Genomic DNA, 112133 nt, shown 5'->3' on the forward strand with positions numbered 1-112133 from the left:
GCCCCCGGCACTGCCCGAGATCGAGGTGACGGCAAGCTCCGCCTGGGCCTGCTGCACCTGGGCCTGCATGGCCTGCGCCTGCTGCATCAGTGCGTTCATGTCGAATCCCTGGGGCATTTCGGGCAATCCCTCGGTCATCGGGGTCCTTTCGCCGTGCGGTCGCGGTGTGCGCTCCAAGACTAGGTGCATCCACCGACGGTCGGCGTCGGCACCGGGTCGGTGGCCGGGCCCGCTGATGCCCTCGCGGATCTTCCACCACCTCGCGGATCTTCAAGGACCCCGCGGATCTCATGACGTCCGCGAGAAGTCAGGAGTGTCCGCGAAGAACCTGAACGTCCGCGAAGCCGCCACGCCGGCCCTCGCCACGTCATTCCATGACCGGAACCCCCGCCTGAGCACCCGCCGGCGTGATGGACTGGGGGAAGCTCGACGTGGAGGTGATCATGCGCGCGTGGCAGGTGCGTTCCCCCGGACCGCTGGAGAGCGGACCGCTGGAACTCGTCGAGAAGGAGACCCCGACCCCCGGCGAGGGCGAGGTGCTGGTCCGGGTCCTGACCTGCGGGGTCTGCCGTACGGACCTCCACGTCACCGAGGGTGATCTGCCGGCCCACCGGCAACGGGTGACGCCCGGGCATGAGATCGTCGGCCAGGTCGTCGGTGCCGGACCGGGCACGACCCGCTTCACCACCGGTGAACGGGTCGGGATCCCCTGGCTGCGGCGGACCTGCGGCGTCTGCCGCCACTGCCGCACCGGCCGGGAGAACCTGTGCCGCCGCTCCCTCTACACCGGCTGGGACGCCGACGGCGGCTACGCCGAGTACACCACGGTGCCGGAGGGCTTCGCCTACCGACTGCCCGCCCGCTTCGACGACGCCACCGCCGCGCCGCTGCTGTGCGCCGGGATCATCGGTTACCGTGCGCTGCGCCGGGCGAACGTGCCCCCGGGTGGCCGGCTCGGTCTCTACGGCTTCGGTGGCAGTGCGCACCTGACCGCCCAGGTCGCGCTGGCCCAGGGCCTCGAGGTGCACGTACTGACCCGGGGCGAGCAGGCCCGACGGTTCGCCCTCGGCCTCGGCTGCGCCTCGGCCGGCGATGCCCGGGACATGCCGCCGGTCGCGCTCGACTCCGCGATCATCTTCGCGCCGGCCGGTGACATCGTGCCGTACGCCCTCGCGGCGATCGGCCCCGGTGGGACGGTGGCCTGCGCCGGCATCCACTTGTCCGAGATCCCCGCCCTCGACTACCAGGCGGCCCTGTTCCACGAGAAGACACTGACCAGCGTCGAGTCCAACACGCGGCGCGACGGCGAGGAGTTCCTCCTCCTGGCCGATCGGCTGGGCCTGCACCCCACCACCCACGAATATCCCTTCGAGGAGGCCGACCGGGCGCTGCAGTATCTGGCGCGCGGTGACATCGAGGGTGCCGGGGTGCTGCGGATCGCCGAAGCGGTCTGAGCGACGCGTGCCTGGCGGCGGCGCCGGCACGTGAGCCCTTCCCAACCGTCCGCCCGGCGCCTAGCGTGACGAAGCATGCGACCGTTCCCCACGCTGCGCGTCCCGATCATCGCCGCCCCCATGGCCGGCGGCCCCTCCACCCCCGCCCTGGTGAACGCCGTCGGCGCGGCCGGTGGGCTCGGCTTCCTCGCGGGTGGCTACCGCTCGGCGGAGGATCTGGCGGCCCAGATCGCGGCGGTCCGGGCGGCCGGCACCGCCGACTTCGGGGTCAATCTCTTCGTCCCCGACACCACACCGATCGACACCGAGGCCGTCTCCGCCTACCGTCAGGCGCTGCTCCCGCTGGCGGCCCAACTGGGCGTCGACGACCTCCCCGAGGCGCACCCCGACGACGATGGTTGGCGGGCCAAGATCGAGCTGTTGGTGGCCTCCCCCGTGCCGGTCGTCTCGTTCACCTTCGGCCTGCCTGATCGGACGACCGTCGAGCGGCTGCACGGGGCCGGCAGCGTCCTGATCGGCGGCGTGACCTCGGTGCCGGACGCCCTGGCGGCCAGGGAGCGCGGGCTGGATGCCCTCGTCGTCCAGGGGCCGGAGGCGGGCGGGCACCAGTTCACCTTTCATACGGCCGACCCGGCCCCGACCACGCCGCTGGAGGAATTGTTCGCCGCGGTCCGTGACGCGGTGCCGGGGCCGCTGATCGCCTCGGGCGGTCTGGCGGATGCCCCCGCCGTCCGCCGGATGATCGATGCCGGCGCGGTGGCGGTGCAGCTGGGCACCGCTTTCCTGCTGACCCCGGAGGCCGGCACCAACGCCACCCACCGCGCGGCCCTGACCGATCCCGGCTTCACCCGGACGATCCTGACGCGGGCCTTCTCCGGGCGGTGGGCCCGCGGCCTGGCCAATGCCTACGTCGAGGCGTACGACGCCCTCGCCCCAGCGGCCTACCCGGCCGTCAACCAGATCGCCGGGCCGATCCGGCGGATGGCTGCGGCCTCGGGCGACCCGCAGCACACGCATCTCTGGGCGGGGACGGCCTGGCGCAAGGTGATCGAGGCACCGGCCGCCGAGGTGCTGGCGGAGCTGTGGCCGGGCGGCACGAGTGACTGATCCCGGGACCGGGCGACCTCGCTCAGTGTGACCGGTCGGCGGCCGCCTCGGCCCGGAGCCGCGCCAGCTCGGCGCTGAGCTCAGGATCCTCCCGGACCAGCCACACCAAGCCACAGTCCTCCGGACCACTCGCCCCCGGATAACACAGGCTGCAGGTGTCGCCGGGGCGCACCGGGCACTTCGGGTCCGGCCGGTGAGCCATCGTCACCTCCTGTTGAGGAATCAACTACGACGGTCATCGTACGCCGCCCGGGAACCGCTCAGCCGGCGAGGCCGGAGTCCTGCTGTTCCTCGAGCAGCAACTCCGCGCCCAACACGTTGGTGAGCAGATCCGCGGCGCTCTCGTACCCTTCACCGACCGTCACGTCCTCATCGGTGTACGCGGCGGCCTCCTCCTCGGGCGTGAGTTCCTTGGGCGGCGGCGGGACCGCGGCCACCTGCGAGTACCGACTCGGCCGCTGCGCCGGCTCGTCCTTGGCGGGGGGCGGCGCCGTGGGCGTCGGCTCTACGGGCGCGGAAGGCCGCTCCACGGCGGCCGGAGCGGCGAACTGCGAGGCGTACAGGTCGTCCTCCGGCGGCGGCTCGTCCCAGGGGTCGTCCGGCGGTTCCGTGGGCGGGGGAGCCGAGGTCGGGCCGGCGGACGGGCGGCCACGACGGGTCCCCCGCGGTCGCTGAGGATCGGCGGACGCAGGCACAGGAGCGGTCGCCGGGGCAGGAGCGGCGGAGGGGGCCGGCACGGGCGCAGGCCGCTGGCGGCCCTCGGGCCGTTCGGGTCGGCCGCTACTGCGGCCACCGCGCGCCTGACGACCGGCATCCGGGTCGATGATCGTCTCCACCCGCAGTGCTGTCCCGAACACCTGGGTGACCGCTTCCGTGAACACTTCGCGCTCACGGGGCCGCTCGAAGGTCGTCCGCGCGCCAGGGGAGTTGAGGGCCACCGTGAGGACGCCGCCGACGAGTGAGACGACCGCGGCATTGCCCTCGAGCACGACCTTGGTGAAGTGACGGCGACGGCCCACCTCCTCCAGCAGGTCCGACCACCGCGCCTGGGCGTCCTGGGTGGTCAGGCCGTGCACGCCTGCCGCGTCGGCTGCCGGGGCCGGCACCGATGTGACCGCCGACTCCCTCGGCACACTGACGGGCCGATCGGGGCGAGCCGGTCGCTCAGGCCGCACGGGGCGACCGGTGGAGGCGGGTGCCGGGGTCGCCGGGGCCGCCGGGGTCGCGGGGGTCGCGGCGGCGGCAGGCTCCGGCTCGCGATGACGGGGGCGCGGCCGTTGGCCGACGGACGGCGACGGTGCTGATGCCGGCGCCGCGGGGGCGGGAGCGGGGGCCGAGGCGGCGGGAGGCCCCGCAACCTCGGTCACCGGGGCCACCGGCCCACCGGTATCGAGACCTCCCAGATTGAGCCGGCGCTCGATCCGGTCGAGCCGGGCGTTGATCCCGCGTTCGGCCACGTCGGCACCGGGCAGCAGCACGCGGGCACACATCAGTTCCAGGTGCAGGCGAGGTGCGGTCGTACCCCGCATCTGGGTCAATCCCTCGGCGATCACGTCGGCCGCCCGGGTCAGCTCCCCCAGGCCCATGGCCTTCGCCTGAGTGACGTACGTGGCCGCCTGTTCGGGAGAGACATCGACGAGTCCGGTGGACAAGGCATCCGGCACGGCCCCGACGATGACCAGGTCACGGAGGTGACCCAGCAGGTCCTCGGCGAACCGACGCGGGTCCTGCCCGGCCTCGATCACCTTGTCGATCACGGAGAAGACTCCGGAGCCCTCTCCGGTGGCGAAGGCGCCGACCATCTCGTCGAGGAGCTTGTCGGGGGTGTATCCCAGCAGACCGGTCGCGTGGTCGTACGTCACGCCCCGATCCGAGGCGCCCCCGAGCAGCTGGTCGAGGACCGACAGCGAGTCTCGCACCGAGCCGCCACCGGCCCGGACGACCAGCGGCAGCACACCCGGCTCGACGGTGATGCCCTCCTGCTCGCAGATCTCCGCCAGGTAGTGGGTGAGGACCTTGGGCGGCACCAGGCGGAACGGGTAGTGGTGCGTACGCGACCGGATGGTGCCGATCACCTTGTCCGGCTCGGTCGTCGCGAAGATGAACTTGACGTGGGGCGGCGGCTCCTCGACGAGCTTCAGCAGGGCGTTGAAGCCCTGCGTCGTCACCATGTGCGCCTCGTCGATGATGTAGACCTTGTAGCGGCTCTGCACCGGGGCGAAGAACGCGCGCTCGCGCAGATCGCGGGCATCGTCCACGCCGCCGTGCGAGGCGGCGTCGATCTCGATGACATCGATCGACCCCGGACCGCCGGTGGCGAGGTCCAGGCAGGAGCGGCAGTGACCGCACGGCTCGGCCGCCGGCCCGTTCTCGCAGTTCAGGGCGCGGGCGAGGATGCGGGCCGACGTCGTCTTGCCACAACCGCGGGGCCCCGAGAACAGATAGGCGTGGTTGACCCTGTTGTTGGCGAGGGCGCGCTGGAGCGGCTGGGTGACGTGCTCCTGGCCGACGACCTGCGCGAACGTGTCGGGGCGGTAGCGGCGATAGAGCGCGAGGGCCTCGGTCGGCTCCGAGGTCACCGATGCATCGTCAGCGGGCGCATCGTCAGCCGGCGGATCGAACAGTCCCTCCCCCGCCTGGGGGCGACATCCAGCTCGACGTCCTCGTCACCGTACGATCCGGCGTCGTCGAGGTCGTCGTCAGCCTCCCAGGGCTCGATCTCGTCGTCTTCGTCCACGCCCACACCCTATGCGGTGCCACTGACACTGTTCGCCGGACCATCGCAGCTGACCGGGCCGGGTGGTGCGGGAAACAAAAAAGGGGCCCCCCGCGTACCCGACAGAGCTCACTTACCCTTGCTGCCTTCCGACCCTGGGGGAGTTGGGCGAGGTAACGCCACACGGGGGACCTTCCGCCAAGTGTAGGGGAAGGTCGCCTACGACCCAACTCGACCGGTCCGGGGGCTTCCACCGTAACGCGCGGGCAATCTCCCCTCGCCAGACTGGTTCCGGCGCGCCTGTCCCGCGGTACGGGGGCGGGACAGGCGCCTCCGTGAGGCCGAATTGGTGAACGAGCCAGGTTCCTGTAGAGTCCTCCGACGGAGGATTCGCCTAGAGGCCTATGGCGCTCGCTTGGAAAGCGGGTTGGGTTCACGCCCTCACGAGTTCGAATCTCGTATCCTCCGCCACAGCGGGCCCGCATCGACGAGATGCGGGCCCGCTCTTTTCGTTACGCGAACGACCAGCCGAGGCGCCGGTGATGGACTCTAATTGCTGCCATGGACGCGGTCGTGCCACCGCGCAATCGGTGGGCTTTCGCTGTGGGGACCGTGGGAAGAGACATGGTCTACTCGATGATGGCCGTGTTCCTCATCGTCTTCCTGACCGAGGTCCTCAACCTCGATGACACGATCATGTGGTGGATCAACGGCATCCTGCTGGGGATGCGGCTGATGGACGCTTTCGACGACCCGATCACCGGCTACTTCATCGACAACACCCACACCCGGTGGGGCCAGTACAAGCCGTGGATCGCCGTGGGAGGTGTCCTGACAGGAGTGCTGACCATCCTCCTGTTCACCGACTTCGGCGTACGCGGGGGTGGATATGTCGCCCTCTTCGCGGTCGTGTACCTGCTGTGGGGCCTCGCATTCAGTGTGAACGACCTCGGCTACTGGTCACTGCTGCCGGCCCTCAGTCTCGACCCCCACGAACGCGAACGCATCGGCGCCCTCACCAAGGTCTTCGCCACCGTCGGGCTCTTCGTCACCGTGGTCGGCATCGTTCCCCTCACCGAGGCCCTCGGCGGGGACGCCCGGGCGTGGACGCTGTTCGCCTGCGGCGCGGTGGCGATCATGCTGCTGGGCCTGGTCGTCACCCTCACCGGGGTCCGCGAACCGAAGATCGTCACCGAGCCCGAGCACACTCCCTTGCGTGAGATCGCCGCGATCATGGGGCGCAACGACCAACTGTTGTGGACCGCGGCGTCGATGGTGTTGTTCCTCATCGGCTACAACACGACGACGGGCTTCGGCGTCTACTTCTTCAAGTACGCCTACCGCAACGAAGGGATGTACGCGCCCTTCGCCGCCATCCTCGGCGTCGGTCAACTCCTCGGATTCGTGGCGTTCCCCCTGCTCAGCAAGTGGCTCACCCAACGCCAACTCTTCGCCATCGCCATGGGCCTGGTCACCGCCGGCTATCTCACCTTCTTCTTCTCCCCGATGAACATCATCCCGATCGGCGTCGCCGGCATGCTGGTGTTCATCGGGAACTCCTTCATCGCCGTCCTGATGATCGTCTTCCTCAGCCAGTGCATCGAATACGGCCAATGGAAGATGGGCCGGCGCAATGCGGCCATCACCTTCGCGGTCCAGCCCCTGATCAACAAGGTCGGCGGTGCGGTCGCCACGGCCGTCGTCGGCGTCACCGTCATCCTCACCGGGATCAACGACGCACCCACCCCCCAGGACGTCACCGCCGAAGGCCTCCTCGGCATGCGCGCGATGATGATGGGCTTCCCCTTGGCCCTGATGATCCTCAGCTTCCTGTTCAACCGACTCTTCTTCCGCCTCGACGAGAAGTTCCACGCCCAGATCGTCGCCGAACTGCGTCAACGCGGAGAGCTCCTCGACGAGGCCACCGCCCGCCGACCCGCAGCAACCGAATCTCAATGAGCACCGGGAAGGGACCCACCGATGTCGAACGAAGCACGCGCGGCCGCCGTGGGACGCCGCGCCTCCAGCGGCGACGGCACGTACCCGCGCCCGATGCTCGTACGGTCACAGTTCGTGGCCCTGGACCGGCGCGTCCCCTTCGCGTACGACGACGCTGACGAAGGACTCGACGGCCGGTGGCAGGAGGACGCCGCCCGCTTCGACCGCGAGATCCAACTGCCGTTCCCCCCTGAGTCCGAGGCGTCTGGCATCGGACTGACCGACTACCACCCCTGTGTCTGGTACCGCATCCCCCTCACCGCGGCCGACCTGGCGGCGGCCGGCCATGCCGAGGGCCGCAGGCTGCTGCTGCACTTCGGCGCCGTGGACTACGCGGCGATGGTCTGGGTGGACGCGACGATGGTCGGCACCCACGAAGGAGGCCAGACTCCCTTCACGTTCGACGTCACCGCCGCCCTCGACCCTGCCGAAGAGGAGCATGCCGTGGTCGTCCGCGCGTTCGAGGACCCGCTCGACGGCCGCATGCCCCGCGGCAAACAGGACTGGCTGCCGCAGCCCCACCTCATCTGGTACCACCGCACCACCGGCATCTGGCGCACCGCGTGGCTCGAGTCGGTCCCACCGCTGCATGTGGAACGACTCGCCTGGCGATGCGACGTCACCACCAGCCGGGTCGCTCTCACGGTCGAACTGAACCGTCGTCCCGATCCTGCGGTCGAGCTCGACGTCGTGATCGCCCTGGCGGGTCGGGTCCTGGCGAGCGCCGTGGTCCCCGTGGAAGACCGGGTCGCCACCGTCACCCTCGACCTCCTCGCCGCCAACTCCGGGGTCCACCACGAGGAGCTGCTGTGGAGCCCGGAGCGCCCCGTGCTGCTGGACGCCGGCGTGGCCGTCGGCGAGGACGTGGTCTCCAGCTACCTGGGGATCCGCGAGGTCACCGTCGGTCCCGACACCCTGCGTCTCAACGGCCGGCGCTTCATCCTTCGGTCGGTGCTGGAACAGGGCTACTGGCCGGCCTCCCACCTGACCCCGCCCAGCGTCGAAGCCCTCCGGGACGAGGTGCAGCTGATCCTGAGCCTCGGGTTCAACTCGGCCCGGATCCACCAGAAGGTCGAGGACCCGCGCTTCCACTTCTGGGCGGATCGGCTCGGTCTCACCCTCTGGGGCGAGACAGGTACGGCGTACGTCTTCGACTCCCTCGCCGTCGGGCGCCTCACCCGCGAGTGGATCGACGTGGTGCGCGGCTACGAGTCGCACCCCTCGATCATCGCCTGGGTCCCGTTCAACGAGTCCTGGGGAGTGTTCCAGATCGAGCGGGCCCACGACCAGCAGGCCTATGTCCAGGCTCTCGGCGACCTGACGCGTGCCCTTGATCCCACCCGCCCCGTGGTCACCAACGACGGCTGGGAGCACACCGGCTCCGACCTGTTCACCATCCACGACTACGAGCAACGCGCCGACGTCCTGACCTCCCGCTACACCGCCGAGGGCGTGGAGCGCATGCTCGCCACCACCGGCCCCTCCGATCGTCCCCTCGCCGTGGGCGAGTGGGCCGCGCACCTGCGTTCCCGCCCCGTCCTGCTCACCGAGTTCGGCGGCATCATGTACGTCTCCACCCCGCCGGACGAGGCGACCTGGGGGTACGCGGGCGCCACGAGTCCCGAGGACCTCGAAGGCCGCATCCGGGCGATCATGGAGGCGGTGAGGTCCGCGCCCGTCCTCGCCGGCTACTGCTGGACCCAGCTCACCGACACGCTGCAGGAGGCCAACGGGCTGGTGGATGCCGGCCGCGTCCCCAAGCTACCTGTCGAGACCCTCCGCGCGCTGATGGGGGCCTGACCCTCCGGACTCACCGGGGCGGCGGCGGGATGGTGCCGAGGTCAGGGATCGAGTCGGGCCAGATCAACTGCACGGTGCACGGCGCGTGGTCGATGATGAAGCGGGCGTGCCGGCCGAGGCTGTGCGGCCCCAGATGGGCCCGGTCGCCGTCACGGGCGACGATCAGCCAGTCCGCGTCGGCCGCCGCCGCGGTGATGACCCGCTCGGTGGGGCCGGAGACGAGCCTCGTCGCACACGTACGACCGAGCGCTGACGCCGCCTGCTCCAGCAGTGCCCGCCCCTCGTCGGCGGTCAGGTCGGCGACCTCGGGCTCGGGTTCGCGCCGATGGCGACCGATCAGTCCGCCCAGGGCTCCGGTGGGTACGGAATCGGACGGATCGTCCGCCACGATCAGCGTGATGACGTCCGACTCGGGACGTTCACGGGCGGCGTCGACGACGGCGGGCCAGGTGCCCGGAGCGATCCAGAGAAGCACACGCATGTCAGACCCCCATCAGGCGGGCGCTCAGCCAGAGCGCGACGGTGGACAGCACCAGGATCGGAGGAACAGCCAACAGCCCGAGCCTGGTGAACTCGTTGATCTCGGCATCGTGGTCATGATCGTGCAAAATTCGCCGCCACAACAGGGTGGCCAGCGAGCCGACGTAGGTCAGGTTCGGGCCCACGTTCACCCCGATCAGGACGGCGAGCACCGCCGTCGGCCCCACCGGCGCCACCAGGGGCAGCAGGACGAGCACGGCGGGCAGGTTGTTGACGAGGTTGGCGAGGACTGCGGCGATCGCGGTCACCAGCAGCAGGCTGGGCAGGTCGTGACCGGCAGGCAGGACGCTGCGCATGGCGTCGGCCAGTCCGTGGTCGACCACCGCCTTCACCACGACGCCGAGCCCGAGAACGAAGAGCAGGAACCACGCATTGGCCGCTCGGACGAGGTCCAGCAGCTCGGCCCGGCGCCCCTCGGGGCGGGTCAGCAGCCGTTTGAGGCCGAGGACGGCCGCCCCGGCCAGCGCGGCCCAGAACGGCTCGACGTGCAGCGACGAGGACAGCACGAAACCGAGCAGCGTCAACGCCAGCACCGCCGCGGCGAAGACGGGCCACGCCTTCCGTTCCTCCCACGTACGCGCCGTCGCGACCACGGACAGCTCAGCGGCGAAGTAGCGGCGGAACACCAGGTACTCCACCAGGATCGCCACCAGCCACGGGCCCGCCATCAGGCCGGCGAAGCCCACGAAGCCGAGTCCGGCGGCCCCCATCGCCAGCAGGTTGGTCAGGTTCGACACGGGCAGCAGGAGTGAGGCCGAGTTGGCCAGGTGGGTGGTGGCGTAGACGTGAGGTTTCGGCTTGGCTCCGAGCCGGGAAGCCGTCGCGAAGACAACGGGCGTGAGCAGGACGACGGTGGCGTCAAGGCTGAGTACGGCCGTGGTGAGGGAGGCCACCCCGAAGACCAGGACGAGCAGTCGATGCGGCCTCCCCCGGGAGCGCCGGGCGATGAAGTCGCCGGCCGCCGCGAACATGCCCTCGGCCTGGCACAGGTGGGACAGCATCAGGACGCCGGCGAGGAACAGGATCGTGGGCCACATACCGTCCAGCTGCTGCCACGCCTCGCCCCACGGGATCACTCCGGTCAGGCACAGCACCACGGCGGCAGGCACGGCGGCGACAGCCTCCGGGAGCCCCGCGGGCCGCGTCAGCGCGAAGACCAGCACACCGGCCAGCAGCACAGCGGCAAGCGCCTCGGCGGCTCCACTCGGCATGCAGGCACCTTAACCCGGGACCCGCGACGTCACAGCCGTACGCTGAGTCGGTGACCGCAGCGACGCACCCCGGCCTGGCCGGCCGCCCGATCTACCTCGACTACAACGCCACCACGCCGGTCGACCCGGAGGTCGTCGCGGCGATGGTGCCCTCCCTGGAGCGGGAGTTCGGCAATCCGTCCAGCACCCACGCGTACGGCCGTCCCGCCAGGGCGGCCCTCGAGGCCGCCCGCGACCGGGTGGCCGGCCTGCTGCACGCCGGCGCCGGGCGGATCGTCTTCACCGGCAGCGGCTCGGAGGCCGACGCCCTCGCCATCCGCGGGGCGGTCCTGGCGAACCGCCGGCCCGGCCGACGACCCCACGTGATCACCCAGGCGACCGAGCATCCCGCCGTGCTGGCCGCCTGCCGCGATCTCGAGGAGCTCCACGGCGCCGAGATCGCGGTGCTCCCGGTCGGCCCCGACGGCCTGGTCGACCCGCTGGCCGTCGCCGACGCGATCACCGACGACACTCTGCTCGTGACGGTGATGCACGCCAACAACGAGACCGGCACGATCCAGCCGATCGCCGAGATCGCTGCCGCGGCCCACGAGCGGGGCGTGCTGGTGCACTGCGACGCCGCCCAGTCGACCGGCAAGATCATCGTCGACGTGGCGGAGCTCGGGGTCGACCTGCTCACCGTGGTCGGTCACAAGATGTACGCCCCCAAGGGGATCTCGGCGCTCTACGTCCGCGACGGCGTGGCGCTGCGCCCGCTGGTCGGTGGCGGCGGCCAGGAAGGTGGCCTGCGGGCCGGCACCGAGAACGTGCCGTACGCCGTCGGCCTGGGCAGGGCCGCCGAAGTGGCCGCGGCCGCCCTGGAGGCCGGCGAGACCCGGCGCCTGACCGCGCTGCGGGACCGGCTGGAAGCGGGGCTCAAGGCCCGGCTCCCGGGCTGGGTCCACCTCAACGGTCACCGCACCCGGCGGCTGCCCAACACGCTGAACGTACGCATCGACGGGATGCGGGCGCTGACCCTGCTCGACGACGTGGCAGTGCTGGCTGCCTCCGCAGGCTCGGCCTGCCACGCCGGCGAGGACGCTCCGTCGCCGGTGCTCACCGCGATGGGCATCCCTGCCGATGAGGCGATGACCGCCGTACGCCTCTCCCTCGGCCGGTGGTCGACGGAGGCGGAGGTGGACGCCGCGGCGGCCGCTATCGCCGCAGCAGTTCCAGGACGGTCGGTTCGTCGGTGACCAGCACCTTGACGTAGCCGGCACGGATCGCCGCGAGCAGCGCCTCCGCCTTGTCCAGTCCGGCGGCGACGACGATGACATTGGGCAGCGATCGGAGCCGCTCCAGCGCAATACCGATCCGGCGGTCCGAGGTCGCTCCCCGCAGTGGGCGGCCACGGGAGTCGAACCACTCCCCCATCATGTCGCCGACCGCCCCCATGGCGGCGAACCGCGCGACATCGTCGTCGGACACCAGCCCTGAGCGGACCGCCGAAGCGGCCGGCGTGGCACTTCCCACACTGCTCAGGGTGACACCGGCCTGCTCGGCGCAGGACAACGCGTCCCGAACGGCGTCCTCCTTCATGAACATCTGCGCCGCCTCGGGGCTCGAGGCGACCATCGGCGCGGGCACGAGCTTCAGATGCTTCGCCAGCACGCTGCTCGCCGCCAAGGACTCGGTGAACTGCTGGATCCACCCCGATGCCGAGGCGATCGTCACCCCGTCCAGGGATTCCTCGGTCAGCATGCCGAGGACGCGGGCGACGGTGTCACCCCAGCCGACCCCGACCACGACCCCCGGGTGCAGGAAGCGGCGCAGATAGGCGGCCGCGGCGGCGGCGACCCGCTCGTTGCGGCGCGCGAAGGGGACATCGGCGGCGTCGGCCGGCACGACCACGGCATCCTCGAGCCGGAGGGCCGAGCGTGCCTCGGACGCCAGGTGCATGGCGGCCATGTGCCCGGGTTCGATCTCGATCCGTACGATGCCCTGTTCGAGCGCCGCCTCCAGCAGGCGGCCAACCGTCTGCCGGGAGACGAACAGGCGCTTGGCGACCTGGGCCTGGGTGAGTCCGTCCCGGTAGTACAGCCAGGCCGCTCTCACCATCAGGTCCACGTCCCCTGACCCGGACGTCATGGGGCCTCCTATCGACGGGGGGACGGGTGTCAACATCGTGGCCGGGCGGGGCGCACCACCCCACCCCGCCCCCACCACTCAGAAGCTGTACTTGTCGATGTTGTCGGCGGTGAAGATCAACGGCTTGTTGTAGTCGATCTCACCGTCCTTGAGGATCGTGTACTTGCCGGCCTTGCCGGCATCGACGGACTCGCCCTCCTTACCGGCGATCTTCCCCTTGACCAGTTGGTCGGCGACGACGGTGGCGACGTAGCCCAGTTCTGCCGGATCCCACATCATGAAGGCCTTGGAGTGGCCCTTCTTGATGAAGTCACGCACCGAGCTCGGCAGCGCGACGCCGGTGGCGAACACCTGGCCGCCCTTGCCCGCGTCGATGATGGCCTGCTCCGCCGCCGGGGCCGACACGGCGGAGGAACTGATGATCACCTTCAGGTCGGGGTGGGCCTGCATCAGGTTACGGGCGAGTTCCTGGCTCTTCGTCGCGTCGTCACCGGCGAACTGCACGGTGTCCACGTACTTGAAGACCTTGTACTTGGCGTCGTTGTCGATCAACTGCTTCATGAACTTCACGTGCGCCGTGTGGTTCGGCGCGGTGGGTGAGGCGGAGATGAACGCCACCAGACCGCCCTGGGGGGAGTTCAGCAGCGCCGCATCGAGCATGGTCTTCGCCGCGAGTTCGTACGAGAGCTGGTTGACGAAGAGGTCACGGGCATCCACGGCGGCGTCGGCGTCGTACGTGACCACCTTGATGCCCTGCTGACGGGCGTTGCGCAGCGCCGGGGCGACGGCGTCACCGTCGATGGCGCTGACCACCAGGGCATTGGGCTTCTGCGGCACCGCATTGGTCAGCGTCGCGATCTGCGCCGTCGCCTCGGCCTTGTCGGAACCGATGTACTGGAAGTCGATCCCGTAGTCCGCGGCCGCCTGCTCGCCGCCCTTGCGCGCCACCTCGAAGTAGGCGAGGCCGGTGAACTTCGGCGCCATGAAGATCTTGGATTTGGTGACGGCCGCCGAGCTCGACCCACCGCCAGGCGCGTTGCTCGTCGGTGCCGTGGTGGAGCAGGCGGCCAGGCCCATGGTGACTCCGGCCAAGGCCATCCCGAACGTTCGTCGACTGATCGTACCGGACATCGAACTACCTACCTTTCAGTGGGGACTCGCCTGCACTGCGCAGGCTGGGTGGTCCGTCATGATGAAGCTGATCCGCGTGCGTCGAGCCGACGAGCTTGCGCCGCCACGACGTGATGAGTTGCAGCAGGGTGGGCACCGCCACGGCGATGACGAGCAGCGCTCCGATCACCAACGTCTGGCTGGTCCCGGGCACGTTGGCCAACTGCATGCCGGTCTGCAGGGTGCCGAGCAGGGTGAGGGAGAGCCCCACCCCGAGGGCGCGGCCACTGCCGCCCTTGATGGAGACGCCGCCGAGGACGACGGCCGTGAGGACGAACAGGATCGCGCCGTCGGCGTTGTCGCCGCGGGCCGACTGGTACTGGGACACCCAGACGATGCCGGCCACGCCTGCCATGGCGCCGGCCAGGCCGTAGGCGCCGATCTGGGCGCGGACGACGCGGACGGCCGCCATCCTGGTCGCGGCCCGGTTGTTGCCGATGGCGTAGCACTCCCGGCCGAAGCGGGTGGCGCCCATCAGGACGGCGAAGGCCACGGCCGCGACCACCGTGAGCACCACCCAGACCGGCAGGATCCACACCCACATCCGGCCGAGGATGGTGTACTGCTTCGGCAGCCCCGTCACGCCGGCGGCCCCGGCGATGATGTAGGCGATGCCGCGGAACGCCCCGGCGGTGCCGAGGGTCACCGCGAGGGACGGCAACCCGAACCGGGCGACCAGCACCCCGTTCAGCACCCCCATCGCGACCGTGACGGCGAGGATCGCCCCGACGGCGGCCGGCAGCGGCACGCCCCGGACGGCGAGGGTGGCGTACGTGACGGAACTGACCGCCAGGATGGACGGGAGCGACAGGTCGATCTCGCCCTGGACGACGATCGGGAACTGCCCCAGGGCCATGAAGGCGAAGATGACGAAGAAGGCCGCGGAGTTGGCCAGGTTGATCGGGTCGAGGAAGTACGGGGACAACATGCTCGACCAGACGAAGGCAGCACCGATCAGGACGACGAGCAGCAGCTCCCACGAGTAGGACTTCAGGATCGACCTCATGCCGCAGCCCTTTCGACGCTGCGCCGCGACAGGCGTGCCGCGACCTGCTGCTGGACCAACGCGTCGATGGCGACAGCCGTCACGATGGCAGCACCCTGGATCAGCTGCCGGTAGAACTCCTGGACCCCCAGCAGGACCAGACCGTTGTTGATCGTGGCCAGCACGATGCAGCCCATGGCGGCGCCGTAGACCGAGCCCGACCCGCCCCAGATGCTCACCCCGCCGATGACCGCGGCCGCCAGGACCTGGAGCTCGAAGCCGTCACCGACCAGCGAGTTGATGTTGCCGACCTGGGCACCGAGCATCAGCCCCGCCAGCGAGGCGATGGTGCCGGAGGCGATGTAGGCGCCGATGACGATCCGGGTGGACCGCAGGCCGTACGACCTGGCGGCCTTGGGGTTCGAGCCGTACGCGTACACCGTCCGTCCGCCGGGCAGCCAGCGCAACGCCAGCCCGATGAGGATCACCACCACCAGGGCGATCCAGACGTAGGACGACACCCCGAGCAGGCGGCTGCTCGCGACCGCGCGGGTCCAGGGTGGCAACTGGCCGACGGTCACCTCGGTGGCATGGGCGTAGAACGAGACGAAACCCCGGTAGATCGACAGGGTGCCGAGGGTGGCGACGATCGACGGGATCTCCAGGACGGCCACCAGGGTCCCGTTGAGCAGGCCCAGCAGCGCGCCGATCACCAAGGCCATCAGCACCACGTACGGTCCGAGTCCGCGATGGTGCCCGGCGATGTCGAAGACGACGTAGGCGGTCAGCCCCATCACCGACCCCACCGAGAGGTCGAGGTTGCCGGTGAGCACCACGATCGTCTGCCCGCAGACGGCGATCGCCATGATCGCCGCGGTGAAGAGCACGCTCTGCAGGTTCGGCCAGCCGATGAACCGGGGGACCAGGGACGTGAAGGCCACCATCAGGATGAGCTGGAAGCCGATCACGCCGAGGTAGCGGATCCGTAGTGCGGCGGCACCGCCGGTGAACCCCAGTCGCTCGAACAGCCCCGGCGCGGGGGCGTACGTCTCGCTCATGCCGCGTCCCCCTGCTCCGGGATCCGTCCGGTGGCCGCCGCGAGGATGCTCTCCTGGGTCGCCTCCGCGACCGGGACATCGGCGGCGATCCGGCCCTGTCGGATGACCAGGACCCGATCACTCACCGCCAGCACCTCGGGCAGGTCCGAGGACACCATCACGATCGCCATCCTTTCCTTGCGGGCCAGGTTGCGCATGATGTCGTGGACCTGGGCCTTCGTCCCGACGTCGATGCCATGGGTGGGTTCGTCGAGCAGCAGGACGCGGGGCCTGGTCGCCAGCCACCTGGCCAGCGCGACCTTCTGGCGGTTGCCTCCGGACAAGGAGGAGACCAGGTCCTCGAGGCGGCCCTTGATGCTGAGCGCCGACTTCTCCTGCTCGGCGAGTTCGCGCTCCTTGTGCCGGCTCATGAATCCCCACCGGCCGAGCCGGACCAGGCTGGGCAGGGCGATGTTGGCCTCGATCGGCATTGCGGCGATGACGCCCTCCGCGTCCCGGTCCTCCGGCAAGTAGCTGACGCCCTTGGCGGCCATCCGGCGCGGACTGGTGGGGCGTACGGTCACCCCGTCCACCTTCACCTCCCCCTCGAGCCCCGGCGCCAGGCCGAAGATCGCCTGGGCGATCTCCGTACGTCCGGCGCCGACCAGGCCGGCGACTCCGACGATCTCTCCCTCAGCCACGTCGAACGACACGTCCTGGAAGACCCCGGGCCGGGTGAGCCCGCGGACGGACAGCCGCGTCGGCCCCAGCGGCACGTCGTTGGGGACCGCCTGCAGCACGACCGAGCGTCCCACCATCAGGCGGATCATCTCGTCGTCGTCGAGGTCGGCCGCCGGGGCGGTGCGGACGTGCTGCCCGTCCCGCATCACGGTGATCCGGTCGGCGAGCAGGTGGATCTCCTCCATCCGGTGGGAGATCCAGATGATGCTGGTCCCGGCCGCCTTGAGCCGGCGGACCAAGGTGTAGAGCTTGGCGGCCTCGTCGGGCGTGAGGGCGCTGGTCGGCTCGTCGAGGATGAGCAGCTTCAGACCGGTGTCGACGGCGCGGGCGATCTCGACGAACTGGGCCTCCGCGACCGTGAGGCCGGCGACCATCTGGTCGGGATCCAGGTCGAAGCCGAGCGCCGACAGCTTCTCCTTGGCCCGGCGCGACATCAACGGACGGTTCACCACCGGGCCGGCCATCGGGTACTGACCGGTGAAGATGTTCTCGGCCACCGACAGGTGCGGGAACATGTTGGGATCCTGGAACACGGCCGCGATGCCGGCCCGCCTCGCGTCCTGCGTGGAGCGGACCCGCAGTTCCTCGCCGTCGAGCAGGACGGTGCCCGAGTCGGGCTGGTGCAGCCCGGTGATGACCCCCACCAGGGTGGACTTCCCCGCGCCGTTCTCGCCCACCAGCGCGTGGATCTCTCCCGGTTCCACCGTCATGGTCACCGACGACAACGCCTGCACGGCGTCGAATCGCTTCGAGACGGATCGGATCTCCAGGCGAGGAATGCCTGTGCTCGAGTCGCTCCGTTGCGGTGTGTCCATCCGGCTTCTCCATCGATCGGCGAGTGGGCCTGACTGATTTCTAACGCGCCGCGAGGACGCCTGCAGCATTTTGCTCACCGGCTGAGCATTTGCCCACTGCCTCCTATTCGGAGGACCAAGCGAGTTCCTCGAGGAGCCGTGCGCAGGTGAGGTAACGGCCGAACCGCTGCTCGACCGCGTCGCGGCGGCGGGGGTCGGGACGGGAGACGCTCCATTCCCCGCCCAGACGGTGGACGACCGAGGCCAGTTCGTCCGCCACTGAGACGGTCACGGCGGCCAGCCCTGCCGCGCCCACCGACCCCAGCTCGGCGACAGGCGAGGAGAGCACCTCCCGGCCGAGGGCATCGGCGAACCGCTGGACCCACACCGGCGACCGGGTGGCGCCCCCGGACAGGCGTACGGGCAGCGCCTCCGCACCGCCGGCCCGGCCGAGCCGCTCGACGTGGCGTCGGTGCTCGAAGCAGATGCCCTCGATCACCGCGCCGACCAACTCGACGTCGGTCGTCGCCGACGACAGACCCAGCCACGCTCCCCTGGCTCCCGAGTCGAGCCGGCTGCCGTCGATGTAGGGGAGGAACACCGGGTCGTCGAGTCGGGGCACCCGTTCCCCTTCCCGCTCCAGGGCGAGTGCATGGACGTTGCGCCCGGCGGCCTCGGCCTCGCGACGCAGCCCACCCAACGCCTCGTGGAGGGCCCAGTCGAGATTGGACGCCGAGGTGGGTGAGGCCTCCGACAGCAGCGCGTGATGGTCCAGCGCCACACACGCGGCCAGCGGCCGGGTGGCCCCCAGGGCGCCGTCGGGGGTCATCGCCTGCTCGTCGACGAGCAACTGGTTGACACTCCAGGTGCCGGCGCCGACACAGATGGCCTCCGGCCCGGTCACTCCGGAGCCGTACTGCAGGGCCAGGTTGTCCACCACTCCGGCGACCACGGGGGTGCCCGCCAGCAGGCCGGTCGCCGCCGCGGCCGACGGCGACAGCGTCCGCGACTCGAGCGGGGAGACGGTGGGCGGCAGGAAGAGCCGTCGAGACCCCTCGATCCCGAGGGCGCCCAGCAGGTCCTCCGAGACGCGCAGGGGCTCCCCGGTCGCCACGTACGCCGCGTTGTCGTAGAGCCCATTGCAGGAGGCGTCGGTCAGCTCGCTCTCCACCCGCCCGGTGAGCCGCCCGCGCAGGTAGTCCTTGCAGGACACGACGGCCTGGGCGCGGGCCAGCGAGCCGGGGTCGTGGCGGGAGAGCCAGGCCACGATCGGTCCGGGCTGACCGGCCCAGAAGGCGCTCCACGAGCGCTCCCGCACCAGGTCCCCGACCCCCTGGGCCTGCCAGCGGCGCAGCTCGAACCGGGCCCGGGTGTCCGCGGCCATCACCGCGGGACGGGTGGGACGGCCCACCTCGTCGACGATGTAGGCGCCGTTGCCGTGGCCGGTGAGTCCGATCGCCGCCACCCGCACCGGGTCGGCGTCCCCCAGCGCACTGCGTAGCGCCGAGGACGCCGCGGCCCAGAGCTCCTCGGCGTCGCGCTCCGACCAACCGGGCTCGGGATGCCGGGGGCGTACGTCCCTGGCGACGGTGGTCGACGAGCCCTGCCCGAGGTCGAAGAGGGTGGCCTTGACGTACGATCCGCCGGCGTCGACGGCCAGGACCAGGTCAGCCTTCACCGGAGCCGTCCCCGTGGACGAGCGCGCGGATCCGGCTCGCGACCTCTCCCGAGTCCTCCCGCTGCCAGATGTTGCGGCCGTAGATTACTCCACGCACTCCCGCGTCGAGGGCGTCGCGGGTGAAGTCGAGCAGTTGGGGGACACCCACGCGCGGGCCGCCGAGCACCATCACCGGCACCGCGCACGAGTCGACGACATGGGCCATCGCCTCGACCGATCCGGGGTACTCGGTCTTGATGATGTCGGCACCCAGCTCCACGGCGATCCGGGACAGCCGGGTGACAGCCTCCGGATCGGTGTTCGCGACGTGCGGACCCCACGCGACGGCCTCGACGATGACCGGGACGCCGAGGGGGCGAGCGGCGGCCACCACGTCGGCCACGCCACGGATGTTGTCGGCGAAGACGGCCCGGCCGTCGTTGCCGCCGACCAGAAGGAGCACCACCGCGTCGGCACCGTAGCCGACGGCGTCTTCGACGCTGCAGATGAGCCGGAACTCCTCCCCCGGCCCCTGCAGGTCACCGCCCATGAAGGGGAAGTCGATGCGCGCGACGAGGGCCGGCCCACCCCGATAGCCGGCGAGGTGGCCGTGGCGGCGGATCAGCCCCGGGCTCAGCAGCAGGGCGTCGGCCCCGCAGGCCACCCCGGACCGCACCAGGGCCTCGGAGTCCACGGCGAAGGGCTCCGCTCCCCCGGAGAGGGTGCGGTCCATCGCCACCATGAAGGATCGCCCCGAGGAGCGGTCGAAGAGTCGTCCGAGGCGAGCTGAGGTCATCGGGGTGCCACCTGACTGTGGAGGAACAGGAACACCTCCGACTCAACCCGAGTCACCCGCAGCGTGTCAGGCACCTGCCCAGGATCTGAGCAGATGCCCGCACGCCTACTCAGCTCTCAGCCGTGGGTGGCCAGGTAGTCCTCGATCGTCGCCACGATGGCCGGGCGCAACTCGGCGGTGCTGATCACCCGGTCGACGGAGCCGACCCGCACGGCACGGTAGATGTCGTGGACGCCGTCGAACTCCGCCGCGACCTCGCTGATCTTCTCCGCGCGGACGGCCGGGCGCAGATCGTCCAGTTCGAGCTGGAGCTCGGCCCGCTCGGCCGGGGCGGCCGAGCGCAGCCGGGTCTCCAGGTCGGCGATCCGCGGGTCGGCCGCGGTGCGCTTGTCCACGTCCCGGCCGAAGACCACCGCCGCGGCGGGGGCGCCGCCGATCACGGAGGCGTACGAGCCCTCGAGCGCCAGCACGGTCATGTTCTCGTTCAGCCGCTTGCTGAACACGACGAACGCGCCGCCGTGGTAGCGGGAGATGACGACGAAGACGATCGGCCCGTCGAAGTTGACGATCGCCCGCCCGATCTCGGCGCCATACTCCAACTGCAGGTTGCGCATCGACTCCGGCGACCCGTCGAAGCCTGACAGGTTCGCCAGCACGACCACCGGCCGGTTACCGGAGGCGGCGTTGAGCGCACGGGCCACCTTCTTGCTCGACTGCGGGAACAGGGTGCCCGCGGTGTAGGTGTCCGGGCCGTCCGTGGGCGGGAAGCCGGCCCGCTTGACCGGCGTGGACTCGATCCCGAGCACCGAGACGGAGTGGCCACCTACCCGGGCGTCGATGACGACGGCGGTCTCCGCGTCCGCCATCCCGGCCCAGCGCTCGACCCGCGGATGGTCCTGGTCGCAGACCGCCGCGATGACCGTACGGATGTCGAACGGCTTCTTGCGGTCACGGTTGTGCTCAGCGCTGAAGATCTCGCCGACCGTGGAGAAGTCGGTGCCGAACGGGTGCGGGAAGCCGGACACGTCCCGATCGCTCGGGTCGGACGTCGGCGCCTTCCGCGGCCCGGCCTCGCCCGGCGCCACGTACGTACGGTCGTAGTGCCCCAGCAGGATGCCGAAGGCCGAGCCGAGGTCCGGCGCCCAGTACTGCGCCTGCCCGTTGGGCCCCATCACCCGGTCGTAGCCACCGATGCCGAAGTTGTCCTCGGCGGACACGCCCCCGGAGAAGTCCAGCGACTGCTTGCCGGTCAGCACCATCGCCGAGTCCGGCGTCATGACCAGGATGCCCTTGGTGTGCATGAGCATCGTGGCCTCGGCGTTCCAGTACGGCTGGGCGCCCACGTTGATGCCGGCCACGACGACGTTCACCACGCCACCGGCCTGGGTGTACTCGACGACGCGGCGCAGTGCCGCGGCGACCCAGTCCAGGTTCTCGCTGCCGGAATCCATCGAGATCCGCGCGCCCGAGCTGAGCGTGTACCACTCGATCGGGACACCCTCCGCCTCGGCCAGGTCGAGCGCCGCGATGACGCGGCGGCACTCGGGCTCGGCGAGCGCACCCAGTCCCTTGGTCGGGTCGCCGCAGAGCAGGATCCGGGTGACGCCCTCGGGGTGGACGGCGGTCGGTGTGGTGACGCGGGCCGCGATGATGCCGGCCGTGTTCTGACCGTACGGGCGCTCGACCGGCACCAGCCGGTCGGGCTCACCGGCTCCGACGCCGGGGTCGAGGTCGAGTTCGACCACGGAGCCGCCGTCGGCCATCGCACCGGCCAGCTCGTACGGGTAGACCAGGCCGCGCCGCTTGGCCCGCAGCACCTTGGCGGTGTAGTCGTCGAGCGGCTTGAGCGGCTCCGAGGGCGGCGCCTCGACCGACGCGGTCACCCCGCCACCGGGCCGGGTGTGGAAGCGGATCGCCAGCGGCACGACGCCGTCGCCCGGCTGGACGAACGAGCCGTGGGTGACGACCTCCTCGATGCCGGTTCCGTCGCTGAGCGGGGTGATCTTGTGCCGCAGCGCCATCACGTCACGCAGGTCGAGTTCGACCTCGGGCCAGACCCGCACCCAGACGTGGTTCATGTCCAGCCGGCCACCGGCAGACCCCATCGAGCTGCGCGTGCGGCGGATCGCCTCCAGGCAGTTCTCCACCGCGCGCTCGGCGTGCGGGATGCCGATCAGGCGCCCCTCCTCGTCGCGGACCGCCGCGAGTTGGCGGACCTGTGCCAGCGCCACGAGGCGCCGGTCGGCCGGGTTGGACCGGGCGACGCAGTCGAACAGCAGCACCCCCCGCGGCGCGGGCAGCCGGGTGTAGTCGAAGTTCTGCAGCCGCCACAGGTCCAGGCGGCGGAACACCATCGGGTGCAGGCCGCGCAGCCTGGCATCCTCGACGAGGCCGGCGCCACCCTCGGGTGCCGGGCGGAAGGTGAGGTAGTCGACGTCACCCTCGGCGGTGCACAGACCGACGACGACGCGGCGCAGCCGGTCGGGCCATCCCCAGCCGGACAGCACCGGACACAGTTCGGCGGCCGCCTCGTCCAGGTCGATGGCCCGGGGCCACAACACGTAGAGACCGACGGCGGCATCCTCATCGGGCCCACGGCGCGTCAGCAGGTCGGCGACCATCGTCGCGACCGGGCCACCGGCGCTCAATTCGTCGGCGCGCCCCAGCGAGGACAGCAGCATGGTCGGCTGGCCGTCCAGAACACACCGGGCGGTGACGACCGCGCGGCCGTCGACAGTGGCGGGGACCAGGTCAGAGAGTTCGTGGTCACTGTAGCGACGCCGCAGCAGCACTTCGAGCATCGGCTCGTGCGCGGGCACCCCGCGGGCGAGCCGCTCGGCCAGGAACGGGACGACCCGCTCGGGCACTGCCGCCAGCTCCTCGATGCGCTCGGCGTAGTCCTCGGCCTGGGGATCGGCGGCCAGCGCGGCGACCTCGGCCCGGGCGCGGGCCAGGACGTCGTCGCGCTCCGCGTCCACCTGCGGCTGATCGAACCACCGGAACCGCACCGAGCGCGCCAGGTCACCCACGGCGGGGAAACGACGCTGGGTGGCGCGGACGAGCCGCTCCAGTTCGGCGCGGGCGGTGGCGCCGACCGAGGCCTCGGGGGCCGGCTCCCCGATCCAGCGATCGAGCACCGCCAGCACCTTCTGGACATCGCGCGGCAGCCGCTGCAGCTCGGCGAAGATCCGGGCGACGGCCGCCTCAAGAGCGGGCGTCCGGTCGAGGGAGTCGACGCCGTAGTGGGCGAGGACGCGGGTCAGCCGCGCGGTGAACTGGGCGGGCAGGCCGGCGCGGGAGGAGTCCAGACTCCTCAGGTACTGGTGGAAGTACTCGCGGTCGGAGTGGATGCGCAGCTCGGTACCCGCCTGCTCACCGAACGGGCGGTTACGGCTCAGCGCGGCGAGGTCGGCGAACAGCCCGACGAGCTCGATCTCCCCCGCCAGCACATCCGCACCGGCGTCGCGGGCCGCATCACGGGCCTGCAGGTAACGCCGCAGCGTCTGCGCGGCGGGGTCGACGTCGTAACCCAGCAACGAGGCGGACAGATCCGCCCGCAGGGCGTCCGCGAGCGCGGCCGGATCGGCTTCGCTGAGGGGCGCCGGCAGTTCGACGACGCCGGTCTCGGCCGCCGCGGCGACCTCGTCGGTGTCCCCGATCGGCTCCAGCCGGATCAGCGGGGCCAGGGTCTCGACCTGGCTGCCGGTCATCACCTGCAGTTCCTTGACCCGGGCGGTGAACGGTGCCGGCAGGACCGTCTCCATCTTCATCGACTCGAGCACGATCACCGGGGCCCCGGCCTCCACGACGTCACCGACGGCGACGGGGGTGGCGACGACGAGTGCCGGCGCGGGGGAACGGACGACGCCGCCCTCGTCGCGGCTGACCCGGTGGGTGACGCCGTTGACCTCGACGAGCTGCACCGGACCGTGGGTGGCGGTCGCCAGCCGGTACGTGTGCCCGTTGACGGTGATCCGCCCGTGGACGTCGTCGAGCCGGCCCACCCGGGCGTCGACGACCTGATCGCCGACGCTGACACGGTAGCGGTCCGGGCCGGTCTTCCAGGCGGTCACGATGTGGACGACGCCGCGCAGCTTGAGGTCGACCGACCGGCCCGGCGAAGACTGCCACTGGGGACGGCCGCCGTACGCGGTCTCGAGCAGGCGGGCGATGTCGACCGCCTCGTCCTCGTCGTAGGCCTGGATGGCCGCGGCGACCAGGGCGATGCCGGAATGCTGGTCGGCGACCAGGCCGCCCGCGGCCCGGGTCCGGTCGATCCAGCCGGTGTCCGCCCAGTCGGGCGTGCTGCCGTCGGCCAGCGGGTGGCCGGTGACCTCGGGGCGGTCGAGCAGTTCGAGGATGAAGCTCTTGTTGGTGGCACCGCCGTCGATCACGACGGTCGTCTCGGCGAGGGCGCGGCGCAACCGGCCCAACGCCTCGGCGCGGGTGCGGCCGAAGGCGATGATCTTGGCGATCATCGAGTCGAAGTCGGCGGGGATGGTGTCGCCCTCGGCGACGCCGGTGTCGACGCGGATGCCGGGGCCGGCCGGCAGGTCGAGCCGGGTGATGCGTCCGGGAGCGGGGGCGAAGTCCCGATCCGGGTCCTCCGCGTTCAGCCGGGCCTCCACGGCGTGACCGGACTCGGTCGGCCGTTCGACGAGACGGCCACCGCCGGCGACGTGGATCTGCGCCTTGACGAGGTCGAACTCGTTGGTGATCTCGGTGATCGGGTGCTCGACCTGCAGGCGGGTGTTGACCTCGAGGAACGCGAACTGCCGCTCCACCGGCTGGTAGAGGAACTCGACGGTGCCGGCACCCCGGTAGCCGACGGCCAGGGCGAGCCGCTCGGCGGAGGCCTTCAGGTCGTCGGTCTGTTCGGGGGTGAGCAGCGGGGAGGCCGACTCCTCGACCACCTTCTGGTTGCGCCGCTGGACGGTGCAGTCGCGCACACCGATCGCCCAGGCGGTGCCCTGGCCGTCGGCGATGATCTGCACCTCGACGTGGCGGGCGCCGGTGACCAGCTTCTCCAGGAACACCACACCGGAGCCGAAGGCACGCTCCGCCTCGTCACGGGTCCGCTGGTAGGCGTCGGCGAGATCCGCCGCCGACTCGACCTTGCGGATACCGCGACCGCCACCACCGGCGGTCGCCTTGAGCATCAGCGGGTAGCCGACCCGGTCGGCTGTTGCGAGGGCCTCGTCCAGGGTGTCGACACCACCGCGGGACCACGGCGCGACGGGGACGCCGACCTCCTCGGCGATGAGCTTGCTGCCGATCTTGTCGCCCAGCTTGCGCATCGCGTCACCGCTGGGGCCGATGAAGGTGATGCCGAGGCTCTCGACGAGGTCGGCGAAGCCGGCGTCCTCGGCGACGAATCCCCAGCCGACCCAGACCGCGTCGGCACGTACGTCCTGCAGGGTCTTCGCCAGCAGTGCGTGGTTGAGGTACGGGCGCCCGCTGGCGGGGCCGATCGAGTACGCCTCATCCGCCTCACGGGCGAACATCGCCGTACGTTCCGCGTCGGTGTACAACGCGATGGTGGTGATCGGTGGCTCGTCGGGCCGCTCGGCATTCAGGTCGCGGACGGCGTGGATGAGCCGCATGGCGGCCTCACCACGGTTGACGATCGCGATGCGCTGGAACACGGGGTTCTCCTCTGCTCGGGCGGCGGACGCTGACGTTGAGGAGACTGACACTCCGGCGCGGTGATCCGCCAGCCCGGACGGGGCCTTCCGGCCGCAGAACCCCCTTCCGCCGCGGCCGATCCAAAATCGACCCGAGAACCTTTGTCGGATTCCCACACCGTCGCCGGGCCATGCTGCGGAACGCCTCCGGCCCGGTATCGGCCGTCTTGACCGGCTGGCAGACTGGGGCCATGTGCAACGGTGTCGTGCTCGGAGTGGACATCGGGACGTCCAGCACGAAAGCGGTCGCCCTGGGCCTCGACGGACGGATCCTGGGCACCGCCACCCGCCTGCACGGGGTCGAGCGTGACCAGCCCGGACAGGTGTCGATGGACGGCGAGATGTGGTGGGCCGAGTTCGTCGACCTCTGCACGGAGCTGAGCCTGCACGCCCCCGAGGGCTTCGCCGCCGTCGGCGTCTCCGGCATGGGACCGACACTGATGCTGTGTGACGACGAGGGACACGGCGTCGCCTCCGCCGCCCTGTACGGCGTGGACTCCCGATCGGTGGAGCAGATCCGGCAACTGGAGGACCTCTTCGGTGCCGACGAGATCTACCGCACCGGGGATTCCTACCTCTCCACACAGTCCGTCGGCCCGAAGTTCGCCTGGTTCCGCCAGCACCGACCCGAGGCGTACGCGTCGGCGCGGACCTTCCACATGCCGGCAAGCCTGCTGGTGCAGCGACTGACGGGCGAGTACGTCCTCGACCACCAGTCGGCAGGCCAGTGCACCCCGCTCTACGACTCCGGTCGGCTGGACTGGTATCCCGACCGGTGCGAGCTGGTCGCCCCGGGCATCACCTTCCCGCGGCTCGCCTGGGCCGGTGACCGCGCCGGCGAGGTCACCTCCGCCGTCGCCGCAGGCGTGCCGGGCCTGCGGGCCGGGGCCCCGGTCACCGTCGGCAGCATCGACGCCTGGGCCGAGGCGTACTCCGTCGGCGCGACCGATGTCGGGGACCTGATGGTGATGTACGGGACGACGATGTGTCTCGTCGCCACGCAGGATCATCGGGTCCGCCACCCGATGATCTGGGGCAGTCCCGGCCTGGAGCCGGGGCGCTGGAGCCTGTCCGGCGGGATGGGGACGTCCGGCGCCATCACCGCCTGGATGCGGGACCTGCTCGGCTCCTCGACGTACGACAGCCTCACCTGCGACGCGTCGGCCTCCGGGCCGGGGGCACGGGGGCTACTGATGCTGCCGTACTTCGACGGGGAACGGACGCCGATCCTCGACCCTGGGGCGCGGGGGACGATCTGCGGGCTCACCGTGCGCCACACCCGCGGGGACCTGTTCCGGGCCACCCTCGAGTCGGTCGGCTACGCCGTCCGCCACCATCTGGAGGCGTTCCGGGAGGCGGGAGTCGGACCGGACCGGGCCGTGGCGGTGGGCGGCGGGGTGCGCTCCTCCCTGTCGGCCCAGCTCGTCAGCGACATCACCGGCCTGCCGCAGCAGATCACCCGCGTCACCATCGGCGCCTCGTACGGCGACGCCCACCTGGCCGCCCGGCTGGTCACCGATGTCCCCGCGGTGGCGGAGTGGAACCCCGTCGTCCGCATCATCGAGCCCTGCCCCGAGCCCGCGTACGAGGAGTTGTACGGGCTCTACCGCCAGCTGTACGAGGCCACCAGCGGGATCCAGCACGCCCTGGCGGCCTACGGGCCAGGGACACGAAAAGGGCCGAAGACCTGTCGGTCTCCAGCCCTGTGGATGTCGGTTGACGGACCGCGCTGTCCGCCACCAGGAAATCTCAGAAACGCACGCCGTAGTCGGTGGACTTGGCCTGCTCCGCGCCCAGCTGACGGAAGCCGTTCAGCCAGATGTCGACGAGGGACTTCTTGGGGGTCTCGTTGCGGTCCTGCATGGGGTTCTCCTTCTCGTACGCTCCCGGATCCGACATCACCGGGACATGCAAAAGGGGCCTCCCCGGTGAACCGGTTCGTGCCCCTTTGACGTGGTAAATACTACGCCCTCCGCAGATCGGTCCCGCCGGGGGGTAGCCCTTCGTCTCGGGGGCGGCGGCTCAGAACCGCACGCCGTGTTCCAGGGCCTTGGACTGGGCCTCAGCGATCTCGCGGAACCCGTCCATCCAGAGTTCGGTGAAGGACTTCTTCGAGGTCTCCTGACGATCCTGCATGACTGTCTCCTTCTTACGGGTTTGTCGTCGGTCGGCAGATCGGCGACATGACAGAAGGGGTCGGCCCGGTGTCCCGGAACCTTCCCCTTCGACAGCCTCAGTTTATGACTCCTACAAAACTAAATCAATGACCCGTGCCACCTCGAGGCGTCACAGTCCCACGCCGTCGACCGTCAGCTCGAGCCGCTCGGTGTAGAACGCCAGGAGGCCCTTGACCGGGAGCCCGTCGTGCAGCGGCTCCTCGTACGACCAGACGACGTCGGGCAGGGTCTCGTCACCCACGCTCGCCGACCAGTACGAGGCCCGGCCCTTGTAGGCGCACACGGTGTGGGAATCGGTGGGCACCAGCAGGTCGGTGGCGACGTCCTCGCGGGGTATGTAGTACCGAGGGCTGAGTCCGGTCTCGAAGAGCACGATCGCCCGCCTGGTGTCCGCCAGGACCAGCCCGCGATGGCTGACCACCACGTGCCGGTCGGTGGGCAGACAGTCGATCCTCGAGAACGGGTCGCGCGGACTTCCTATCGCCTGCTGGTCCTCCTCGAGCCACTGGTCGAAGGCGGTCCAGTCGAGGACGACCATCCCGGCCAGGTCGGGGTCCGCCGGTCGGAAGGCGGCGCCGACCAGGTCGCGCTCCGGTAGTCGTACGGTCAGCGACCCACCCGGAGTGCTGTGCAGGGTGAAGGGGTCCCGCGGGGTGAGGATACCCGGCCTGCCCTCCGGGGCCGGCCGCTCGTCGGGGACGAGATCCCCGACGAGGTCGGCCTCAGGCACGGCGTAGGACGGCACCACCCGCCGGGGCTCCCAGACGAGGACGGCGGCCCGGCTGTCCACCACGGTTCGGTCCCCGGACAGAGCCCTGATCCGTTTCGGCGTCGGTTCGAAGCGCAGCTGCTCCCGGGCTCCGGCGAGCAGGTCCTGTACGCGAGTGGCCATGCCCCCAGTGTGACCTCACTGGCCGAAGAAGGTCAGCCACAGCATCGCCGCGATGCACACCACGACCAGGGCGATGACGATGTAGTAGACCGACGTCACCGCCCGCCCGGCGACGTAGGTCCCCATCAGCCGTGAGTCGCGCGCGATGCCGGCCATGTAGGCAAGCAGCGGCAGTAGCAGGACCGCATTGAGCACCTGGGTGAGCACGAGGATGGGAACCAGGGAGACCCCCGGCAGCAGGACCAGCACGACCCCGACCACGGTCACTGCGGCGAAGGTCCCGTAGAACAGCGGCGCCTCGCGCGGACTGTCGTCCAACGCGGCCGGCCGACCGGCGACGTCGCAGACGGAGTAGGCCGTCGACAAGGGCAGGATCGAGGCGGCCAGTAGTGCGGCACCGAGCAGCCCCACGGCGAAGAGCATCTCGGCGAGTGGACCGGCGAGCGGCTGGAGGGCCACGGCGGCGCTGGCGGCGTCGGTGATCTCGATCCCGTGCGCGTGCATCGTGGCGGCGGTGGCGACGACGACGAAGAAGCCGATGACGCCGGTGAGGATGGCCCCGGTGACAACGTCGATCCGCAGCAGGCCGAGTTCCTTGGTGCCGAGCTTCTTGTCGACCGCGTACGACTGGATGAACGCCAGGCCCCACGGTGCCAGGGTGGTGCCGAAGGTCGCGGTGATGATCAGGACGGCGTCGCGGGTGAGCGGCATCCGCGGGACAACCATGCCCTGCACGGCGGCCCCCCAGTCGGGACCGGAGAGGAAACCCGCGCCGACGTACGCCAGGAAGACCGCTGAGAGGACGATCAGCACCCGCTCCACGCCCCGGAAGCCACCGCGCAGCACCAGCATCGACACCGCGATAGCCGCGATCGGCACGGAGATGTAGCGGGAGACCCCGAAGATCTCGGTGCCGGCGGCGATGCCCGCGAACTCGGCGGTGGTGGTGCCGATGTTCGCGACGACGAGGGCGGCAATGCTCAGCACCCCCGCCCTGGCACCGTAGCGCTGCCGGATCAGGCCCGCCAGGCCCTGCCCGGTCACCACACCGATCCGCGCGCCGAGGTCCTGGAAGAGGATGAGGGCGATGGTCGAGACGACCAGGACCCAGAGCAACTCGTAGCCGTACGAGGCGCCCAGCGAGGAGTACGTGGTGATGCCGGCGGGATCGTCGTCCGAGAGGCCGGCGATGAGGCCTGGGCCGACCACGGCCCCCAGGGCGGTAGCACTCATGGCCATCCGGCGCAGGCGTCCGACCCTGGTGGTCCCGGCCTCCTCGGTCGTCTCGACCTGTTGCGTCAGGGTGTTCATGCGTTCCCTCCCTTGAAGCGCTGCCACGGCCAGCGGCGTTCGATCTGGCCTAGGGCGTCGATGAGGTCGTCGGCCAGGATCCGGCCGAGCGGCCGGTTGTCCTCGTCCACCACGACGACTGAGGCCCCGGTGTTGCTCTGGACGGCCTCCACGACGTCGTCCAGCGGCGCGTCGGCGGGCACGGTGGTGGGCCAGGGGCCCCGATGAGCTCGGCCAGCGGACGAGCGGGGTCCTCGCCCAGGAGGTCGAGGGCGCTGACGTCATCGACCAGGGAACCCGCGTCGTCGACGAGGAGCACCACGTCCGACTGGCCCGAGTCGCCGCGCGCCTCGCGCAGGGCCCGCACCGCGTCCGCCACTGTCGAGTCGGCTGGGACGACCAGCATCGCCGACGTCATCATGCCGCCGGCGGTGTCCTCGTCGAACCCCAGCAGGGAACGCAGCTCCCCCTCGTCCTCCTCGGCCAGCGCCTCGAGCAGGGTCTCCCGCTCGTCACTGGAGAGTTCACGCAGGGCCTCGACGGCCTCGTCCGGCTCCATCGTGGCGAGCAGTTCGGCGGCCCGTTCGACGTCGACGTCGCCGAGCACGCTCGCGGAGTCCTCGGCGGACATCAGCTCCAGGGCGTCGGCGGCGTCCTCGGTGTCGAGGTCGTCCATCAGCTCCTGCCGCTCGCTGCGGCCCAGATCGCCCAGCAGGTCGGCGAGGTCGGCCGGCGTGAGGAGCCGGAGCTGGGTGTTCGGGACGTCGATCTGGACGCCCTTCTCCTCCGAGACGGCCATCGAGTGGATGCCGGCCCAGTCCAGCACGACCGACGGCGACGGGTGCCGGCCCCGGCTCCCCGGCAGGGCCCGGCGCAGGAAGGTGGTCCAGGAGGTGTCCACGGCCACCAGCCGCCAGCCGTCGCCGACGTCGCTGAGATAGAGGTCGGAGGCCCGGACCACCTGGACCCCGTGCAGGTCGACCAGTTGGTGGTCGACGACGTCGTGGTAGAGCTGGATCTCCAGCGGGCGACGGCGCACGTCCTGCAGGTCGAACTTCGCCGCCTGCAGCCGCAGCTGGCCCTGCTCGACGCCGGCCACGTCCCGGCCGTGCAGCCAGACCCGGCGCGGTCCGATCTGTACGGTGAAACCGACGACCGGCGGGTGGGGATCACCGGCGAGCACGACGACGTCGTCCAGACGCCCGACCGGGGCCCCGTCCACCCCGCGGACCGGGCGGCCGACCAACCCGGCCACAGAGACCAGCAGCCCGGAGACTTCGCGACGTGCGACGGATTGTCGGCGTGGAGATTCCATGTCTGCTGCCTCCCTCGCTGGGCTTGCGGCACCCGTTCCGGCGCCACGGACGATCATCCTCTCCCCCTCCCCGACTGGCCAATCCCCCGGGGCTCCGGGAGTGGCGACCCGGCGGCCCAGTGTCACATCTTCCTAACAGGGTGGCCTTCGCCGCGGTGGCCTTCCCGATCGACCCGGCGCGGCACGTAACGTAGGGCATGTGATTTTCAAGCGCGTGGGTGATGGCCGTCCCTACCCGGACCACGGGTACGTCCAGAAGCAGTGGGCCGCCATCCCTCCGCACCAGGTGCGGCTCGACCAACTGGTGACGACCAAGCGGACGCTGGACCTGGAGGCGCTGCTGGAGGAGGACTCCACCTTCTACGGCGATCTGTTCGCCCATGTCGTCTCGTGGCACGGCGAGCTCTACCTGGAGGACGGTCTGCACCGGGCCCTGCGGGCGGCGCTCCAGCAACGTCAGACAATGCATGCGCGGGTGCTCGAACTCACCTAAGATCCCGTTCACCCCGATCACCACCCCGCGAGGAGCCCGCGATGGACGCCCAGAAGTTGTGGCGGGCCGCCCGCACGCCCTTGGTGTTGCTCGCCCTCATCGCGGTCGTCGCCCTCGGCACCCTCTGGGCCTGGCAAGAGATCCTCAAGCCACCGCCCGCCGCGCAACCGGCGCCCTGTGTTCCCCAGCAGGTGCGTGACGGCAAGCTGCTCTCCCAGCAGGTGACCGTCGCGGTGGACAACTCCGGCACGAAGCGGGGACTGGCCAGCCAGGTCGCACGCTCGCTGACGAGCCAGAAGTTCGTCGTCTCGAGCATCGGCAACTCGACCACCGTCTCCACCCAGGACATCGTGGTGCTCGGGTATGCCGTCGACGCGCCCGAGGTGAAGCTCGTGGCCGCCCAGTTCCCCAAGGCCGAGGTGCGGGCCGACACGAAGATGACCGACCACCTGGTCCGGGTCGTCGTGGGCGATCAGTTCGGCGGTATGAAGGACAAGGCCGCCGCGGCCATCGCGGTGGACGTCGGATCGGTGTGCCTCCCGGCGTTGCCGTCACCGTCGGCGTCACCCTCCCGCTGAAAGGATCTTTCATGACCGCTCCTGTCGCCATCGTCACCGGCGGCTCGTCCGGAATCGGTGAGCTCACCGCCCACCAGCTGAACGAGCGCGGCTTCACCGTCTACGCCGCGGCGCGGCGGACGGACCGGATGAAGGGACTGGAGCGCAGCGGCATCCGTACCCGGGCACTGGACCTCACCGTCGACCGGTCGATGCAGGACCTCGTCGAGGGCGTCGTCGCCGAGCAGGGCCGGGTCGATCTACTGATCAACAACGCCGGGTTCGGTGCCTTCGGTGCGGTGGAGACCGTGGCGATGGCCGACGCGAAGGCCCAGTTCGAGGTGAACGTCTTCGGGCTGGCGAGGATGACCCAACTCGTCCTCCCCCACATGCGCGCCGCCCGCCGCGGCCGCGTCATCAACGTGTCGTCGATCGCCGGTTACGTCGCCGAACCGTACGGCGGCTGGTACCACGCCTCCAAGCATGCGGTGGAGGGGCTGTCGGACTGCCTGCGGATGGAGATGAAGCCCTTCGGCGTCGACATCATCCTGGTCGAGCCGGGCCCGGTCCGCACCGAGTGGAACGCCATCGCCGCCAACTCGCTGGTCGCGTCGTCGAAGGGCACCCCGTACGCCAAGCAGGCGAAGGCGACCCGCCGGGCGCTGAAGGCGATGAACTCCAGCATCCTCGCGGTGCCGGCTTCTCGCGTCGCGGAGGTCATCGTCACGGCGGCCCTGAATGAGAAGCCGTCGGCCCGCTACCCCGTCGGTCGGCGTGCGGCGGCCATCATGATCGCCGGGAAGTACCTGCCGACCAAGGCGGTCGACGCCGTCACGGGGCTGCTCTACCACGCCCGTTGACCGGGGCGAAACCTACCGCTCACCCCTGAGGAGTACCTAGACTCCGACCATGGGACGAGTGACGCAGCGCCGCCGCATCACCACCATCGAGCCTGGCGGGACGACCAGGACCCGGATCGACTCCCTGGTGGTCGAGGAGCCCTTGGAGATCCGCCTCAACGGTGAACCATGGGCCGTCACGATGCGTACTCCCGGGCACGACATCGAACTGGTGCACGGCTTCCTGCTGTCCGAGGGGATCATCACCTCGGCGGAGGACATCCGAACCGCCCGCTACTGCGAGGGCTCGGTGATGTCCGACGAGACCGGCACCGACGTCAACACCTACAACGTGCTCAGCCTCGCCCTGGCCCCGGGGGTCGCCATGCCCGAGCCCCGGCGCTCGACGGTGGCGACCTCCTCGTGCGGGGTCTGCGGCCAGGCGTCCATCGACACGATCCGCACCCGGTCGCCCTGGCCCTTGCCGGCGGATCGTACGCCCGTCGATCCGGCCCTACTGGCGGTGCTGCCGGAGCGGCTCCGCCAGGCCCAGCGGCAATTCGCGGCCACCGGCGGCCTGCACGCCTCGGGAATCTTCAGCACCGACGGCGAGCTGCTCGTGGCCCGGGAGGACGTCGGCCGTCACAACGCCGCGGACAAGGCCATCGGCTGGGCGATGCTGCGTGATCGGCTGCCGCTGCACGACGCGGTGCTCGTGCTGTCGGGGCGTACGTCGTTCGAGCTGATCCAGAAGGCGATGGTGGCCGGTATCCCGACCGTGGTAGCCATCTCCGCACCGTCGTCGCTGGCGGTCGAGCTCGCCGAGGACGCCGGGATGACGCTGACCGGGTTCGTCCGGGAGGGCCGGATGAACGTCTACTCAGGCGCAGAGCACCTGCACTGAGCCCGAGCGCCAGAAAGCCCGGACCCTCACGAGGAGGACCCGGGCTGTTCCGATGGCGGTGACGGTGGGATTTGAACCCACGGTAGGTCTCCCTACACTCGCTTTCGAGGCGAGCTCCTTCGGCCGCTCAGACACGTCACCGTCGAGAACATTACAACGAGGTGGCCTCCGGGTGCCAATCGGGCGAAGGGCGAGACATCAGCCCCGCTGCCCCTCGAAGAACGCCAGCAACGGCGCGGCGCACTCCTCCGCCATGAAGCCCCCGGTCACCTCGGGTCGGTGGTTGAGCCGGGGGTCGCGGACCACGTCCCAGAGCGACGCGACGGCGCCGGCCTTGGGGTCGTACGCCCCGAAGACGAGACGGGCGATCCGGGCGCCGACGATCGCTCCCGCGCACATCGTGCAAGGCTCCAGGGTGACGACGAGAGTGCACCCTTCGAGCCGCCACTCCCCACCGTCTGCGCGGCGCGCCGGATGGCGACGATCTCGGCATGGGCGGTCGGGTCGCCGTGCAGTTCCCGCTCGTTGTGTCCGACAGCGAGCAGCTCACCATCGGGGCCCAGCAGGACCGCGCCGATCGGGACGTCGCCGTGACCGGGCGCGCGCGACGCCTCCTCGAGGGCCCGCAGCATCGGGCCGCGCCAGCCGCCGTCGGGGATCGTGGCGGTCAGTCCTCGAACTCCTCCTGGACGGTGGACCGCACCTGCGGGCCCATCCCGATCCGGTCGGCGAGCTGGAGGAGCGCCTCATCGCTGGAGGTGTCGATGTCCTCGGCGAGCTGTTCGAGGTCGAAGTCGCCCACACCGAGGTCCCGCAGGATCTCGGAGTCGCCGACCGGCACGATCTCGTCGTCGTCGGCACCGGGGGCCTCGTCCAGGCCGAGGTAGTCGAGGATGTCGCGGGCGATCGGCCACTCGTCGGCCGCCGCACCATCGGACAGGAAGACCTGCACGACCGCCCCGCGGACACGGACGATGACGAAGACCTCCTCGACGAGGGACAACATGCCCATTGCCCCGGCCTCGCCCGGCAACCTGCGCAGGTGGTTGATCATCTCGTCGAGGTCGTTGGCCTTCACCAGGTCGAGGGCGACGACGACCGGATGCCCGTCCTCGCGGTAGGCGGCGACCACGAAATCGACGTCCTCATCGGTGGCGTCGTCGAGTTCCTCGTAGTCGTCGTCATCGTCCTCGTCGATGTCGTCGTCCTCGAACTGATCGTCATCGTCGTCAAGCTCGTCCTCGGAATCGAGGTCGAGGTCGTCGAGTTCCTCGTCGTCGTAGTCAGACACGCCAACCTCCTGATCGCCCATAGCCACCCTATGCTCTCAGAGATCCACGAGCGGCGACAGCCGAACCCCAGCGGGGGGAACCCTGGGGCCGCGACCTCACCGGCGGCGCGGATGTGACACCCTGAGGGGCGTGGAACTTCATGTGGTCGATCATCCCCTGGTGGCACACAAGCTGACCCTGCTGCGCGACTCCTCGACGGCGTCGCCGGTCTTCCGCCAGCTCACCGACGAACTCGTCACCCTGCTCGCGTACGAAGCCACCCGTAACGTACGGGTCGAGCACTGCACCGTCCGGACCCCCATCCAGGAGGCCCCGGCGTCCGGCTGTCCACCCCCGAACCCCTGGTGGTGCCCATCCTGCGCGCGGGCCTGGGGATGCTCGGCGGCATGACCCGGTTGCTCCCCACGTCCGAGGTCGGCTTCGTCGGGATGGCGCGCAACGAGCAGACGCTCCAGCCGGTGACGTACGCCGAACGGCTCCCCGCGGACCTCTCCGGGCGCCAGTGCTACGTCCTGGACCCGATGCTGGCCACCGGCGGATCACTGGCCGGGACCATCAAGTTCCTGGTCAATCGGGGCGCGGACCACGTCACCGCGATCTGCCTGCTCGCCGCTCCCGAGGGCATCCAGCATGTCCGGGAGGTGTGTGACAGCCTCGGCGTGCCGTGTCACCTGGTGGTGGCCGCGGTCGACGAGCGGCTCAACGAGCACGGCTACATCGTGCCGGGCCTGGGCGATGCCGGCGATCGGCTGTACGGGCTGACGGACTGAATCGAGACCGAATCGTCACCTTCCCCAGGGGGCTGAGGGGAGAAAATGTGAACTGGGTCACAGAGACCTGTGCCCTCGTCACATGTCTAGGGGATGACATGAAGAACACCCTCAAGTACCTGTCCCACCTCATCGCCCTCCTCGTCGTGTTCCAAGCCGCCGTCGCGGTCTGGAGCGTCGCCGAGGAGATCACGGCCCAGAGTGCCAATCCGGGAGCGACGGCGACGCCACCGCTCGGGGCGATCATGCACGGCATGGTCGGGATGTTCGTCATCCCGGCGGCCGCCCTGATCCTGCTCGTGCTGGCCCTGATCGCCCGGACCGGACGGCTGTGGGCCGGTCTCACCCTGGCCTCCGCCGTACTGCAGGTGCTGTTGGGGATCGGCGGTCTGTCCGTGACGCCTTACCTCGGCCTCCTGCACGGCATCAACGCCTTCGTCCTGGTGGCGATGGCTGAACTCACCGCTCGCGCGGCGGCGAGGGCCGAGGCGGCCGAACCGCACGTGGCCCGTCATCAGCGCCACGCCCAGCCCGTCGGCTGAAGCCGCCCTACCCAGGGCATTGGGGTCGAGGGCTCGCACCCTCGACCCCCTTCGCGTTCCTGTGGAAACAGGCCGACGCAACGACAACGGATTGGACGCGTCCGCAGCCGGGTGCCTATGGTCGAACGACTCGTGCCGGCCCCCACCGCAAGGAGCGCCCGTTGTCCTTCCTCAGTTCGCTGCTGCGACCGCCGGACGTCGTACGTGACCTCGGCCTCCTGGTCACCCGGCTGGCCCTGGCGGCGATCTTCATCGCCCACGGTCTGCAGAAGCTCCTGACCTGGACCCTTCCCGGCACCGCCCACGTCCTGCACGAGCAGGGCGTGCCGCTCACCAGCGTTGCCGCGCCGGTGAGCACGGTGGTCGAACTGGTCGCGGGCGTGGCGCTCCTGCTCGGGCTCTTCACCACGGTCGCCGGCGCGCTGCTGGTGGCCGACATGCTGGCCCTGCTCGTCCTCGTCCACCTGCCGTACGGGCTGTTCGCCAGCAACGGCGGCTACGAGACGGTCCTCGGGCTGGCCGCCGGCGCGCTGGCCGTCGCGGTGGGCGCCGGACGCTGGAGCCTCGACGCCCTCATCCTGCGCCGGCTCAGGCGGCGACCTTCGTGACCTGCTTGTTGACCATCGGCACCAGGGCGGCGACGCCGGCGACGATCAGGACGCCGAGGATGATGTGCACGACGACCGCGCGCATCTCGGCCAGGCCGATCTGAACGATCATCAACACCGGCAGCGACACGGCGTGGAAGAAGATGCCCTTCGAGCCGACCAGCTTCGCCGCCTGCCAGGCGAAGACGGCGGTGACCGCGCTCGCGAGCAGGCTGAGATAGCCGACACCGCCATGGATCTCACTGATCGCGTGGCCGCCGATACGGGTCGCCAGGGTCACGCCCAGTGCCAACTGGACGAGGACGAGGACGGCGGTCACGCTCGCGCTGATGCGGAGGCGGTGCAGGGACGTGGGGACGGTGTTCTCAGCCATGGCTCGACCCTAGTCAGCCATCTCCCCGCGGCAACTCGACGGGGTGTTCCGTGCCGCAGGATGGCGTCAGCGTGTCGGCATCTTGTGTCAGTAGTAGTACGGGAAGGCAGACCAGTCCGGATCCCGCTTCTGCAGGAACGAGTCCCGGCCCTCCACCGCTTCGTCGGTCATGTACGCCAACCGGGTCGTCTCGCCGGCGAAGATCTGCTGGCCGACCATCCCGTCGTCGATCGCATTGAAGGCGAACTTCAGCATCCGCTGAGCCGTCGGCGACTTGGCACAGATCTTCCTTGCCCAGTCCAGGGCCTCGACCTCGAGCTGGTCATGGTCGACGACCTTGTTGACGGTGCCCATCTCGTACGCGCGTTGGGCGTCGTACGTGTCGCCGAGGAAGAAGATCTCCCGAGCCACCTTCTGCCCGACCTGGCGGGCGAGGTAGGCCGACCCGAAGCCACCGTCGAAGGAGCCGACGTCGGCATCGGTCTGCTTGAACCGCGCGTGCTCCCGGCTGGCCAGCGTCAGGTCGCAGACGACGTGCAGGGAGTGGCCTCCCCCGGCGGCCCAGCCGTTGACCAGCGCGATGACGACCTTGGGCATGAAGCGGATCAGTCGCTGGACCTCAAGGATGTGCAGGCGGCCGAGTTTTGCCGGATCGACGGTTTCGGCGGTCTCCCCCTCGGCGTACTGGTAGCCGGCCTTGCCGCGGATCCGCTGGTCACCACCGGAGCAGAAGGCCCAGCCGCCGTCCTTGGGTGAGGGGCCGTTGCCGGTGAGCAGGACACAGCCGATGTCGGAGCTCATCCGGGCATGGTCAAGGGCCCGGTAGAGCTCATCCACGGTCTGGGGCCGGAAGGCGTTGCGCACCTCCGGCCGGTCGAAGGCGATCCGCACCGCGGGCACGTCCTTGGCCCGGTGATAGGTGATGTCGGTGAAGTCATCGAAGCCGGCCACCGGCTCCCACAGTGCGGGATCCCACGATTGCGTCATGGGCCCAACCTAGCCCCTCACAGCGCGGCGAAAGCCTCCGCGATCGGCACCTCACCGTCGGCGAACGGGATGAACCTACCGAAGGTGGCCGGCTCGTCGAGCGCCTCCCGGATGGCGAGTGCGACGTTCGCCCGCGACGTCGGTCGCCCGGAGCCGACCCCGGTCTCGATCCGTCCGGTGGGCTCGTCGAGGGTGAGAGTGCCGGGCCCGAGGATCGTCCAGTCCAGGTCGCTGTCGCGCAGCGCGTCGTCCGCAGCCAGCTTGGCATCGGCGTACGGGAAGAACGAGCTGTCGGCGGGGATCCCGAGGTCCGGCACCGATCCCGCCCAGGAGACCATCAGGTAGCGCCGTACGCCGGCCTGCTCGGCGGCCCGGATCGATCGGATGGCCGCATCGCGGTCCACCGCGTACGTCCGGGTCGGGTCTCCGCCACCGGCACCGGCGGACCAGACGACGGCGTCCACGCCCGCCATCCGCTGAGCCATCGCCTCGGTGTCCAGGAGCTCGGCGTCAGCGAGGACGGGCTCCGCGCCGGTGGCGCGGACCTCGGCGACATGCTCTTCGTTCCGCACCCATGAGAGCACCCGGTGCCCATGCGCGGTGAGCAACGGAGCGAGCCGCAGCGCCACCTTGCCGTGCCCACCGATGATCAGGATCGTTGCCATGCACTCACGCTACCCGGATGGCACGCCCTTTCCCCGCCCCCGGAGCAGGGAATATGATTGAGCGGTCAACTGTTATGGAGTCACCGCCCGTCCCGGGCGGGATCCATCCGAGGAGTAGCCATGCCTGCCGTGACCGCCGAGACCCTGTCGCTGCCACGCATCACCCCCGCACGTCCGGACGAGACGGAACGTCACGCCCTGGCCGTGACGACCGCGCCCAGCTCGTTCGAGGGCGAGGGATTCCCCGTCCGCCGGGCGTTCGCCGGCGTCCCCCACGAGCTGCTCGACCCCTTCGTCCACATGGACCAGATGGGCGAGGTCGAGTACGCGCCGGGCGAGGCCCGGGGCACCGACTGGCACCCGCACCGCGGCTTCGAGACCGTCACCTACATCCTCGACGGGCGCTTCCAGCACCAGGACTCCCACGGCGGTGGCGGGATGATCACCGACGGCGCCACCCAGTGGATGACCGCGGGCCAGGGCGTGCTGCACATCGAGACCCCGCCCGCCGAACTGGTCGACTCCGGCGGCCTGTTCCACGGCATCCAGCTGTGGGTCAACCTGCCCGCCAAGGACAAGATGATCGCGCCGCGCTACCAGAACCTCGAGGGTGGCCAGGTCGGCCTGCTCGCCTCCTCCGACGCCGGCTCCCTCGTCCGGCTGATCGCCGGTGACCTCGACGGCCATGTCGGCCCCGGCTCGACGCACACGCCGATCACGATGGCTCACGCGACGATCAATCCGGGTGAGCGTCTGTCGCTGCCGTGGCGCAAGGACTTCAACAGCCTCGTCTACGTCCTCGCCGGGCGAGGCACCGTCGGCGGCGACGCCAGGCCGGTCCACGTCGGCCAGCTGGCCGTGATGGGCGAGGGGGATCGGCTGACCATCGCTGCGGACGCCGTCCAGTCCGGTAAGGAGCCGACCCTGGAGGTACTGCTGCTCGGCGGCCAGCCGATCGGTGACCCGGTGGTGCAGTACGGCCCGTTCGTGATGAACACCCGCGCCGAGATCATGCAGGCCTTCGAGGACTTCCAGCACGGCCGCCTCGGCCAGGTGCCGGTGGACGGCCTGCGGCCCTACCACGGCAAGGGCCAGTACTGACCGGTACTGACCACCCACCAGGACCCGCCGGGGACGTATCCACTCTGCCCCTCCCCGGCGACCGACGACCCCCGGCGGCCCACCAGGCCGCCGGGGGTCGTTGTCTCTCCTCTGGTCAGACGAGGTTCTTCTGCTTCAGCCAATCCTTGGCCACCTGGGCCGGGGAGGCCTTGTCCGAGCCCTGGTTGCGGCCGTTCATCGCCAGCAGGTCATCGGTGGTGAGGGCCGCCGACACCTTGTTCAGGGTGTCGGAGACGGTCGCCGAGTTCGCCTTGGCGCTGATCAGCGGGACGACGTTCTGCGGCATGATCATGTTCTTCGGGTCGGCCAAGGTGACGAACCCGTTGTCCTTGATCGCCGGGGTGGTCGAGTAGATGTCGGCCAGGTCCACCTGACCGTCCTTGAGCGCCTTCACGGTCAGCGGGCCACCGCCGTCGGAGATCGCGGTGAAGCTGATCCGGTCGGACGCCACCCCGTAGGTCGCGGTGAGCCCCTTCGGCCCGTACGGACGCTCGGCCATCTCCGGGTTGCCACCGACCTTGAGCTTGCCGGAGTAGGCCGCCAGGTCGGCCAGCGAGGTGATGTTGTTCTTCTGCGAGAAGTCCTTGGTGACGTTGTAGGAGTCCTTGTCCTCGGCGGGTGCCGGGGTGAGGACGGAGAAGCCGGAGGGGGTAGCGGTGGACAGCGCCTTGTTGACCTCGTCGGGGGTCTTCGCGGTCGTCTTGGCGTCGAAGTACTGCAGCAGGTTGCCGGTGTACTCGGGCACCAGGTCGATCGAGCCGTCCTTCAGGGCGCCGATGTAGATGTCACGGGCACCGATCTGCATGTGCCGCTCGACCTTGACCCCCTTGGCCTCGAGCGCCTGGGCGTAGACCTCGGCAACGATCTCGGATTCGGGGAAGTTCGCCGAGCCGACCCGGACGGTGCCGGCGGCGGCGGAGGACGAGGGAGAACCACTGGAGGTCGGGTTGGAGGTGGCGCAGCCGGCCAGGGCGAGCGTGAGCGCGGCGACCAACGCCAGGGCGCGTACGGGGCGGTTCATGGGTTTCCTTCCTGTTGTCGTGCGGGGTGGGGAGGTGCTGCTCCGGATCAACCGGAGCCGATCGCGGCGCGGACGCCGGCGGTGGTCAGCAGTCGTTGCAGGAGGGTGAGCACTGCGTCGATCACCAGGGCGAGCAGGGTGACGAGCAGGGCACCCGCCAGCATCCTGGGGTAGTCCCGCACCGGCAGGCCGTCCAGGATCAACCGACCCAGCCCGCCGAGGCCGAGGTAGGCGGCGATCGTCGCCGTGGCGATCACCTGCAGGGTGGCCGACCGGATGCCTCCGAGGATCATCGGCGCGGCTAGGGGCATCTCCACCCCGGTGACGATCTGTCGTTCACTCATCCCGACGGCGCGGGCCCCGTCGATCACGTCGTGGTCGATCGCCTCGACCCCCGCGTACGCCCCGGCCAGCATCGGCGGCGCGGCGAGCACGGCCAGCACGATCGTGGACGGCAGCAGGACCTGGTTGATGCCGACGCCCATCGCCACGGTGAGGAAGGTCAGCAGCCCCAGGGAGGGCAGTGCCCGCAGCGCACCCGACAGCCCGATCGCCACCGTCCGGCCGCGACCGGTGTGACCGATCCACAACCCCAGCGGCAGCGCGATCACGGCGGCGACCACCAGAGCCAGCACCGAGTAGAGCAGGTGCTGGATGAGCCGGTCGGCGATACCGCCGGGACCGCCCCAGTGAGCCGGGTCAACCATCCAGGCGAAGGCGGCGAGGACGAAGCTCATGCGGCCCCCGTCCGGGTGTCGGTGGCTCTGACCCACGGCAGCAGGATCCGACCACCGAGCACCAGGAGCGCATCGAAGGCCAGCGCCAGCACGACCGTGCCGAGGATGCCGACGGCGATCTCGGTGACGAAGCTGCGGGTGTACCCGTCGGTGAAGAAGTAGCCCAGTGAGCGCACGCCGATCAGGGCGCCGACGGAGACCAGGGACAGGGTGGAGGCGCTGACCACCCGCAGCCCGGCGAGCAGTGGTGGTCCCGCGAGCGGCAGGTCGACCCGCCAGAAGCGCTGGGCGGGGCTGTGGCCGACCGCGACGGCATTCTCCCGGACGGTCCCGTCGACCGCGTCGAAGGCCTCCGTCGCCGTCCGCACCATCAACGCCAGGCCGTACAGGGTCAGCGCCACCACCACGTTGAGCGGGTCGAGGATCCGCGTGCCGATCAGCACCGGCAGGATGACGAACAGCGGCAGCGACGGCAGCGCGTACAGGAAGCCGCTGCCGGTGAGCAGCACCTGGCGCACCGTCCCGTGCCGATGCGCCCACCAGCCCAACGGGATGGCCAGCACGAGGGACAACACGATCGGCGGCGCGGCGATCACGAGGTGGTTCAGCGTCAGCGACCAGATCTGGCCGGCGTTCTCGAGTGCCCACCGCACGATCAGCCCGCCCAGTCCTCGGCGTAGCCGGTGAGGCGCCCGTCGGCATCGACAACCGCCAGCACCCCGTCGCGGTCCTCGGTGTGGAGCCGGCGCCGGGCCCCGCCGATGAACTCGGCGACGAAGTCGTCGGCCGGATGCGCCATGATCTGCTCGGCCGTGCCGGACTGCGCGATCTCGGCGCCGGTGCGGAGCACGAGGATCTCATCGCCGAGCAGGAAGGCCTCGTCGACGTCGTGGGTGACGAAGACGATGGTCTTGCCGAGCTCCGACTGGATCCGCAACAACTCGTGCTGCAGGTCGCGGCGCACGACGGGGTCGACGGCGCCGAAGGGCTCGTCCATCAGCAGGATGTTGGGGTCGGAGGCCAGCGCGCGGGCCACACCGACCCGCTGGCGCTGCCCACCCGAGAGCTGCGAGGGATAACGACGGGCCAGCGACCCGGCGTCGAGTCCGACGAGTTCGAGGAGTTCATGGGCACGCCGGTGCGCCGTCCTGCGATCGGCGCCCTCGAGCAGCGGAACCGTCGCCACGTTGTCGGCCACGGTCCGATGCGGCAGCAGTCCGGCGCTCTGCATGACGTACCCGATCCTGCGGCGCAGCGCGACCGGGTCGAGGTCGGTCGCCTTGACGTCGTCGATCCAGACGGCCCCGCTGGTGGGATCGACCATCCGATTGACCATCCGCAGCAGTGTCGTCTTGCCGCACCCCGACGACCCGAGGAGCACCCCGACCTGGTGTGAGGGCACCTCGAGCGAGAAGTCCGCCACAGCGACCGTGCCGTCGGGAAAACGCTTGTGGACGTGGTCGAACCGGATCATGGTCCTCCTGTCATGGAGTGGCGCCTAGTCAAGCACAGCCCGCCGACATCAGCCCCGCTGTCGGGGGAAGAGGTCCTTCACGGCGGTCGCCGGCCGTCCCAGCACAGTGGCCACGTCGTTCGTAGCGGGCCCCATTTCTCCCTTCGCAATCGCTTCGTACGTCGACACCCAGGCCTCGATCTGCCAGTCGGGCGCCCCGTAGTGCGACCGGGACGCGTACGCCTCCTCGCGGCTCTCCTCCTCATACCGGATCGGCCGGCCCTGGGCTTCGGAGAGGACCCGGGCGATGTCGGCCAGGCCGAGCTCCTCCGGCCCGGTGAGATCGTACGTACGCCCGGCGTGAACCGAGGGGCGCAGCAGGATCGCTGCGGCCACGTCGGCGATGTCGTCCTGGGCGACCGCGGCGACCCGGCCGCTGCCGGCCGGACCCCGGATCACGCCCCCGTCGGCGTCGTCCTCGACCATGCCCGGCAGGAAATCGGCGTAGAGACAGTCACGCAGGAAGGTCCAGGCCGGCCCTGCGGCCTTCAGCGCCTGCTCGGTGTGCCAATGCGTACGGGCCAGCCGGAAGGTCGCCTCGGGAGCGGCACCGAAGAACGAGGTGTAGACGATGTGACCCACCCCTGCGGCACGCGCGGCGCGGACGAAGGCGAGATGGTGCTGCAGCCGGTCCTCGGACTCCGAGGCGGAGATCATCAACACGGTGTCGATGCCCCGCAGTGCGTGGCGGACCGCCTCGGCGTCGGAGTAGGACGCGGTGACCGCGGTTGCGCCCGGCAGGACCGGTGCGCGGCGGACGTCACGGACGAGGAGACGCTGCCTGACTCCGGCATCTGCGAGACGGCGGGCGATCCTGCCGCCGAGCTGCCCCGTGGCTCCGGTCACAGCGATCATGGGGCCACGGTAGGCGCACGAGGGTCATCACACCACCCTTCGAAAGGCATATCCCTCGATTGTGCGGACTGGCACGATGGAGCCCATGACGAAACTCGCCTGGCAACGCCATGGCACAACTGCCGCCGAGGGGTCGATCGACGCTCTCCCGCTGGTACTCCTGCACGCCTTCCCCTTCGACTCCTCGATGTGGCACGACGTGGTGGCGGAACTCGACGACCTGCCGGTCCTCACCGTCGACGCGCCCGGTTTCGGCGCCTCCCCGCTCCTGCCCGGGGAACCGTCACTGGACGCGTACGCCGAGGCGGTCGTCTCCGACCTCGCCGAGCTCGGCGTGGACCGCGCCGTCATCGCCGGATTGTCGATGGGCGGCTATGCGGCGTTGGCGATCGCCGCCGCGCGCCCCGCGGTGATCGCCGGACTGGGCCTGTTGGACACCAAGGCCGAGGCGGACAGCGAGCAGGCGATGGCGAACCGGTTGGCGATGGCGAGCCAGGCCGAAGGTGAGGAGGGCAGCGCCGTCGTGCTGGGACTCGTCCAGGCGGGGCTGAGCCCGGTCACGCTCGCCCACCGGCCCCAGGTCGTCGAAGCGGTCCGCCAGGCGCTGGAGAACGCTCCCCGGGAGGGGATCGCCTGGGCCCAGCGGGCGATGGCCGCCCGCCCGGATCGGCTCCGCACGCTGGAGATGATCAGCGCCCCGGCCCTGGTGCTCCGCGGCCAACACGATGGCATGACCGGGGCCGTCGAAGCGCGCCACCTGGCCGGCCACCTCGCCCATGTCGATCTGGTGGAGGTCCCCGAAGCCGGTCACTTCGCCCATGTCGAGGCCCCGGCCGCCGTCGCGGGGGCCCTGCACGCCCTCTACCTGCGCTCGATCAGGGCGCGCTGACCCCCAGCAGGGTGCCGATGCCGTAGGTGATCGCCATCCCCAGGCCACCACCCACGAGCAGCCGCACGACCGCCGGACCCTTGCGAGCACCGCCGAGCCGGGCGCTGAGGACCCCCGTGAGGGCCAGCGCCAGCAGCACGACGCCGAAGGTCACCGGGATCCGCTCCATGGGCAGCGGGGTCACCAACATCGCCAGGATGGGCAGGACCGCACCGGCGGTGAACGCGATGGCGGAGGCCATCGCCGCCTGCCAGGGGTTCGTCAACTGGTCCTCGTCGATGCCCAGTTCGATGTGCAGGTGGCTGCCCAGGGCGTCGTGGGCGGTCAGTTCGTGGGCCACCCGGGTCGCGGTCTCCTTCGACAGGCCCTGGTGGCGGTACAGCCCGACAAGTTCGGCGAACTCCTGGTCGGGGTAGTTCTCGAGCTCGTACGTCTCCTTCTCGATCAGCGCTTTCTCCGTGTCGCGCTGGGTGGACACGGACACGTACTCACCCAGGGCCATCGACACCGCGCCGGAAATCAGTCCCGCGACGCCGGCGACGAGGATCGCACTCGTCGCGCCCGGGTTCACCGCGGCCACACCGATGATCAGGCCGGCGATCGAGACGATGCCGTCGTTCGCGCCGAGCACCCCCGCCCGGAGCCAGTTCAGCTTGCCGGCTACCTCGGACGTATGCGGCTCCGGAGCACCGCTGGGGTGCGCGGCGGTGGCCGACTGGACGACCGCGTCCGATTCCTCGACGGCCCGCGCCTCGGCCTCGGGGCCGATCCGGGCGGCCTCGTCGGCGCGGGTGGCTTCGTCCACGCCGGAGTCCCCCTCGTCCCGAGGCGGGGGCTGGGGAGTGCTGTCGATCATGAGGCGCCTTTCGCTGCGGCTGGTGGGCCGGTCAGGGCAACTGCCGGACGGCGTCCTCGACAGCCCGGTGGAAGCTCGGATAGGCGTAGATCATCTCGCGCAACCGGCTCACCGGGGTGCGTTCGTGCACCGCCAGGGTGAGCATCGACAGTACCTCGCCGCCGGACGGCCCCGCGGCGGTGGCGCCGACGAGGATCCCACGATCGGTGTCGGCGACCAGCTTGATCAGCCCCTGGTTGCCGACCTTGTGGATCCAGCCGCGGGTGGAATCGGGGATCCTCGACAGCGCAGTGGCCACCGGCAGCCCTTGGTCCCGGGCCTGCTTCTCGGTGAGCCCGACCGACCCCACCTCGGGGTCGGTGAACGTCACCCGCGGGACGGCGTGGTACTCCGCCGACGCGGCACCGTCACCGGAACCGAGGATGTGGCGGGCCACGATGCCGGCCTGGTACATGGACATGTGGGTGAAGGCGCCGTGCCCGGTGATGTCGCCGATGGCGTAGACCCCATCGACCACCCTCAGGTGGGCGTCGGTCTCCACCGAGCGCGCGTTGGTGTCGACGCCGATCGCCGCGAGGCCGAGACCGGCGAGGTCCACCCGTCGTCCGGTGGCGACCAGCAGGTGCCGAGCGATGAACTCGGCGCCACCGGCCGTCACGGTGAACGAGTGTCCGTCGTGTCGCACCGACTCGGCAGCGGTGCCGGTGTGCACGCCGATGCCCTCGCCGACCAGGACGTCCTCGACCAGCCGGCTGGATTCGGGCTCCTCGGGCGGGAGCAGGCGCTCGGCGGACTCCACGACGTCGACCCGGGTGCCGAAGCGGGCGAAGGCCTGCGCCAGCTCGAGTCCGATCGCCCCGCCACCGAGGACGATCAGCGACTCGGGTGCCGTCTCGACCGCGACGGCCTCCCGGTTGGTCCAGTACGGTGTGCCGGCCAGTCCGGGGATCGGCGGAATGGACGGCTCAGTGCCGGTGTTGAGGACGATCGCCCGAGCGGCGACGTACTCCCGGTCCCCGACGACGACCGTCGACGGACCGGTGAGCCGCCCCGTGCCGCGGACGAAGGTCCCGCCGGCCTTCTCGAAGCGTTCCACCGCCACCCGGTCGTCCCAGTCGTCGGTGGCCTCGGCGCGGATCCGGGCGGCGACAGGACCGAAGTCCGCCCGGACCGAGGACGTGCCGGCCAGGTCGGGGATCCGGCGGCCCTCGGCGAGGACATCAGCGGCCCTCACCATCATCTTGGTCGGGATACACCCGTAGTAGGGACACTCCCCACCCACGAGCCGCCTCTCGATGCCGACCACGGAGAGCCCGGCGCCGGCCAGTTGCGACGCGACGGACTCCCCTCCGGGTCCCATCCCGATGACGATGACGTCAGCATGCTCGGACATCGGCCGGTTCCTTTCCCGACTGGCTTCGGCGACAAGCTCAGACGTACTGCTCGTACGCCGCCAGGTCCAGCACCCCGTTGCCGGACAGGCCGATCACGACGACCTCACCGTCTTCAGCGGAGGTGCGCAGGTAATCCATCGCGCCGGCGACGGCGTGGCAGGACTCCGGCGCCGGGATGATGCCCTCGGCCCGGGCGAACTCGATGCCCGCCGTGAACGCCGTGTCCTGGTCGACGGCGATCGCCGAGATGTGGCCGAGGTTGACCGCGTGGGAGACCATCGGCGACATGCCGTGGTAGCGCAGACCGCCCGCATGGATGGCCGGTGGGACGAAGTCACGCCCCAGCGTGTACATCTTCAGCAGCGGTGTCATGCCGGCCACGTCACCGAAGTCGTAGCGGTACTCCCCCTGGGTGAGGCTGGGGCACGCCGCCGGCTCGCAGGCGACGACCTGGGTGGTGGACCCCTCGCGGAGGTTGCGCCCGATGAAGGGGAAGGAGAGCCCGGCGAGGTTGGAGCCGCCACCGGCGCAGCCGAAGACGATGTCGGCCTGGCGCTCGTTCGCCTCCTCCAACTGAACCAGCGCCTCCTGGCCGATCACCGTCTGGTGCAGCATCACGTGGTTGAGCACCGAGCCGAGGGCGTAGTGGGCGTTCGGGTCCTCGACGGCCGACTCCACCGCCTCGGAGATCGCCATGCCGAGCGAGCCGGTCGTCTCCGGGTACTTCTCCAGCAGCTCCCGGCCGGCCTTGGTCAGGTCCGAGGGCGAGGAGTGGCAGGTCCCGCCGTACGTCTCCATCTGCATCCGGCGGTACGGCTTGCTGTCGTACGACGCCCGTACCTGCCAGACCTCGCACTCCAGCCCGAGCAGGGCGCAGGCCATCGACAGCGAGGCGCCCCACTGCCCGGCTCCGGTCTCGGTGGTGAGGCGGGTGATGCCCTCGGCGGCGTTGAAGTAGGCCTGGGCGACCGCGGAGTTGGGCTTGTGGGAGCCGGCCGGCGAGACGCCTTCGTACTTGTAGTAGACGTGGGCCTTGGTGCCGAGGGCGCGCTCCAGGCGATGGGCTCGCACCAGGGGCGAGGGACGCCAGCCGGCGTAGATCTCCCGGATCGTCTGCGGGATCTCGATCCAGCGCTCGGTGGAGACCTCCTGGGCGATCAGGCTCATCGGGAACAGCGGGGCGAGGTCGTCCGGCGTGAGCGGCTCGCGCGTGCCCGGGTGGAGGTGCGGCGGCACCGGCTCGGGGAGGTCAGCCGCCAGGTTGTACCAGTGGGTCGGGACGGTCGACGGTACGGCGAAGCCCAGCGGCTCCAGTTGGCGCGGGGTGACGAGCTCGCTCACGAGGAATCCTTCCGTGGATCGGTAGCCTGACTCTAGCCAGCAGCCCAGACATCGGCGAGTGCACCCCTCGACTTCAGGCCGGATCGACGAGCGGCGGGAAGTTGCGGCGTGCCGCTGCGGCGATCCGACGCACCTGACGCACGTCGTAGGCTGCCCCGACGATGCCGCCGAAGGCCGGGATCACTCGCCCGAAGTGCACCAGTCCACCCTCCACGAACCGCCGCAGCAGTCGGAAGCCCACCGCCTTGTTGACCAGCATCAGGGCCCCGGGGGCATCCGGCCGGTCAATTGGTCGGTGAGCCGCCCGGAGATACCGCCCAGACCCAGACCCGCCTGTCGGAGGATGGCGTGGGAGTCGTCGCCGGCCACGCTGAGCAGCACGGCTGTGCGCACCCGCTCATCGGTCAGGTCGTAGCCGCGCAGCCGCGCGATCGCCCCCACCATTCGGATCGCCTGCAGGTGGAACTCCACGACGTTCACCGGCAGCGCGACGAGCAGCGTGAGGAATCCCCCCAGACCGGTCAGGAAGCCGCCGACCGCCACCCCGTTGGCGTGTCGGCGCACCACGGTGGCGATCGCCGCCTCGGGGTGGCGGGCACGGCCTCCGGCGCGGGCGGCCATCCGCCCCGCGGACGTGAAGGCCAGGGTGCCGTCCAGCGCGATGTCGCGCAGTCCCTCCACGGCGTGAGCGATGTTCCAGCTGCGCATGGGTCTCTCCTCACTTCGAACGTTGAGACCCTTCCATCGTGACACGCGCCACAGCCGGACCCCAGCTCACCGAGCACTTCACGGGACGAGGGCCAACTTCCCACCCGCATGGCCCGAGGCGAGACGCGCGATCGCCTCCTCGGCCTCGGCCAGTGGATAGGTCGCGGCCACGTGAACCACGACGGTGCCGGCCGCCGCGAGGTCGACGAGTTCCTGGCGGATGCGCCGTCGATAGGCAGCACTCTGGGGCAGGAAACCCCTCAGCGCCCGAAAGCCGTCCTGCTCCGCCCGCGCGAAGGCCTTGACGGTGACGAGCCGATCCGGGTCGCCCAAGAGCTCGAGGGAGACGTCGACCGCCTCGTCGGTGCCCACGCAGTCGACAGCTGCCGCGATGCCCTCGGGCGCCATCGCCCGGACCCGATCCGCCAGTCCTGGCCCGTACGTCACCGGCTCACCACCGCTGGAACTGACGAGGTGCGCGTGCTGGGCCGACGTCGTGCCGAGGACATGGACCCCACCGGCGACCGCCAACTGGACCAGCATGGTGCCGACCGCACCCGAGGCTCCGTGCACCAGGAGCGTGCCCCCGGGACCGACGGTCACGGCGTGGAGCGCCTCGTACGCCGTCGTCCCGGCCAGCAGGAGATTCGCCGCAGCCGGGAAGGAGAGATCGCCCGGCTTGGCCAGGACGTCGTCGCCGGGCACGGTGATCGCCTCACTCCACGCACCGCGGGCAGGGTGCACCAGCACCGCATCACCGACGGCGACCGGACCGGAAGCGATGCGGGTATCGGGCCCCACGGCGGTCACCACGCCCGCCGCCTCGGCCCCCACCGGCAACGGGAGCCTGGCGGGGTCGGCGCGGAGGGTGAGCAGGTCGGCGGGGTTCATGCCCGCCGCCCTGATCTCGACGGTCAGTTCGCCGGGTCCGGGAACTGGCACCTCGACCTCGACGAACTCGAAGGCCGGCGCCCCGTCCCGGAGCGCAACGACCCAGTGCTTCACCACACCCCCATGGTGATCCTGGTCACATGCGAAGTAAAGGCAGCGGACGCCCGTTGCCCGGAAGCCTCCACTCCGCCGGAGGAACCGTCCGGACGGCACCAAGGCCGAGCCACGCGGCCATCAGCTCCAGCTCTCCGAGCAGCGCGGGACTGACCACCGCCGGGTCAGTGCCCTCCTCCAGCCAGGCGGACCGGACGACCAGCTCGCCGGTTTGCCGGTCGGCCTTGATGTCGACCCGGGCGACCAGCCGCTCACCGAGCAGGAACGGGTAGACGTAGTAGCCGTACCGGCGGCGCGGCCCGGGGACATAGATCTCCAGGCCGTAGTCGAAATCGAACAGCCCCCGCAGCCGGCGACGCTCGAAGACCAGGGAGTCGAACGGGCTCACCACGGCCGAGGCCTCGATCCGCCGCGGGCGCCGGGCCTCGTGCCACAGCCACGCCTGCCGGGTCCACCCGGGCACCTCAACCGGGATCAGCTCCCCGGACTGCTCGAGCGCGGCGACCGCCGCCGCGGTCTCCGCGCGGTCGAGCCGGAAGTAGTCGGTCAGGCAGCCCAGCGAGCCGATGCCCAGGGCTGCCGCCGCCCGACGGACCAGTGTGACGACCGCTTCGGGATCCGTCGGCGTGAGGGCGCTCGCCACGTCGCCCGGCAACACCCTTGCTGGCAGGTCGAAGACCCGCTCGAACTGTGGCGTACGACGGGCGACCGAGATCTGCCCCGACCACAACAGCCACTCGGTGGCGGCCTTGACCTCCGACCAGTTCCAGCCCCAGCGCGGCGGGCGCCCTCCCGGCACGGGGACCTCGTCGGCCAGTCGGACCTCGAGCTGCCGGGCGGTGCCGGGCCCCCTGCCGACCTCGGCGAGCACGGCGGCCACGAGCTCGGGATGCTCGTGGCGGACCCGCTGCATGCCGCCCCAGGCCTCGTCCTCGGCCCGGGCCATCCGGAAGCGCAACGACGGCTCGAGCCGTACGTCGACCAGGCTCGCCGCGTGGCCCCAGTACTCGAAGAGGCGGCGCGGCGCGGCCCCTCCCGCCCGATCGAGCAGGCCGGTGTCGTACGGTCCGAGGCGGCTGAAGAGAGGCAGGTAGTGGGCCCGCTGCACGACGTTGACGGAGTCGATCTGGAATTGCGCGACCCGGTCGAGGATGCGCTGGAGGTGGCGCATCGTCACCGGCCCGGCCAACGGACGGGCCGCGCCGAAGCCCTGCGCAGCCAGGGCGATCCGCCGCGCCGCCGGGAGCGACACGATCCCCGCGGGAGGACGCCGAAGGCCCCCGGTCATTGACCGGGGGCCTTCAGGGATACGTGACGCGGAGGTCAGCGAATCACGGAGATGTTGGCCGCCTGCATGCCCTTGGGGCCCTCGACGGTCTCGAACTCGACCCGATCGCCCTCGTTGAGCGAGCGGTAGCCGTTGGAGTTGATGGCGGAGAAGTGAGCGAAAACGTCGGGGGAGCCGTCCTCGGGTGCGATGAAGCCGAAGCCCTTCTCGGCGTTGAACCACTTGACGGTACCGGTGTTCATGTAAATCTATGTCCTTCAGATGGGAGGTTTTACTGGGCAGATCGTACCACCCAGTGGGGTGATGCTGGTCAGACGCCTTCCCAGAAAGACTGTCCACCCTGGCTGGGTGTCCTGCTTGTCCAGATACTGCGAACCGCACAACTGTGATTCATCCTACAACCGTAGGGGTCATGGACCTAATCCTGGTGCAACAGTGGTCCCATGACACCGTTCCGCGGCTTCGCCCCGGTCGCCCTCGAGTTCTATCGCGGGCTGGAGGCCGACAACTCCCGGGCGTACTGGCAGGCCCATCGGGAGACGTACGAGCAGGCGGTCCGCGCGCCGATGGAGGCCCTCCTCGCCGAGCTGACCGATGCCTTCGGCGACGCGAAGGTCTTCCGCCCCAACCGGGATGTCCGGTTCAGCAACGACAAGTCCCCGTACAAGACCCACCTGGGCGCGTACGTGGGGACGGCGCCCGCGACCGGCTGGTACCTGGAGCTCTCCGCCCTCGGGATGCACACCGGCGCCGGCTTCTACCACGCCTCGTCCGAGGGTCTCGCCGCATTGCGGGAGCGGATCGACGAGGACGGCGAGGAACTCGAGGCGATCGTGGCGGCGTTGCGCGAGGACGGTTGGCAGATCGGCGGGGACACACTGAAGACCGCACCGAAGGGCTGGAGCGTCGACCACCCCCGGATCGACCTGCTGCGTCACAAGACCCTCTCGGCGGCCCGTCAGGTCGAGGACGAGGTGGTCTTCTCGGCCGACCTGGTCGACCGGGTGCGCGACGACTGGGAGGAACTACGCCCCCTGGTCACCTGGGTGTCACCCGCCCTGGAGGGGACGCTCAGATCCGAGTGACGGTCGCGCCGGTGGGTCGTCCCCCGTCGTACGGGATGACCGCGTGGAACGGCCGCGGATCGTCGTCGAAGAGCAGCGGCAGGAAGTGGCGGTCACCCTCCCACATGTCCAGCCCCATCAGGTCCTCCAGCGGGACCCAGGCCAACTCGCCCTCGGCGTTGCGCTCCGGCGGCTCGCCGTCGAAGTCGGTGACCAGGAAGACGAGACCGAACACGTGCCCCTCGGGGCCGGAGAATCCGGGCCAGTTCAGCGTGCCCCGCAGGGTCATCGCGGTCGGGACGATCCCCGCCTCCTCCCGCAACTCCCTGATGATGCAGGCACCCGCGTCCTCGCCCTGCTCGACCTTGCCGCCCAGGCCGTTCCACTTGCCGTACTGCTCGTCGGACTCCCGCGCGATCCGGTGGCACATGAGCACCCGGCCGTCACGGACGACGTAGGCAAGGGTGGTGAGGACGGGAGCGTATGGCACCAGCTGAGGGTACGACGACCAGACTCCGTAACCTGTAGTACTCCTCACGTAGGATGGGCCCGACATCGAGGGCGACGTGAGGAGACGATGTGGAGGCACTGCACGAGCCGCGGCTGGTCGGCGTGGGAGTGGGCCCGGGCGATCCCGAACTCATCACGGTGAAAGCGGTCCGGGCCCTCGAGGAGGCCGACATCATCCTCGTGCCCCGGACCGAGCGGTCGGCGAACACCGCCGGACGCGCCGACACGATCGTCACGACCGCCGTCCCGTCCGCCGCCGGACGGATCGTCGCCACACCCTTCAGCATGCGGGAGCGCAGCGGTGTCGGGCCGGAGCGCCGGGCCGCCTGGGCGGAGTCCCGCGACGCTGCGGTGCGGGCCTTCCGCGAGGGTGCCCGGACGGTGTGCTTCGCCACGGTCGGCGACCCCAGCGTGTATTCCACCTTCAGCTATCTCGCCGCGGAGGTCGCCGGCGAGATCGAGGACCTGCGGATCGAGGTCGTTCCCGGCATCACCGCCATGCAGGCGCTGGCGGCGGCGGGGCGTACGCCGCTGGTGGAAGGCCGCGAAGTGCTGGCCCTGGTCCCGGTCACCGGCGGGGTCGACGTGCTGACCGCCGCACTGGAGACGGCCGACACCGTGGTCGCCTACAAGGCCGGCCGGCACCTGCCCGAGGTCCTGGACGCCATCGCGGCGACCCGCCCCGAGCACGACGTGACGATCGGCACCGATGTCGGGCTGGCCGGGGAAGTGCTGAGGGACGGCAAGGACCCGGCGGCCCGCGAGGCCGCGCCCTACTTCAGTACGGTCCTCGTCACCCCCGCCCGCCCCACGACGGGGGGCCGGTTGTGACCGGGCTCGTGGTGTTCGTCGGCGCCGGTCCCGGCGCGGCGGACCTGATCACCGTCCGCGGCGCACGGGTCGTGGCCGAGGCCGACATCGTCATCTGGGCCTCCAGCCTCGTCCACCCCGACATCGTCGCCGCCGCACGGCCCGACGCCGAGATCATCGACTCGGCGGCCCTCCCCTGGAGGCGCTGCGTCCCACCCTCGAGCGCGCCCGCGACGAAGGCCTGCTCGTGGCCCGGGTGCACACCGGCGACCCGTCGATCTACGGCGCGATGGGCGAGCAACGCGAGCTCTGCGACGAGATCGGGATCGGCTACGAGACCGTCCCCGGCGTGTCGGCGTTCTCGGCCGCCGCGGCGCGCGCCGACGTGGAGATCACCGTCCCCCAGGTCTCGCAGTCCCTGGTCCTCACCCGCCTCGAGGGTGGCCGGACGCCGATGCCGGACCGAGAGACCGTACGGTCCTTCGCCGAGCACGGCACCACGATGGCGCTCTACCTCTCGGCGGCCCGCAACAAGGTGCTCCAGGAGGAACTGCTGGCCGGCGGCTACCCGGCGGACACCCCGTGCATCATCGGCTACCGGGTCACCTGGCCGGACGAGCTCATGCTGCGCTGCGCGCTGAGCGAACTGTCCGCGACGATGCGCGAGCACAAGCTGTGGAAGCACACGGTCGTCCTCGTCGGCCCCGCCCTCCGCGAGGGGCCGAGCGGCACCCGCAGCCACCTCTACCACCCAGGGTTCCGCCACGCCTACCGGGCCGCGGACCCATCGGCCGCCGCCACCCTGACCCCGAAGGAGACCCGCGTATGAGCCGGGAAGTCGCAGCCGCCCGCATCGGCCAGGTGACCAACAGCCCCGCCACGCGGCGCCACGCCGACCGGATCGACCAGATCCTCGAGCGGGAGACGCTGCGGTTCGACGGACCGGCCTCGACCGGGCTGCCCGCGGCCTGGCATTCCTGCGATCTGATCGTCAGCCATCTGGCGCTGGGGGCGACGACAAGGATCATCGCTCCGCTGCTGGTCGACAAGACCCACGATCCGGGCGTGGTGGTGCTCGACGAGGCAGGCAGGTTCGCGATCCCCGTGGTCGGCGGTCACTCCGGCGCGGCGAACGCCCTGGCCCGGGTCCTCGCCGACGGGATGGGTGCCGTCCCCGTCCTGACCACCGCCACCGACGCCCTCGGGCTGCCGGCGCTCGACATGCTGGGCTGGCCCTGGTCCGGTGATCTGGCCCGGGTGACCCGGGCGATCCTCGACGGCAGGCCCGTACGGCTCGACCGGACCAGCCCCTGGCCACTGCCACCGCTGCCGGACAACGTCTCCGAGGACTGCGAGTCCCCACGTGCCCATGTGGTCGTCACCGACCTCGCCAAGGGGCCCTCTGCCGGCGCGGGGCTGCCCGAGGTGGTGGTGCACCCCCGGTCGCTGGTGGCCGGAATGGGCTGCAACCGCGGCACCACCGAGGAGCAGTTGGCCGGCCTGCTCGCCACCACCCTCGAGGAGGCGGGCCTGGCCCAGGACAGCATCGGCGCCCTGGCCAGCGTCGACGTCAAGGCCTCCGAGCCCGGACTGGTGGCACTGGCCGCGCGCCTGGGCGTCCCCCTGGTGACGTACACCGCCGACATGCTGGCCGCCCAGTCCGTCCCGCACCCCAGCCCCGTGGTCGACGGACACGTCGGCACCCCGAGCGTCGCCGAGGCGTCGGTCCTGGCCCATGGCGCGGACCTGGTCATCAGCAAGCGCCGCACCGCCGACGCCACCTGCGCGATCGGCCGGGTCGCGCCGCGCGGGCAGCTGAGTGTCGTCGGCCTCGGGCCCGGCGCCCGTGACCTGATCACGCCCCGGGCCCGGCACGCCGTCACCTCGGCAAGCGTCGTCGTCGGCTACGCACCCTATGTCGACCAGGTCCGCGACCTGCTGAGCCCCGGCACCACGGTGTACGCATCGGGGATGGGCACCGAGGAGGCCCGGAGCGCCTACGCCATCGCCGCGGCCCGGGAGGGGCGCCGGGTCGCGCTCGTCTGCTCCGGTGACCCGGCCCTCTACGCGATGGCCAGCCCCGTCCTGGAGCAGGGCACCGAGGGTGTCGACGTGGAGATCGTCCCGGGGGTGACCGCGAGCCTCGCCGTGTCGGCGATCCTCGGCGCGCCGCTCGGCCACGACCACGTCACGCTGTCGCTGTCCGATCTGCACACCGACTGGCCGACCATCGAACGGCGGCTGCAGGCCGCCGCGGAGGGCGACTTCGTCGTGGTGCTGTACAACCCACGCAGCCGCACCCGGACCACCCAACTGCCCCGTGCCCTGGAGATCCTCGGTGCGCACCGACCCGCCGACACCCCCGTCGCCGCGGTGCACGAGGCCTGCCGGCCGGACCAGCGGACGTACCTGGCGACGATGGAGACGTTCGACCCGACCTGGGTGGACATGAACTCACTCGTCGTCGTCGGCTCCTCGACGACCCGCTACACCACCAGCGGCGCCGGTGAGAAAGTCATGGTCACTCCCCGCGACTACACCTGGATGAGGCCATGACCATCGTCGAGAGGGCCCGCGAGGCGGCCCGCACCGCCCGTCCACCACTGGTCATCGCCGCCCACGGCACCCGCGATCCGGAGGGAGCCGCCGCGGCTCGCGCGCTGGCCGACCGGGTCCGCGAGGCGCTGCCCGGCATCGACGTCGGCCTCGGGTTCGTGGAACTCACCGCACCCGGTATCGCGGACGCGGTGGCCGCCGCGGCGAGCAGCGGTGCGGGCAGGGTGGTGGTGGTCCCGCTGATGCTGGGCAGCGGCGGCCATGTCCGCCGCGACATCCCCGAGGCGATCGAGGTCGGCCGCACCCGCGTGCCCGGCAGCACGGTGGCGTACGCCCCCCACCTCGGCCCGGACCCCCTCCTGCGGACCCTCACGCTGGACCGAATCCGCGCCGTGCTCGGCGACTGGTCCGCGGCGTCGACCACCATCGTGCTGGTCGGGCGCGGGTGCAGCATTGCCGAGACCAACGCCCAGCACGTCGCCCTGGCGCGCCTGGTGGAGGAGGAGGGTGGCTTCGACCGGGTGCTGCCCGCGTTCATCCAGGTGACCGGCCCGGATCTACCCGCCGCACTGGACCAGGCCGCGCTGCTCGGCGCGAAGCAGATCGTCGTCGTTCCGAACTTCCTCTTTCCCGGAGCGATGCGCACCTGGACCCGCGAACAGACCGCCGGATGGAGAAGTCACCACCCTAACGGGCCCGAGGTCCGCGTCGCCGAGGTGATCGGCCCCTGCGCCGAACTGGCCGCCGTCGTGGCCGAGCGCTACCGGGCGGAGGCCAGACGGCTGGACGACGCCGGTTCGACACCTGTCTATCTCAGTGGGCTGGTGCTGCGCGGTCGGGACGTCCTCATCGTCGGCGGCGGCCGGGTCGCGGAACGCCGGGTCATGGCGCTGCTCGATGCCGGTGCCCGGGTCCGGGTGGTGTCCCCGACGCTGACCGCGGTGCTCTCCGCGCTGGAACTGGCCGGGCGGATCACCTGGTCGGCCCGGGCATACCGGGCCGGTGACGTCGGCGAAGCCTGGTACGTGCTCGCGCTCAGCGACGACCCGGGGGTGAACACCCGGGTGGCGACGGAGGCCGAGACGGCGCACGCCTTCTGTGTCCGCGGGGACCACGCGGGCGGTGGCAGTGCCTGGACACCGGCGACGGGGCGCAGTGCCGGACTGCTCGTCGGTGTGGTGGGCCGGCGCGAACCCCGACGGACGGCGGCGGTCCGCGACGCGCTGGTCGAGACGGTCCGTACGCTGCCGGTCCCGGATCCGTTGGACTAGGCGGGGGCGCAGCGGCCGACCACCGCTCCCGCCCGGTCGACGCACACCACGTCCACCCGCACCGGCGCCTCGTCCAGGATCCGCTTGGCCTGGTCCCGCGCGGCGAGCGCGACGGCGTCACCGAGCGGTACGCCGGCGGCCGTGGCGACATGCAGGGCCTGCAGCCCGGTCCCGCTGGCGGCGACGGCCTCAGCGACGCCGGGATCCGCTCCGGCGACGGCGGCGAGCCGCCCCAGGAAGGAGAGGTCCAGCCGGGACCGGCCGGAGTGCAGGTCGAGATGGCCGTCGGCCAGCTTGGCGAACTTGGCGAAGCCCCCGCACAACGTCAGGCGCTCCACCGGGTGGCGGCGCAGGTGCTTGAGCACGGCCCCGGCGAAGTCGCCCATGTCGAGCAGGCCCACCTCGGGCAGGCGATAGAGGTCACGGACGGTCCGCTCCGACGTCGACCCGGTGGTCGCGGCGACGTGGGTGAGCCCACGGGCCCGGGCGACGTCGATGCCCAGCCGGATGCTGTCGATCCAGGCCGAACAGGAGTACGGGATCACCACGCCGGTCGTCCCCAGCACCGACAGGCCGCCGACGATGCCGAGGCGCCCGTTGAGGGTGTGCGAGGCCAGTTCCTCACCGTCGACGATGCCGACGCTCACCTCGAGGTCGGGCGTACGCCCCCCGGCCACCACCGCCAGGTTGTCCCGGATCATCGCCCGGGGTGCCGGATTGATGGCGGGCTCCCCCACCGTCAGCTGCAGCCCCGCCCGGGTGATCGTGCCGACCCCCGGGCCGGCGCGGAAGACGACCCCCTCCCCCGTCGGCAGGGATCGTACGGTCACCTCGACGACCGCGCCGTGGGTGACGTCCGGGTCGTCCCCGGCGTCCTTCGTGACGGCCGCGGTCGCGGCGACGACCCGGCCGTTGTCGTCACGGTCCAGGTGGTGGCGGGTGAGCGCGAAGGCAGGCGTACGGCCCTGCGGGAGCCGGACCACCACCGGGTCGGGGAACTCCGCGCCGACCAGCGCGACGTAGGCCGCCGTGGCGGCCGCGGTGGCGCAGGCGCCGGTGGTCCAGCCGGGCCGCAGCCCGGACGTCTCCAGCTGCCCGCGCCGGCCCCCTGTCATCGGAGCGACAGGGTTCACCGGATCGACATGGCGTTGACCGCTGCTGCCGCGACCGCGCTCCCGCCCCGTCGGCCGAGCAGCGTGAGGTATTCCAGGCCCCAGGGGTTGGCGGCCAAGGCCTCCTTGGAGCGGTCCGCCCCGACGAAACCGACCGGGATCCCCACGATCGCCGCCGGGCGGGGGCCACCGGCGCCGATGGTCTCGAGCAGGTGGAAGAGAGCGGTCGGGGCGTTACCGATCGCCACGATCGCCCCCTCCAGGCGCTCGGCCCACAGGTCGATGGCCGCGGCGGCCTTCGTGGTGCCGAGGCGGCGGGCCAGCTCCGGCAGCTGGGGGTCGGCGAGGCGGCAGATCACCTCGTTGTCGGCCGGCAGCGTGGAGCGGATGATCCCGTGGGCCACCATGGTCGAGTCGCACAGGATCGGCGCCCCTGCGGCCAGGGCCTCACGGCACGCGGCGACCACCCCGGGCGAGTACCGCAGGTCGTCGACGATGTCCGGCTGGGCCGAGGCATGCACCATCCGGACGGCCACATGGGCGACGTCCGCGGGCAGGTGCTCCAGGCGCGTCTCGCTGCGGATGATCGCGAACGATTCCCGGTAGATGTCCGCGCCGTCACGCAGATAGTCGTACGGGGGGTGGAGGGCAGGTGTCGGGGCCACCCCCCGACTATAACGACACGGTGTAGTACTCAGACGGCCGGTGCCAACTCCGGGTTGATGTTGTGGTTGGAGCGGAACAGGTTGGTCGGGTCCCAGCGACCCTTGAGCTCGACGAGCCGGGAGTACTTGTCCTGCCCGAAGCCGGCCAGCAGGTCGTGGTGGCTGGTTCCGGGCTCGAAGTTGAGGTACGTGCCGCCGGTGGTCGCCGGTGCGAACGCCGCCGAGAACTTCGCCACCCAGTCCAATTCGTAGGCGTCCTCGGCCGTCGTCAGCCAGCACGCGATCGGGTGCGCCATGAATGGCGCCGCACGGTTCCCCGCCGCGGTGTCGTCCTCGGCGACGCGGCTGATGGCGCCACCGTTCTGGAAGACGAGGCCCTGGGTCAGCGGCGAGTGGATGTCGCGGCCGGCGGCGAGGTAGGGCCCCATCACCTCATCGCTGAAGCCGGTCAGGTGCAGGCCGCGGTGGTAGTTGCGGCCACCCTTCTGGTTGAAGGCGTCGACGATGGCCTGGAACGTGGTGTAGGGCATCGGCTGGACCAGGTCCATCCCGCCGGCCTGGGCGACGACCGACCGCAGCGGCGCCAGCGCCTCCGCGGCCTCCGTCTGGTCACCGAAGTGCCCGACCAGGAAGGCCAGCACGGGCGCCCCGATCAGTGGCGGCGGCACGAACTCGGCCGGCGGGGCGAGGATCGTGGCCGTCGCGGTGGAGACGTCCTCCGGGGCGGCGGCAGCGAATTCACGGTAGGCCTGCAGGAGTTGGACGGCGGACCCGTCGTCCATGTTGGGGACCACGAGCATGCCGGCGAGGACCAGCGGAGCGATCGGGTGCACCCGCAGTTCGTACGACATGACGACTCCGAAGTTGGCGCCGGCACCCCGGAGCCCCAGAGCAGGTCGGCGTTCTCCGTCTCCGAGGCGTGGACCAGCCGGCCGTCAGCCGTCACGACGTCCGCGCCGACCAGGTTGTCACAGGCGAGACCGTGCCGGCGCGACAGCCAGCCATAGCCACCCCCGAGCGTGAAACCACCGAGACCCGTCGTCGTCACCCGCCCACCGGGCGTCGCCAGGCCACGCAGTGTGGTCTCGCGATCGTATTCGCCCCACAACACCCCGGCCTGGGCCACGGCGACGCCTCGCTGCGGGTCGACGTGGACGCCCTTGAGGCTGGACAGGTCGATCAGCACACCGCCATCGCTGGCCGAGGTCCCGGCCACGGCGTGTCCGCCACATTTGACGACCAGTGGCAGACCGGAACTGCGGGCGTACGCGACGGCGTCGGCGACGTCGGCCGCACCCGTGGGCCGTACGATCAGCGCGGGGCGTCGGTCGATCGATGCGTTGTAGACCGCGCGGGCCCGGTCGTAGTCCGGATCTCCCGGACCGATGAGTTGTCCCTTGAATTCGGGGCTGATCGTCAGCCCCACCGCTGCCGATTCGGACATGTGTCGACTCCCTCGAACCTGTGACCTGGGTCACACCCCCGTGTTGTCAGGATCGGCCTTGTCGGCGAAGCAGAGGCTGAGAAGGAGCAGGCGCTCCGGGAGACGAGAAAGCCCCCGCCGGCAGGCACGAGGCTTTCCGACAGGGGCTTCAATCTGGCGCGCCCGGAGGGATTCGAACCCCCAACCTTCTGATCCGTAGTCAGATGCTCTATCCGTTAAGCTACGGGCGCTTACTCGTTCCAGGTGCTCCCTGCAACGAGTTAGAACAATAGACCTTCGCCGCAGCGAAGCCAAATCGGCACCTCAGGCACGCCACGTCAACAGGACCAGTGGTCCACTGGCAAGGCCCGGACCCGCCCCCTGCACCGAGGAATGGCACGCCTGCGTCCGATGGACCCCGCATGGTGACGGGGATCGACGCCACTTGTGATCTGTTTCACGTATACCTTTTGGCATAAGCTCTTGTAATACCAGTCGGTGCAGTGGCCTAGACTCTCTCCAACATCCACAGGCATCTGTCCTAGTCCCAGCCGGTTCATCCATCTCAATGAGGAGCGCACCGTGTCCGTTGACACCACTCAGGCACCCACCACCCATAAGGCCCTACTGGAGTGGGTCTCCGAGGTTGCGGCACTGACCGAACCCGACTCGATCTACTGGTGTGACGGCTCCCAGGAGGAGTACGACCGCCTCGGTGCCGAGCTCGTCGCCGCCGGCACTGCCATCCGCCTGAACGAGGACAAGAAGAAGAACTCGTACTACTTCGCCTCCGACCCCGACGACGTCGCCCGGGTCGAGGACCGTACGTTCATCTGCTCGCAGAATGAGGCCGACGCCGGCCCCACCAACAACTGGCGCGACCCGGCCGAGATGAAGGCCACGCTCACCGAGCTCTACCGCGGTTGCATGCACGGTCGGACGATGTACGTCATCCCGTTCTGCATGGGCCCCATCGACGCCGAGGACCCGACGTTCGGCGTGGAGATCTCCGACTCGGCCTACGTCGCGATGTCGATGCGGATCATGACCCGGATGGGCAAGGCTCCGCTCGAGGCGATGACCAAGGGCGGCGACCGCGCGTTCGTCCCCTGCCTGCACTCGGTCGGCTACCCGCTCGAGCCCGGCCAGGCCGACGTCGCCTGGCCGTGCAACACCGAGAAGTACATCGTCCACTTCCCCGAGGACCGCGCGATCTGGTCGTACGGCTCCGGCTACGGCGGCAACGCCCTGCTGGGCAAGAAGTGCTACTCGCTGCGCATCGCCTCGGTGATGGCCCGCGACGAGGGCTGGCTCGCCGAGCACATGCTGATCCTCAAGCTGACCTCGCCGGCGGGCAAGGTCTACCACATCGCCGGCGCCTTCCCGTCCGCCTGCGGCAAGACCAACCTGGCCATGATCGAGCCGACCCTGCCCGGCTGGAAGGCCGAGACCCTCGGTGACGACATCGCCTGGATGCGCTTCGACGAGGAGGGCTACCTGCGCGCCGTCAACCCGGAGAACGGCTTCTTCGGCGTGGCCCCCGGCACCGGCGAGTCGTCCAACCCGAACGCCATGAAGACGATCAACATCGGCAACTCGATCTTCACCAATGTCGCCCGTACGCTCGACGGCGACGTGTGGTGGGAGGGCATGACCGACGAGAAGCCGGCCGAGCTGATCGACTGGAAGGGCAACCCCTGGACCCCGGCCTCCGGGACCAAGGCCGCCCACCCGAACAGCCGCTTCACCACCCCGATGGAGCAGGCTCCGACGCTGGGTGCCGAGTGGAACGACGGCAAGGGCGTCCGCATCGACGCGATCCTCTTCGGTGGCCGCCGCGCTACCACCGTCCCGCTGGTGACCGAGACCTCCGACTGGGCGCACGGCGTCTTCATGGGGGCGACCTGCTCCTCGGAGACCACCGCCGCCGCCACCGGTGCGGTCGGCGTCGTCCGCCGCGACCCGATGGCGATGCTGCCCTTCATCGGCTACAACGCCGGTGACTACATCCAGCACTGGCTGGACATGCCGTCGCTGCACGAGAACGCGCACATGCCGAAGGTGTTCTACGTGAACTGGTTCCGCAAGTCCGCGGACGGCAAGTTCCTCTGGCCGGGCTTCGGCGACAACAGCCGCGTACTGGCCTGGATCGTCGGCCGCCTCGAGGGCACCGCCGACGCCGCCCGGACGCCGATCGGCTACGTCCCGACCCTCGACGCGATCGACCGCACCGGGATCGAGGACGAGGTCGACGACGCCACCATGGCCGAGGTGCTCAAGGTGGACACCGAGGAGTGGCAGCGTGAGCTCCCGCTGATCAAGGAGTGGTTCACCAAGCTCGGCGAGCGCCTGCCGCAGCAGCTGTGGAGTGACCTCGACCAGCTGAAGGCCGCTCTGGAGGCCTGACCCCTCCCTGGACGTGACCCCTCGAGCCGACGGCCCCGGCTCGGGGGGTCACCGCGTCAACAGGGCCACCAGTAGCGCGCTGCGCTGCACCAGGCTGGAGAAGAGGATGTGCTCGTCGAGAGCATGGGCTCCGCCTCCGCGGGGGCCGAAGCCGTCGACGGTCGGCACGCCGAGCGCACCGGTGAGATTCGTGTCGCCCGCCCCTGCCGCCTTCCGGTACCCCGGCGTCGGCAGGCCGAGGGCCGCCGCGATCGCACCGATCGATGCCGCCAGGGCGCGATCCGCCGATCCCGGCGCCCACGGGGGTCGATGACTGAGCACGTCCACCTCGAGTCGGGCACCCGCACGGATCGGACGCAATGCCCCTAAGGCCGCGAGCACGTCGTGCTCGGTGGCCGTATCGAGGAACCGCAGCCCCAGTTCACACTCCGCCGCCTCGGGCACGACGTTGGCCCGCCCGCCACCGGAGATGGTGCCGACGTTGCAGAGAACCTCGCTGCGTGCACTCGCCGTCGCCACCAGGCGCCGGATCCCGACGAGCTGGTCGACCAGTTCGTCGATCGCGGAGACCCCCGCCGTCGGATCGACCGCGGCGTGCGCGGCCCTGCCCCGTACGACGAGCCGGACCCGGGTGCTCCCCCGCCGGCCGACCTTGAGCGCACCGTCCTCGTGCGGCGACTCGAACCCGATCACGCCGGCGACCCCGTCGAGGCAGTCCCGGACGAGGTCCTGCGAGGTCGGTGACCCGGCCTCCTCGTCGCACACGATGACGATGCGCACCGGGCGGTGCGCCCGTGCGCGCAGCGCTTCCAGGGCGGTCAGCATGACGATGAGCCCGCCCTTCATGTCGTAGACACCGGGCCCCCGTACGACGTCACCCTCGACCGACCATGGCATCCGGTCGGCCAGGGTGCCGACCGGCCAGACCGTGTCGCAGTGGCCGACCAGCAGCAGCGGCGCGCGGCCGTCGCCGGCCACCTCGAGGCGCAGGTGCGTGCCGGCGATGCTCCGGACGAACTCGACCGTCGCCCCGACGTCTGCGAACCATCCGGCGAGGAGATCGGTGACCGCCGCGCTGGCGGCGGGGTCGAACGAAGGGGTCTCCACCTCCACGAGTTGACGCAGTCGCTCGAGTGCCGTCCGGGCCGCCATCGCGACTCCCTCCACTCGGCCTGCCGGGTGGTGACGGTCGACCTCGCCGCCACCACCCGGCTCCAGCCTGACGGTCAGGCGCCGGTGTCCATCGTCGACAGGTCGCCGACGTCCTCACCGAGCGCCTGGGCCTTGAGCACCCGGCGCATGATCTTGCCCGAGCGGGTCTTCGGCAGCGAGTCGACGAAGTCGATCACGTCCGGCTTGGCGATCGGGCTGAGGTGCTGGGCGACGTGCCTGCGGATGTCCTCGGCGAGCTCCGGGGAGCCCTTGAGACCGGCCCGCAGGATCGCGAAGGCGTGGATCCCCTGGCCCTTCACCTCGTGGGGCAGGCCGATGGCCGCCGACTCGATCACGTCGGGGTGCGAGTTCATCGCCGCCTCGACCTCAGCGGTACCGATCCGGTGGCCGGACACCTTGATCACGTCGTCGGTGCGCCCGACGATCCAGATGTAGCCGTCCTCGTCGATCCGGGCCGAGTCACCGGTGAGGTACGCGCCGGGGTATTTCGACCAGTACGTGTCGATGTAGCGCTTCTCGTCCTTGTAGAGCGTCCGCAGCATGGCCGGCCACGGCCGCTTGAGCACCAGCATGCCCTCGGTGCCGGTGGGCACCTCGTTGCCGTCGTCGTCGAGGACGGCGACCTCCTGGCCGAAGAACGGCTTGCCGGCCGATCCCGGCTTGAGCGGCAGCGACGGCGTGGGGGTGATCTGGAACATGCCGGTCTCGGTCTGCCACCAGGTGTCCATGATCGGGCTCTGGCCCTTGCCCACCACCGAGTGGAACCAGTGCCAGGCCTCGGGGTTGATCGGCTCGCCGACCGACCCGAGCAGGCGCAGCGAGGACAGGTCGTGACGGTTGGGCCAGGCGTCACCGAAGCGCATCAGGGAACGGATGGCGGTCGGGGCCGTGTAGAAGATCGAGATGCCGAAGTACTCGATCAACTGCCACCAGCGGTTCGGGTACGGGAAGGTCGGGCCCCCTCGAACATGAACGAGGTGGCCCCGTTGAGCAGCGGCCCGTAGAGACCGTACGAGTGCCCGGTGACCCAGCCCGGGTCGGCGGTGCACCAGTAGCGGTCCTCGTCTCGCAGGTCGAAGACGTACTTCGTGGTGGCGTACGTCCCCACCTGGTAGCCGCCGTGGGTGTGCACGATGGCCTTGGGATTGCCGGTCGAGCCCGAGGTGTAGAGCAGGAAGAGCGGGTCCTCGGCGTCCATCGGGACGGTCTCGCACTTGCCGTTGGCGATCGGCAACGACGTCAGGTCGTGGTACCAGTGGTCGCGCAGCGGGTCCATGGTGACTTCGGTGCCGGTGCGCCGGACGACGATGACGTTCTCGACAGTCGGGGAGAAGCGGATCGCTTCGTCGACGATCGACTTCATCGGGAAGACCGACCCGTTCACCCACGACCCGTCCGCGGTGATCAGCAGCTTGGACTCGGAGTTGTCGATCCGGTCGCGCAGGGCGTCGGACGAGTAGCCACCGAACACCACCGAGTGGACGGCGCCGATCTTGGCGCAGGCCAGCATGGCGAACCAGATCTCGGGGATCCGGGGCAGATAGATCGTGACGATGTCACCCTTGACCACGCCCATCGCCTTGAGGACGTTGGCCATCCGGTTGACCTCGCGGTTGAGCGCGTGGAAGGAGAACGTCCGAGGCTCGTTGCCGGTCTCGGGCACCCAGATCAGGGCCAGCTTGTTCTTCCGCGGCCCGTGCAGGTGGCGGTCGATGGCGTTCAGGACGATGTTGGTCCGGCCGCCCGTGAACCACTTGAAGAACGGAGCGTTCGAGTCGTCCAGCACGTCCTGATAGGGCTCGAACCACTCGAGTTCGGCGGCCTGCTCGGCCCAGAAGCCGAGCGGGTCACGACCCGCCTCCTCGGCCAGTCGTGCGTGAGGCGGTACGGTCTCGTCCTCGAGGATGCTGCTGGGGGTTGGATGGCGTCGCTCTCGCGGAGGCCCATGGGTTCTCCCTTCCTTCTCTCCAGGGGGGCGCCCGCGTGCCGAACGGCGGATCGCACAGCGTTGTGCGCCCAAGTGTGAGGGACTCTAGCGGCGCGGGGGGCAGTTGGACAGACCAATAGCCCTCAGGACGGCACGCGGAGACGAACAACCCCCCGGACCGATGATCCGGGGGGCTGCAGGTGGCGGAGGCGGCGGGATTTGAACCCGCGATGGGATTTAAGTCCCAAACCCGCTTAGCAGGCGGGCGCCATAGACCGGACTAGGCGACGCCTCCAAGTACCGAGGGATCATGCTACCGATTCCGCCCCGACCGGTCCAACCGGGACCCCGTCCGGTGTCTGCGGCTCCGCATGTCGCGTTACATTGGGGGGAACTGATCCTTGACTCCCGGAGAACCGATGGACCCTCAGCACGACCGGCTGCGCGCCGACTCCTTCTCGGTCGCCTCCGGGTGGACGGTCCTCACGGCCGTGTTCCCCGGGATCGGACTGATCCGCGCCGGTCACCGCGCCCTCGGGAACCTGGTCATCGGGCTCGCCATCGGCGCTCTCGCGGCCCTGGGCGTGCTGATCGCCGTCCGCCGCGAGTGGGCCCTGGCGATGCTGGTCAACCCCACGTTCCTCCGGGTGACCGGTGTCGTGCTCGGCGCCATGGCGCTGCTGTGGATCCTCGCCATCGTCGCCGTCCACCTACGGATCCGGCCGCTGCCGATCCAGACCTGGCAGCGCTGGGCCGGATTCGCGATGGTGACCGTGCTCACCTTCGCCGTGGGTGCGCCATCCGCCGTGGGAGCCCGCTACGCCTGGTCCCAGGCGGACCTGGTGACCAGCGTTTTCGGCGGCAACACGGCGCCGACGACCGGCGGCGTCCCGCAGGCCTGGAAGAGCAAGGGCCGCCTCAACGTCCTGCTGCTCGGTGGCGACTCCGGTCCGGACCGCACCGGCATGCGGACCGACACCGTGATGGTCGCCTCGATCGACACCACCACCGGCGACACCGTCTTCTTCGGCCTGCCGCGCAACACCGCCCGGATGCCGTTCCCCGACGGCCCGCTGCGCAAGGCCTACCCGAACGGCTGGTACGACGGCCACAACGCCGACGACCCGATGTTCATGCTCAACGCGATGTACGAGTTCGTGCCGGAGCAGCACCCGGAACTCTTCCCCGACAAGACCCACGCCGGTGGCAACGTGATGAAGGCGTCGGTGGGCGAGGCCCTCGGTCTGCCGATCGACTACTACGCCGTCGTCGACCTCGCCGGGTTCGAGCGGCTGATCGACGCGATGGGCGGGGTGACCGTCAACATCAACTCCTACATCCCGATGGGCGGCAGCACCGACACGCACACGCCGCCCAAGCAGTGGCTCTCCCCCGGCGCGAACCAGCACCTCGACGGCAACCAGGCCCTCTGGTACGCCCGCGGCCGGTTCGGCTCGGACGACTTCCAGCGGATGGCCCGGCAGCGCTGCGTCCTGAGCGCGCTCGCCGACCAGGCCAACGTGCCGAACCTGCTCAGCCGCTACGAGGCCATCGCCCGGGAGTTCCAGGGCGTGGTGACCACGGACGTCCCCCAGGGAGACCTGGCGTCGGTGCTCAACCTCGCCCTGCTGATGCGGTCCGGCAACACCCGCTCGATCGTGTTCACCAACGGCACCGCCGGCTTCCACTCGGCGCACCCGGACTTCGCCCTGATGAAGACGCAGGTGCAGGAGGCGATCAAGGAGTCGGCACGCAAGGCCACCCCCTCCCCGGCCGCGTCCTCGGCTCCCGCTGCCAGCACCGAGGCGACTCCCGCCCCACCCCGACCCCGACGAGCACCCGCAAGGCCACCAGCAAGGCGACGACCCCGACGCCCACGCCGACGTCCGAGGCGACCGAGGCCAGCGTCAATGTCCGCGCCGTCTGTGCGTACGATCCGGTGGCCGCACAGGAAGCGGTCGCGAACCCGCCGTACTGGGTGAAGTGAACGTCAGTCGAGTCGGCCGTACGCCGCGCGCATCCGCTCGGTGACCTCCTCGGCGAGGCGCTCGAAGTCCCCACGCCGGCCGGGGTCGAGCACCGGCACCCGGTCCGGGCGCTCCTCGTCGTCGCGCGGGTAGAGGCGCAGTTCGTCGTCGGTCACCGTGGCCCGGGTGATGTCGGTCCAGTCACGGGCCGACGTACGCCCGAGTGCGGCGAGCTGGTAGCCGGAGTCGGTGAGGGAGATGCGTACGCGTCCCCGCGAGGCGACGAGGAACGCGAGGGCCCCCTGGAGGGCACCGAGCACCACCAGCACCACCGCGATCACGACCACGACGACGTGCCAGTGTGCTGCCGTCGCCACCACCAGCAGCAGCCCGCCCACGATCAACAGGCCTGCGGCGATGCCGAAGGCGCGGGCGGGCAGCGCTGCATCGAGGCGGTAGGTGTTCACGCGGCGAGAGTGGGATTCGAACCCACGGAACGGTCACCCGCTCGGCCGCTTTCAAGGCGGCTGCACTAGTCCACTATGCGATCTCGCCAATGAGGATCAGGGTCGATCCTAGCGAAGCCCGTGTGCAAGGCTGGGACCATGCTCATGCGCGCGATTCTCGCCCCCGAACCAGGCGGCCCCGAAGCACTCCAGTTGGCGCAGATCGAGCGCCCTGCGCCGGGCCCGGGCGAGGTCCTGGTGCGCGTCGTCGCCGCCGGGGTGAACCGCGCGGACATCCTCCAGCGCCAGGGCCACTACCCCCGCCGCCGGGCCACCCGGACATCATCGGCCTGGAGGTCGCCGGCATCGTCGCCGAACTCGGTCCCGACGTCCGCGGCTGGCAGCCAGGTCAGGAGTGCCTCGTACTGCTCGCGGCCGGCGGCTACGCCGAGTACGTCGTGGCCCCCGCCGGGCAGCTGGTCCCGCCGCCCCCGGGCCTCGATCCCATCGAGGCGGCCGGCATCCTCGAGGTCGCCGCGACCGTCGTCTCCAACATGGACCTGGTCCATCTCACTGCCGGCGAGACGCTGCTGGTGCACGGTGGCGCGGGTGGCATCGGGTCGTTCGCCATCCAGTACGCCAAGGGCCTCGGCTGCACCGTGCTGACCACCGCGGGGTCGGCGGAGAACCTGGACTACTGCCGATCCCTCGGGGCGGACCACGCCATCGACTACCACGACGACTGGGTGGCGGCGGTGAAGGAGGTCACCGGGCGACACGGTGCGGACGTCATCCTCGACATCATGGGCGCCAAGTACCTGCCCCTGAACGTCCGTGCCCTGGCGATCGGCGGGCGCCAGGTGACAATCGGTCTGCAGGGTGGCCGCAGGGGCGAGCTCGACATGGGAGTCCTGCTCAACAAGCGCGCCTCGATCCATGCCACGTCACTGCGCTTCCGTCCGGTCGCGGAGAAGGCGGAGATCTGCGGCCGGGTGGCCAAGGTGGTCTGGCCGATGCTCGCCGAGGGGATCATCCGCCCCCTGAAGACCGAGCGGGTGCCGTTCACCGAGGCACGCCGGGCCCACGAGATGATGGAGGCGCCCGGTCATCGCGGCAAGATCGTCCTCGTCGTCGACGCGGACGCCGTTGCTCCTAGACTCGACGCATGAGCGAGGAGCCGCAGGGCAGCGCCGCCGAGGACGCCAACGGGGAAGCGCAGGTACTGGCCGGTCGTACGGACGACGGGCGGGTGTACGTGGTCGGCCCGGAGCAGATGGCGGTGACGGGCCCGGACGGGGCCGAGGAGTCGCAGAACGGGTCGGTCACCGACCAGGTCGAACAGCCGGCGAAGGTGATGCGGATCGCGACAATGATCCAGCGCCTCCTCGACGAGGAGCGCACCGCACCCCTCGACGACGCCAGTCGGCAACGGCTGGCCGAGCTCCACGCCAGCTCCGTCGCCGAGCTCAAGGACGGGCTGAGTCCCGACCTCGCGGCGGAACTGGAGCGCCTGTCGCGACCGTTCACCCCCGCTCACACACCCTCGGACGACGAACTGCGGATCGCCCAGGCCCAGCTGGTCGGCTGGCTCGAGGGGCTCTTCCAGGGCATCCAGACCGCCCTGGTCGCCCAGCAGATGGCCGCCCGGGCGCAACTCGAGCGTGGCCGCCGGGAGCTGCCCAACCAGCAGGGTCCCGCCCCGCAACACCCGATGCCCGGTCAGAACCCGGGTCAGGGAGGCATGTACCTCTAGCGTTCACCTTCCGTCCCCCGACCTTTCATCTGGTCAGGGAACCATCCCCCGGTGTACGGAGTCCAACGCACGGACAACCACACACTGATACGTCACACGAGTAGGGGATGACCGTGAGCGTTTCTGTCACCGAGGCCGGGTGCGCCGAGCACCCGGAGCTGTACCAGCACCCGCTGCTGGAGGACGATCCGGGCCGATCGGCCACCGCCGAGCAGCGCCGGCAGCGGACGGCGATGACCCGTCGCGCCAGCGCGATCTGCGGGGGGTGCGGGGAGATGCCGGAGTGCCTCTACCGCGCGGTGGTCGAGTACGACGTCTCCGGCTTCGTCGCCGGCACCACCGAGCACCAGCGGCGACGGATGCGTACGCTCCTCGAGCTGACCGTCGGACCGGACGACCTTGATTCACTCACCGGCGTGTCCGCCTCGCCGCACCAGGTCAACCATGCCGAGATCGTCCGGCTGCGCGCGCAGAATCCGCACATGTCGCTGGACACCATCGCCCAGCGCCTCGGTTGCTCGCTCTCGACGGTGAAGCGGCACCTGCGCCGGGCCCGCGCCGAGGCGGCCGGTGTCCCCGAACGACCCCGCGACGACACCTCCCCGGAGCCGCCGAGCCCCGACGAGGTGCTGTCGGCCCGCGCGCAGGTGGTCGAGTCGGTGCTGGCCGCCTAGTCGATCAGTCTCAGTCCAGGTCGAACCACCGGGAGAGTTCGGCGAGGGTGCCGCCCTCGTCGAACAACCCGGTGACCGCGTCGGCGGCCAGCCGGACCTCCAGCGGGGCGTCGCCCAGGGCGACCCCGCGGCCGGCCCAGCGCAGCATCTCGATGTCGTTGCGCCCGTCACCCATCGCCAGGACGTCGGCCGGGTCGATCCCGCGACGGGCGCAGACATCGGCCAGCGCCATCGCCTTGTGCACGCCCTCCGGGGCGATGTCGAGCCAAGCGCTCCAGCCGATGAAGTACGAGACCCCGTGCAGACCGAGCCGCTCGGCCAGTTCGATGAAGTCCTCGGGGGAACTGCCGGGATCGCGGACGATGACGCGGGTGACCGGCCGCGAGGCGAGGTCGTCGACGCCGACCACCTCCATCGTGCCGCTGAGGTCACCCGGCGGGAACGGGGCGTTGAGCCGGTAGCCGCGGCCGACCTCCTCGACGGCGATCAGGGCGTGCGGGGCCATCCGCTGCACCCGCTCGATCACGTCGGCGGGGTCGAAGGTGACCATCCGGACCACCTCCAGCGGCGGATAACGGACGACCACGGCACCGTTCGAGCACACGTACGGCCCCTCGGGAAGCCCCAGCCGGTCGACCACGTCGCGGGTGTCGTGCCAGGAGCGTCCGGTCGACAGGACGACCTGGGTTCCCTCCTCGGCGATCCGCCGGATCGCATCGCGCAGCGCGTCGGGCAGCACCGAGTCGTGATCGACGATCGTCCCGTCGATGTCGAGGGCCACCAGGCGTGGCCGCCAGGTCCGGCGCACCCCTGCGGCTCAGCCCTGCTGCGGCAGCAGGGCGTCGCGGCCGAGGTAGGGCCGCAGGGCCGCCGGCACCCGGACCGATCCGTCGGCCTGCTGGTGGTTCTCGAGCAGCATGACGATGATCCGGGTCACCGCACACAACGTGCCGTTGAGCGTCGCCAGCGGGGCCGTGCCCTGCTCGAAGCGCCCGCGGATGTTGAGCCGGCGGGCCTGGAAGTCGGTGCAGTTCGACGTCGAGGTGACCTCGCGGTACGTCTGCTGGGTAGGCAGCCACGCCTCGCAGTCGAACTTGCGCGCCGCGGACAGGCCGAGGTCCCCGGAGGCCACGTCGATCACCCGGAAGGGGATCTCCAGCGCCTCGAGGAACTCCTTCTCGAAGCCGAGCAGCCGGTGGTGCTCCCGCTCCGCGTCGGCCGGGTCGCAGTAGACGAACATCTCGACCTTGTCGAACCAGTGCACCCGGAAGATGCCGCGGGTGTCCTTGCCGTACGATCCCGCCTCGCGCCGGTAGGACGGGCTGTAGCCGACGTAGTGCTTCGGCAGCGACTCGACGATCTCGTCCATGTGGTAGCCAGCCAGCGGCACCTCGGCGGTGCCGACCAGGTACATGTCGTCGCGCTCGAGCCGGTAGACGTCCTCGGCCGCCTGACCGAGGAAGCCGGTGCCCTCCATCGCGGCCGGCTTCACCAGCGCCGGCGGGATGATCGGGGTGAAGCCCCACTCCAGCGCCTTGCGCATCGCCAGGTTGATCAGCGCCAGTTCCAGCTCGGCACCCTGCCCGGTGAGGTAGTAGAAGCGGGAGCCGGACACCTTCGCGCCACGCTCCATGTCGATGGCGCCGAGGATCTCGCCGAGCTCCAGGTGGTCCCGCGGGGTGAATCCCTCGGCCTCGAAGTCGCGCGGCGTACCGATGGCCTCGAGCAGGACGAAGTCCTCCTCCCCACCGACCGGCACCTCCGGCGCGATGATGTTGCCCAGTCCCCGCAGCCGCTCGGTGAAGGCCGCGTCGGCCTCCTTGCTGGCGGCCTCGTGCTCCTTGACCTCCGCGGCGAGGGCCTTGGTGTGCTCCAACAGCTCCTGCTTCTCGGCGCCCTTGGCGCGGCCGACGAGCTTGCCGAGGTCCTTCTGCTCGGCGCGCAGCGTCTCGAAGGCGGTGATCGCACTGCGGCGCTTCTCGTCCAGCACGAGGAGCTCGTCGACGACAGACTCGGACCCGCCGCGTGCCCTCTGCGAGGCTCGAAGGCGGTCGGGGTCCTGGCGCAGCAGCTTGGGATCAATCACGGGGCCAGCCTAGCGGCCCACTGTGGCCGCCGGACGCCTAGGATCGTTCCATGTCCGAGCCTCTTCCCCACCGTGTCCGGCTCTGGCTGCCGCCGACCGCACTGCTGGTGTACGTCGTCTGGACCCTGCTCGCCGTCTCCGGGCTGTTGGGGCCGTTCGATCGGCTCCTGCTGCTCGACCCACCGCTCGACCGGGCCCACGGCGCGTTCCAGCTGCTCGCCGCGGTGGGCATCGTCGGCGCCCCCGTCGTGCTCTACACGGGACTCGTGCTGCTGGCGTACTGGGCCTACCGCCGCCGGTTGCGGGAGCTGGCGCTGGCGATCGTGCTCGCCGGCGCGCTGTCCTGGGCCGGCATCACCCTGGCGAAGATCGTCCTGCGGATGCCCCGACCGCCGTACTCCCCCGACATCCTCGCGGTGAGCGGCTGGGGCTACCCGTCCGGCCACCTGTCCGCGATCGTGACGGTCGCCGTGATGGTCACCGCGACGATGATGACGACCCGCCAGTCGCACGCCACCACCCGTGGTTGGCGGGTCGGCGGCGTGGCGCTGGTGCTCCTCTACGCGATCGACCGCTGGGGCCTGGGGGCGCACTGGTTCTCCGACATCGTCGGCGGCGCCCTGTGGGGGCGGTCGCGTCCGGCTGGGCACTCCTGCTCGCCAAGGTGCACGTCCACGGCCAACCCGCCCCCGGCCCCATCGATCCCGCCCCGGACTCGGTCGAGGAGCCGCCCCGCGCCGCGGTGATCTACAACCCGACGAAGGTGCTCGACGTGCCGACCTTCGTCCGCCACGTGGACTTCGAGCTCACCGGCCGGGGCTGGCGCCGGGCGATCTGGCTGCCGACCACCGAGGACGACCCCGGTGTGGAGATGACGGCGATCGCCGTCCGCAAAGAGGTGGACCTGGTGATCGGCGCCGGGGGCGACGGCACCGTGCGGGTGATCGCGGCCGGTCTGGCCGGGTCCGGCATCCCGCTGGCGATCGTCCCCGCCGGCACCGGCAACCTGCTGGCCCGCAACATGGGGATCCCGCTGGACGAGGTCCGGGCGCTGGAGACCGCGTTCGAGGGGGTGGACCGCACGATCGACCTGATCAAGGTCAGCGCCGACGGCGGTGAGCCGGACCACTTCTGCGTGATGGCCGGGATCGGCATCGACGCCGCCATCGTCGGGGAGGCGGACAAGGACCTCAAACGTGCCCTCGGCAACACCGCGTACCTGGTCTCGGCGGCTCAGCACGCCGACCATGCGGCGCTGGACACCCGCGTCTGGGTCGACGGGGTCCCCGTCCTGCGCACCCGCGCTCATGTCGCCCTGATCGGCAACGTCGGGCTGCTCCAGGGTGGCATCCAGCTGATGCCGGAGGCCCGGCCCGACGACGGCAAACTCGACCTGTTGGTGGCCTCCCCGCGCAGCCTGCGCGACTGGGTCAGCGTCTTCACCCGGGTGCTGACCCGGGGGAACCGAACGGACGAGCGGCTGACCCGGCTGTCCGGTGGCAGCGTGGAGATCGTCGTCGACCAGCCGGACAGCTACGAGTTGGACGGCGACCCCCAGGGGACCTGCACCCGGCTGACCGCCGAAGTGGTTCCGGCCGCCCTGGTCCTGCGGGTGCCGGCCCCGTGATCACTTCCAGGTCAGGCTGTCGAGGATCTGCTTGATGTCGGCGGAGGCGTCCTTGTCCTTCGGCCAGGACCAGTTGAGCGCGACGAGCTTGCCGCCGGTCTCCAGGTAGTACTGGTGCAGCACCAGGCCCTCGGCCTCGGCCTGCAGGCCGGTCAACCGGCGACCGCCGGCCGTCACGGCGGGCGCGTCGGTGGCACCCGGCATCGCCGCCTTCGCCTGCTGCACGAGGGTGTCGCGGCTGCGGCCGGAGGTGTCGACGAAGACGCTGAAGGAGATCCCGGAGCTCAGCCCGTCCTTGGCGAGGTAGGCGTCGATCTGGCCGGAGGTGTCCGAGGACCCGAGATCGGTCCAGCCCTGCGGGACCACGACCGAGTAGAGGGGGCGCTGCAGCGTCCCGCCGGGCGCGACCCCCGTCGTCGGGGTGGGCGTCACCGGGGTGACCGGCGCGGTCCCGGAGGCACAGCCGCCGACCAGCAGGGTGGCGACGGCGACGGCCGCCACGGCCGCGGCGCGCAGGGTCCTGGTCATGGCCCGCAGCCTACTGGGCCGGGTGGCGCAGGCCGTCCAGCCAGCGCTGGGCGGCGGCGTACGCCTCGGTGGTCTGGCCCTCGTCGAGGATCGGCGCCTGCCGGTCCGCCCGCGGGTAGGAACCGAGGAAGGTCACCTTGGCGCACACCCGGTGCAGGCCGGTGAGGGTCTCCTGCATCCGGGGGTCGTCCAGGTGGCCCTCGGCGTCGATGGAGAAGCAGTAGCTGCCGAGCGCCTGCTTCGTCGGTCGCGACTCGATCCGGGTCATGTTCACCCCGTGCCCGGCGATCTGTTCGAGGATGCCCAGCAGCGAACCGGAACGGTCGACCTTCATGTACGCCACCAGCGTGGTCTTGTCGGCGCCGGTGGCCGGCGGCGGTGTGCTCGGCCGGGTGACGACGACGAACCGGGTGACGGCGTCCTCGTTGTCCGCGATGCCGTCGGCGAGGATCTCCAGACCGTTCATCTCGCCGGCGATCCGGGCACAGATGGCCGCGTCGTGCGGGGAGTCCGGATCGGAGACCTCAACCGCGGCCGCCGCGGTCGAGGGCCCCTCGGTGACGACCGCCCGGGGCAGGTGATGGGCCACCCACATCCGCGTCTGGGCGGCCGCATGCGGATGGGTGAGCACCGCCCGGACATCGGCCAGCCCGGTGCCGGGGCGCACACACAGCGCGAACTGCACCGGCAGCAGCACCTCGCGCCGGATCATCAGCGGGTGCGTCTCGTCGGCGGCCAACTGGTCCAGGGTTGCGCTCACCCCGCCCTCGAGGGAGTTCTCGATCGGGACGAACGCGGCGTCGATCTCACCGGCGCGGACCGCGTCGAGCGCGGCGACCACCGAGCGGAACGGCGTCAGCACGTCCTCGTCGCCGGCGATCAGTAGCAGGGCCTGGTGGGTGAAGGTCCCGGCCGGGCCGAAGTATCCGTACGTCAGGGGAGACACCCCGCCAGCGTAACGGTGACCTACAGTCGCTGTGTGGCGATGGAACACGACTGGGCGACCCTGGACCTGCACCGGGCGGCCCGCACCGGCGATCCCGAGGTGGTGTACGGGGCGGGCAAGACCCCCGAGCAGGTCCTCACCCTGCTGCACGACCTGCACGAGGCCCACCCGGACCGGGCGGTGCTCGCCACCCGGCTCACCCCCGAGGCGCACGACGTCATCGCCGCGGCCCTGCCCGAGGCCACACTCGACGCCGTCGCCCGGACGGTGACGTACGGTCCCCTGCCGGAGCCGCACGGGACGGTCGCGGTGATCGCCGCGGGGACCTCCGACGGGCCGGTCGCCGCGGAGGCGGCCGTCACCGTCCGCGCGTTCGGTGCGCGGGCCGAACGGATCACCGACGTCGGTGTCGCCGGCATCCACCGGATCCTCGAGGCCCGGCCGCGGTTCGCCGACGCGGACGCGCTGATCGTCATCGCGGGGATGGAGGGCGCGTTGCCGTCGGTCGTCGGCGGGCTCGTCGGCATCCCCCTGGTGGCGGTGCCCACCTCCGTCGGCTACGGCGCGAACTTCGGCGGACTCTCCGCACTGCTCGGCATGCTCAACTCCTGCGCTCCCGGCGTCGTCGTGGTCAACATCGACAACGGCTTCGGCGCCGGGGTGCACGCCGCCCGGATCGCCCGGGCCGTGGGTGCGCAGGCGGGCCGATGACCGCCGACCTGCTCTGGATCGACGCCGCCGCGGGGATCGCCGGTGACATGCTGCTCGGCGCCCTGCTCGACGCCGGCGCGGACCTCGACCTCGTCCGCCGCTGCGTCGGCGCCGTCCATCCCGACGTCGACGTGCAGGTGGCCCCCACCACCCGCCACCACCTCGCGGCGACGAAGGCCACCGTGGTCGACCGCTCGACCGGCCGCGCCGCCGACGCGCATCATCCGCACGAACACCATCACCCGCACCGGCCGTGGCGCGAGGTCCGCGACCTGCTCGCGGCCGCCGACCTCCCCGAGACGGTACGCGAGCGCGCCCAGCGGACGTTCGAGGTGTTGGCCCGGGCCGAGGCGCAGGTCCACGGCGTCGCCCCCGAGGACGTCGAGTTCCACGAGGTCGGCTCCCTGGACGCGATCGGCGACGTCGTCGGCTGCTGCGCGGCGCTGGTCGACCTGGCGCCCCGGCGGGTGGTCTGCTCGGCGGTCACCGTCGGGCACGGCGACCAGGTGCTCGGCGCCCACGGCCGGATCCCTGTCCCGGGCCCCGCGGTGACGAACATCGCCATCACCCACGCCGTGCCGGTCTCCGCCGGACCGGTCGCCCTGGAGATGGCCACCCCCACGGGGATGGCGCTCGCGGCGGCATGGGCCGACGAGTTCGGCCCGATGCCGACGATGACGATCACCACCACCGGGCTGGGCGCCGGCACCCGTGACCCCGAGGGGATCGCCAACGTGGTGCGCGTCGTTCTGGGGCGTACGCCGCAGGGCCAGGCCCCGACCCAGATCCTTCTGGAAACCAACGTCGATGACCTCGACCCCCGGCTGTGGCCCGGCGTCCTGGCGGACCTGCTCGACGCCGGCGCGGCCGACGCCTGGCTCACCCCGATCGTGATGAAGAAGGGCCGCCCCGCCCATACCCTCGCCGTGCTCTGTGACCCGGCCGACCGCGCCACGGTGATCGGCATCGTGGCGGCCGCGACGACCGCCATCGGCCTGCGGGAGACGGCGGTGGTCAAGCACACCGTCGAGCGGGAGCTGGTGAGCGTCGAGGTCGACGGCCGCCCGATCGCGGTCAAGGTCGCCCGGCGGGACGGTCAGGTGGTCAACGTCCAGCCGGAGTTCCGCGACGTCGAGGCGTACGCCGCGGCGGCCGGCCTGCCGGTCAAGCGGGCTCTTGCCCGGGCGGCCGCTGCCGCCGATGCCCTATGGCGTCCCGATAGGAGTTGACCGTGGCCACCCCCTGGTGCCAACGGTCCCGCAGGGTCGGGGCGGGTCCGTTGCGTTCCGCCCGGCGCCGCAGCGCGTCCTGGTGCCACCACCAGGCGATGACGGCGAGCACCGCCCACTGCACGGCCGGGGAGAAGGTGTCGCGGATGCGGGCAGCGGCCGCGCTCAGGCTCTGGCCGTAGTCCAGGCCGCGGCCCGGGATGTAGGACAGGGACAGCAACATCCCGCGCCAGATGAACAGCCCGTCGAGCCGTGTCGCGCCGACCAGCACCAGGGCCCCCAGGCGATCAGGTCGTACCAGGACAGGGTGTAGAGCGAGGTGGTGAGCCAGCCGACCGACAGCAGCAGGGCGGTGCGGACGGCGATGGTGATGGGGTCCCGATCGGGTGCGACACCGTCGGGGGTACCGGCGACGGCGTGCCAGGGCAGCACCCGGGACAGCATCCACGCGATGGTGAGCGTGCCTGCGTAGGAGACCACGCCGAGCACCCCGGTCGCCGCCGGGACCGGCAGGAAATAGGTCAGCACGGTGTAGAACGGCTGCGCCCAGGACCCGACGGAGACGTAGGAGGTGTTGCGCAGCGCCGCGAAGAGCGCCCCCGGCGCGAACAGCCCGTACAGCAGCCCCATCGACAGGGCCGTCCCCACCAGCAGTCCGACGAGTTTGCGTGGCTGGCGCCGGTAGCCCCACACCATCGCCAGTCCGTAGAGCCCGATGCTCAGCTTGCAGGCGCCGGCCAGGCCCATCATCACCCCCGCGCCGATGGACGTCTTGCGCATCAGCATGATGCCGAGCATGGCGAACATCACCGACCAGCCCTCGTTGTGGGCCCCGGCGGTGATCGCCCAGATCAGCAGCGGGTTGGCGATGGTGAGCAGGGCGGCGCGGCCCTTGAGCTGTTCGTCGCCGTGGGCGAGCCAGACCACCACGGCGCTGGTGACCAGGAACGGGATGAACGCCGACAGCTGCAGCCAGAAGACGATGTCGTGCATGTTGAGGCCGCCGAACCGGTTGGCGAGCAGCTGCACCCAGGACATGATCGGCCCGTACACGCTCGGGGTGTCCTGCCAGGGGCGTTCGGTCCACCGCAGCACCGGGTCGAACTGGCTGCGGAAGACGGCGGCCGGCGTGATGTCGTACGGGTTCATCCCGAGGGCCTGCAGCCGGCCGTACGCCGCGTACATCAGCACGTCGGCGGAGGTCAGCGGCGGCACCATCAGCGTGGCGACGTTGAGCACGACGCCGAAGGTGAACACCCGCCAGACCGTGGGGGTCCAGCCGTCCCGGACCGCCCGGACCGCGATGGACAGGCCGACGCCACCGATGATCACGGCGCCGTACAGCACGCCGGAGACCACCCACTCCCCCGGCGTCGGGACGGTCCCGGACGGCAGGTAGTAGGGCGGCAGCAGTGACGCCCGGGGGCCGAGCGTGAGGGTGACCGCGGACGGGCCCAGCACGCCGACCGCCACCGTGAGCAGGGTGGCGAGCAGGATCAGCCCGAGGCCGACCCGCGGGCTGTTCCGCCAGGTCAGGCCGGCCGGCGGCAACCAGGACGTACGCATCACTGGCCTAGGCTAACCGTCCGCCAGTCGTCCGGGATCCGCCACCGGGGCAGGGGCAGCGCCAGGGCCCGGCGGAGCCGTCGCAGGTAGTCCTCCCGGGAGACCTCCACCACCCCGAGACTGGCCAGGTGCTCGGTCCGCCACTGCACGTCGAGCAACCGGCGATCCGCGTCGCCGCTCGCCGCCAGCATCGCGACCAGACCCATCAGCGCGACCTTGGAGGCGTCCCGGCCGATCACCGGGTCGTGGAACATCGACTCCCCGGCGAACAACCCGCCGTAGCCGACCCCGTACAGCCCGCCGGCGAGCCGCCCGTCCGGCGTCCAGGCCTCCACGGAGTGGGCGCGACCGGCCCGGTGCAACTCGGAGTACACCGCCACCACGCTCTCGTCGATCCAGCCGCCTTCCCGGTCCTGTCCGCCGCAGGCGGCCAGCACGGCCGCGAAGTCCCGATCGACGCTCACCTCGAAGTGCTTGGCGCTCTTGCGCAACGAGCGGGGCACGCGGAGCTCCTCCAGCGGCAGGATCCCGCGCGCCACGGGGGAGAACCAGCCGATCCAGTCGGCGGGCGGCAGTTCGTCGGAGACGTCCTCGGAGATCGGCATGGGGAACATCCCGTTCACGTACGCCCGCATGACGAGCGGCGCGTCCATGCCGATGGTCAGCGCCACCAGGTCCTGGTCCGCCCACTGCCCCGGGCCTGGCAGCGGGGCGGGGTCGAGATAGGGGCGGGCCATGAGGCCATTATGGGTGGAATCCCGGACCGGCCACGCCGGGACGGGGACGTACGCTGGGCCCATGGCAGACGAGGTGTCCCGCAATTCCGCCCGGTCGACGGCCGGCACGACGCTGCGCCGGATCCTCGATCTGGCGATCGACGGCGTCCCCTCGATGCCGGGGGCGAAGGCGGTGGCGGCGAAGCAGTTGCAGAAGCACCCGCGCACCGACGAGGCCGTCGACGCGGTGATCAGCTCCCACATCGCCCTGGCCTCGGCGTCGGGGTTCCTCAGCAATGTCGGCGGCCTCGTCGTCACCGCGATCAGCCTGCCCATGAACATCGTCGGGCTGGCCGTGCTGCAGGCCCGGATGGTGGCGGCGATCGCCCATCTGCGCGGCTACGACATCGAGGACACCCGGGTGCGCACCGCCGTGTTGATGTGCCTGATGGGTGGGGAGGAAGTCACCCGGCTGGTGGGCAAGGGCAAGCTGCCCGGCACCCCGCTGCTGATCGCCACCGCACCGATCGCGAATGCCAGTCTCTACGAGGACGTCTCCGAGAAGGTCGTCGCGTCGTTGCTCACCATCCATGGCGGCAAGTCCGTCGGGGTGCTGGCGACCAAGCGCATCCCCATCATCGGGGGCGGGATCGGCGCTGTCTTCGACGGGGTCGCCACCCGCCAGATCGGCACCTTCGCCCGGGGTGAGTTGGTGCAGCGCCGCGCGATCGGCTAGCACCCGCCGCGCTCAGCGCTCCAGCACGGCCCAGCCGTGCGCCTCGATCTCCATCAGGTCCTCAGCGCTGTGGGCGATGACCGTGCCGCTCGGCATCGGCCGGGGCGCGTCGTCCACGTTGAGGGCGATGGCGATCTCGTGGTGGGCACCGCCCGATTCGCTGGAGCACTCGATGACGATCGTCTCGTTCGTCACGGCCACCACCGCGATGTCGGCGCGGACCAGCCACGGGTGGCGCCGCCGCAGGGCGATCAGCGCCTGGTGCTGCGCCAGGATCGGCCGCCCGAGGAGGGAGAGGTTCTCCGGCCGCGGAGGCATCGCGGGCCGGATCTGGTCGTCGCCGCCGGGGCGGTCCTCCTTGGTCCCGACGAACCCCTGCTCGTCGCCGTAGTAGATGGACGGGATGCCGGGCAGCACCATCAGCAGCACCACGGCATGACCGAGGTGGCGGTCGTCGTTCAGCATGCTGCGGATCCTGGTGACGTCATGGTTGCCGATGAACGTCTGGGGCACGAACGTCGCCAGGAACGCCCGGTGCCGCTCGAGGGCGTGGGCCAGTTCCCAGAAGTTCGTGTCGTTCAGGGAGGACCAGATCGCCTTCCACAGCTCGTACTGGGTGAGGCTGTGCACTCCGGAGCGGCGGACGAAGTCCGCGACGTCACCGTGGATCACCTCACCGAGCAACCAGGCCTCCGGGAAGTCGGCCCGGACCCGGGCCGTGATCGGCGCCCAGGCGTCCGGGCCCGGGGCGTAGGCGGCGTCGAGGCGCCAGCCGTCGATCCCGAACGCCAGCCAGTGCTCCATCACCCCGACGATGTGGTCGCGGACCGCCGGGGTGCTCAGGTCGAGCTCGGGCATGTCGAGGTGGCCCTCGAAGCAGCGTACGTAACCGTCGACCCACTGCACCCAGGATCCGTCCGGCGTCCCGGGTCCGGCGGCTTCGGCGCGGGCCACGGCCGGGTGCTCGCGGGCGACGTGGTTGAAGACGCCGTCGAGGACCACCCGGATGCCGCGCCGATGGGCCTCGTCGACGAGCCGGCGCAGGTCCGCCTCGTCACCGAGCCGGGCGTCCACGCGGTAGTGGTCGAGGGTGTCGTACCCATGGGAGACCGAGGCGAACACCGGCCCCAGCAGCAGACCGTTGCACCCGAGGGACACCAGGTAGTCGAGCCAGCCCACCAGGTGCTCCAAGCGATGGGTGACGGGGTCACCGGCGACCCGGCGCCGTTCCGCATCGGTGAATCCGAGCGGGTAGCAGTGCCACCACACGGAGTAGTCGACCCAGGCTGGCTGGCTCACGGTCATGCTCACAGCCTAGTCACGTGGCGGTCCTCACAATATGGAACGGCCGGACGCATCGTGGACGCCGCGGCGGCAGAATGACCGCAATCGACACCGGTGGCCTGGAGTGATGTGGGGGCGCATCGGTGCGCGTCCTCCATCGCCGGCGTCGCCCAGAAACCGCGCCGGCACGAAATGCCGCCCGTCGATCGATCGGCCTCCACGGTCGGGACCGCTTTGCTAGGGTCCACGATGGGGCAGCAATGACTACAAGGGAGTAATGGATGACCACACCAGTTCTCACCACGGGTGACGGCCAGCTTATCGAGCTTCCGTTCGTCCAGGCCGTGAACGGCGACAACGGTTACGACATCAGCAAGCTGCGCGCCCAGACCGGGAACGTCACGCTCGACGAAGCCTTCGGGAACACCGCGTCGTGCAAGTCGGAGATCACCTTCATCAACGGCGAAGAAGGCATCCTCCGTTACCGTGGGTACCCGATCGAACAGCTCGCCGAGCAGTGCAGCTTCGTCGAGGTGATGTGGCTGGTGCTCTACGGCGAGCTGCCCACCAGGGACCAGGTGGAGACGTTCGAGAACGAGCTCGTCCACAACATGTTCCTGGACGAGCGGATGCGCGACCTGTTCCGCTGCTTCCCGCGCCAGTCCCACCCGATGCCCGTGCTGTCGGCCGGCATCTGCGCGCTGTCGACCTTCAACCGCAACCACGTCGGCCTCGACAAGGCCGACGTCGAGATCGCCACCCGCAAGCTCCTCGCCCAGGTCCCCACCCTGGCCGCGTACGCGTACAAGAACGCCAAGGGCGAACCCTTCCTCTACCCGAGGTACGACCAGTCCTACGTCGAGAACTTCATCCGGATGGCCTTCGGCACTCCGGCCGAGGACTACCAGTTCCAGGACATCGTCACCAAGGGCCTGAACGCCCTGCTGGTGCTGCACGCCGATCACGAGCAGAACTGCTCCACCTCGACCGTACGTCTGGTCGGCTCGTCCCAGGCGAACCTCTACGTCTCCGTGGCCTCGGGTGTGAACGCCCTGTCCGGCCCGCTGCACGGTGGCGCGAACCAGGCCGTGCTGGAGATGCTGGCCGCCATCCGCGACCAGGGCATCGCCCCCAAGGACTACCTCGAGCAGGTCAAGGCCAAGAAGGCCGGCATCAAGCTGATGGGCTTCGGCCACCGGGTCTACAAGAACTTCGACCCGCGCGCCGCGATCATCAAGAAGTACGCCGACGAGATCCTCGCCACCTCGCCGAACGGCGACCGCGAGCTGCTGGCGATCGCCAAGGAGCTCGAGGAGACCGCGCTCGCGGACGAGTACTTCGTGTCGCGCAAGCTCTACCCGAACGTCGACTTCTACTCCGGCCTGATCTACGAGGCGATGGGCTTCCCGGTGGAGATGTTCACCGTGCTCTTCGCCGTCGGTCGTCTCCCCGGCTGGATCGCCCAGTGGCGCGAGCACAACGCCGACCCCAAGGCCCGGATCTCGCGTCCGCGCCAGATCTACATGGGCCACGACAAGCGCGACGTCGTCCCGATGGACCAGCGCTGACCTCGCTGGTCGCCTGATCGACCCACAGGGGCCCCGGCCCGCTTCGGCGGTGTCCGGGGCCCCTGTGCGTCGGGTCCCCCGAGCGAATCGCATCCCCCCAGAAGCGATTACGTTCCGATCTTCGCCGCTCGCTCCCGCCAGCGCCAGCCCCCGCGGCCGATCCGTACGGATCCGTACACCCGGGACGGCGTACGCCCTTGTCAGACGGCAGTTGGCTGGGCGGTGACGACCGCCTCGAGCCACCGTACGACGGCGATCGCACCGGGGTCCGGGTAGCCCACCGCGCGCTCGCCGAGGTAGCTGGCCCGGCCCCGCCGGGCCACCGCACCGACGGTCGCCTCCGCCCCACGGCGAGCGGCGTCGACCACCGCCGCGGGTCCGTCGGCCCAGGCCGTGGCCGCCGGGGCGAGCGCGTCGAGCATGGTGCCGTCCCCCGGGGCCGCCGCCCCGAGGCCGGCGACGCCGTCGACCGCGGCGGCCAGGGCCTCACCCCAGTCGCCACCCCGCTCGAGGGATTCGGCCGCCCGCAGCAGCCCCATGGCGTACAGCGCACCCGAGGTCCCGCCGACGTCGCGGCGGGCGATCCAGGAGAGGTGGCGCAGCAGGTGGCTCGCGTCCCCCTCGATGGGGTCGTCGAACCAGCCGTACGCCCCCCGGGCCAAGGCCTGGCCGAGGTCCCCGTCGCCGACCTGCTGGTCGAGGTGGGTGAGTTCGGTCTCGCTGTCGAGGACCGCCTGGCAGGCGACGTCGATGGCGGCGCGGACCCGGGCGTCGGGATGCCCCAGGTCCTCCGGGACACCGGCGTCGGGGAGGGGCGCGGCCACCCTGGCGAGGGAGGGTGCGGCATCGACTCCGTGGCCGGGCCAGGCGAGGGCGCCGGTCGGCGCATCGAGGGCGGCCAGCACAGCCGGCTCCTCGGGGTCGAGGGCCAGCAGGGTGACCGAGACGCCGGCCATGTCCAGGCTGGTCATCACCTCGCCGCAGTAGAGGCGGACCACCTCGATGCGGCGCAGCTCCAGTTCGCGGACCACGGCCCGAGTGGCGATCGCCAGTTCGATCGGTGGGGTGGCCCCGGCGCCGCCGACCAGGGCGACCACCCTGGCACCCGCCCGGATGCCGCGCTCGGTGGCGATCCGCGACACCATGATGTGGATCAGCTTGTCCGCGTCGGTCGCCCGGATCTTCCGGACGCCCGGCTCGCCGTGGATGCCGAGGCCCAACTCGACCTCGTCGTCGCGCAGCTCGAAGCTCGCCGTGGGGACCCCGGGGACGGTGGGTGCCGACAAGCCGGTGTTGACCGTGCCGACCCGGCCCGCGACGAGGCGGGCGAGCGCCGCCACCTCGTCGAGCGACCGGCCCTCCTCGGCCAGGGCACCGGCGATCTTCTCCACCAGGACGGTGCCCGCCAGGCCGCGGCGCCCGGCGTTGTCGTCGCTCTGGGTCAGCGCCACGTCATCGGCGACGAGGAGGAGCTCGACCCGGTAGCCGTCGGCCACGGCGAGCTCGGCGCCGAGCTGGAAGTTGAGCCGGTCGCCGGTGTAGTTCTTCACGACCAGCAGGCAGCCTGCTGCCCCGGTGACGGCGCGGATGGCCTGGTAGACCGCATCGGCACCCGGTGAGGAGAAGATGCCCCCGACCACGGCCGCGGTGAGCATGCCGCCCGCCACGAACCCGGCGTCGGCCGGATCATGCCCGGCGCCGCCCCCGGTGATGATCGCGACGGGGACCGCCGGGTCGTCGGGGCCGGCCGCCCGCCGGTCGGCGCGGATGACCGTCGTACGGTCCTCGAGCAGGTTGAGTCCCGGCTGGAGCAGGACGAGCCCCTCGAGGGCCTCCTGTACGACGTCGCTCGGGTCGTTCAGAAGTTTTGCGGCCATGTACCAGTGAAACACAATCAGCCCGGGACGATGAGCCACTCTCCCTTCACCCGGCGACTCACGCGGGTGCGTTGGATCTCAGCGACAGCGGCCACCTCTCGCTCGACCTGGCCGGCGATCGCGCGGGCCCGGTCGTCCTCCTCCGACCGACCGGTCGGGTCGATGCTGAACCGTACGACCACCCATGGCAGCCGGTCCACCATGACGAGATCCGGCTTGTCGAGGTGGGCGAGCCGGCGGGTCGCCGCCGCGGCCAGCGGCAGCACCTCGCCGGGGCGGTGCCCGGGGCGGACATCGCTGATCTGGAGCTCGGCACGGTAGGAGGGCATGGCGCAGACGCTAGCGGACCTCTCAGACGTCCCCCTCAGCCGGCAGCCGGCCGTCCCGGACGGCCTTGACCAGCTCCTCGTGGTCACGCTCGGTCTGGTCGGCGTAGCTACGTGCCCACCGGGCGACGGCTTCCACCGGCGCGTCCTTCTTGCCCAAGTAGCCCGAGATGATCGAGGCGCCGGAGGTGCGGGCGTGTCCCTTGGCCAACAGGTGCCCGACGATGCCGGAGTAGTCGACCAGCCCCTCGGGAGACATCGCGTCCAGCGGGACGCCCCCCTTCATGTTGCGGTACTGGCGTACGTAGTACTGGTGCTCCCCCACCGTGGTCCAGCCCAGCAGCGGGTCGGAGACCGTCTGCAGCTGCTGCTGGTACTCGACGACCCGCTGGCCCTGGTGACTGTGCCAGGCGACGTCGCCGTGGACGTACGGCGCGATCACTGAGCGCCTGGCCTGCTTGAGCTGCAGGAACAGCACGTCGTCGTCGCGGGATCCCACCAGCAGCGCCAGCCAGGCGCGCATCCCCACCGAGCCGACGCCGACGACCTTGTGCGCGATGTCGACCAGCGTGTAGCCACCGACGATCCGGCGCCACTGCGGGGTCAGGGTCGGCAGGTACGCGTCCAACCCGGCGGCGATCGCGTCGGTCGTCTCGTCGCTCGGGTGCGTGATCAGCGGCGGGTCATCGAGGATCCTCGTGGCGTGGGTCGCGCCGCCGGCGAGTTTGGGCAGTTTGCGGTCCGAGGTCCGCCGCCGGGCCGCCTCCGCCGCGCGCTTGACCTCCTTGCGCAGCGTCTTGTCCGAGACGGTGTCGTGCAGTCGGTCCACGTCGAGCTGGTCGTACGCGCGCCGCAGCAACGGTTCCTTGCTCAGGGCGCTCACCTCGTCGCGGTAGGCGATGACGCACTGGTGCACCGCCTCCTCGCACTGGTCCTCACCGGTGCCATTGACCCGGCCGAGCACCCAGATGGAGGCGGTGAGCCGGCGCAGGTCCCACTCCCAGGAGCCGGTGTGGGCCTCGTCGAAGTCGTTGAGATCGATCACCAGCCTCCCCTCGGGGGACCGGTAGAAGCCGATGTTGCCGATGTGCGCGTCACCGCAGGCAGTGGTGTGGACGCCGGTGGCGGGCAGGTGCGCGACATCCCAGGCCATCAGGTCGGCGGTGCCCCGGAGGAAACCGAAGGGCGACGCCGCCATCCGCGCCGTCCGGACCCCGAGCAGCCAGGGCAGCCGCCCCTCCTGGGCGCGTTCGACCACCTCCACGACACCCGGGCGATCGGGCGTGGGCACCCAGTCCCCGAGACATTCGTGCGGCGTCGCCTCCCGCAGCGACTTGCCGTACGCGACGCGCTCGTCGCGGTCGGTCGCCGGGATGCGGAACGAGGTGAAGGCCTCGTCGAAACGCGGCGGCGCCGCTGATTCGGGGATGGACACGGGACCATTTTCTCCCGCCTGCCCTCAGCGCGTCACCCGATAGCGGACGAAGGTCGGCACCAGCACGGCGGCGAGGGTGACGCCCAGCACGACCGCCACACCGCCTCCCGCCGCCGCGGCGACCGTTCCCACCGCCGCGGCGACCGCGCCGTGCAGGGTGTCCGCGAGCCGGGGGCCACCCGCCACGACGACGATGAAGATGCCCTGCAGCCGGCCGCGCACCTCGTCACTGGCGGCCTCCTGCAGGATCGTCTGCCGGAAGGCGGCCGAGGCCATGTCCGCCGCGCCCCCCAGCGCCAGCATGCCGAGCGCCGGCCCGAGCAGCCCCGCCCCCGCGAACAGCCCGAAGCCGAGCATCGACCCGCCCCAGACCACGATGCAGACGACGACGGCCAGCCCCTGGCGCTCGACCCGGGAGATCCACCCGGAGAAGATGCCGCCGAGCAGGGCACCGGCGGGGATCGCCGCGAAGAGCAGCGCGAAGGCCGTGCCGCCCTCGGTGGGGCCGCCGAACGACTCGTGCGCGAGCTGGGGGAAGAGGGCCCGGGGCATCCCGAAGACCATCGCGATCAGGTCGACCAGGAACGACATCATCAGCACCGGGCGGCCGCGCAGGTGGCCCAGCCCCTCGACCACGGAACGCAGCCCCGGCACCTGTCGTGCGGCATGGGCCGGTGGGAGCGCCGGGAGCCGCAGGGCCGCCCACAGCGTGGCGAAGAGGAGGACGGTGTCGATCAGGTAGAGCAAGGAGAAGCCGAGCACCGGGATCAACGCGCCCCCGACCAGCGGACCGGCGATCGCCCCGAACTGGAGCACCGTCATGTTGAGGGAGTTCGCCGCCGGCAGTTGGCCGGCGGGGAGCAGTCGCGGCAGGATCGAGGTCCGGGTCGGCTGGTTGACGGCGAAGAACGCCTGCTGCACCGCGAAGATCCCCAGGATGACCCAGACGTTGCCGACTCCGACGACCGACTGGCCCCAGAACAGCGCGGAGGTCGCGATCAGGCCCAGGGTGGAGATCATCATCAGTCGGCGACGGTCCATCGCGTCGGCCAGCGCCCCGCCCCACAGCCCGAACACCACCAGGGGCACCAGCCCGAAGAGCCCGGTCAGCCCCACGTACGCCGAACTCCCGGTCAGCGCGTAGATCTGGGCCGGCACGGCGACGACGGTGAGCTGGGCGCCGATGACGGTGATGATGTTGGCGACCCACAACCGGCGGAAATGGTCGTTGTGCAGCGGGCGGGTGTCGGCGACCAACTGCCGTACGCCCGGGATCACCCGGCAGACACTACCTGCTCGCCGGCCCGTACCGCCCGCAGCGCGGCGATCCCGGCCACGGCCGCCGGGATGAGCAGGAGGCCGGCGCCGATGTTGAGCCCGCCGTAGCCGATCCCGGCCATCACCGGCCCGCCGAGGACGGCGGCCCCGGCACCCACGTAGTTCATCAGGGCGTCGTTGGCGCCCTGCAGCGGGACACGGACGTCACCGGAGTCGACGCCGGCCAGCAGCGCGGAGGCGGAGATGATGGACGCCGACCAGCCGAGGCCCAGCAGCACCAGGGCCGAGGTGGTCAGCTCGACGCGCCCGTTGGCGGCCACGAGGCCGGTGACCACGGCGGCGAGGAGCACCGCCAGGCCGAGACCGGCCACCCGGATCGCGCCGACCCGGTCGGCGAGCCAGCCGAAGACCGGGCTCAACGCGTACATGCCGAGGATGTGGAGGCTGATCACCAGGCCGATCACCTCGAGGTCATGGCCGTGGCCGTGCAGGTGGATCGGCGTCATCGACATCACGCCGACCATCACCCCGTGGGCGACCGCGGTGAGCAGCACGGCGAAGCGCGCCATCGGGTGCCGCATCGCCCACGCCAGCGCCTGCCCGGCACTCACCGACCGCGCCCCCGGCACCACTCCGGCGCCGGGAAGGACGCCGCCCGGCAGGAACATCACCACCACCGAGGCCAGCAGGAACGCGGCGATGCCGAACAGGTAGGAGCCGGACAACCCCGGCAGTCGCAGCGAGCGTCCGACGACATCGCCGGCGGTCGCGAGGTTCGGGCCGAGGACGGAGCCGATCGTGGTCGCCCAGAAGACCATCGACATCCAGGTGGCCCGGCGCGGCCCCGCGGCGGCGTCCGCCCCGGCGTAACGGGTCTGCAGGTTGGTGGCCTGGGCGGCGCCGAAGAAGAGCAACGCCACGAAGAGCACGACCACCGAGTGCAGCACCGCGCCGAGGACGACGCCGGCAGCGCCGAGCGCCGCGATCCGGTAGCCGAGCCCCAGCGCGCTGCGCCGGCCCCGACGGGCGGCGAGCTGCGCCAGCGGCACCGCCGCGATGGCCGCGCCGAGCACGGACAGCGCCTGGCCGAAGCCCGACCACGCCGTCCCGGCGATCGCCTGGATCAGCAGGGCGCCGACGGCGATGCCGGAGGCGACACCCACTCCACCGAGGACATTGGTCAGCATCAGCAACAGGATCGGGCGCTTCACGACCGCCCATTCTGCCAGGGCCGCACATACCCCTAGGGGGATATGTGCCGTACGCTGGCCGGGTGCCACCCCGCTCCCCCTGCCCCGCCGCCACGGCCTGGAGGCGGCGTGGGTCCGGACCCCCGACGCCGACAAGCCGGCGCCCTGGCCGACGATGCGCGACTTCCTCCGCGATCGGCTGGCCGCGCAGGCGCCGGTCGACGCCATGCTCGGCGCGGGCCGGTTCGTCGACGGTACGGGTGCGCCGTTCTCCGGGAAGGAGCCGTACGCCCCGCACACCTTCGTCTGGTTCCACCGCGACCTGCGGGAGGAGCCGGTGGTGCCGTTCGAGGTGACCGTGCTCCATCGCGACGAGCGGATCGTGGTGGTGGACAAGCCCCACTTCCTCTCCTCCATCCCCCGGGGCCGCCACATCACCCAGTCCGTCGTGGTGCGGATGCGGTCGGCGCTCGGCCTGCCGGAGCTCTCCCCGGCTCACCGGCTGGACCGGCTCACCGCCGGAGTGCTGCTGCTGACCACCGAACGTCGGTGGCGGGCGCCCTACCAGCAGGTGTTCGAACACCGGCTCGCGCGCAAGACCTACACCGCGGTGGCCCCCGTACGATCCGACCTGGTCTTCCCGCTCGAGGTCAGCAACCACCTCCACAAGCGTCGCGGCATCCTGCAGGGCGAGGTCCTCGCCGACCGGGCAGCCAACAGTCACACCACGATCGAACTCCTCGAGACCCGGGGAACGTACGGGCTGTACCGGCTGACCCCGACCACGGGCAAGACCCACCAACTGCGCCTCCATCTCAACGGACTGGGGATCCCGATCGTCGGCGACCCGCTCTATCCCGAGGTGCTCGACGTCGACATCGACGATTTCTCCGCCCCGCTGGAACTCGTCGCCCGTACGTTGTCCTTCACCGACCCCGTCACCGGCGAGGAGCGGACGTTCCACAGCAAGATCGGCCATCGGTGGGAGCCCGTGCGAGACTGACGCCCATGTCCTGCCCGGTCCGTATCCTCTTCCACTCCCCCCGCATCCCGCACAACACGGGCGCGACGATCCGACTGGCCGCCATCACCGGCGCGCCGCTGCACCTGGCCGGACCGCTCGGCTTCTCGATGGACGACACCCATCTCAAGCGGGCCGGCCTCGACTACCACGACATGGCCAACGTCACCGTCCACGACGATCTCGAGGCGGCGTACGACGCCCTGCTGCCGGCCCGGATCATCGCGTTCACGGCGCACGCGACCGTACGCCACACCGACGTCACCTACCGGGAGGGCGACGTCCTGCTCTTCGGGCCGGAGCCGACCGGCCTCGCTCCTGAGGTCCTCGCGGACGGTCGGGTCACCGAGCGGGTCAGGATCCCGATGCGGCCCGGCAATCGCTCGCTCAACCTCTCCAACGCCACCGCGATCGCCGTCTACGAGGCCTGGCGGCAATTCGGGTTCCCTGGCGCGCACTGATACCCCCACGGGTATACGATGCGAGCCATGAGTCTCTCCCCCTGCGCCATCTCGATCCCGCTGATGCTCGGCATCATCCTCGGGGTCACCGTGCATCCCGCGGCGGGCATCGCGGTGGGCCTGGCGCTGCTGGGATGGAACCTGGTCCAGGCCCGACGCGGTAAGGAATGCACCACCTGTGCGTGGCCCCGACGCGAGGACTGACACCTAGAATCGCCCCATGGGACACGACCACAGCCACGGCTCCCACAGCCATGGCACGGCGCCGGAGCGTCGGCTGGTCGTCGCCCTGGGGATCACCGCCACGGTGCTGGTCGCCGAGGTCGCCGGCGCGGCCCTGACCCGCAGCCTCGCGCTGCTCACCGACGCCGCCCACATGCTCACCGACACCGCCGGCCTGGCGCTGGCCGTGATGGCGACACGCCTGGCCACCCGGCCGGCCGATGAACGGCGGACCTGGGGCTTCCGCCGGGCGGAGGTGATCTCGGCCCAGTGGCAGGCGGCGATCCTCCTCGCGGTCGGGGTGTACGCCCTGATCGACGGCGTGCAGCGACTCCTCGAACCCCCGCACGTACCGTCCGGCGCGCTGTTGGTCTTCGGCGTCATCGGTCTCGCCGGCAACCTCGCCTCGCTCGCCGTCCTGCTGGCCCACCGCGACGTCAACCTCAATCTGCGCGCCGCCTTCCTCGAGGTCGCCAACGACGCCCTCGGCTCCGTCGCCGTGATCGTCTCGGCCATCCTCATCGGGGCCCTCGGGTGGCTGCGGGCCGACGCGGTCGCCGCGATGGTCATCGCGGTGCTGATCATCCCCCGGACCCTCGCACTGCTCCGCTATTCGACGGTGGTGCTGCTGGAGTGGTCGCCGAAGGGTCTGGATCTCGCCGAGGTGCGCCGGCACCTGCTGGAGATCGACCACGTCCTGGAGGTGCACGACCTGCACGCGAGTGTGATCGCCACCGGGCTGCCGGTGCTCAGCGCGCATGTCGTCGTGGAGGAGGAGTGCTTCCGCACCGGCCACGCGCCCCTGCTGCTGGATGCCCTGCAGTCCTGCGTCGCCGGGCATTTCCCCGTGTCGGTGGAGCATTCGACGTTCCAGCTCGAGCCACCGGGGCACCGCGATCACGAGGACATGCCGGGCGTGTAGGCTGTGCCTCGCACCACGCGGTAACCGAGGAAGCCGGTGAGATTCCGGCACGGTCGCGCCACTGTGAGTCCAAGTCAGGAACTCGGCCCGCGTACACCACGACTGGGACGCGCCATCCCGGAGAGGACATCATGAGCGTTCGGTCCTTCTGCACCGCTCACGTCTGCACCGCCTAGCGCGCCCCGTATTGAACGTGGGGACGCGCCCGGACCATCCACTCGGTCCGATTCCACTCACTCGTATCCACAGGACCCTCTGCGGTCCGGGCGCGCCTCCACCCTTGGAGGACTCATGACCATCACCCCACCCAACGCCGGTGTGTACGCCGCGGCGCTCGCGCATTGCGACTCGCTGGCGATGCCGACCGGCGCGCTGCACGGTCTCGTCGAACTCGGCTGCTGGATCGCCGCCGCCCAGGGCCAGGTGCCGCCGGCACAGCTGGACAACGTCCGCACCGTCGTCTTCGCCGGTGACCACGGCGTCGCCGCTGATGGTGTCTCGGTCTATCCGACCGCCATCACCGTGGGCATGGTGCACGGCATCCTCGCCGACAAGGCGGGCATCAGCGTGATCGCGCGCCAGCACGGCATCCACGTACGGCTCCTCGACATCGGCGTGGACGCGGACCTGGACGTGCCGGCCGAGGTGAGCGCCCACAAGGTCCGCCGCGGCTCGGGGAACATCCGCGTCGAGGACGCGCTGACCCGTGCGGAGGCCGAGCAGGCGCTGGCCGAGGGGGAGGCCATTGCGGCCGAGGAGATCGCCGCGGGCGCCCAGCTGCTCATCGCCGGCGACCTGGGCATCGGTAACACCACGCCGTCTGCGGCCCTGATCGCCGCCACCTACGGGGTCCGGGCCGCCGAGGTGACGGGCATCGGCACCGGCCTCGACGAGGCCGGCCGGCTGCGCAAGGCCGCGGTGATCGACGAGGCGATCGCCCGTTGCGGTGACCGGCTCGCCGACCCGATCGAACGCCTCGCCTGCCTGGGTTCCGCCGACATCGCGGCGGCCACCGGCTACATGATCGCCGCGGCCCGCGCCGGGGTGCCGGTCCTCGTCGACGGTGTGATCGCCGGTGCCGAGGCGACGATGGCCGAGTCCATCGCGCCGGGCGCCAAGGCCTGGATGCGAGCCGGTCACCGTTCGCCCGAGCCGGGCCTGTCGTTCGCCATCGAGAAGCTCGGCCTGTCGCCCATCCTCGACCTGGGCCTGCGGCTCGGCGAGGGCACCGGCGCCGCCGCGGCCGTCCCGCTGGTCCGCACGGGCATCGCCCTGATGCGGGAGATGGCGACCCTTGCCGATGTCAGCTGAGTCCGATGTCAGCTGACGGCTGGAGACTCGCCACGGGGACCCTCACCCGGATCCCCGCAGGCGCCATCGGACAGGTGACGGCGCCGATCGCCCGGACGGCGATGGTGATCGGGTCGGTGGTCATGGCGCCGGTGGCGCTCGCCGCCGGCCTCGTCGGCTGGACGGCCGTACGGCTGGGCGCCCCCGGACTGGTCGGCGGGCTGCTGGTGGTCGGGATCGTCGCCCAGCTGAGCCGGTCGATCCACTGGGACGGGCTGGCCGACACCGCCGACGGGCTCGGCTCCTCCTGGGACCGCGACCGAGCCCTGGACATCATGCGCACCGGCGACGTCGGCCCGATGGGCGCCGGCACCCTGGTCGTCGTGCTGGGGCTGCAGGCGGCATCGTACGGTGCGCTGCTGGCGCGGCCGTACGGGTGGCTGGTGGTCGCGGCTCTGGTCTGCGCCTCGCGGGCGGCGCTGGTGCTCGGTTGCCTGCGCAGCGTCCCGGCCGCCCGGCCCGAGGGCCTCGGCCAAGCCGTGGCCGGGTCGGTGCCGTGGTACGGCGCGGCCGTCGTCTGGCTGGTGTGGGCAGGCGTCCTGTCCGGCGTCGCCCTGCTGTCGGGCGCGAACTGGTGGGCCGGTGCGATCGCCGCGGCCGGGGGGCCGCTCGCCGGCGGGGTCCTGCTGTGGTGGTGCGTCCGCCGGCTGGGGGGTATCACCGGTGACGTCCTCGGCGCACTGGTCGAGGCCGCGGCGGCCGGGCTGGCCGTGGTGGCGGTGATGGCGTGGTGAACGGCTGGACCCGGGCCCTCGGCCTGGCCCTCGGTTTCGGCCTCGACCGGCTGGTCGGCGACCCTCGTCGCGGGCATCCGGTCGCCGCGTTCGGCCGGGCGGCCATCGCGCTGGAACGGCGGACGTACGCCGACTCGGTCGCCGCCGGCGCAGGACAGGTGGCGCTGCTCGTCGGCTCCACCACCCTGGCCGCAACGCTGGTGACGAGGCTGGCCCGGCGCTCGGTGCTCACCGACGTCGCCTGGACGGCGCTGGTCACCTGGTCGGTGCTCGGGGGTCGCTCGCTGGAACGGGAGGCCTCGGCTGTGGCCGATCATCTTGAGCGCGGCGACCTGCCCGCGGCCCGTGAGCAGGTGGGTCACCTGGTCAGCCGCGACCCCTGGGTGCTGGACGCCGCGGGCGTGACCCGAGCGGCGATCGAGTCCCTGGCCGAGAACACCTCCGACGCCGTGGTGGCCCCTCTGGTCTGGGGGGCGATCGCCGGCGCCCCGGGAATGGTGGCCCACCGGGCGATCAACACACTCGACGCCATGATCGGCTACCGCAACGACCGGTACGAGCGGTACGGGAAGGTCGCCGCCCGGCTCGATGACGTCGTCAACTGGCTCCCCGCGCGGCTCGGTGCCGCGATCGCCGCGGGAACCTCATGGTCGGCCTGGCGGGCGATCCGCGAGGACACGGCGGCGCATCCCAGCCCGAACGGCGGCCAGATCGAGGCCGCCTTTGCCGGCGCGCTGGGGATCCGTCTCGGCGGGGCCAACGCGTACGGCGGACGCGTCGAGGACCGCGGCGTGCTGGGTGACGGCCGGGTGGCCAAGCCCGCGGACGTCGCCCGAGCGGTCAGTCTGGGCCGTCGGGTGCAGCTCGGGACGCTGATGGTGGCCATGGGCCTGGCCGCGATCGGTGGCGGTGCGCCCAACCGGCCTCGATGGTGCTGAAGTCGCGTCCCCAGGCGCGCGTCGACCGGTTACTGACGGAGTAGACGTAGCCCAGCGGTGAACGCCACACCCAGGTGCCCGGGTCCGTCCGGTCGAGGCGGAAACCACCATGGGTCCGGGCCCGGTGAGCCCTGCGGCCGAGCGGGCCCAGGTTGTCGATGGCCGTCACCCCGCCGGCCCGCCAGGGCACGGTGTGGTCAAGGTCGCAGGCCCGTGCGGGCACCTGCCCCACGGGGCCACCTCGTACGGCTGGATCTGGATCACCTGCTCCCGGAGGCGGTCGGGGATCTCATACGAGTCGACGGTCTGTGAGTCACGCGTGTCGATCACCTGGGTCACCCGGACCGGGCAGCCGCCCAGGAACTCGGCAAGCTGCGACAGCGGCACGGGCTCGTGTCCCTCGACCCGCGCCACGCCACAGCCCGCCTCGAGATCGGCAGCGCTGACATGCACGTGCAGGCGGACCACAGGACGCAACCGGGCCGGGTCGACGGTGCGGAAAGCGGCCGCGAGGTCGGCGGTCCGGGCACGCCACCAGGACCGCGAGGGGACCACGTCGGGCTCGCCGGGAGGATCCCCGGGGCCAGGGTCGGGGGGTAGGGACTCGAGGTCATCGGGTTCGGCGAGGGCGGAGATCGGGAGGGCCTGCTGCCAGTCGGGCATCTCACCGTCGGGATCGTCCGGAACGACAGGATCGAGGGGGTCGACAGGATCAGCGAGGTCGGCCAGCAGCGCCGCCGCCAGGGCCGGCGTGGCCAGCATCCCCATGGCGCGTGCGCGGCGGGTGTCGAGTGGGGACCCGTCGCCGTGACGCTCGAGTGCCCGGGCGAGTTGGTCGACCGCCGCGTCCACGTGGACGGCGTCAGCGGTGTCGAGATGAGCCACCACCGCGGTCACCCCGGGGCCGGGCTTCTCCCTCCCCAGCCGTACGAACCGGTGTTCGCGAGCCGCCCGCGCCCGGGCCTCGATCAGGTCGGGAGCGATCTGGGCGATCTCGCCCTCCGCCAGGCGCTGCATCCGTGTCCAGCCGAGGCCCGGCATGACCGGCGCGAGGACGGAGTCCAGCTCGTCGGCCTGCTCGAGGGTCAACGGGTGCGCCATGGCGGCGATCCGGCGGGCCTGCCAGGCCCGGACCTGTCCGGCCGCCAGCAGCTGCCACAGCCGCGGATGCCGGTGCCGAAGGTTGAGCGCGTCGGAGATCAGCAGGGCGGCCGAGGCGTGGGTGCAGCCGAAGAGCGCACCAAGCTCCATCGCCAGGAACTCTGGCACCCGTGGCGTGCCGTCACCGCCGAGTTGCGCCATCCCCTCCCCACCGGGCAGTGCCTGGTGCGCCCTGGTGGGACGGGGCGCCGCGTCGACCAGCTCGGCCACCAGGACCAGCTCGTGCCCCTCGAGGGACATCTGAAGGCTGCGGTTGGCCAGCAACTCGTCGGCGATCGCTGTCGCCTGGCCGGCCGGACCTCCGTGGGGCAGCTCGAACACCGGGAGCGGCTGACCGCCCCCGTCACTGTCCGGACCCTGCTCCGGACCCCTCCCCGGCACCCGCTCCTCACCCATGTCTCCACGGTAGAGAAGGTGTCTGACATCAACCTCGGGCACCATTCCCACCACCGCCGAACCGCCCGTTGACTACCCTGTTCGCATGGCCGACCCCCGCGTACGACCCGCTGAGCCCGTGATGCCGGGACGGCCGTGATGGGCACCTGGATCGTCCTGCTGATCACCATCCCGCTGGTCGGCTGGTTGACGGCCGTGGTGGTGGCCACCCCGCGCCGGGAGCGTCGGCGCGTCGCCGAACTGGCCGAGGGGGCCCACGCCCGCGGCTGGACCTACACCGAGGACGCCTCGCGGCTCCGGCCGCCCCCACCACAGCTGCGGGAGTGGCAACGCCCGGTGATGTTCCGCGAGGGGTTCAGCGGCACCTATCGCGGTCAGGAGTTCTGGGTCGCCCACGTCACGTACGAGTCGACGGACCCGGCGCGCCAGGGCCGGCGGAGACACGCGACGCTGTGCTGGCTCCGTCTCCCCTTCCCCCTCAACGACGTCCGGATCGTGCCCCTGGAACTACTCGAGGAACGCCACCAGTTCGTCGGGGGATGGTCCATCGCACCGGCGACGAGGCCTTCGACGCCCGGTTCGCGATCCTCACCGATGACGAGTTGCTCGGCCGGATGGCGACCGGCCCGGCGGTCCGTACGCTGCTGACGGTGAACCAGATCCCCTGGAGCGTCACGCTGCAGGGCCTCACCGTGGTCGCCGAACGCCTCGACCGGGTGCCGCAGAGCATGGAGGACGCCCTCAACGGGGTGGCGATCGCGGACGCGGTCGCCCGGGGGCTCACCGGTCAGAGTCAGCGCTGACCACGTACGTCCGGTCGGCGAGGTCCGCCTCGAGGCGCACCCAGCCCTCCTCGGAGCGCCACGTCAACTCCAGCCGCGAGCCCTCCCCGCCGAGGCTGAACTCGCCGTTGAAGGCCGGATGTTCGGCCCGCAGCCGGAGCAGGTCGAGGAGGCGGCGGACCACCGGACGCTCCAGCGCGGCGGTGATCTCCTCGTCGGTGTAGGCGTGGCGGTTGATCTCGCGGCCGACCCCGGTCGCGGCGAGACGCTCCATGTCGTCGCCGCCGGCGAGCAGACCGACGTAGTAGACCTGCGGGATGCCGGGGACGAAGAGCTGGATCGCTCGGGCCACCAGGTAGGCCTCGTCATCGGCCAGAGCGGCCGGGTAGGTGGCGTTGACCTGGTAGAGGTCCACGTTCGAGGCGGCCCAGCCGGTCGCCTGACGGGACTCCCCGTGCGTGTTGCGGTGGATCGACTCGACCAGATCGTGCAGCTGGTCGTCGGTGATCAGCCCGCGGACGTCCATCACGCCGATGCCGTCGTGGGTGTCGAGCACGGTCACGCAGTTCGTCGGGCGGATGTCCAGCCAGCGCCGCAGTGGTTCGGCGTCGCCGGTGCTCAGCCCGTGCAGCAGCAGCGGCGGCAGGGCGAAGTCGTAGACGAGGTCGACGGCGGCGGCGATCCGCTGCTGCACCTCGTGGCCCGCGTGGACCTCGACCAGCGCCGTCATGCCCAGCTCGTGGGCCCGGGCCACCAGCTCGTCGAGGAAGGCGTACGTGTCCTCGGTCAGGAAGCACGAGGTGCCCGCGGTCTTCATCGCATAGCCCGCGGCGTCCAACCGGATCATCGACACTCCGGCATCGGCCAGCGTGGTGAGGACCCGCTCGAGGTAGGCCCGGCCGGCGGCGTCGCGCAGGTCGAGGTCGACCTGCTGCGGGGTGAAGGTGGTCCAGACCAGCCGGCGCGTCCCGCCCCAGTCGTACGGGGTGAACGGGAGCCCGGGGCGGGGCCGGAAGATGGTCGCCAGCTGCTCCTCGGTCGCGCCCTGCGGGAAGACGTCGGCGTAGGTGAGGAACATCCGGGCGGCCGGTGAGGCCTGGCCGCGTTCCAGGACGTCGCGGAACTCGGCGCTGTCGGCGGAGACGTGGTTGACGATGACGTCGGTCATCACCCCGATGTCGCCCGCCAGCGCGCGGACGTCGTCCCAGCTGCCCAGCCGGGGATCCACGCTGGTGTGGTCGACCGGGTCGAAGCCGGCGTCCGCCCCGTCGTACGGCGTGAAGTACGGGAGGATGTGGACCCCGTCGAAGAGCCCGGCCAGCGGCCCGGTCAGCAGCCGGTGGAGGCCCGCCAGGGAGCCGCCGAGCCGGTCGGCATACGCGATGAGCTGCGTCACAGCACCAGTGTCTCCCTTACCTGCTTGCGCAGCACCTTGCCGAGCATCGAGCGCGGTAGCTCACCCTCGGCGGTGATCACCCGGCGCGGCACCTTGTAGGCGGCCAGCATGCCGCGGCAGTGCGCGCGGACCTCCGCCTCGTCGATCCGGGCACCCGGCTCGGCCTCGATGACGGCGACGATCATTTCCGCGCCGTCGTTCTGGCGCTTGCCGACCACCGCCACGTCCTTGACCCCCGGGAACGTACGGATCGCCTGCTCGACCTCGCTCGGGGCGACGTTGAAACCGCCGGTGATGATGAGTTCCTTGGCCCGGTCGACGATCGTGGTGTAGCCGTCCTCGTCCACCACGACGAGGTCGCCCGTGCGCAGCCAGCCGTCCGCCAGCAGGGTCTTCGCCGTCTCCTCGGGGTTGTGCCAGTAGCCCTGGAAGACCTGCGGGCCCTTGATCAGCAGTTCGCCGCGCTCCCCCCGGGCCACCTCACGGGTCGGATCCTCGGGGTCGACGACCTTCATCAGCGTGGAGGGGAACGGCACCCCGATGGTGCCAGTCCGCCGGGTCGGCCAGAAGGGGTTGCCGAGGGCCACCGGGGAGGACTCGGTCATCCCATATCCTTCGACCAGCAGCCCGCCGGAGACCGACTCCCACAGCTCGACGACCGGGTCGGTGAGCGCCATCGCGCCACTGATGCAGAACTTCGCCGAGCGCAGCGACACGCCACGCTCGATCGCCGCCCTGGCCGTACGCTCGTAGATCGGCGGGACGGCGCAGTAGACCGTCGGCGGGAACCGCGTGGCCGCCTTGAGCACGAGGTCGACGTCGAACTTCGGGAAGAGCACCAGGTTGGCCTGCCGCAGCACCCCGTACGTCAGGTAGAGCGTCATGCCGAAGGCGTGGAACATCGGCAGCACCGCGTAGAAGTTCTCCTTGCGGTACTCGGCGTCCTTCATCCACGCCTTGCCCTGTAGCGCATTGCTGTACAGGTTGAAGTGACTGAGCATGGCGCCCTTGGGGTGGCCGGTGGTGCCCGAGGTGTACTGGATCACCGCCAGGTCGTCGACCGTCGGCCGGGGCACCTCCGGATCCACCGGCGGGTGGGCCAACAGCGCCTTCCAGCGCATCGTGCCCGTCGTGGGCGCGGTGAGCGATCCGCGGGTGTCGCGCAGCTTCTTGACCGGCAACCTCAGGGCGGCGCGCATCGCCGCCGGGAACTCCTCGACCATGTTGACCGAGACGAGGGTGTCCGGCCGGTGCTCGGCCGCGAACCCCTGAAGCTTGGGCGCGGCCACGTCCCAGGCGATCGCCACCCGCGCCCCGTGGTCGGCGAAGAGTTCCTCCAGCTCGCGGCCGGTGTAGAGCGGGTTGTGCTCCACGACGACGGCCCCCAGCCGGAGCGCCGCGTAGAAGGCGACGACGTGCTGGGGGCAGTTCGGCAGCATGAGCGCGACCCGATCACCGGGGCGTACGCCCAGCAGGCGCAGCCCCTCGGCGGCCCGGAAGACGGCGTCGCCGAGGGCGGCGTACGTCGTGGTGCGACCGAAGAAGGTCATCGCCACGGCGTCGCCCCCCTCGGCGACGGACCGTTCGAACATCGCGAACAGCGACTCGGTGGGGAGGTCGATCTCCGCCGGCACGCCCGGCTGATAGGCGGAGACCCAGGCGGGCGGGGGGCTGGTGGTCATGCGACCAGGCTAGGGGCGCGGGGGCATCACGTCAGGCGGCGAGCCGGGCGACCTCCCGCAGTTCGGCCGGGGTGGCCGAGCCGTAGCCGAAGAACTCCAGGTAGGCCGGGATCTGCTCGAAGAGCATGTCCGTCCCGACCTGGGTGGCGCACCCCCGCTGCCGTGCCGCGGCGAGGAAGGGCGTGATCTGCTGCTTCATCACCACCTCCCCCACGAACGCGGTCGGTGCGATCCGGGAGACGTCGAACGGCAGCGGGTCGCCGGGCTCCATGCCCATCGGCGTGGCGTTGACCACGACGTCGTAGCCGTCGGGGTCGTTGTCGCCGACCACGACGCGCAACTGCGGGTGGTGCGCGGTGAGCCGACCGGCCAGGGCGTCCGCCGACCCGGTCCGGACGTCGTACAACCCCAGCTCGGCGACTCCGGCGGCGGCGAGGGAGGCGGCGATCGCCGACCCGACCCCGCCGCAGCCGGTCACCAGAGCCCGGGCCCCGGTGGCGGAGCGGCCGTGCCGCTCCATCCCCCGGACGAAGCCCTCGCCGTCGAACATGTCGGCGACCAGCATCCCGTCCTCGCGGACAAGGACGGCGTTCGCGGCACCGGCGATCCGGGCCGCCGGGCGGACCTCGTCGACCAGGTCGAGGACGGTCACCTTGTGCGGCATGGTGACCAACGCGCCCCGTACGTTGCTCGCTGTCATCAGCGACCGGAAGGTGGCGGAGAAGGCGGGCTCGGGCAGGCCGAGTGGGACCACGGCCGCGTCGATGTCGTGCGCCTCGAACCACGGGTTGTAGATCAGCGGGGCCTTGAACGAGTGGGTGGGATACCCGATGTGCAGCAGGACGCCGGTCCTGCCCGAGAGCGATGTCGTCATCGTCCGATCACCTCAGCCCAGCTGGCTTCCGCCGGCCTCGCGGCGCAGACGCAGGTACTCGGGACGCGGGATCGGCGTGCCACCGGGCTCACCGAGGTCGTGGACGTGCAGGCGGTAGGTCTCCCGGGAGGACCAGGCGGCGAGGGCACAGATCACGGTGATGACCAGGGTGATCGCGCCGATCCGGAACGGGACGCCGGTGCTGCCGGGCGGCGCGATGGCGGTGAAGATCGCCGGCAGGAAGGCGGTCAGCATGGTGCCGATGTTCTGGGCGATGGCCATCGCGGTGACCCGGGTGCGGGTCGGGAACATCTCGGCGTAGAAGGAGGGGAACGTCGCGTTGTAGCCCTGGTAGACGAGGCCCCACATCACCAGCGAGAAGACGATGGCGAGGACCACGTTGTGCTGGCTGATCGCCCAGAGGTAGCCGAAGGACATCAGACCGGAGCCGATCGCGCCGACCATGATCGGGATGCGCCGGCCGATGCGGTCGCTCACGCTACCGACCCACGGGATGACGATGACGGCGACGATGTTGCCGAGCACCGGGATCCACAGGTAGACGTCGGCGTGGAAGCCGATCCCGTACGACTTCTGGGTGGCGTACGCGGCGCCGAAGACGGTGGTGACGGTGGGGATGACGTTCATCAGGGCCATCAGCATGACGCGGACCATGTTGCCGCCGCTCTCGCGGAACGCGATGGCGACCGGGCTGCCCGGGACGGCGGCAGCCTTCGTCTCCTCCTTGAAGGCAGGGGTCTCCGGCACCCGGCGGCGGATCAGCCAGCCGGCCACCACCACGAGGACGCTCAGGACGAACGGCACCCGCCAGCCCCAGCTGGTGAACGCCTGGTCGGGAAGCATCCGGGCCATCGGGATGAAGATCGCGGCGGCCAGGATCTGGCCGAATTGCGTGCCCTGCAGGGTGAAGCTGGCGAAGTAGCCACGCCGGCCGAACGGGGCGTGCTCGACGATCATCGAGCTGGCGCCGGAGAGCTCACCGGCGACCGCGAAGCCCTGCACCAGGCGCAGCGCCACGAGGAGCGCCGGCGCGAGGACGCCGACCTGTTGGTAGGTGGGCAGGGCGGCGACCGCGAGAGTCGAGGCGCCCATCAGGATCATGCAGAGGACGAGCACGTTCTTGCGTCCGTGCCGGTCGCCCCAGCGGCCCAGGACGAAGGCGCCGATGGGCCGGGCGACGTATCCCACGCCGTACGTGGCGAGGGAGGCGATCAGGGCGACCCTGGCGTCACCCTTCGGGAAGAAGAGCTGCGGGAAGATCAGCGCCGCGGCCTGGGCGTAGATGAAGAAGTCATAATACTCCAGCGCGCTGCCGATCCACCCACTGGCGGCGGCTCGCCGAGGTGCGTGGTGGCCCCGCGGCTCGTGGTGGGCGGCGCTCTTGCGCGCCGTCGTCGTGGTCTGGGACATCGAGGTCTCCATTCATCGTTGGATGGTTCTCGTCGTCGGGTCCGGTGGATGCCGGGTTACCAACGTGTGTACTAACTAGTACATACACCATGTACTATCTGGTACATTGTTGGCAAGACCTGATGTCGAGGAGGAGATCAGATGCGTCGGAAAAGGCCGTCAGTCGGCGGTGCGCAACCAGGAGAGAATGACGTCGACGGCCATCCGACGGTTCTTCGCGCGATGCTCGGGCGAGCCCATGTCGTAGCCGAAGCTGGCCTCGACCGTCGGCCGGTTGGTGACCTGGAAGATCGCCCAGGACATCACCATCAGGTGGACGTCGATCGCCGTCACCCCCTGCCGGCAGAACGAACCGTCGTCGTGGCCACGGGCCAGCACGCCGTCGAGCAGGTCGATCACCGGGGTGTTGATCGGGATCTGCCGCTCGGAGGTGCGCAGGTGCTCGGCGTGGTGGATGTTCTCGATCGCGACCAGACGCCCGAACTCCGGGTGCGTGACGTGGTAGTCGAAGTCGAACTCGATGATCGTCCGCATCGCCTCCACCGGGGTGAGCGGGGCCAGGTCGAGCTTCTGCTCGGCCCGACGGATGCCGGTGTACGCCTCCTCCAGCACAGCGGCGTAGAGGCCGTCCTTGCCACCGAAGTAGTAGTAGATCATCCGCTTGGTCGTCCGGGTGAGCGCCGCGATCTCGTCGACCCTCGCCCCCGACAGGCCCGAGCGGGAGAACTCCGCCGTGGCCACCTGCAGGATCTCGGCCCTCGTGCGCGCCGCATCCCTCGAGAGTTCTTCGTCCCGCCGACCGTTCCCCATCCCCACAGTCTGACATCCCACCCGATCGGAGCCGAATCATGACCCCCTATGTCGCCGTCCTCAACGGTCCCAACCTCAACCTGCTGGGCCAGCGCCAGCCGGAGGTGTACGGCCGCGACACCCTCGCCGACGTCGAGGACCTCTGCGCGGCGACCGCCGGGGCGGCCGGGTTCGAGGTCCGGTGCGTGCAGAGCAACCACGAGGGTGCGCTCCTCGACGCCGTCCACGAGATGCGCACCGAGGCGGCCGGCTTCGTGGTCAACGCCGGGGCCCTCACCCACACCTCGGTGGCCCTGCGCGACGCCCTGGTGACGATCACCGGTCCCCTGATCGAGGTGCACATCTCCAACGTGCACGCCCGCGAGGCGTTCCGGCACCACTCGTACCTGTCCGACATCGCGGCCGGGGTCATCGTCGGCTGCGGGATCGAGGGCTACTGCTTCGCGGTGGAGCGCGTCCTGACGCTGACCGGGGGTCGTGGTGCGTAAGGGCATCGCCACCGTCTCGGTCGGCGGCACCCTGGACCGCAAGCTGGAGGCTATCTCCGCCGCCCGCTTCGACGGGATCGAGATCTTCGACCCCGACCTCGTCTCGTCCCCCCTTTCGCCGGCCGAGTTGGCGCACCGTTGCGCGGACCTCGGGCTCACCATCGACCTTTTCCAGCCGATCCGCGACGTCGAGGGCACCCCTCCGGCCGAGTTCGGAGCCGTGCTGCACCGGGTCCGGGCGAAGTTCGCCGTGATGGGTGAGCTCGGGGTCGACCGGGCACTGGTCTGCTCGTCCGTACGCTCCGATGCCCTCGACGACCGGGACCTGATGGCCGAGCAACTCGCCGCGGTAGCGGAGCTGGCTGCGGAGGCCGGGATCCACGTCGGCTACGAGGCCCTCGCCTGGGGACGGACGACGAGCCGCTTCGCGGAGGCTTGGGATGTGGTGCGCCGGGCCGACCATCCGCACCTGGGCGTGGTGGTGGACACCTTCCACATGCTGTCCCGCGAGGACGGCCCGGAGGCCCTCGGCGACGTGCCGGGCGACCGGATCGCCTTTCTGCAGATCGCCGACGCGCCCCGGTTGGGCATGCGCATCCTCGACTGGTCGCGGCACTTCCGCTGCTTCCCCGGCCAGGGCAACCTCGACATCGCCCCGCTGGTGGCCGAGGTGCTCCGCCGCGGCTACCGCGGCCCGCTCTCGCTGGAGGTCTTCAGTGACGTGGTCCGCGAGGCCGAGCCGCGGGCCACCGCCCTCGACGCCATGCGATCGCTGCTGTACCTGGAGGAGGAACTGCGGGGCTGGTGGGACCGCCCGGAGAACGCCGAGGAACGGCCGCGGATCGACCTCTTCGATCCGCCGGCGCCGCCCGCCCGGGTGGACCCCGCCTGGGTGGAGATCTCCACCGGGGGGCCGCTCGCCGCCCGTCCGCTGGAGGACCTGCTGACGGCGCTCGGCTTCACCACCGACGACCGGGGCGGGTGGCGCAACGGAGCCGCCACCGTGCACCTCGACGAGAGCCCGACCGGTGCTCCGGCCGCCGTGACCGCGCTGGGCGTGGCGGTGGCCGAGCCGACCGACGTCACCACTCGCGCCGAGGCGATGCTGTGGCCGCGGGTCCGCGGGCCGCGGACCGGCATGCACTCCCCCAGCGGACTGTCGGTCTATCTGGAGCCGACCGCGGCGACGGGGCACGGCGAGGGCGACTGGCTGGGCATCGACCATGTCGGTGCCTCCGTCGACCCCAACCTGCTGCCCGCCGAACAGTCCTTCTTCCGGACCGTGCTCGGTATGGCCGCCGGTGACGTGACCGAGTACATCCAGCCCAACGGCCGGATGCGCAGCCGTCCGCTCACTCCCCGCGACGGCGACCTGCGGGTGATCATGTCGGTCGACGACGGCACCCGCCCCGACGAGGCGCGCCGCGGCCTCAACCAGATCGCCTTCGGCGTACCGGACATCTTCGCCGTGGTCCAGCGCGTCCGGGCCGCCGGGCTGGAACTGATGCCGGTGCCGGACAACTACTACGTCGACCTGGCCGCACGGTTCGACCTCCCCGCGGAGCGGCTGGCCCGGCTACGGGAACACGGCGTGCTGTACGACCGAGCGCCCCACGGGGAGCTGATGCACTGCTACACCCCGGTGCTCGGGAACGGCTTCTACCTGGAGATCCTGCAACGGGTGGACGGCTACCGCGGGTACGGGGCACCGAACACACCGATCCGCCTCGCGGCGCACGCCGATCAGCGCTTGCGACCCTTGACCCGCCCCAGGGCCGGCCGGTCCACGCCAGGTAGCCGCCGGTGGCGCCGAGGATGCCCCACATCCCGGCGAGCACCGGGCCGGCGAACCGGCCGAGTTTCTCGGTGTTGGCGACGAGGATGTTCGAGCCGCCGCCGATCATGGCGGCGACGATGAGGCCGAGCACCAGCCGATCGGTCATCCCCTCCGCCCGGGCCATCAGGGGCTCGAGCTCGTCGGCGCGCAGGTTGACGTCCATCCCGTCCTTGTCGAAGCGCTCGACCAGCCGCCGCGCGTACGACGGCAACTCGGTGCTCAGCATCACCGCGTCGAGGGTCGCCTCCCGGGCCCGCCCGGCCCAGTAACGCGGATCGAGCCGCTGCAGCAGGAGTCGTTCGGCGAACGGGCTCAGGGCGTCCTCGAGGGCGAAGGTGGGGTCGAGGCGGCGGCCGAGGCCGTCGACGATGGTGAGCATCCGGACCAGCAGGACGATGTCGGCCGGCAGCGCCAGCCGCTGGTTGCGGACGATACGGAAGAGGTACTTGCCGACATCGACCATCTTGACGTCCGCCAGCCGGCCTTGCAGGGCGGCGAGCAGGCCGGTGACCTCCTTGCGGAGGGCCGGCCGGTCCAACCGGCCGCGCGGTGGGGCCAGGGCGACGAGCGCTTCGGCTACCACATTGGGGTCGTTACGGAACATTCCGACGATGATGGCCGCGAACTGCCGGGTCATCACCGGGGTCATCCGCCCGATCATGCCGAAGTCGATCACCCCGATGGTGCCGTCGGGCTCGATCAGCAGGTTGCCGGAGTGCGGGTCGGCGTGGAACCTCCCCAGCTCGAAGACCATCCGCAGCAGCATCTCGCAGCTGCGCAGGGCGAGTGAGTGCCGGTCGATGCCTTGGGCGTCGAGGGCTGCGACGTTGTCGACCCGGATGCCGGTCAGCCGCTCCATCGTCAGCACCCGGCTGGAACTGGTGTCCCAGTGGATCCAGGGGATGTGGATGCGCTTGTCGTCGGCGAAGAAGGCGCCGAACTCCTCGCACGCGTGCGCCTCGATGGTGTAGTCCATCTCCGCCCGCAGCGCCCGGCTGAACTCCTCGACCAGACCCCCGACGCCGATGTCGCCGAAGAACCCCCGGTTGCGTTCGAGATGGCGGGCGATGTTGCCGAGGATCTCGAGATCCTCCGCGACCTTGTCGACCACCCCGGGCTTGCGCACCTTCACCACGACGTCGCGCCCGTCGTGGAGGACGGCCGCGTGCACCTGCCCGATCGAGGCGGTCGCGATCGCGATGTCGTCGAAGGAGGCGAAGAGTTCACCGACATCGGCGCCGAGATCGGCCCGGATCACCGCGCGGATGTCCTCGACGGGGATGGGTGGCTCGGAGTCGGTCAGCGTGCTGAGGGCGTCGCAGTAGGCGTCGGGCAGCAGGTCGCGGCGCATCGACAGCGCCTGGCCGAACTTCACGTACGTGGTGCCGAGATCCCGGAACGTCTGGACGAGGATCTCGGGGCGGATGTCGTCGGCATCGCGCGGATTGACGTAGCCGTGGCCGAGCGCCGGCAGCCAGCGGCCGAGCCCGGCCTGGTAGGCCGTGGCGTACAGACCGTTGCGGGAGAGCACCTGGGCGATCTCTCGATACCGCTGGAGGTGACCGGGCATGCCACCACCGTACATGGCACCCGCCGTGCCACGATGCATCCATGCGGGTGGATCGGCGGTCGGCATTGGCGCTGGGCGGCGGCGTGGTGGCCGTGGGTGCCCTCACGGCCGCCGGCATCTCGCTGCGCAGTCCGTACGCGGCACCGTCGGTGCTGCCGTCGGGGACATGGCACGCCGGGTCGGCCGCCGGGACGTACGACCTTGGTGGGCACCAGGTGGAGCTGGGGAGCCGGTTCCGGGTGCTGCGGGCCGGGGTGCCGGTGTGGTGGGCCCGGACGGGCGTCCTCGCCGCCGGGCGCGGCGCCCTCGACTGGACCGACGTGCACGGCCACTTCAGCGACCATCGCCGGCTCGACAGGTGGTGGTCCGACGTCCGCTGTGAGGCGGCCGAGGTGGTGGCGGCCGGCACGCTGCGGATGAGCGGCCGCTTCGCTGCCGTCCAGGGTGAGGAGAAGTCCTGGGCGCTGACCCTGGTCTCTCACGACGACGTCCTCGAGATCGACCTCACCGTGCCCGGGGCCGACGTGGTGATGCTCCGCGGCGACCTGGCCGCCGACGAGCCGGTCCGCGGCCTGGGGGCCCAGTTCTGTCCGACCGATCTGCGCGGCCGTTACGTCGTTCTCGCGGCCCGGGAGCAGGGCGTCGGCCGGGGCAAGGAGCCCCTCACCGCGATCGTCGAAGCCACCAAAGGGGCCGGCGGCTCCCCCACCACGACGTACGCTCCGATGCCCGCGCTTGTCACCGACCGGCTGCGGGCCCTGGACTGGGACGAGGACCAGGTCGCCGAGGTCGACCTGCGCAACGACCGGGTGGACGTCGCGGTCTGGACCGATCGGGTCACCGCGCGGTGGCGGACCGCCGCCGCGCCCCACGACCTGGTCCGCACGCCCCACGACCCCCTGCCGCAGTGGACGACGAGCGGGGCCATCATCGCGATGCAGGGCGGCACGGCGGAGGTCCGCCGCAAGCTCGCCGCGCTGGAGGGTGCGGCGATCAGCGGAGTGTGGATCCAGGACTGGGTCGGTGAGCGGACGACGTCGTTCGGTGACCGGTTGTGGTGGACCTGGGAGCTGGACCGGCGTCGCTACCCCGACTGGGAGCAGCTGGTGGGTGAGCTCGCGGCACGCGGCATCCAGGTGCTCACCTACATCAACCCGTTCCTGGTCGAGGCCGGCGAGAAGCCCGGCGGGGTGCGCCGGGACCTCTACCACGAGGCCCTGCAGCAGGGCTTCCTCGTCGGTCATCCGGACGGCGGCCCGTACGTGCTCGACCAGGACGGCTTCTCCGCCGTGATGGTCGACCTCACCAACCCCGACGCGTCCGACTGGTTCGGCCAGGTGATCGAGGCGATGCCGAGGACCGGGGGCTGGATGGCCGACTTCGGCGAGTCGCTGCCCTTCGACGCGGTGCTCCACGACGGGGATCCGCGCACCCTGCACAACCGCTGGCCGGTGCTCTGGGAGGAGCTGTGTGCGAGCGTGCGGGGCAGCGACGAGTTCGTCTTCCACCGCTCGGCGTGGCGCGGAACGCGAGCGCCCCACTGGGCCGGCGACCAGCTGACCTCGTGGGATGCGCACGACGGGATGGCCTCCGCGCTGCTCGGTATCCTGGCCGGCGGCCTGAGCGGACTACCGGTGATACACGGAGACGTGGGCGGCTACACCGCCCTGCCGCAGCCCGTCATCCGCACCACCAGGAACGCCGAACTGCTGCTCCGCTGGAGCGAGTGGTACGTCTGGTCACCGGTGCTGCGGACGCACGAGGGCAACCGGCCGGCCGAGAACGCCCAGGTCTGGGACCCGGACGTCACGCCCGCCTTCGTCCAGCAGACCAAGGTCTTCGCGGAACTGGCGGCCTATCGCGCCCAGGTGGTGGCCGACGAACTGCCGTCGATGCGGCATTGCTGTCTCGAGGTGCCGGGGACGACGGCAGCCCGTCGCGACGACCAGTACTTCTTCGGGCCGAGCTTCCTGGTGGCGCCGGTGATGGAGCCCGGCGCCACCTCCCGCGAGGTGACCCTGCCTCCCGGTCGCTGGGTGCTGGTGTGGACCGGCGAGGAGTACACCGGCGACCAGGTGGTGCGGATCCGCTCCCTGATCGGTCAGCCGCCGGTGCTCCACCGGGCCGAGGACACCGCCGCGGCCGAGATCTCCCGGCGCATCCGGGCACTCTGACGGGCGACCAGCCAGATCGCCGCGGCGAGGAACGCCACCCCGAAGGCCATCCGTCCGTACGCCGGCAGGTAGAACTGCGGCAGCACCAGGGCCATCAGGACGCCGAGGGGCCACGCCGCCGGACGGCGGCGGGCGAGCAGGATCCCTCCGACGGCCACCAGCAGCAGCCCCAGGCCGAACATGGCGAGGGCGACCGGCTGCATCCGGGTCGCGACCGGATCGGCGCCGGCGGCCAGCCCGAAGGTCTCGGCGCCGTAGTACGGCAGGACCAGCGCGGCACCGAGCGCGGTGACCGGACGACCGGGGCCGCCGATCCTGTCAGCCAGCGCGGCGAGGGCGATGAAGGCCCCGATGCCGCAGACGTGGGCGGCGATCCACCACGGTGAGGTGAGGTCATCGGGATAGGGCCGCATCAGCAGGTAGGCGGCCATCAGGATCCCGGCGACAAGAGCGGAGAGACGCATTGGACGTTCCTTCCGGAGGAGTTGAGAGAGCACTGCTCTCAGTTTGCCGCAACACCCCCAAGGAAGCAAGAGCAGTGCTCTCTGAAAGAATGTGGGCATGGGCGTACGCGATGAAGCACGGGCGGAGACGATGGCGCGGATCATGGCGGCCGCGCGCGAGCAGATCGCCACGGTCGGTGGGGCGGGCCTGTCCATGCGCGCGGTCGCCCGGGAGGTCGGCCTGGTGTCGTCGGCGGTCTACCGCTACTTCCCGACCCGCGACGCCCTGCTCACCGCCCTGATCATCGAGTCGTACGAGCGCCTGGGGGCC

The 112133-nt window shown here is 70.9% G+C and carries 103 protein-coding genes, 5 tRNA genes, 1 other RNA gene, 7 pseudogenes and 1 riboswitch (2 of these 117 cut by a window edge); of the genes and pseudogenes, 46 read left to right on the forward strand and 70 right to left on the reverse strand.

Annotated elements, in window-relative coordinates; translation table 11 throughout:
* Window positions 1-138: the 5' end (the start) of a YbaB/EbfC family nucleoid-associated protein gene (locus Rai3103_RS03370; protein WP_228489130.1), read on the reverse strand. The gene continues 198 nt to the left of window position 1, outside the view; 138 of the gene's 336 nt are visible here — the first part of the coding sequence; the start codon lies at window positions 136-138; the stop codon falls past the left edge of the window.
* A gap of 272 nt (window positions 139-410) precedes the next feature.
* Between Rai3103_RS03370 and Rai3103_RS03375 the strand changes: the two genes are divergently transcribed.
* Window positions 411-1454 carry a zinc-dependent alcohol dehydrogenase family protein gene (locus tag Rai3103_RS03375; protein ID WP_228489131.1) on the forward strand — a complete coding sequence of 348 codons (1044 nt, stop codon included), beginning with the start codon at window positions 411-413 and terminating at the stop codon, window positions 1452-1454.
* A 75-nt stretch (window positions 1455-1529) separates the two neighbouring features.
* Complete coding sequence (locus Rai3103_RS03380; protein ID WP_153571394.1) at window positions 1530-2561, forward strand: nitronate monooxygenase; 1032 nt, start codon at window positions 1530-1532, stop codon at window positions 2559-2561.
* 22 nt (window positions 2562-2583) lie between these two features.
* On the opposite strand, the gene Rai3103_RS03385 is transcribed toward Rai3103_RS03380, so the two are convergent.
* The 4 genes from Rai3103_RS03385 to ffs form a co-directional block, all read right to left on the reverse strand.
* Window positions 2584-2763 carry a DUF6767 domain-containing protein gene (locus Rai3103_RS03385; protein WP_153571395.1) on the reverse strand — a complete coding sequence of 60 codons (180 nt, stop codon included), beginning with the start codon at window positions 2761-2763 and terminating at the stop codon, window positions 2584-2586.
* Window positions 2764-2821: 58 nt separating this feature from the next.
* Complete coding sequence (locus Rai3103_RS03390; RefSeq protein WP_228489132.1) at window positions 2822-5140, reverse strand: DNA polymerase III subunit gamma and tau; 2319 nt, start codon at window positions 5138-5140, stop codon at window positions 2822-2824.
* On the reverse strand, window positions 5137-5298 hold the full coding sequence (locus Rai3103_RS03395; RefSeq protein ID WP_153571397.1) for a hypothetical protein: 162 nt from the start codon (window positions 5296-5298) through the stop codon (window positions 5137-5139). The genes Rai3103_RS03390 and Rai3103_RS03395 overlap by 4 nt, the downstream gene beginning before the upstream one ends.
* Before the next feature lie 78 nt (window positions 5299-5376).
* An RNA gene (gene ffs / locus Rai3103_RS03400) (signal recognition particle sRNA small type) lies at window positions 5377-5473 on the reverse strand.
* A gap of 187 nt (window positions 5474-5660) precedes the next feature.
* On the opposite strand from ffs, the gene Rai3103_RS03405 reads away from it, so the two are divergent.
* The 3 genes from Rai3103_RS03405 (at window position 5661) to Rai3103_RS03415 (ending at window position 9075) form a co-directional block, all read left to right on the forward strand.
* Window positions 5661-5748 (forward strand) — tRNA-Ser (locus Rai3103_RS03405).
* A 90-nt stretch (window positions 5749-5838) separates the two neighbouring features.
* Window positions 5839-7236 carry a glycoside-pentoside-hexuronide (GPH):cation symporter gene (locus tag Rai3103_RS03410; protein ID WP_153571398.1) on the forward strand — a complete coding sequence of 466 codons (1398 nt, stop codon included), beginning with the start codon at window positions 5839-5841 and terminating at the stop codon, window positions 7234-7236.
* Window positions 7237-7257: 21 nt separating this feature from the next.
* Window positions 7258-9075, forward strand: a complete 1818-nt coding sequence (locus Rai3103_RS03415; protein WP_153571399.1) for a glycoside hydrolase family 2 protein — start codon at window positions 7258-7260, stop codon at window positions 9073-9075.
* Between the two features lie 10 nt (window positions 9076-9085).
* On the opposite strand, the gene Rai3103_RS03420 is transcribed toward Rai3103_RS03415, so the two are convergent.
* Together Rai3103_RS03420 and Rai3103_RS03425 are read right to left on the reverse strand one after the other, a co-directional pair.
* A complete protein-coding gene (locus Rai3103_RS03420; protein ID WP_153571400.1) occupies window positions 9086-9556 on the reverse strand; it encodes a universal stress protein in 471 nt (156 codons plus the stop codon).
* A gap of 1 nt (window position 9557) precedes the next feature.
* Window positions 9558-10826 (reverse strand): SLC13 family permease, encoded by a 1269-nt coding sequence (locus Rai3103_RS03425; RefSeq protein ID WP_153571401.1) that lies wholly within the window; start codon window positions 10824-10826, stop codon window positions 9558-9560.
* 50 nt (window positions 10827-10876) lie between these two features.
* Here Rai3103_RS03425 and Rai3103_RS03430 point away from each other — a divergent pair, with 50 nt between their 5' ends.
* Window positions 10877-12061 (forward strand): cysteine desulfurase family protein, encoded by a 1185-nt coding sequence (locus tag Rai3103_RS03430; RefSeq protein WP_228489133.1) that lies wholly within the window; start codon window positions 10877-10879, stop codon window positions 12059-12061.
* Here the strand turns inward: Rai3103_RS03430 and Rai3103_RS03435 are convergent.
* The 8 genes from Rai3103_RS03435 to Rai3103_RS03470 all read right to left on the reverse strand — a co-directional run bounded on the left by Rai3103_RS03435 (window position 12021) and on the right by Rai3103_RS03470 (window position 25778).
* Window positions 12021-12953, reverse strand: coding sequence for a sugar-binding transcriptional regulator (locus Rai3103_RS03435; RefSeq protein ID WP_194793249.1), 933 nt, complete (start codon window positions 12951-12953; stop codon window positions 12021-12023). The two genes, Rai3103_RS03430 and Rai3103_RS03435, sit on opposite strands and share 41 nt — an antisense overlap.
* Window positions 12954-13031: 78 nt before the next feature.
* Entirely contained in the window at window positions 13032-14084 is a 1053-nt protein-coding gene (locus tag Rai3103_RS03440; protein WP_153571403.1) for an autoinducer 2 ABC transporter substrate-binding protein, read from the reverse strand.
* A 4-nt stretch (window positions 14085-14088) separates the two neighbouring features.
* Window positions 14089-15129, reverse strand: a complete 1041-nt coding sequence (locus Rai3103_RS03445; protein WP_153571404.1) for an ABC transporter permease — start codon at window positions 15127-15129, stop codon at window positions 14089-14091.
* Complete coding sequence (locus tag Rai3103_RS03450; RefSeq protein WP_153571405.1) at window positions 15126-16166, reverse strand: ABC transporter permease; 1041 nt, start codon at window positions 16164-16166, stop codon at window positions 15126-15128. The genes Rai3103_RS03445 and Rai3103_RS03450 overlap by 4 nt, the downstream gene beginning before the upstream one ends.
* Window positions 16163-17701: a sugar ABC transporter ATP-binding protein gene (locus tag Rai3103_RS03455; protein ID WP_153571406.1), complete on the reverse strand. Its 1539-nt coding sequence runs from the start codon at window positions 17699-17701 to the stop codon at window positions 16163-16165. The genes Rai3103_RS03450 and Rai3103_RS03455 overlap by 4 nt, the downstream gene beginning before the upstream one ends.
* Window positions 17702-17804: 103 nt before the next feature.
* Window positions 17805-19358: an FGGY-family carbohydrate kinase gene (locus Rai3103_RS03460; protein WP_153571407.1), complete on the reverse strand. Its 1554-nt coding sequence runs from the start codon at window positions 19356-19358 to the stop codon at window positions 17805-17807.
* Window positions 19348-20133, reverse strand: a complete 786-nt coding sequence (locus tag Rai3103_RS03465; protein WP_153571408.1) for a class I fructose-bisphosphate aldolase — start codon at window positions 20131-20133, stop codon at window positions 19348-19350. Before Rai3103_RS03465 ends, Rai3103_RS03460 begins: the two co-directional genes overlap by 11 nt.
* Before the next feature lie 116 nt (window positions 20134-20249).
* Window positions 20250-25778, reverse strand: coding sequence for an ATP-binding protein (locus Rai3103_RS03470; RefSeq protein ID WP_153571409.1), 5529 nt, complete (start codon window positions 25776-25778; stop codon window positions 20250-20252).
* A gap of 230 nt (window positions 25779-26008) precedes the next feature.
* Between Rai3103_RS03470 and Rai3103_RS03475 the strand changes: the two genes are divergently transcribed.
* Window positions 26009-27769 (forward strand): FGGY-family carbohydrate kinase, encoded by a 1761-nt coding sequence (locus Rai3103_RS03475; protein ID WP_153571410.1) that lies wholly within the window; start codon window positions 26009-26011, stop codon window positions 27767-27769.
* 334 nt (window positions 27770-28103) lie between these two features.
* On the opposite strand, the gene Rai3103_RS03480 is transcribed toward Rai3103_RS03475, so the two are convergent.
* The 4 genes and pseudogenes from Rai3103_RS03480 to Rai3103_RS03495 form a co-directional block, all read right to left on the reverse strand.
* Entirely contained in the window at window positions 28104-28886 is a 783-nt protein-coding gene (locus Rai3103_RS03480) for a DUF427 domain-containing protein (RefSeq protein WP_153571411.1), read from the reverse strand.
* Between the two features lie 15 nt (window positions 28887-28901).
* Window positions 28902-30197, reverse strand: a complete 1296-nt coding sequence (locus Rai3103_RS03485; RefSeq protein WP_228489134.1) for an Nramp family divalent metal transporter — start codon at window positions 30195-30197, stop codon at window positions 28902-28904.
* Window positions 30194-30379: a CBS domain-containing protein gene (locus Rai3103_RS18945; RefSeq protein ID WP_153571412.1), complete on the reverse strand. Its 186-nt coding sequence runs from the start codon at window positions 30377-30379 to the stop codon at window positions 30194-30196. The genes Rai3103_RS03485 and Rai3103_RS18945 overlap by 4 nt, the downstream gene beginning before the upstream one ends.
* Before the next feature lie 242 nt (window positions 30380-30621).
* Window positions 30622-31548, reverse strand: a pseudogene (locus tag Rai3103_RS03495) (magnesium transporter MgtE N-terminal domain-containing protein); the annotation flags it as partial.
* Window positions 31549-31690: 142 nt separating this feature from the next.
* Between Rai3103_RS03495 and Rai3103_RS03500 the strand changes: the two are divergent.
* The 4 genes from Rai3103_RS03500 to fdhD are packed head-to-tail and all read left to right on the forward strand — an operon-like array spanning window position 31691 to window position 34284.
* Window positions 31691-31984: a type II toxin-antitoxin system VapB family antitoxin gene (locus Rai3103_RS03500; protein ID WP_153571414.1), complete on the forward strand. Its 294-nt coding sequence runs from the start codon at window positions 31691-31693 to the stop codon at window positions 31982-31984.
* 41 nt (window positions 31985-32025) lie between these two features.
* On the forward strand, window positions 32026-32562 hold the full coding sequence (locus Rai3103_RS03505; protein WP_153571415.1) for a LytR C-terminal domain-containing protein: 537 nt from the start codon (window positions 32026-32028) through the stop codon (window positions 32560-32562).
* Between the two features lie 11 nt (window positions 32563-32573).
* On the forward strand, window positions 32574-33401 hold the full coding sequence (locus Rai3103_RS03510) for an oxidoreductase (protein WP_153571416.1): 828 nt from the start codon (window positions 32574-32576) through the stop codon (window positions 33399-33401).
* A gap of 49 nt (window positions 33402-33450) precedes the next feature.
* The gene (gene fdhD, locus Rai3103_RS03515) at window positions 33451-34284 is read left to right on the forward strand and encodes a formate dehydrogenase accessory sulfurtransferase FdhD (protein ID WP_153571417.1); all 834 of its coding nucleotides are present in this window, start codon (window positions 33451-33453) and stop codon (window positions 34282-34284) included.
* 53 nt (window positions 34285-34337) lie between these two features.
* Here fdhD and Rai3103_RS03520 read toward each other — a convergent pair.
* From Rai3103_RS03520 to Rai3103_RS03530, 3 genes and pseudogenes are all read right to left on the reverse strand, one after another.
* Window positions 34338-34425, reverse strand: a tRNA-Ser gene (locus tag Rai3103_RS03520).
* 57 nt (window positions 34426-34482) lie between these two features.
* Window positions 34483-34916 (reverse strand): annotated as a pseudogene (gene tadA, locus Rai3103_RS03525) (tRNA adenosine(34) deaminase TadA).
* Between the two features lie 35 nt (window positions 34917-34951).
* Window positions 34952-35575: a tRNA adenosine deaminase-associated protein gene (locus Rai3103_RS03530; protein WP_153571418.1), complete on the reverse strand. Its 624-nt coding sequence runs from the start codon at window positions 35573-35575 to the stop codon at window positions 34952-34954.
* Between the two features lie 130 nt (window positions 35576-35705).
* Here Rai3103_RS03530 and upp point away from each other — a divergent pair.
* The 3 genes and pseudogenes from upp to Rai3103_RS03545 all read left to right on the forward strand — a co-directional run bounded on the left by upp (window position 35706) and on the right by Rai3103_RS03545 (window position 37496).
* Window positions 35706-36346, forward strand: a pseudogene (gene upp / locus Rai3103_RS03535) (uracil phosphoribosyltransferase).
* Between the two features lie 98 nt (window positions 36347-36444).
* Window positions 36445-36888, forward strand: a complete 444-nt coding sequence (locus Rai3103_RS03540; RefSeq protein WP_153571419.1) for a hypothetical protein — start codon at window positions 36445-36447, stop codon at window positions 36886-36888.
* 161 nt (window positions 36889-37049) lie between these two features.
* Window positions 37050-37496 carry a DoxX family protein gene (locus Rai3103_RS03545; protein ID WP_228489135.1) on the forward strand — a complete coding sequence of 149 codons (447 nt, stop codon included), beginning with the start codon at window positions 37050-37052 and terminating at the stop codon, window positions 37494-37496.
* Here Rai3103_RS03545 and Rai3103_RS03550 read toward each other — a convergent pair.
* From Rai3103_RS03550 to Rai3103_RS03560, 3 genes are all read right to left on the reverse strand, one after another.
* Window positions 37477-37869, reverse strand: a complete 393-nt coding sequence (locus Rai3103_RS03550; RefSeq protein ID WP_153571420.1) for a hypothetical protein — start codon at window positions 37867-37869, stop codon at window positions 37477-37479. The genes Rai3103_RS03545 and Rai3103_RS03550 overlap by 20 nt on opposite strands.
* Before the next feature lie 87 nt (window positions 37870-37956).
* Window positions 37957-38856: a 1,4-dihydroxy-2-naphthoyl-CoA synthase gene (locus tag Rai3103_RS03555; protein ID WP_153571421.1), complete on the reverse strand. Its 900-nt coding sequence runs from the start codon at window positions 38854-38856 to the stop codon at window positions 37957-37959.
* Window positions 38857-38873: 17 nt separating this feature from the next.
* The gene (locus Rai3103_RS03560) at window positions 38874-39521 is read right to left on the reverse strand and encodes an SDR family oxidoreductase (protein ID WP_153571422.1); all 648 of its coding nucleotides are present in this window, start codon (window positions 39519-39521) and stop codon (window positions 38874-38876) included.
* Window positions 39522-39641: 120 nt separating this feature from the next.
* Between Rai3103_RS03560 and Rai3103_RS03565 the strand changes: the two genes are divergently transcribed.
* Window positions 39642-40622: a pirin family protein gene (locus Rai3103_RS03565; RefSeq protein ID WP_153571423.1), complete on the forward strand. Its 981-nt coding sequence runs from the start codon at window positions 39642-39644 to the stop codon at window positions 40620-40622.
* 115 nt (window positions 40623-40737) lie between these two features.
* Here the strand turns inward: Rai3103_RS03565 and Rai3103_RS03570 are convergent, their stop codons facing one another.
* The 5 genes from Rai3103_RS03570 to Rai3103_RS03590 are packed head-to-tail and all read right to left on the reverse strand — an operon-like array spanning window position 40738 to window position 44769.
* A complete protein-coding gene (locus Rai3103_RS03570; RefSeq protein WP_153571424.1) occupies window positions 40738-41664 on the reverse strand; it encodes an ABC transporter substrate-binding protein in 927 nt (308 codons plus the stop codon).
* 47 nt (window positions 41665-41711) lie between these two features.
* Window positions 41712-42401: an ABC transporter permease gene (locus Rai3103_RS03575; RefSeq protein ID WP_153571425.1), complete on the reverse strand. Its 690-nt coding sequence runs from the start codon at window positions 42399-42401 to the stop codon at window positions 41712-41714.
* Complete coding sequence (locus Rai3103_RS03580; RefSeq protein ID WP_153571426.1) at window positions 42398-43060, reverse strand: ABC transporter permease; 663 nt, start codon at window positions 43058-43060, stop codon at window positions 42398-42400. The genes Rai3103_RS03575 and Rai3103_RS03580 overlap by 4 nt, the downstream gene beginning before the upstream one ends.
* A complete protein-coding gene (locus Rai3103_RS03585; protein ID WP_153571427.1) occupies window positions 43057-43875 on the reverse strand; it encodes an ABC transporter ATP-binding protein in 819 nt (272 codons plus the stop codon). The genes Rai3103_RS03580 and Rai3103_RS03585 overlap by 4 nt, the downstream gene beginning before the upstream one ends.
* 48 nt (window positions 43876-43923) lie before the next feature.
* Window positions 43924-44769 (reverse strand): SDR family oxidoreductase, encoded by an 846-nt coding sequence (locus Rai3103_RS03590; RefSeq protein ID WP_153571428.1) that lies wholly within the window; start codon window positions 44767-44769, stop codon window positions 43924-43926.
* 85 nt (window positions 44770-44854) lie between these two features.
* Between Rai3103_RS03590 and Rai3103_RS03595 the strand changes: the two genes are divergently transcribed.
* On the forward strand, window positions 44855-45658 hold the full coding sequence (locus tag Rai3103_RS03595) for an alpha/beta fold hydrolase (RefSeq protein WP_194793251.1): 804 nt from the start codon (window positions 44855-44857) through the stop codon (window positions 45656-45658).
* Here the strand turns inward: Rai3103_RS03595 and Rai3103_RS03600 are convergent.
* The 8 genes from Rai3103_RS03600 to Rai3103_RS03635 form a co-directional block, all read right to left on the reverse strand.
* On the reverse strand, window positions 45645-46514 hold the full coding sequence (locus tag Rai3103_RS03600; RefSeq protein WP_153571430.1) for a VIT1/CCC1 transporter family protein: 870 nt from the start codon (window positions 46512-46514) through the stop codon (window positions 45645-45647). The two genes, Rai3103_RS03595 and Rai3103_RS03600, sit on opposite strands and share 14 nt — an antisense overlap.
* A gap of 31 nt (window positions 46515-46545) precedes the next feature.
* On the reverse strand, window positions 46546-47907 hold the full coding sequence (locus Rai3103_RS03605) for a dihydrolipoyl dehydrogenase family protein (protein ID WP_153571431.1): 1362 nt from the start codon (window positions 47905-47907) through the stop codon (window positions 46546-46548).
* A 37-nt stretch (window positions 47908-47944) separates the two neighbouring features.
* The gene (locus tag Rai3103_RS03610; protein ID WP_153571432.1) at window positions 47945-49249 is read right to left on the reverse strand and encodes a TrpB-like pyridoxal phosphate-dependent enzyme; all 1305 of its coding nucleotides are present in this window, start codon (window positions 49247-49249) and stop codon (window positions 47945-47947) included.
* Between the two features lie 73 nt (window positions 49250-49322).
* Window positions 49323-49508 carry a hypothetical protein gene (locus tag Rai3103_RS03615; RefSeq protein WP_153571433.1) on the reverse strand — a complete coding sequence of 62 codons (186 nt, stop codon included), beginning with the start codon at window positions 49506-49508 and terminating at the stop codon, window positions 49323-49325.
* The gene (locus Rai3103_RS03620) at window positions 49508-49957 is read right to left on the reverse strand and encodes a hypothetical protein (RefSeq protein WP_153571434.1); all 450 of its coding nucleotides are present in this window, start codon (window positions 49955-49957) and stop codon (window positions 49508-49510) included. The genes Rai3103_RS03615 and Rai3103_RS03620 overlap by 1 nt, the downstream gene beginning before the upstream one ends.
* A 78-nt stretch (window positions 49958-50035) precedes the next feature.
* Window positions 50036-50965: an NADP-dependent oxidoreductase gene (locus Rai3103_RS03625; protein ID WP_228489136.1), complete on the reverse strand. Its 930-nt coding sequence runs from the start codon at window positions 50963-50965 to the stop codon at window positions 50036-50038.
* 19 nt (window positions 50966-50984) lie between these two features.
* Window positions 50985-52250, reverse strand: a complete 1266-nt coding sequence (locus Rai3103_RS03630) for a winged helix-turn-helix domain-containing protein (RefSeq protein ID WP_153571435.1) — start codon at window positions 52248-52250, stop codon at window positions 50985-50987.
* A gap of 35 nt (window positions 52251-52285) precedes the next feature.
* Entirely contained in the window at window positions 52286-52492 is a 207-nt protein-coding gene (locus Rai3103_RS03635) for a cold-shock protein (protein ID WP_153571436.1), read from the reverse strand.
* Between the two features lie 201 nt (window positions 52493-52693).
* Here Rai3103_RS03635 and Rai3103_RS03640 point away from each other — a divergent pair, with 201 nt between their 5' ends.
* Window positions 52694-53335, forward strand: coding sequence for a DUF2461 domain-containing protein (locus Rai3103_RS03640; protein ID WP_153571437.1), 642 nt, complete (start codon window positions 52694-52696; stop codon window positions 53333-53335).
* On the opposite strand, the gene Rai3103_RS03645 is transcribed toward Rai3103_RS03640, so the two are convergent.
* Window positions 53322-53804 (reverse strand): NUDIX hydrolase, encoded by a 483-nt coding sequence (locus Rai3103_RS03645; protein ID WP_153571438.1) that lies wholly within the window; start codon window positions 53802-53804, stop codon window positions 53322-53324. The two genes, Rai3103_RS03640 and Rai3103_RS03645, sit on opposite strands and share 14 nt — an antisense overlap.
* An 89-nt stretch (window positions 53805-53893) precedes the next feature.
* Here Rai3103_RS03645 and cobI point away from each other — a divergent pair, with 89 nt between their 5' ends.
* The 4 genes and pseudogenes from cobI (at window position 53894) to Rai3103_RS03665 (ending at window position 58461) form a co-directional block, all read left to right on the forward strand.
* Window positions 53894-54655: a precorrin-2 C(20)-methyltransferase gene (cobI, locus tag Rai3103_RS03650; RefSeq protein WP_153571439.1), complete on the forward strand. Its 762-nt coding sequence runs from the start codon at window positions 53894-53896 to the stop codon at window positions 54653-54655.
* A gap of 11 nt (window positions 54656-54666) precedes the next feature.
* Window positions 54667-55463, forward strand: a pseudogene (gene cobM / locus Rai3103_RS03655) (precorrin-4 C(11)-methyltransferase).
* The gene (gene cobJ, locus Rai3103_RS03660; protein WP_153571440.1) at window positions 55460-57190 is read left to right on the forward strand and encodes a precorrin-3B C(17)-methyltransferase; all 1731 of its coding nucleotides are present in this window, start codon (window positions 55460-55462) and stop codon (window positions 57188-57190) included. The pseudogene cobM and the gene cobJ overlap by 4 nt, the downstream one beginning before the upstream one ends.
* Window positions 57187-58461: a CbiX/SirB N-terminal domain-containing protein gene (locus tag Rai3103_RS03665; protein WP_153571441.1), complete on the forward strand. Its 1275-nt coding sequence runs from the start codon at window positions 57187-57189 to the stop codon at window positions 58459-58461. The genes cobJ and Rai3103_RS03665 overlap by 4 nt, the downstream gene beginning before the upstream one ends.
* Here Rai3103_RS03665 and Rai3103_RS03670 read toward each other — a convergent pair.
* The 5 genes from Rai3103_RS03670 to Rai3103_RS03690 all read right to left on the reverse strand — a co-directional run bounded on the left by Rai3103_RS03670 (window position 58458) and on the right by Rai3103_RS03690 (window position 61912).
* Window positions 58458-59576 carry a cobalt-precorrin-5B (C(1))-methyltransferase gene (locus tag Rai3103_RS03670; protein WP_153571442.1) on the reverse strand — a complete coding sequence of 373 codons (1119 nt, stop codon included), beginning with the start codon at window positions 59574-59576 and terminating at the stop codon, window positions 58458-58460. The genes Rai3103_RS03665 and Rai3103_RS03670 overlap by 4 nt on opposite strands.
* 14 nt (window positions 59577-59590) lie before the next feature.
* Window positions 59591-60238, reverse strand: coding sequence for a precorrin-8X methylmutase (locus Rai3103_RS03675; RefSeq protein WP_153571443.1), 648 nt, complete (start codon window positions 60236-60238; stop codon window positions 59591-59593).
* Between the two features lie 29 nt (window positions 60239-60267).
* Complete coding sequence (locus Rai3103_RS18675) at window positions 60268-60786, reverse strand: BBE domain-containing protein (RefSeq protein ID WP_338420090.1); 519 nt, start codon at window positions 60784-60786, stop codon at window positions 60268-60270.
* Window positions 60787-60890: 104 nt separating this feature from the next.
* Window positions 60891-61682 carry an FAD-binding oxidoreductase gene (locus Rai3103_RS17385; RefSeq protein ID WP_153571445.1) on the reverse strand — a complete coding sequence of 264 codons (792 nt, stop codon included), beginning with the start codon at window positions 61680-61682 and terminating at the stop codon, window positions 60891-60893.
* A 154-nt stretch (window positions 61683-61836) separates the two neighbouring features.
* A tRNA-Arg gene (locus Rai3103_RS03690) sits at window positions 61837-61912 on the reverse strand.
* A gap of 331 nt (window positions 61913-62243) precedes the next feature.
* On the opposite strand from Rai3103_RS03690, the gene Rai3103_RS03695 reads away from it, so the two are divergent.
* The gene (locus Rai3103_RS03695) at window positions 62244-64067 is read left to right on the forward strand and encodes a phosphoenolpyruvate carboxykinase (GTP) (RefSeq protein WP_153571446.1); all 1824 of its coding nucleotides are present in this window, start codon (window positions 62244-62246) and stop codon (window positions 64065-64067) included.
* Window positions 64068-64115: 48 nt separating this feature from the next.
* Here the strand turns inward: Rai3103_RS03695 and Rai3103_RS03700 are convergent, their stop codons facing one another.
* The 4 genes and pseudogenes from Rai3103_RS03700 to Rai3103_RS03715 all read right to left on the reverse strand — a co-directional run bounded on the left by Rai3103_RS03700 (window position 64116) and on the right by Rai3103_RS03715 (window position 67462).
* Window positions 64116-65219 carry a M20/M25/M40 family metallo-hydrolase gene (locus Rai3103_RS03700; protein ID WP_153571447.1) on the reverse strand — a complete coding sequence of 368 codons (1104 nt, stop codon included), beginning with the start codon at window positions 65217-65219 and terminating at the stop codon, window positions 64116-64118.
* 74 nt (window positions 65220-65293) lie between these two features.
* Complete coding sequence (locus Rai3103_RS18950; protein ID WP_422396033.1) at window positions 65294-65812, reverse strand: AMP-binding enzyme; 519 nt, start codon at window positions 65810-65812, stop codon at window positions 65294-65296.
* 36 nt (window positions 65813-65848) lie between these two features.
* Window positions 65849-67260, reverse strand: a pseudogene (locus tag Rai3103_RS03705) (AMP-binding protein); the annotation flags it as partial.
* Between the two features lie 108 nt (window positions 67261-67368).
* A tRNA-Ser gene (locus tag Rai3103_RS03715) sits at window positions 67369-67462 on the reverse strand.
* Window positions 67463-67586: 124 nt separating this feature from the next.
* Between Rai3103_RS03715 and Rai3103_RS03720 the strand changes: the two genes are divergently transcribed.
* Window positions 67587-69149 (forward strand): LCP family protein, encoded by a 1563-nt coding sequence (locus Rai3103_RS03720; protein ID WP_153571448.1) that lies wholly within the window; start codon window positions 67587-67589, stop codon window positions 69147-69149.
* 8 nt (window positions 69150-69157) lie between these two features.
* On the opposite strand, the gene Rai3103_RS03725 is transcribed toward Rai3103_RS03720, so the two are convergent.
* Window positions 69158-69601 (reverse strand): hypothetical protein, encoded by a 444-nt coding sequence (locus Rai3103_RS03725; protein WP_153571449.1) that lies wholly within the window; start codon window positions 69599-69601, stop codon window positions 69158-69160.
* Between the two features lies 1 nt (window position 69602).
* A tRNA-Ser gene (locus tag Rai3103_RS03730) sits at window positions 69603-69689 on the reverse strand.
* A gap of 56 nt (window positions 69690-69745) precedes the next feature.
* Here Rai3103_RS03730 and Rai3103_RS03735 point away from each other — a divergent pair.
* The 3 genes and pseudogenes from Rai3103_RS03735 (at window position 69746) to Rai3103_RS03745 (ending at window position 72007) form a co-directional block, all read left to right on the forward strand.
* A pseudogene (locus Rai3103_RS03735) lies at window positions 69746-70749 on the forward strand (NAD(P)H-quinone oxidoreductase).
* Window positions 70746-71333, forward strand: a complete 588-nt coding sequence (locus tag Rai3103_RS03740; RefSeq protein WP_153571450.1) for a bacterial proteasome activator family protein — start codon at window positions 70746-70748, stop codon at window positions 71331-71333. The pseudogene Rai3103_RS03735 and the gene Rai3103_RS03740 overlap by 4 nt, the downstream one beginning before the upstream one ends.
* 113 nt (window positions 71334-71446) lie before the next feature.
* On the forward strand, window positions 71447-72007 hold the full coding sequence (locus Rai3103_RS03745; protein ID WP_194793253.1) for a helix-turn-helix domain-containing protein: 561 nt from the start codon (window positions 71447-71449) through the stop codon (window positions 72005-72007).
* A 10-nt stretch (window positions 72008-72017) separates the two neighbouring features.
* Here the strand turns inward: Rai3103_RS03745 and Rai3103_RS03750 are convergent, their stop codons facing one another.
* Both Rai3103_RS03750 and serS read right to left on the reverse strand, forming a co-directional pair.
* A complete protein-coding gene (locus tag Rai3103_RS03750; RefSeq protein ID WP_228489137.1) occupies window positions 72018-72815 on the reverse strand; it encodes an HAD family hydrolase in 798 nt (265 codons plus the stop codon).
* Window positions 72816-72824: 9 nt separating this feature from the next.
* Complete coding sequence (gene serS / locus Rai3103_RS03755) at window positions 72825-74093, reverse strand: serine--tRNA ligase (RefSeq protein WP_153571452.1); 1269 nt, start codon at window positions 74091-74093, stop codon at window positions 72825-72827.
* Between the two features lie 50 nt (window positions 74094-74143).
* Between serS and Rai3103_RS17395 the strand changes: the two genes are divergently transcribed.
* Together Rai3103_RS17395 and Rai3103_RS03765 are read left to right on the forward strand one after the other, a co-directional pair.
* Window positions 74144-74839 carry a phosphatase PAP2 family protein gene (locus tag Rai3103_RS17395; RefSeq protein ID WP_153571453.1) on the forward strand — a complete coding sequence of 232 codons (696 nt, stop codon included), beginning with the start codon at window positions 74144-74146 and terminating at the stop codon, window positions 74837-74839.
* A gap of 47 nt (window positions 74840-74886) precedes the next feature.
* Window positions 74887-75720, forward strand: a complete 834-nt coding sequence (locus tag Rai3103_RS03765; protein WP_239022427.1) for a diacylglycerol/lipid kinase family protein — start codon at window positions 74887-74889, stop codon at window positions 75718-75720.
* Here the strand turns inward: Rai3103_RS03765 and Rai3103_RS03770 are convergent, their stop codons facing one another.
* The gene (locus tag Rai3103_RS03770; RefSeq protein WP_153571455.1) at window positions 75721-76248 is read right to left on the reverse strand and encodes a hypothetical protein; all 528 of its coding nucleotides are present in this window, start codon (window positions 76246-76248) and stop codon (window positions 75721-75723) included.
* 10 nt (window positions 76249-76258) lie between these two features.
* Entirely contained in the window at window positions 76259-77194 is a 936-nt protein-coding gene (gene pheA, locus Rai3103_RS03775) for a prephenate dehydratase (protein WP_228489138.1), read from the reverse strand.
* Between the two features lie 39 nt (window positions 77195-77233).
* Here pheA and larB point away from each other — a divergent pair, with 39 nt between their 5' ends.
* Genes larB through Rai3103_RS16885 form a run of 3 tightly spaced genes read left to right on the forward strand, consistent with a single transcriptional unit; the run spans window position 77234 to window position 79316 of the window.
* Entirely contained in the window at window positions 77234-77905 is a 672-nt protein-coding gene (gene larB, locus Rai3103_RS03780) for a nickel pincer cofactor biosynthesis protein LarB (protein WP_153573597.1), read from the forward strand.
* Window positions 77902-79134 carry a nickel pincer cofactor biosynthesis protein LarC gene (gene larC / locus Rai3103_RS03785; RefSeq protein ID WP_153571456.1) on the forward strand — a complete coding sequence of 411 codons (1233 nt, stop codon included), beginning with the start codon at window positions 77902-77904 and terminating at the stop codon, window positions 79132-79134. Before larB ends, larC begins: the two co-directional genes overlap by 4 nt.
* A 2-nt stretch (window positions 79135-79136) precedes the next feature.
* Window positions 79137-79316 carry a hypothetical protein gene (locus Rai3103_RS16885; protein ID WP_194793255.1) on the forward strand — a complete coding sequence of 60 codons (180 nt, stop codon included), beginning with the start codon at window positions 79137-79139 and terminating at the stop codon, window positions 79314-79316.
* On the opposite strand, the gene Rai3103_RS03795 is transcribed toward Rai3103_RS16885, so the two are convergent.
* Together Rai3103_RS03795 and aat are read right to left on the reverse strand one after the other, a co-directional pair.
* Window positions 79300-80700, reverse strand: a complete 1401-nt coding sequence (locus Rai3103_RS03795) for an MptA/MptB family glycosyltransferase (RefSeq protein ID WP_479685346.1) — start codon at window positions 80698-80700, stop codon at window positions 79300-79302. The genes Rai3103_RS16885 and Rai3103_RS03795 overlap by 17 nt on opposite strands.
* Entirely contained in the window at window positions 80700-81437 is a 738-nt protein-coding gene (gene aat / locus Rai3103_RS03800) for a leucyl/phenylalanyl-tRNA--protein transferase (protein WP_153571459.1), read from the reverse strand. Before aat ends, Rai3103_RS03795 begins: the two co-directional genes overlap by 1 nt.
* A 61-nt stretch (window positions 81438-81498) precedes the next feature.
* Between aat and Rai3103_RS03805 the strand changes: the two genes are divergently transcribed.
* The gene (locus tag Rai3103_RS03805) at window positions 81499-82152 is read left to right on the forward strand and encodes an EcsC family protein (RefSeq protein WP_153571460.1); all 654 of its coding nucleotides are present in this window, start codon (window positions 81499-81501) and stop codon (window positions 82150-82152) included.
* Window positions 82153-82164: 12 nt separating this feature from the next.
* Here Rai3103_RS03805 and Rai3103_RS03810 read toward each other — a convergent pair whose 3' ends face one another.
* Window positions 82165-83457, reverse strand: a complete 1293-nt coding sequence (locus Rai3103_RS03810; RefSeq protein WP_153571461.1) for an alpha-amylase family protein — start codon at window positions 83455-83457, stop codon at window positions 82165-82167.
* 260 nt (window positions 83458-83717) lie between these two features.
* On the opposite strand from Rai3103_RS03810, the gene Rai3103_RS03815 reads away from it, so the two are divergent.
* Window positions 83718-85004, forward strand: a complete 1287-nt coding sequence (locus Rai3103_RS03815; protein WP_153571462.1) for a citrate synthase — start codon at window positions 83718-83720, stop codon at window positions 85002-85004.
* Window positions 85005-85204: 200 nt separating this feature from the next.
* Here Rai3103_RS03815 and Rai3103_RS03820 read toward each other — a convergent pair whose 3' ends face one another.
* The 5 genes from Rai3103_RS03820 to Rai3103_RS03840 are packed head-to-tail and all read right to left on the reverse strand — an operon-like array spanning window position 85205 to window position 91131.
* Entirely contained in the window at window positions 85205-86881 is a 1677-nt protein-coding gene (locus Rai3103_RS03820) for a dihydroxyacetone kinase family protein (protein ID WP_153571463.1), read from the reverse strand.
* Window positions 86882-86898: 17 nt separating this feature from the next.
* Window positions 86899-87210: a hypothetical protein gene (locus tag Rai3103_RS03825; protein WP_153571464.1), complete on the reverse strand. Its 312-nt coding sequence runs from the start codon at window positions 87208-87210 to the stop codon at window positions 86899-86901.
* 22 nt (window positions 87211-87232) lie between these two features.
* Complete coding sequence (locus Rai3103_RS03830; RefSeq protein ID WP_228489139.1) at window positions 87233-88642, reverse strand: DUF2252 domain-containing protein; 1410 nt, start codon at window positions 88640-88642, stop codon at window positions 87233-87235.
* A 24-nt stretch (window positions 88643-88666) separates the two neighbouring features.
* The gene (locus tag Rai3103_RS03835) at window positions 88667-89920 is read right to left on the reverse strand and encodes an MFS transporter (RefSeq protein WP_228489140.1); all 1254 of its coding nucleotides are present in this window, start codon (window positions 89918-89920) and stop codon (window positions 88667-88669) included.
* Window positions 89917-91131 (reverse strand): MFS transporter, encoded by a 1215-nt coding sequence (locus Rai3103_RS03840; protein ID WP_228489141.1) that lies wholly within the window; start codon window positions 91129-91131, stop codon window positions 89917-89919. The genes Rai3103_RS03835 and Rai3103_RS03840 overlap by 4 nt, the downstream gene beginning before the upstream one ends.
* 154 nt (window positions 91132-91285) lie before the next feature.
* On the opposite strand from Rai3103_RS03840, the gene Rai3103_RS03845 reads away from it, so the two are divergent.
* The 7 genes from Rai3103_RS03845 to Rai3103_RS03875 all read left to right on the forward strand — a co-directional run bounded on the left by Rai3103_RS03845 (window position 91286) and on the right by Rai3103_RS03875 (window position 96758).
* Window positions 91286-92113 carry a pseudouridine synthase gene (locus Rai3103_RS03845; protein WP_153571465.1) on the forward strand — a complete coding sequence of 276 codons (828 nt, stop codon included), beginning with the start codon at window positions 91286-91288 and terminating at the stop codon, window positions 92111-92113.
* Window positions 92114-92118: 5 nt separating this feature from the next.
* A complete protein-coding gene (locus Rai3103_RS03850) occupies window positions 92119-92592 on the forward strand; it encodes a tRNA (cytidine(34)-2'-O)-methyltransferase (protein WP_153571466.1) in 474 nt (157 codons plus the stop codon).
* A 27-nt stretch (window positions 92593-92619) separates the two neighbouring features.
* Window positions 92620-92796 carry a hypothetical protein gene (locus tag Rai3103_RS03855; RefSeq protein WP_153571467.1) on the forward strand — a complete coding sequence of 59 codons (177 nt, stop codon included), beginning with the start codon at window positions 92620-92622 and terminating at the stop codon, window positions 92794-92796.
* 16 nt (window positions 92797-92812) lie between these two features.
* A complete protein-coding gene (locus Rai3103_RS03860; protein ID WP_153571468.1) occupies window positions 92813-93736 on the forward strand; it encodes a cation diffusion facilitator family transporter in 924 nt (307 codons plus the stop codon).
* Window positions 93718-93841, forward strand: a riboswitch (cobalamin riboswitch). Its footprint overlaps the gene before it by 19 nt.
* A gap of 186 nt (window positions 93842-94027) precedes the next feature.
* Window positions 94028-95047 carry a nicotinate-nucleotide--dimethylbenzimidazole phosphoribosyltransferase gene (gene cobT / locus Rai3103_RS03865; RefSeq protein ID WP_153571469.1) on the forward strand — a complete coding sequence of 340 codons (1020 nt, stop codon included), beginning with the start codon at window positions 94028-94030 and terminating at the stop codon, window positions 95045-95047.
* 5 nt (window positions 95048-95052) lie between these two features.
* Window positions 95053-95820, forward strand: coding sequence for an adenosylcobinamide-GDP ribazoletransferase (locus Rai3103_RS03870; RefSeq protein ID WP_228489142.1), 768 nt, complete (start codon window positions 95053-95055; stop codon window positions 95818-95820).
* Window positions 95814-96758: a cobalamin biosynthesis protein gene (locus Rai3103_RS03875; RefSeq protein WP_228489143.1), complete on the forward strand. Its 945-nt coding sequence runs from the start codon at window positions 95814-95816 to the stop codon at window positions 96756-96758. Before Rai3103_RS03870 ends, Rai3103_RS03875 begins: the two co-directional genes overlap by 7 nt.
* Before the next feature lie 165 nt (window positions 96759-96923).
* Here the strand turns inward: Rai3103_RS03875 and Rai3103_RS03880 are convergent, their stop codons facing one another.
* Entirely contained in the window at window positions 96924-98315 is a 1392-nt protein-coding gene (locus Rai3103_RS03880; protein ID WP_194793256.1) for a DUF222 domain-containing protein, read from the reverse strand.
* A gap of 138 nt (window positions 98316-98453) precedes the next feature.
* Between Rai3103_RS03880 and Rai3103_RS03885 the strand changes: the two genes are divergently transcribed.
* The gene (locus Rai3103_RS03885; RefSeq protein ID WP_153571472.1) at window positions 98454-98963 is read left to right on the forward strand and encodes a hypothetical protein; all 510 of its coding nucleotides are present in this window, start codon (window positions 98454-98456) and stop codon (window positions 98961-98963) included.
* A gap of 2 nt (window positions 98964-98965) precedes the next feature.
* Window positions 98966-99118: a hypothetical protein gene (locus Rai3103_RS03890; RefSeq protein ID WP_153571473.1), complete on the forward strand. Its 153-nt coding sequence runs from the start codon at window positions 98966-98968 to the stop codon at window positions 99116-99118.
* On the opposite strand, the gene gtfA is transcribed toward Rai3103_RS03890, so the two are convergent.
* The 5 genes from gtfA to Rai3103_RS03915 all read right to left on the reverse strand — a co-directional run bounded on the left by gtfA (window position 99096) and on the right by Rai3103_RS03915 (window position 105290).
* Entirely contained in the window at window positions 99096-100493 is a 1398-nt protein-coding gene (gtfA, locus tag Rai3103_RS03895; protein WP_153571474.1) for a sucrose phosphorylase, read from the reverse strand. The two genes, Rai3103_RS03890 and gtfA, sit on opposite strands and share 23 nt — an antisense overlap.
* The gene (locus Rai3103_RS03900) at window positions 100490-102175 is read right to left on the reverse strand and encodes a long-chain-fatty-acid--CoA ligase (protein ID WP_153571475.1); all 1686 of its coding nucleotides are present in this window, start codon (window positions 102173-102175) and stop codon (window positions 100490-100492) included. The genes gtfA and Rai3103_RS03900 overlap by 4 nt, the downstream gene beginning before the upstream one ends.
* Window positions 102176-102206: 31 nt before the next feature.
* Window positions 102207-103049, reverse strand: a complete 843-nt coding sequence (locus Rai3103_RS03905) for a shikimate dehydrogenase family protein (RefSeq protein WP_153571476.1) — start codon at window positions 103047-103049, stop codon at window positions 102207-102209.
* Window positions 103050-103061: 12 nt separating this feature from the next.
* The gene (locus tag Rai3103_RS03910; protein ID WP_153571477.1) at window positions 103062-104480 is read right to left on the reverse strand and encodes an MFS transporter; all 1419 of its coding nucleotides are present in this window, start codon (window positions 104478-104480) and stop codon (window positions 103062-103064) included.
* Window positions 104481-104639: 159 nt separating this feature from the next.
* Complete coding sequence (locus Rai3103_RS03915) at window positions 104640-105290, reverse strand: TetR/AcrR family transcriptional regulator (RefSeq protein WP_153571478.1); 651 nt, start codon at window positions 105288-105290, stop codon at window positions 104640-104642.
* 38 nt (window positions 105291-105328) lie between these two features.
* Here Rai3103_RS03915 and aroQ point away from each other — a divergent pair, with 38 nt between their 5' ends.
* Together aroQ and Rai3103_RS17400 are read left to right on the forward strand one after the other, a co-directional pair.
* Window positions 105329-105778 (forward strand): type II 3-dehydroquinate dehydratase, encoded by a 450-nt coding sequence (aroQ, locus tag Rai3103_RS03920; RefSeq protein ID WP_153571479.1) that lies wholly within the window; start codon window positions 105329-105331, stop codon window positions 105776-105778.
* Window positions 105771-107696: a sugar phosphate isomerase/epimerase and 4-hydroxyphenylpyruvate domain-containing protein gene (locus tag Rai3103_RS17400; protein ID WP_153571480.1), complete on the forward strand. Its 1926-nt coding sequence runs from the start codon at window positions 105771-105773 to the stop codon at window positions 107694-107696. The genes aroQ and Rai3103_RS17400 overlap by 8 nt, the downstream gene beginning before the upstream one ends.
* A 499-nt stretch (window positions 107697-108195) precedes the next feature.
* On the opposite strand, the pseudogene Rai3103_RS17405 reads toward Rai3103_RS17400, so the two are convergent.
* A pseudogene (locus Rai3103_RS17405) lies at window positions 108196-109251 on the reverse strand (ABC1 kinase family protein); the annotation flags it as partial.
* On the opposite strand from Rai3103_RS17405, the gene Rai3103_RS03935 reads away from it, so the two are divergent.
* Window positions 109227-111359 (forward strand): TIM-barrel domain-containing protein, encoded by a 2133-nt coding sequence (locus Rai3103_RS03935; RefSeq protein ID WP_153571482.1) that lies wholly within the window; start codon window positions 109227-109229, stop codon window positions 111357-111359. The pseudogene Rai3103_RS17405 and the gene Rai3103_RS03935 sit on opposite strands and share 25 nt — an antisense overlap.
* Here the strand turns inward: Rai3103_RS03935 and Rai3103_RS03940 are convergent.
* The gene (locus Rai3103_RS03940; RefSeq protein ID WP_153571483.1) at window positions 111287-111823 is read right to left on the reverse strand and encodes a hypothetical protein; all 537 of its coding nucleotides are present in this window, start codon (window positions 111821-111823) and stop codon (window positions 111287-111289) included. The two genes, Rai3103_RS03935 and Rai3103_RS03940, sit on opposite strands and share 73 nt — an antisense overlap.
* 97 nt (window positions 111824-111920) lie before the next feature.
* On the opposite strand from Rai3103_RS03940, the gene Rai3103_RS03945 reads away from it, so the two are divergent.
* On the forward strand, window positions 111921-112133 hold the start of the coding sequence (locus Rai3103_RS03945; RefSeq protein WP_153571484.1) for a TetR/AcrR family transcriptional regulator. Its footprint extends 327 nt past the window's final position; the window shows 213 of its 540 coding nt (coding positions 1-213); the start codon lies at window positions 111921-111923; its stop codon lies off the right edge, out of view.

Origin of the sequence: Raineyella fluvialis (genome assembly GCF_009646095.1) — a bacterium.
In the GTDB taxonomy this organism is placed as follows: Bacteria; Actinomycetota; Actinomycetes; order Propionibacteriales; family Propionibacteriaceae; genus Raineyella; species Raineyella fluvialis.

Excerpts from the sequence above, each read along its gene's own strand:
- Rai3103_RS03425 (WP_153571401.1), bottom strand. The coding sequence starts at position 10,826 with ATGCCGAGTGGAGCCGCCGAGGCGCTTGCCGCTGTGCTGCTGGCCGGT.
- Rai3103_RS18675 (WP_338420090.1), bottom strand. The coding sequence starts at position 60,786 with ATGGACCTGGTCCAGCCGATGCCCTACACCACGTTCCAGGCCATCGTC.
- Rai3103_RS03905 (WP_153571476.1), bottom strand. The coding sequence starts at position 103,049 with ATGACGACATCGCTCTCGGGCAGGACCGGCGTCCTGCTGCACATCGGG.
- Rai3103_RS03740 (WP_153571450.1), top strand. The coding sequence starts at position 70,746 with ATGAGCGAGGAGCCGCAGGGCAGCGCCGCCGAGGACGCCAACGGGGAA.
- Rai3103_RS03910 (WP_153571477.1), bottom strand. The coding sequence starts at position 104,480 with ATGTCCCAGACCACGACGACGGCGCGCAAGAGCGCCGCCCACCACGAG.
- Rai3103_RS03445 (WP_153571404.1), bottom strand. The coding sequence starts at position 15,129 with ATGAGGTCGATCCTGAAGTCCTACTCGTGGGAGCTGCTGCTCGTCGTC.
- Rai3103_RS03540 (WP_153571419.1), top strand. The coding sequence starts at position 36,445 with ATGAAGAACACCCTCAAGTACCTGTCCCACCTCATCGCCCTCCTCGTC.
- Rai3103_RS03510 (WP_153571416.1), top strand. The coding sequence starts at position 32,574 with ATGACCGCTCCTGTCGCCATCGTCACCGGCGGCTCGTCCGGAATCGGT.
- Rai3103_RS03570 (WP_153571424.1), bottom strand. The coding sequence starts at position 41,664 with ATGAACCGCCCCGTACGCGCCCTGGCGTTGGTCGCCGCGCTCACGCTC.
- Rai3103_RS03700 (WP_153571447.1), bottom strand. The coding sequence starts at position 65,219 with ATGGCGGCCCGGACGGCACTCGAGCGACTGCGTCAACTCGTGGAGGTG.
- Rai3103_RS03450 (WP_153571405.1), bottom strand. The coding sequence starts at position 16,166 with ATGAGCGAGACGTACGCCCCCGCGCCGGGGCTGTTCGAGCGACTGGGG.
- Rai3103_RS03555 (WP_153571421.1), bottom strand. The coding sequence starts at position 38,856 with ATGACGCAATCGTGGGATCCCGCACTGTGGGAGCCGGTGGCCGGCTTC.
- Rai3103_RS03575 (WP_153571425.1), bottom strand. The coding sequence starts at position 42,401 with ATGAGCTTCGTCCTCGCCGCCTTCGCCTGGATGGTTGACCCGGCTCAC.
- Rai3103_RS17385 (WP_153571445.1), bottom strand. The coding sequence starts at position 61,682 with ATGTCCGAATCGGCAGCGGTGGGGCTGACGATCAGCCCCGAATTCAAG.
- Rai3103_RS03465 (WP_153571408.1), bottom strand. The coding sequence starts at position 20,133 with ATGACCTCAGCTCGCCTCGGACGACTCTTCGACCGCTCCTCGGGGCGA.
- Rai3103_RS03665 (WP_153571441.1), top strand. The coding sequence starts at position 57,187 with ATGACCATCGTCGAGAGGGCCCGCGAGGCGGCCCGCACCGCCCGTCCA.
- larC (WP_153571456.1), top strand. The coding sequence starts at position 77,902 with ATGACCGCCGACCTGCTCTGGATCGACGCCGCCGCGGGGATCGCCGGT.
- Rai3103_RS03795 (WP_479685346.1), bottom strand. The coding sequence starts at position 80,700 with ATGCGTACGTCCTGGTTGCCGCCGGCCGGCCTGACCTGGCGGAACAGC.
- Rai3103_RS17395 (WP_153571453.1), top strand. The coding sequence starts at position 74,144 with ATGTCCGAGCCTCTTCCCCACCGTGTCCGGCTCTGGCTGCCGCCGACC.
- Rai3103_RS03640 (WP_153571437.1), top strand. The coding sequence starts at position 52,694 with ATGACACCGTTCCGCGGCTTCGCCCCGGTCGCCCTCGAGTTCTATCGC.
- Rai3103_RS03455 (WP_153571406.1), bottom strand. The coding sequence starts at position 17,701 with ATGGACACACCGCAACGGAGCGACTCGAGCACAGGCATTCCTCGCCTG.
- Rai3103_RS03885 (WP_153571472.1), top strand. The coding sequence starts at position 98,454 with ATGGGCACCTGGATCGTCCTGCTGATCACCATCCCGCTGGTCGGCTGG.
- Rai3103_RS03805 (WP_153571460.1), top strand. The coding sequence starts at position 81,499 with ATGGCAGACGAGGTGTCCCGCAATTCCGCCCGGTCGACGGCCGGCACG.
- Rai3103_RS03620 (WP_153571434.1), bottom strand. The coding sequence starts at position 49,957 with ATGCGCAGCTGGAACATCGCTCACGCCGTGGAGGGACTGCGCGACATC.
- Rai3103_RS03410 (WP_153571398.1), top strand. The coding sequence starts at position 5,839 with ATGGACGCGGTCGTGCCACCGCGCAATCGGTGGGCTTTCGCTGTGGGG.
- Rai3103_RS03585 (WP_153571427.1), bottom strand. The coding sequence starts at position 43,875 with ATGATCCGGTTCGACCACGTCCACAAGCGTTTTCCCGACGGCACGGTC.
- Rai3103_RS03880 (WP_194793256.1), bottom strand. The coding sequence starts at position 98,315 with ATGGGTGAGGAGCGGGTGCCGGGGAGGGGTCCGGAGCAGGGTCCGGAC.
- Rai3103_RS03630 (WP_153571435.1), bottom strand. The coding sequence starts at position 52,250 with ATGACCGGGGGCCTTCGGCGTCCTCCCGCGGGGATCGTGTCGCTCCCG.
- Rai3103_RS03595 (WP_194793251.1), top strand. The coding sequence starts at position 44,855 with ATGACGAAACTCGCCTGGCAACGCCATGGCACAACTGCCGCCGAGGGG.
- Rai3103_RS03870 (WP_228489142.1), top strand. The coding sequence starts at position 95,053 with ATGTCAGCTGACGGCTGGAGACTCGCCACGGGGACCCTCACCCGGATC.
- Rai3103_RS03615 (WP_153571433.1), bottom strand. The coding sequence starts at position 49,508 with ATGCTGGTCAACAAGGCGGTGGGCTTCCGACTGCTGCGGCGGTTCGTG.
- Rai3103_RS03860 (WP_153571468.1), top strand. The coding sequence starts at position 92,813 with ATGGGACACGACCACAGCCACGGCTCCCACAGCCATGGCACGGCGCCG.
- Rai3103_RS03825 (WP_153571464.1), bottom strand. The coding sequence starts at position 87,210 with ATGCCCTCCTACCGTGCCGAGCTCCAGATCAGCGATGTCCGCCCCGGG.
- Rai3103_RS03435 (WP_194793249.1), bottom strand. The coding sequence starts at position 12,953 with ATGACGTCCGGGTCAGGGGACGTGGACCTGATGGTGAGAGCGGCCTGG.
- Rai3103_RS03440 (WP_153571403.1), bottom strand. The coding sequence starts at position 14,084 with ATGTCCGGTACGATCAGTCGACGAACGTTCGGGATGGCCTTGGCCGGA.
- Rai3103_RS03820 (WP_153571463.1), bottom strand. The coding sequence starts at position 86,881 with ATGGCCGCAAAACTTCTGAACGACCCGAGCGACGTCGTACAGGAGGCC.
- Rai3103_RS03940 (WP_153571483.1), bottom strand. The coding sequence starts at position 111,823 with ATGCGTCTCTCCGCTCTTGTCGCCGGGATCCTGATGGCCGCCTACCTG.
- Rai3103_RS03850 (WP_153571466.1), top strand. The coding sequence starts at position 92,119 with ATGTCCTGCCCGGTCCGTATCCTCTTCCACTCCCCCCGCATCCCGCAC.
- fdhD (WP_153571417.1), top strand. The coding sequence starts at position 33,451 with ATGGGACGAGTGACGCAGCGCCGCCGCATCACCACCATCGAGCCTGGC.
- Rai3103_RS03480 (WP_153571411.1), bottom strand. The coding sequence starts at position 28,886 with ATGGCCACTCGCGTACAGGACCTGCTCGCCGGAGCCCGGGAGCAGCTG.
- Rai3103_RS03505 (WP_153571415.1), top strand. The coding sequence starts at position 32,026 with ATGGACGCCCAGAAGTTGTGGCGGGCCGCCCGCACGCCCTTGGTGTTG.
- Rai3103_RS03375 (WP_228489131.1), top strand. The coding sequence starts at position 411 with ATGGACTGGGGGAAGCTCGACGTGGAGGTGATCATGCGCGCGTGGCAG.
- Rai3103_RS03845 (WP_153571465.1), top strand. The coding sequence starts at position 91,286 with ATGCGCGACTTCCTCCGCGATCGGCTGGCCGCGCAGGCGCCGGTCGAC.
- Rai3103_RS03720 (WP_153571448.1), top strand. The coding sequence starts at position 67,587 with ATGGACCCTCAGCACGACCGGCTGCGCGCCGACTCCTTCTCGGTCGCC.
- Rai3103_RS03600 (WP_153571430.1), bottom strand. The coding sequence starts at position 46,514 with ATGATCGACAGCACTCCCCAGCCCCCGCCTCGGGACGAGGGGGACTCC.
- Rai3103_RS03590 (WP_153571428.1), bottom strand. The coding sequence starts at position 44,769 with ATGATCGCTGTGACCGGAGCCACGGGGCAGCTCGGCGGCAGGATCGCC.
- cobJ (WP_153571440.1), top strand. The coding sequence starts at position 55,460 with ATGAGCCGGGAAGTCGCAGCCGCCCGCATCGGCCAGGTGACCAACAGC.
- Rai3103_RS03635 (WP_153571436.1), bottom strand. The coding sequence starts at position 52,492 with ATGAACACCGGTACCGTCAAGTGGTTCAACGCCGAGAAGGGCTTCGGC.
- Rai3103_RS03560 (WP_153571422.1), bottom strand. The coding sequence starts at position 39,521 with ATGGCAACGATCCTGATCATCGGTGGGCACGGCAAGGTGGCGCTGCGG.
- Rai3103_RS03380 (WP_153571394.1), top strand. The coding sequence starts at position 1,530 with ATGCGACCGTTCCCCACGCTGCGCGTCCCGATCATCGCCGCCCCCATG.
- Rai3103_RS03815 (WP_153571462.1), top strand. The coding sequence starts at position 83,718 with ATGACCACACCAGTTCTCACCACGGGTGACGGCCAGCTTATCGAGCTT.
- Rai3103_RS03855 (WP_153571467.1), top strand. The coding sequence starts at position 92,620 with ATGAGTCTCTCCCCCTGCGCCATCTCGATCCCGCTGATGCTCGGCATC.
- cobT (WP_153571469.1), top strand. The coding sequence starts at position 94,028 with ATGACCATCACCCCACCCAACGCCGGTGTGTACGCCGCGGCGCTCGCG.
- Rai3103_RS03900 (WP_153571475.1), bottom strand. The coding sequence starts at position 102,175 with ATGACCACCAGCCCCCCGCCCGCCTGGGTCTCCGCCTATCAGCCGGGC.
- Rai3103_RS03670 (WP_153571442.1), bottom strand. The coding sequence starts at position 59,576 with ATGACAGGGGGCCGGCGCGGGCAGCTGGAGACGTCCGGGCTGCGGCCC.
- Rai3103_RS03415 (WP_153571399.1), top strand. The coding sequence starts at position 7,258 with ATGTCGAACGAAGCACGCGCGGCCGCCGTGGGACGCCGCGCCTCCAGC.
- Rai3103_RS03915 (WP_153571478.1), bottom strand. The coding sequence starts at position 105,290 with ATGGGGAACGGTCGGCGGGACGAAGAACTCTCGAGGGATGCGGCGCGC.
- Rai3103_RS03605 (WP_153571431.1), bottom strand. The coding sequence starts at position 47,907 with ATGTCCGAGCATGCTGACGTCATCGTCATCGGGATGGGACCCGGAGGG.
- Rai3103_RS03810 (WP_153571461.1), bottom strand. The coding sequence starts at position 83,457 with ATGACCGTGAGCCAGCCAGCCTGGGTCGACTACTCCGTGTGGTGGCAC.
- Rai3103_RS03770 (WP_153571455.1), bottom strand. The coding sequence starts at position 76,248 with ATGACCAGGACCCTGCGCGCCGCGGCCGTGGCGGCCGTCGCCGTCGCC.
- Rai3103_RS03475 (WP_153571410.1), top strand. The coding sequence starts at position 26,009 with ATGTGCAACGGTGTCGTGCTCGGAGTGGACATCGGGACGTCCAGCACG.
- Rai3103_RS03550 (WP_153571420.1), bottom strand. The coding sequence starts at position 37,869 with ATGGCTGAGAACACCGTCCCCACGTCCCTGCACCGCCTCCGCATCAGC.
- Rai3103_RS03935 (WP_153571482.1), top strand. The coding sequence starts at position 109,227 with ATGCGGGTGGATCGGCGGTCGGCATTGGCGCTGGGCGGCGGCGTGGTG.
- aat (WP_153571459.1), bottom strand. The coding sequence starts at position 81,437 with ATGGCCCGCCCCTATCTCGACCCCGCCCCGCTGCCAGGCCCGGGGCAG.
- larB (WP_153573597.1), top strand. The coding sequence starts at position 77,234 with ATGGAACACGACTGGGCGACCCTGGACCTGCACCGGGCGGCCCGCACC.
- Rai3103_RS03565 (WP_153571423.1), top strand. The coding sequence starts at position 39,642 with ATGCCTGCCGTGACCGCCGAGACCCTGTCGCTGCCACGCATCACCCCC.
- aroQ (WP_153571479.1), top strand. The coding sequence starts at position 105,329 with ATGACCCCCTATGTCGCCGTCCTCAACGGTCCCAACCTCAACCTGCTG.
- Rai3103_RS03485 (WP_228489134.1), bottom strand. The coding sequence starts at position 30,197 with ATGAACACCCTGACGCAACAGGTCGAGACGACCGAGGAGGCCGGGACC.
- Rai3103_RS03420 (WP_153571400.1), bottom strand. The coding sequence starts at position 9,556 with ATGCGTGTGCTTCTCTGGATCGCTCCGGGCACCTGGCCCGCCGTCGTC.
- Rai3103_RS03385 (WP_153571395.1), bottom strand. The coding sequence starts at position 2,763 with ATGGCTCACCGGCCGGACCCGAAGTGCCCGGTGCGCCCCGGCGACACC.
- Rai3103_RS18950 (WP_422396033.1), bottom strand. The coding sequence starts at position 65,812 with ATGCTGGTGCTCAAGCGGCCGTGGCCGGCCATGCTGCGGACGCTCTAC.